We start from the raw sequence: 107871 nt of genomic DNA on the forward strand, positions 1-107871 counted from the left end.
GGGCGAGGGTGTCGGCGATGCCCGCCGCCCACTTGTTGACGGTGTTGAAGGTGGCGGGCGCGACGACGACGGCGTCGGGTGCCGGGAACGGGCGCGGTTCGCCCGGGGTGCGCCACGCGGACCGGATCGGGCGGCCGGTGCTGGCCTCGACGGCCGCGGTGTCGAAGAAGCCGTTCATGGCGACCGGCGTCGCGATGACCCCGACCTCCCAGCCCCTCTCCTGAGCGGCGGCGATGAGCTCGCCGACCTCCGCGGCGATGCCGGCGGCGCAGACGACGACGTAGAGGAAGGGCTTGCGGGCGGTCTGTGCGGTCATCCCCGAAACCCTAGTGACCGCGCGGGCCTTGGCAGCGCGGAGGTGTCACCGCAGGTGTCACCGCAGGTGTCACCGCAGCGGGAGGGTGCGCCCCCGCTCCCCGTCCGGCCGCGGGCCGTGGATGCGGCGGTCCGCCTCCTCGATCGGCACGTCGTCGATGCTCGCCTCGCGGCGGGTCATCAGGCCGTGCTCGTCGAACTCCCAGAGCTCGTTGCCGTAGGAGCGCCACCACTGTCCGCCGGCGTCGCGGGACTCGTACTGGAAGCGGACGGCGATGCGGTTGCCGTCGAAGGCCCACAGGTCCTTGCGCAGGGCGTACTCCCGCTCGCGCGCCCACTTGGCGGTGAGGAAGGCGACGATCTCGGCACGGCCGGTGAGGAAGATGTCGCGGTTGCGCCAGACGGAGTCCTCCGCGTAGGCGAGGGCGACCTGGTGGGGATCGCGGGTGTTCCAGGCGTCCTCGGCGGCCTGCACCTTCTGTGCCGCCGTCGCGCGGGTGAAGGGCGGCAGGGGTGGACGGTCGGTCATGGATCCTCCCGGGGCTACGGAAGAGAACGTACGTTCTCCACGCGGCTGCTACCGTAGGAGAACGCTGGTTCTCGCGTCAAGGAGTGGTCGTGCATGGACAGTTCACAGGCCCGGGAACGGGCGCTGGACGCCGCCGAGGAACTCTTCTACGGGCGGGGCGTGCAGTCCGTCGGCATGGACGACGTGCGCAGCGCCTCCGGGGTCTCGCTCAAGCGGCTCTACCAGCTGTTCCCCGCGAAGGAGCGACTGGTGGAGGCGTATCTGGAGCGGCGCGACACGCGCTGGCGCGGGCGGCTGGCCGCGTACGTCGAGGGTCACGAGGGGGCGCAGGACCGGATCCTGGCCGTGTTCGACTGGCTGGGCCGGTGGTTCGGCGAGCCCGGCTTCCGGGGCTGCGCGTGGATCAACGCCTACGGCGAACTGGGTGCCACGTCCGCGCCGGTGGCGGACCGGGTGCGGGCGCACAAGCGGGCGTTCCGGGAGTACCTCGACTCCCTCGCCGCCGCCGCGGGGCTGCCCGCCTCGGTGGGCGGGCAGCTGTTCCTGCTGGCGGAGGGCGCGATGGTCACGGCCGGCGTCACCGGCAGCGCGAAGCCCGCGACCGAGGCGAGGGAGGCGGCCCGCCTGCTGCTGCGGGCCGCGTGAGCGGGGTGGCGGGCCCCGGCGTCAGCCCACCGTCTCCGAGACCGTGATGGCGCTCACCGGGCAGGCCCGGGCCGCTTCCCGCAGCAGAGGGCTGTCGCCACCGTCCTGCCGGCCGGGCAGCAGAGTGCTGTAGCCGTCGTCGTCCTGGGTGAACACGTCCGGGGCGGTCAGGGCGCACTGGCCCGCGCCGATGCAGACGTCCTTGTCGATGTCGATGCGCATGTCCGGAAGCCTCTACCAGGTCACGGGAAGTTCCAGCATCCCCTGGATCGTGTCGCCCGGTTTGCAGGGGATCTCCTCGGCCGGGACGGCCAGACGGAGTGTGGGCAGCCGGTCGAAGAGGGTGCGCAGGGCGATCTCCAGCTCGGCCCGGGCGAGGTTCTGGCCGAGGCACTGGTGGATGCCGTAGCCGAACGCGACATGGTGACGGGCCGGGCGGTGCCAGTCGAGTGTGTCCGGCTCGGGGTAGACCGTCTCGTCGCGGTTGATGACCGAGGTCGCGAAGATCACGCCGTCCCCCGCGCGGATCGTCGTCCCGGCCACCTCGATGTCCTCGACCGCCGTGCGCAGCAGGCCGTCCGCGATCGACAGCAGCCGCATCAGCTCCTCGACCGCGGCCGGCACCAGTTCCGGGTCGGCGCGCAGTTCGGCGAGCCGCTCGGGGTGCCGGAGCAGGGTGAAGGTGCCGAGGGAGATCATGTTGGCGGTGGTCTCGTGGCCCGCGACCAGCAGGATCAGGGCCAGGGCGATCAGGCCCTCGCGGTCGAGTCCGCCGTCGCGCGGCTGCCGTTGGACGAGATCGTCCAGCAGGCCCGTGCCGGGAACCTCGCGCTTGCGGTCGATCAGCTCCCCGAAGTACGTCTCCAGCCGGTCCCGGGCGTCCTGCACGTCGGCGGCGTCCGGACCGCGCAGCAGCCGCCGCGACTGGGCCTCGAAGAATTCGTGGTCGTCGTACGAGACGCCGAGCAGGGCGCAGATGACCATGGACGGGACGGGCAGCGCGAAGGCGCCGACCAGGTCGGCGGGCGGGCCCTGGGCGATCATCGCGTCGAGCCGCTCGTCGACGATCCGCTGGATGCGGGGCCTGAGTCCGGCGGCCCGCTTGAGGGTGAAGTCCCCGACGACCATGCGCCGCTGGGCGCGGTGCTCGGGGTCGTCGACGCCCAGCAGGGCGGTCCTGCGGTTGCGGAATCCGGTGAAGCGCGGGGTGGTCGCGGGGAAGCCGGGCCGGTCGCGGTCGGAGGACAGGCGTGGGTCGGCCAGCAGCGCGCGGGCGGTGGCGTGCCCGCTGACCAGCCAGGCCTCGCGGCCGTCGTAGAGGGTGACGCGGGTCAGGGGGCGCTCGGTGCGCAGCGGCTGGTAGGCGGTGGGCGGGTGGTAGGGGCAGGTCCGGCTCTGGGGGAAGACGACGGGTGCGGTCGTGTCCGTCATGAAGACCTCGCAGACGATGTGTGCGTCGTGCCGATCTTCATTAGATGCCTCGGGCACCTATGAGGCGACGTCAAGTTCGGCCAGGTCGGGGGTGACATGCAAGTTGGCCGGAGAATGCCGTCTTCCCCGTCCGAACGGCGGGGCCGGCCGGCCGCCCTTGGCGCGGCGGCGGCCGGTACCCGGGCCGGACGCACCGGCGCGGCAGCGAAAACCGGTTGTCGACGGGGTGGCTCGGAGCGCAGGATCCAGCCATGCCTTCCTCCGCCGCCTCCCCGAAGCTGTCCGCCGCCGCTCCCGCCGCGCGCCGACAGCAGCGGTCCGGCCGCCCCGGAGGGCCTGCAGCACCGCGGTCATGACCGCCGCGCTCGTGGCCGGGCTGCTCGCCGGGTACGGCATCGCCGTCCCCGTGGGCGCCGTCGGCACCTACCTCGTCTCCCTCACCGCCCGCACGTCCCTGCGCACCGGTGCCTGGGCCGCGCTCGGCGTCGCCACCGCCGACGGGATCTACGCCCTCGCCGCGACGCTCGGCGGTACGGCCCTGGCCGCCGCGCTGCGGCCGGTGCTCGGGCCGCTGCGGTGGGTCTGCGTGCTGGTGCTGCTCGGGCTCGCGGTGTGGGGCGCGGTCACCGCGCTGCGCGAGTACCGGAGCCACCGGTTCGCCACGCGGGCGGCCCCCGCTCCCCCGGGCCCCGCCCGGGCGTTCTGGGGACTGCTCGGCATCACCCTGCTCAACCCCACGACGGTGATCTACTTCGCCGCGCTCGTGCTCGGTTCGCAGGCCTCCGGCCCGGCCGGGCCGTGGGAGCAGGGCGTGTTCGTGCTGGCCGCCTTCGCGGCCTCCGCGAGCTGGCAGGTACTGCTCGCCCGGAGCGGTGCGCTGCTGGGCCGGGCGCTGACCGGGCCGCGGGGCCGGCTGGTGACGGCACTGGTCGCGAGCGGGGTGATGACGGCACTGGCCGTGCGGATGGCGGTGGCGCCGGGGTGAGGCGCCGGGCGGGCCGGATGATTCCGGGGCCTGCGGGTGTTGTAACGACCGGCGGTCAGCCGTGGACGCGACGATGGGACGGATGCCATGCCTCTCGAAGGCGAGTACGAACCGAGCCCGACCGGATGGGTGCGCAGGCAGGTGGAGCTGTACGAGAGCTCCGGCGGAACGCGGGGGACGACGCTGCAGGGCACGACGCTGCCGGTGGTCGTGCTGACGACCCGGGGCGCCCGGAGCGGGAAGCTGCGCAAGACGCCGGTGATGCGGGTGGAACACGAGGGGCGTTACGCCGCGGTGGCCTCCCTGGGCGGCGCCCCCAGACACCCCGTCTGGTACTTCAACCTCAAGGCCCACCCCCGCGCCGAGCTCCAGGACGGCCCCGTCAAGCAGGACATGACGGCCCGTGAGGTCACGGGTGAGGAGAAGGCCCGGTGGTGGGAGCGCGCCGTCGCGGCGTATCCGGCGTACGCCGACTACCAGAGGAAGACGGACCGGGAGATTCCGGTGTTCGTCCTGGAGCCGGTGCGGGAGGCCTGAGGCGAGGCGCCGACCGGGCGGCCGGGCAGGCCCGTCGTCGTAGCCGGCCCGGCGGGTCCGGGCGGTGCGCCGGCGCCACCGCCGCCGGACGCGGTGCCGGTCCGCGCCAGGGGCATGGAGGGCCGGGGCGGGCGGCCCTGCTCGGGCGTCGGACCGCGTGCGGCAAGGGCGCGGGCGAGGCTCGTCCTGATGCTCCCGGCCGCGTGCAGAAAGGGCTCGTTTTGATGCTCGGCCGCGTGCAGGAAGGGCTCGGGCGGCCTGGGCCGGGGCGCCTGCACGACCCCTCCTCGCCCCCGTCCAGGCACTTCACCGGGGCGGGGCGAGGCCCCGGTCCCGGAGGCCCGGGCTTTCGTGCGGGCCGCTTGCGGCCCCCGGCTCGGCCGCCCTCCCGGGCGGCCGGAAGGGAAGTTTCCGCACGGGGTGCATGAAGCGCCGCCGGGCGGGCACGCGTGGGTCAGGCCCCGCCGCGCTCCCCCGTCGCGGCGGGGCTTTCGGCTGCCTCGCGCCCCAGGCGGCGGTCGGTGACGTCGAGGAAGATCTGGCCGGCCTCGGGCACCGTGCTGGCGATGGAACGCTTGATGCGGACGGCGACCTCCTCCACGCGCTCGCTGTCCAGCCCCGGCACCAGGTCGACGCGGGCCGCCACCAGAGTCGAGTCCAGGCCCGTCTTCATCGTGAACAGCGCCTCCACGCTGTCTATCTCCGGCTGCGCCCGCAGCAGCTCCCGGATCCGCCCGCTCGCCTCCGGGTCGGCCGCCTCGCCGATCAGCTGGTCGCGGGCCTCCCGGCCCAGCCGGAAGGCGACGTAGACCAGCAGCGCGCCGATCGCGAGCGACGCGGCCGCCTCCCACACCACCTGCCCGGTGGCCATGTGCAGCGCCATGCCCACGATCGCCAGCGTGACGCCGAGCACCGCGGTGCCGTCCTCCGCGACCACCGTCCGCAGGGCCGGATCCCGCATCCCGGCGTGCGCGCCGCCCTGCCGGCGCACCTGGTACAGCGCGCGCAGCAGCGAACCGCCCTCCGCGAGGAGGGCGATGCCGAGCACGACGAGGCCGGCGACATAGCCCCCGAGGTCCTCCTCCGAGTCGCTCGTCAGGGCCTCGACGCCCTGGAAGAACGAGAAACATCCGCCCATCACGAAGATCCCGACCGCCGCGAGGAGCGACCAGAAGAACCGCTCCTTGCCGTAGCCGAAGGGATGCCGCCGGTCGGCGGGGCGGCGGCTGCGGCGCAGGGCCGCGAGCAGGAACACCTCGTTCAGGCTGTCGGCCACCGAATGGGCAGCCTCCGACAGCAGGGCGGGTGATCCCGCGGCGAGGCCGCCGACGGCCTTGGCGGCCGCGATCACCAGGTTGGCAGCGAGCGCCACCAGCACGGTGACGCGTGTCCTCCGATCAGATGCTTGTTCAGTCACCTCCGCCGATTGCCCCGGTCGGCGGTGCTCACACCGTGCCGTCCGCGGAAAACGGGGAACGCGTTCACCAGGAAACACGTACGGCAAGGAGGTCACCCCCATGAGCCGCGACGACGGCGACGACGGCAACAGCGCCTACGGGAGGAGGACGTTCAAGCGGTCCAAGGCGCACTTCGCGGACCGGGTCACGGCGGACGGCCGGGACGGCTGGCCGGTGGAGGCCGGCCGTTACCGCCTGGTCGTCAGCCGCGCCTGCCCGTGGGCGAGCCGGTCGCTGGTCTCCCGGCGGCTGCTCGGCCTGGAGGACGCGCTGTCGCTGGCCGTCGCCGATCCGATCCAGGACGACCGCAGCTGGCGCTTCACGCTGGACGAGGACGGCCGCGACCCGGTCCTCGGCATCCGCTATCTGAGTGAGGCGTACGACCGCCGGGAGACGGACCATCCGGGCGGGGTGAGCGTGCCGGCGCTCGTGGACGTCCCCAGCGGACGGCTCGTCACCAACGACTACCAGCAGCTCACGCTCGACCTCGCGACCGAGTGGACGGCCCTGCACCGGGACGGGGCACCGGACCTGTACCCGCACCGGCTGCGCGACGAGATCGACGAGGTGATGGCGGACGTCTACGAGGACGTCAACAACGGCGTGTACCGGGCCGGCTTCGCCACCGGGCAGGAGGAGTACGAGGCCGCCTGCGCGGGCGTGTTCCGACGGCTGGAGCTGCTCGCGGCCCGGCTGGAGCGGCAGCGGTACCTCGTCGGCGACACGATCACCGAGGCGGACATCCGGCTGTTCACCACGCTGGTCCGTTTCGACGCGGTCTACCACGGTCACTTCAAGTGCAACCGCTGGAAGCTGACGGAGAACCGGGTGCTGTGGGGATACGCGCGAGACCTCTACCAGACGCCCGGGTTCGGCGACACCGTCGACTTCGACCACATCAAGCGGCACTACTACCAGGTGCACACGGGCATCAACCCGACCCGTGTCGTGCCGCTGGGGCCGGACCTGTCCGGCTGGCTGACCCCGCACCACCGCGAGGAGCTGGGAGGCCGGCCGTTCGGCGACGGAACCCCGCCCGGGCCGGTCCGCCCCGAGGAGCGGATCCCCGCGGCGCACACCCCCTGACCACGTTCGACCCACTCTCATTCATCGAGGAGATCCCCGTGGCAAAGAAGAAGAAGATGTCCCTCGCCTACCAGCCGCTCGGATTCGTGCTCGGCTGGTCGGGCGGCTGGCTGGCCGGACTCGCCTTCCGCAAGGCGTGGATGGCGATCCGGCACGAGGAGGACGCGCCGGACGCGCTGGACAAGGACCGCGGCTGGGGCGAGGTCCTGCTGGCCGCCGCGATCCAGGGCGCCATCTTCGCCGTGGTGCGCAGCGCCGTGGACCGCGCGGGCGCCAAGGCGATCGAGCGGTCGACCGGCACGTGGCCGGCCGGCGAGAAGGGCGGCCGCGACTGACGCGGGCCGGCACCGCCGCGCAGCGGCCCCGCCCGGTCCGGGCGGGGCCGCTCCGTGCGCTCGGCCCGCGCTGACCGCGCTCTTCGTCGTGCTCGCCCGGGACGCGGTCCGTGACCTGCGCGGCGAGCTGCCCGCTCCCCTGCGCGCCCTGCTCCCGGTCGCGTGGGACCTCGGCGCCGATGGCCGCCGGACGTCCTCGGGGGATCGGTCGTTCATGTGGCCCTGGCCGGTGCCGTGTTCGGCCGCCGGACGGGGAGCGGTGCCGGGCCGGCGCACCGCTCCCCCGCCGGGTCAGCCCTGCTTCGGTGCCGTCGGGGTGGTGCGGCGCAGGATGAAGGAGTGGCCGGCCGGGTCCGCGTAACCGCGCTCCTCCAGGGGGCCCGAGGCGTCCTTGGCCTCCAGGGGGCGGCCGCCGAGGCTGACGACGCGGCGTTCGACTGCGTCGAGGTCGTCCACTACGAACTCCAGGTGGGCCTGGAGGGAGTTCTCCGGGCGCGGCCAGCTGGGCGGGGTGGCGTTGACGTCCCGGCGCAGTGCGATCCGGAAGCCGTCGGCGGTCCTGATCTCCACCCGGTTGGCGGTCGCGTCCGACTCCTCTCCCTCCAGCAGTTCCTTGTAGAACTCGGCGAGCTTCTCGGGCTCGGCGCAGTCGAGCACGAGGACCCCCGCTTTCACCAGTGCCATGTCTCCTCCGCAGGATTCCGGCCGCGGGGCGGTCGTGCCTCGCGACCCCGTACCTTGCGGATATCCCGGACCGGCCGATTCAGTCGGTGTTCAACCACCGTCCGTCGCGCATGAGTTCACGGCCGTCCAGCTCGTCGGCGAAGAGTTCGGCGTCCTGGTGGTCGGGGCGGTCGCCGCGGGGCTCAGCGGGCGGTCTGGAAGGTACGGCGGTAGGCCTGCGGGGAGACCCCGATCGCCGCGTGCAGATGCTGGCGCAGGGAGGCGCCGGTCGCGAAGCCGACCCTGCCGGCGATCTGGTCCACCGTCAGGTCGCTGGACTCCAGCAGGTGCCGGGCCCGGGAGACGCGCTGCTGGATGAGCCAGCGGCCGGGGCTGACCCCCACCTCGTCGTGGAAGCGGCGGGCGAAGGTGCGCTGGCTCATCCGGGCGTGGCCGGCGAGATCGGCCAGGGTGAGCGGCTCGCCGAGACGTTCCAGGGCCCAGGCCCGGGTGGCGGCGGTGCTCGCGGCGCCCTGCTCGGGGACGGGCTGCTCGATGTACTGGGCCTGGCCGCCGTCGCGGAACGGCGGGACGACGCAGCGGCGGGCGACGCTGTTGGCCAGCCTGCTGCCGTGGTCCTTACGGACGAGGTGGAGGCAGACGTCCACGCCGGAGGCGGCTCCGGCCGAGGTGAGGAACGGGTGGTCGTCGACGAAGAGGACGTCCGGGTCGAGGTCGACGCGCGGGAACATGCGCCGGAAGCGGTCGGCGACCTGCCAGTGGGTGGTCGCCCGGCGCCCGTCGAGGAACCCGGCCGCGGCCAGGACGAAGGCGCCCGTGCAGATGGAGACGATGCGCGTGCCCGGGCGGACGAGCGCGAGGGCGGCCAGGACGGGCCCGGGCACCTCCTCGGTGAGGTGGGCGGGCGCGATCGGGGCGATCACGACCGTGCCGGCCGTGGTCAGGATCTCGGGGCCGTGCTGCACGGTGACGCCGAAGTCGGCGTTGGTGCGCACGGGGCCGCCGTCGACCGAGCAGGTCAGCACCTCGTACCGGCCGTCGGCCGCGCCGAGGATCCGGCTGGGGATGCCCAGCTCGAAGGGGTAGACGCCGTCCAGGGCCAACACGACCACGCGTTCAGGCTGCATGGCACGATTCTATCGAATGTTGGCAATCTTGCCATGGCCGGAAGATGGGCGAACCGGCACGCTGGATCACCATGAGCACACAGAACACGATGCGAGCCATCAGCCAGGACGTCCTCGGCGGTCCCGAGGTCCTGAAGGAAGTGGAGATCGAGCGGCCGGTGCCGCGGGCGAACGAGGTGCTGGTCAGGGTGCGGGCCGCCGGGGTCAATCCGACCGACTGGAAGCACCGGGCGACCGGCGGGTTCCTGGGCGAACCGCCCTTCGTCCTCGGCTGGGACGTCTCCGGCGTGGTGGAGGCCGTCGGGATCGGGGTGGCGGCGTTCGTGCCGGGTGACGAGGTCTTCGGGATGCTGCCGTACCCGTTCGGGCACGGCTCGCACGCCGAGTACGTCATCGCGCCGGTGCGTGCCCTCGCGCGCAAGCCGGCCGGGATCGACCACGTCCAGGCGGGTGCGCTGCCGCTGGTCTCGCTCACCGCGTGGCAGGCGCTGACCGAGCACGCGGACGTGCGGCCCGGGCAGCGGGTGCTGATCCACGCAGCAGCGGGCGGGGTCGGGCACGTGGCCGTCCAGATCGCCAAGGAGCGTGGTGCGTACGTGATCGGCACCGCGAGCGCGGGCAAGCACGACTTCCTGCGCGAGCTCGGTGTGGACGAGGCGGTGGACTACCGGGAGACGGACTTCGCGGAGGCCGTGAAGGACGTCGACGTCGTGCTGGACACCATCGGCGGCGACACGTCCCTGCGCTCGCTGCGCGTGCTGCGGCCCGGCGGCGTGGTGGTCTCGATCCTGCCGGGCGGCTCGGACGAGTTCTACGAGGAGGCCGAGCGGCTCGGGGTCAGGGCGCTGCGCATGCTGGTGGACGCCGACCGCACGGGCATGGAGGCGATCGGACGACTCGCCGAGGCGGGCACGCTCCGCGCCACGATCGCGGGCACGTTCCCGCTGACGGCGGCGGCCGAGGCCCACACCCAGGGCGAAACGGGCCGCACGACGGGGAAGCTCGTGCTGGTGACCGACTGAGCGGACCGACACGGCGGTTCCGCCCCACCGGCCGGGCGGCCCCGCCTGCTCGAACGGCGGGGCAGCCTGGGTCGTGGGGCGGACGCCGCCGGGCGGCAGCCGCGGGCGGTCGTGCGGACCCCGCCGGTCGGGCGGACGCGGCCGGCGGGCGGGCGGGCGGGTGGACGCGACAGCCGGACGGGCAGCCCCGGGCGAACGTGCGGACCGAGTCGGTCAAGCAGCCCCGGCCGGTCGGGCAGCCCCAGCCGGGCGGCACTCCCGGCCGGTTGCCGCCCGGCACGCCAGGCCCGTGAGGGAGCTGGAGGAGCGGATGGGGCGGGACCTCACGACCCACCAGACCGAGCAGTTCCGTCAGGCTCTCGTGACGGCCTGGCACGCGTTGCCGTAGAGCGTCACTCGCACCCCGTAGCACGCCCGCGCTCACGACCGCGTACGCCCCCGCGCGAACCTCGGCCAACTCGCCTGTAATTCAAAGACATATGTCAATCGAACATGCTCAGATTCACTCGAAGGAGGGTAACTTGCAGGGCGGGGACCGGTTGTGAGGACCGACGCTCCCCTCCCCACGCACGGAGCAGGCTGGAGGCGATCTCGTCGTGCGGCAGGAACCTTCACCGCTCACCCGGCATCTGCGCGTTCGCCAGGAACGGGGGCACACGGTGCTGGAGTTCCGCGGCGAGATCGATCTCGCCGCGGCCACGGAGATCGCCCCGCACCTGGACCGGGAGACCGACCGCCCCGCCGCCCGGGTGGTGATCGACCTCAGCCGGATCGAGTTCTTCGACTGCTCGGGCCTGCGGCTGCTGTACCGGGCCCGCAGCCGGGTGCTCGACCGGCACGGCTCCCTGCTGCTGGTCTGCTCCCATCCGCTGACCCTGCGCGTGCTGCGGATCACCGGTCTGTCCCGGCTGCTGCCGCCGCAGCCGACGCTGCGCGCGGCGCTGGAACAGCCGGAGGCGACGCCCCGCCCGTGACGGGTGCGCGCCCCGGCGTGCCTCCACCGGGTCGTCGAATCCCCAACTCGCCGGTCTGACCGGGGACGTGGCGGGCATGCGGTGAGTAGGAAGGAGGGCCGTCGCATGACGACTCGCGTCAAGCGCCTCCCCAGGCGCATGCCCGGCTGGGCCAAGGTGGTGACAGCGCTCGTGGTGGTGCTCGTCGTGTTCTTCGCCGGGCTCCGGCTGAGCGTCGTCCCGGGTCTGAAGGACCTGTTCGGCAGCGAGACCCACGACCGGTCCGGCCCCGCGCTGCTGAAGTCCATCCAGGACATCAGCCGTTACGACGCCGCCTCCGGCAACTTCCAGGTCGTCGTCGACCTGGAGAAGGACGCCAAGTTGCTCCCGGACGCGATCCGCGGCACCCGCACCCTGTACGTCGGCGCGGGCACCGTCGACGCCTACGTCGACCTGGGCAAGGTCGGCGAGAACGACGTGCAGGTCAACGACGACCGCACGTCGGCCACGCTCCGGCTGCCCCACGCCCGCCTGGGCAAGCCGGCCCTCGACCCCGACCGCTCCTACGCCGTGTCCAAGCAGCGCGGTCTGTTCGACCGGCTCGGCGACCTCTTCTCGGACAACCCCAACGGCGAGCAGGCCGTGCAGCAGCTGGCGGTGCGGCACATCGGCGACGCGGCGAAGGAGAGCGAGCTGACCGCTCGCGCCGAGTCGAACACCACCGGCATGCTCCAAGGCCTGCTGCGCTCCCTGGGCTTCAAGGACGTACGCGTCTCGTACGGGAACTGACCGGCTCCCCCGCCAACCTCCAAAGCCGCTTCGTGGAGTGCTCCGGGGGAAGGCGGGAATCCGACGGGGGGAGAACGGGGAGCGACGGCATCGCCGGCGTTTCCCGGGGTAACCGCCGTAGCACGCAGGGAAGTTGAGGACTGGAGGACACATGGCCGGTGCAGCCGCACGACTCCGTAGCGAGGGGTCCCGGAGTGAGGGCTCCAGGAGCGAGCGGCGTCCGCTTCCGTGGCCCCTCCGGCTGCTGGCGACGCTGTGCGCCTTCGCGTTCATGGTCGCCTTCGCCGTGGTGCTGGCACGGCTGACCCTGCAGCCCTCGCCCGCCTCGGAGGCGCTGACGCACACCAATCTGCGGCCGGGCGACTCGCTCAGGGCCTATCTCGACCAGCCGGCACTGCGCGACGCGGTCAAGCAGATCGGCGGCAACATCCTGCTGGGCGTGCCCTTCGGCGTCCTGGTCCCCGTCGTCGCGCCCCGCACCCGCGGCATCCTCCGCGTGCTGCTCCTGACCGCCCTGGTGATGCTGCTGGTGGAGTTCGCCCAGGGCGCCCTGGTGACGGGCCGCGCCTTCGACATCGACGACGTCATCCTCAACACGACCGGCGCCCTGATCGGCTACCTGCTCCTGGGCCGCCGCCTCAGCCGCGCGGTACACGCCCGCAAGCCCCGCCGGGACCGGACACCGGCGAAGAACTGACGCCCGGGCCGCCCGTTACGCCCGTCCGCCTAGTGCACCGTCCACTTGAACTTGTCGCCGCCCACCCAGCGGACCACGTCCGGGTCGTCCAGGTCGTGGACCGTGATGCCGAACGCGGCCGCCGCCGCGAGGACGTCCGTGACGACCCTGGCCTCCCCGACCACCTGACCGTCGATCTCCACGATCCGGAACGGCGGTGTGCCCGGCTGCACCCCGAGCACCATGATCCGCGGATGGGACATGTACGGGCTCGCGCTTTCGGTCATGCATCGAGCGTAGAGCGGAACCGGCCGGAGCGCGGGTCGTGCGTCAGCGGCCCAGCAGGTCCAGCACGGCCGCCTCGACGGCCCCCTGGGTGGCCGGGCGCCCGAAGTCGCCGTGCTCGCCCAGCCGGGTGAGCGCGGGCGCGACGGTCCGCCCCTGCTCGAACAGCTCGAGGACGCGCGGGTCGATGTAGGAGGCCCGGCACACCGCGGGGGTGTTGCCGAGGTAGTGGCTGACCTCGCGTACGGCCCGCGCGGCCTGCCGGCGCCGGGCCGCGGCCGTGTCGCGGGCGGCCTCGGGGATGACGGCGAGCGCCACGGCGGCGAGGACGGTGGCGTGCCAGGCGCGGAAGTCCTTGGCCGTGATGCCGGCGCCGGACAGCCGGCGCAGCGCCCCGTTCAGGTCGGCGCCGTGCAGATCGTGCCAGGCCCGCCCCTCCCCGTACGCGAGCAGCCGCTCCCCCGGCTTCCGGCGCCGCCGCAGGGCCCGTACGACCGCGTGCGCCTGGTCGTCGACCAGGGCCCGGACGAGGTCGATCCCGCCCTTGGCCGGGGAGGCGAAGGCGATCTCGCCCCGGCCGCAGGTGACGTGCTCGCGCAGCATCGTCGTCAGGCCGTAGGTGCCGTTGTCGCGGGTGTGCCGGTCGCTGCCGATGCGGAAGAAGCCGAGGTCCAGCAGGCGTACCGCGCAGGCGGCGACGCGGGCCCGGCTCAGGCCGCGTCCGGCGAGGTCGGAGTCGACCCGGGCGCGCAGCTGCGGCAGGGTGCGCGCGACCTCGCGGACGTGCTCGTGCTTGGCCTGCTCCCGCTTGGCGCGGAACTCCTCGTGGTACAGGTACTGCCGCCGTCCGGCGTCGTCGGGGCCGACGGCCTGGAGGTGGCCGTTCGGGCGGCGGCAGATCCACACGTCGCGCCAGGCGGGCGGGATGACCAGGGCCTTGATCCGGGCGAGGTGCCCGGGGTCGGTCAGCGCCCGACCGTCGGCGTCCAGGTAGCGGAAGCCGCGCCCGTAGCGGACGCGGCGGAATCCGGGCTCGTCGCATGAGGTGGTGGGCAGTCTCACGGCGGCCCGCTCAGGGCCGTCGCCAGTCGTGGCTCGTCAGGTGGGAGCCGGCTTGCGGGCCCATCCGCAGCATGCCGCCGTCGACGCTCCAGGAGGCGCCGGTGACGTACGAGGCGTCCGGGCCTGCGAGGAAGGCGATGACGGCGGCGACCTCACGTGCGTCGCCGGGCCGGCCGAGCGGCACGCCGGGACGGCTCTCGGTGTGCGGGTCGGTGTCCTCCTGCCCGGTCATGGGCGTGGAGATCTCGCCGGGCGCGACGGCGTTGACGGTGATGCCGTACTCGGCGAGTTCCAGGGCCATGACCTGGGTGAGCAGGCCGAGGCCGCCCTTGGCGGCGCAGTAGGGGGCGGCGCCCACGCGCGGCTGGTGCTCGTGGACGGAGGTGACGTTGACGATCCGCCCGCCGTCGCCCTGCCGGATCATGTGCCGCGCGGCCTTCTGGCCGCACAGGAACGGCCCGACGAGGTCGACGTCGAGCACCTCGCGCACCGTGGACAGCTCCAGGTCGAGGAAGGGCGTCATGGTGCCGGTGCCGGCGTTGTTGACCAGCACGTCGATGCGGCCGAGGCCATCGCACAGCTCGTCGACCGCGTCGGCGGCGCCGGGCAGCCGGGTGAGGTCCATCCGGGCGATCTCGGCCCGCCGTCCGTGCGAGCGGACCTCCTCGGCCGTGGCCTGCGCGCCCTTCTCGTCGCTGTGCCAGGTGATGCCGACGTCCAGACCCGCCCGGGCCAGGCGGACTGCGGTGGCCCGGCCGATACCGGAGTCGGCGCCGGTGATCACGGCGACCTGGTCGCGGGACGCGGTGGGGGCGGACATGACAGGCCTCCTCGTCGAAGCGGTGGGACGAGGCATCGCAGTACCCGGGTGGGTACCGGGCAAACCGGTCGCTCGGCCGTGCGGCCCGGCGGACGCTGGGGAACTCTTGAGGTGGAGGTGGCGATGGACCCCGTCGAGGCACTGGACCGGATCGCCTTCCTGCTGGAGCGGTCCCTGGCGCCCACGTACCGTGTGCGCGCCTTCCGTACGGCGTCCCGGGTGCTCAAGGAGCTGGGCGGGGACGAGGTGCGCCGGCGGGCCGCGGACGGTTCGCTGGAGGGGCTCAAGGGGGTCGGCCCGAAGACCGCGCAGGTGGCGCGGGAGGCGCTGGCGGGGCAGGTGCCGGGCTATCTGGCGAAGCTTCGGGCCGAGGCGCAGGAGCCGCCGGCCGTGCGGGGCGGACAGGAGTTGCGGGCACTCCTGCGCGGGGACTGCCATCTGCACTCCGACTGGTCCGACGGCGGCAGCCCGATCGAGGAGATGGGGCGGGCCGCGGCGGCCCTGGGACACGAGTGGGCGGTGCTGACCGACCACTCGCCGCGGCTGACGGTGGCACGCGGCCTGTCGCCCGAGCGGCTGCGCGAGCAGCTGGACGTGGTGGCGGAACTCAACGGGACCTGGGCGCCGTTCCGCCTGCTCACCGGGATCGAGTGCGACATCCTGGAGGACGGCTCGCTCGACCAGGAGCCGGAGCTGCTGGAGCGGCTCGACGTCGTGGTGGTGTCGGTGCACTCCAAGCTCCGCATGGACGCCCGGTCGATGACCCGGCGGATGGTGGCCGCCGTGCGCAATCCGCATGCGGACGTGCTCGGGCACTGCACGGGCCGGCTGGTGACCGGGCGGGGGCGGCCGGAGTCGGAGTTCGACGCGGACGAGGTGTTCGCGGCGCTCGCGGAGACGGGCACGGCCCTGGAGATCAACAGCAGGCCGGAACGGCTCGACCCGCCGCGGCGGCTGCTGCGCCGGGCCGTCGAGGCGGGGGTGCTGTTCTCCGTCGACACCGACGCGCACGCGCCGGGGCAGCTGGACTGGCAGATCTACGGCTGCGCGCGGGCGGAGGAGTGCGGGGTGCCGCCCGAGCGGGTGGTGACCACCTGGTCCCTCGACGAACTGCTGGCCTGGACCCGTGAGCGGCGGATGCCTTCCGGCTGACTTGGTACTCACGCGGCCGGAGAGAAAGGAACCGCATCCATGGAACGCGCGGCCGTGTTCGATGTCGACGGCACCCTGGTCGACACCAATCATCTGCACGTCGTCGCCTGGTGGGAGGCCTTCCGGCAGGCGGGCCACCAGGTGCCGATGCACGCCGTCCACCGGGCGGTGGGCCTGCCGTCCGGCGACCTCGTCGCCCATCTGCTCGGCGACGACCGGGATGAGGACCAGGACGCGGCCATCAGCGCCGGGCACAAGGCGCTGTACGCGCAGTACTTCGACCGGCTGCCGGCGTTGCCGCGGGCCGGTGAGCTGCTGCGGCGGCTGCACGGCGACGGCTGGGCGGTGGTGCTGGCGACCTCGGCGGACGGCGCGGAGCTGAGCGCGCTGCGCCGGGCGATCGACGCGGACGACGCCATCACCGCCACGGCCAGCGCCGACGACGTCGACGCGGGCAAGCCCGCGCCCGAGCCGGTCGAGCATGCCCTGGAGCTGGCCGGGGTGCCGGCGGAGCGGGCGGTGTTCGTCGGTGACACGGTGTGGGACATGCGCGCGGGCAGCAGGGCCGGGGTGCGCTGCGTGGGTGTGCTGTGCGGCGGCATCCCTCGCGCGGACCTGGAGGAGGCGGGCGCGGACGCCGTCTACGCCGACCCGGCGCATCTGCTGTCCGCCCTCGACAGCGGTGCGCTGGCCTGACCCGGGGGTGAAACCCCCGGTCAGCCGGATACCCGCAAGCGCATGACGCGTGTGACGAGTGGGGAACGGCGGCGGGCGGGTGCCTTCCGCCGGCGGAAGGACCGGGACACGACGGCGGCCGCGACGGCCCCGCGGCGGATACGGAACCTGGAGCACGGGATCCGTGCCGTGCAGCCGGTGGACGCCGTACGGCGGGAGACCCGGGCGGCCCGGGACGCGGTGCGAGCGGCCTGGCGGGGCCCGGGCCGGGAACGGGATCTGGTCGTCCAGTCGCTGAAGGCGGCGGGCGCGGCCGTGATCGCCTGGCTGGTGAGCGGCGTCTGGATGGACGACCCGCTGGCGCTGATGGCGCCGTGGGTGGCGCTGGTGCTGGTGCAGGCCACCGTCTACAGCTCGCTGGTGCAGGGCGCCCGGCAGTTCGGCGCGATCTGCGTCGGCACCCTGCTCGCCTCGGCCGCGCAGGCCCTCACCGGCGACACCACCTGGGCGCTCGCCCTGTCGGTGCCGGTGCTGATGCTGCTCGCGAACTGGCCCCGCTTCGGCGACCAGGGCATCTACGCGGCGACCACCGCCCTGTTCACCTTGACCGCGGGCACCGTGAGCCTGTCCGGCGTCGGGCACCGGGTGGGGCAGGCCGCACTCGGCGCCGTCATCGGCGTCGCCGTGAACGCGCTGATCCTGCCGCCGATCCATCTGCGCGACGTGCGGGAGAACCTGGCGGCGCTCGCCCGGGAGGTCGGCGATGTGCTGCACACCGTCGCCGCCGACCTGCGCGAAGGCGACTGGGACGCGCAGACCGCCGCCGGCTGGCTCGGTGCCTCCGCCGGGCTGGAGCACCGTCTGGAGGCCCTGCACTCGGCGCGCCGGTGGAGCCAGGAGAGCCTGCGTCTGACCTACGCGCCCCTGCGCGCCCTGCACCGCGTCCCGCACGGGGCCGCCCTGCCGCCGGTGGAGGAGGACGAGCGGTTCGGCCGGGTCACCGGGCACGTCACGGCGCTGACCCGGGCCCTGGCGGTGTCCGTGGACGACAACCGGACGCCCGCCCCGCCCGAGGGCCGGGCCCTGCGGTCGTACGCGCGGATGCTGGAGCTCATCGGGGACGCGTGCCGGGCGCAGGCGGAGAGTCTGCGCGAGGGCAGCCTGCGCGGCCGGCCCGACGACGAGACCGAGAAGACGCTGCGCGAACTCCACGAGGAACTGCAGGACAGGCTGCGCGGGCACGCCCGGGAGGGCGCCGAGCACACGGCGGTGCTCGGCACGCTGCTGCTGCAGGCGGAGAACCTCTGGGCGGAGACCATGCCGGCGACCGTGCCCGACGGCGAAGGACGGTGACGCACCTCACGCGGTGGAGCGGGCGCCCACGGAACACCCGGAGATGGTTGCCCGTTGAACCACACGTGGGTGCGGATGGGACAGTGTCCCCGGGCCTCACCATTCGCCCACAGGGACGATCGTCCGGCTGAAGCCCTGTGGAGCCCCTCGCCGAGAGGCGACCGCCATCCGTGCCCACGTCCCAGCCGCCCCGGCCGTGATTCCCCCGTCCCGGCCGGGGCTTCCTTCTGCCCACGTGCAATCCGGCCCACCCGGGTACTCGGTGGTCTCTCGCGGAACCACACGGCCGAGAGGAGCCAGAGGTGAGCAGCACAACGGGCATGAGGGTCGTCGTCACGGGCGCCACGGGCAACGTGGGCACGAGCGTGGTGCGTCTCCTCTCCGAGGATCCCGAGGTCGGGTCCGTGCTGGGCCTGGCCCGGCGGCTCCCCGACTGGTCGCCCCCGAAGACGGACTGGGACGCGGTCGACCTGGCCGCCGAGCGGTCCGGTCTGGTGGAGCGGTTCCGGGGCGCCGACGCGGTCGTCCACCTGGCCTGGGCCTTCCAGCCGACGCATGACCCGGCGGCGACCTGGCGCACCAACGTGCTGGGCAGCATGCGGGTGTTCGAGGCGGTGGCCGAGGCCGGGGTGCCGGCCCTGGTGCACGCCTCGTCGGTCGGCGCGTACTCCCCCGGTCCGAAGGACGAGGCGGTGGACGAGTCGTGGCCGACGCACGGCTGGCCGGACGCCGCGTACTGCCGGGAGAAGGCCTATCTGGAGCGCGCGCTGGACACGTTCGAACGCGACCATCCCGCCACGCGGGTGGTGCGGATGCGTCCGGCGTTCCTGTTCAAGTGGGAGTCGGCGAGCGAGCAGCGCCGGATCTTCGGCGGCAGGTTCCTGCCGGGCCCGCTGGCCCGCCCGGAGCTGCTGCCCTTCCTGCCCGACATCCCGGGCCTGCGGGTGCAGGCGCTGCACACGGACGACGCGGCCCGGGCCTACCGGCTGGCCGTGCACCGGGACGTCCGCGGGCCCTTCAACCTGGCCGCCGATCCCCCGGTCGACGCGCGGCTGCTGGGCGAGATGCTCGGGGCGCGCCCGGTGCGGCTGCCGCGCACGGCGGCCCGGTCGGCGATCGCGGCCGCCTGGGGTCTGCACCTGCTGCCCGCCTCGCCGCACCTGTTCGACGCGGTGCTGCGGCTGCCCCTGATGGACTCCACCCGGGCCCGCACCGAGCTGGGCTGGGAGCCCGAGCGCACGGCGACGGAGGTGCTCCGCGAGTTCTTCGAGGGCCTCCAGCAGGGCGGCGGAGCGCGGACCGAACCGATGCGGGGACGCAAGGTGGGGTGAACTGCGCTGGTGCGACGGACGTCCCGACGCCCCGGTCCCGATGCCACGGACGCCCAGGACGCCCGTGGCATCGGACCCGGAAAAGGTTCGAGGGCCGCGGCCGACCCCCACAGTCGGCCGCGGCCCTCGGTGTGTGCCCTCCTCGGCCTCAGCCGGAGGGCTCGTCCGGCACCGGGTCCTCGGTCTGTCCCGTACCCGAGCTCGGTGCCCCTTGCCGGCCCGTCCCCGCCTCGTCGGTGTCGGGGACGTCACCGGCCGGCTCGCCGGACCCGTCGGCCCGGTCCTCGTCGTCCTTGCCGGTACCCGTGAAGCGGGGTGCGACCTCCCACGGGTCCTCGCCGGCGTCGGCCTGCTGGTCCGGCATGTCGCGCGGAACGGGATCACCGTTCTCGCCGGGTGCGTCGAGGCGGTGGTCGGTCACGGCGTACTCCCTTCGGTCGTCGGGCGCCTCGCGAGTACCTCCGCCGTGATCGGCGAAACCTCAGCGCGGCGCCCGCTCCTGCAGCGCCGTGCGCCACGCCGGGAGCGGGGACTCCGGCGCGGGGTCGGGGCGCCGTCCGCCACGCGCGAAGAAGTCGGCGAGCGGCAGGATCGCGGCGCCGACCGTGACCGCGTCGGGCCCGAGCCGGCCGAGGTCGACGGTCACCTTCCCGGCCGGGTGGCGCAGCGCGTACGACAGGGCGTGGCGGCGTACGGCGGGCAGGAAGCGGGAGCCGAGCGCCAGGCCCGCCCAGCCGCCGATGAGGATGCGCTCGGGCTGGAAGAGGTTGATCAGGTCGGACAGGCCCGCGCCCAGGTACTCGGCGGTCTCCTCCAGGACGGCCAGCGCGACCGGGTCGGGCTCACCGTCCCCGGCCGGGTAGGCCGCGGCGAGCATCGCGGTGAGGGCGGTCTCCTCGTCGGTGCCCGCCGGGATGCGGCCGCCCTCCTCCCGCCAGCGGGCGAGCAGCGACTCGGCGCCCGCGTAGGCCTCCAGGCAGCCGAGCGCCCCGCACCGGCAGCGGCGGCCCCGCACCCGTACGGTCAGGTGCCCCCATTCGACCGCCCGGCCCTGGTCGGCCTCGGGGGTGACGAGGCTGGCGCCGACGCCGGAGCCGAAGAGGACCACGACGGCGTTGCGGGCGCCGCGTCCGGCGCCGAACCACATCTCCGCCTGGCCCAGGGTCTTGGCGCCGTTGTCGATGACGTACGGCACGGTGTCCGGCAGCGGGGAGCCGGTGCGCAGCAGGGCCTCCAGCGGGACGGCGTCCCAGCCGATGGTCTGACCGTGCACCACCGCGCCGCGGTCGGGGGTGCGCTCGACGATGCCGGGGACGCCGATGCCGACACCGAGGAGCCGCTCGGGGGCGAGTCCGGCCGCGTCGAGCACCTCGGCGATGCCGTGACGGATGTGGTCGACGATGACCTCGACCTCGTACCGCTGCGGGGTGAGCGGACGCTCGGCGCGGGCCAGCTCGGTCAGGGTGAGGTCGAACAGCTCGACCCGCACGCGGGTCTCGCCGACGTCGACGCCGATCATGTGGCCGCTGCCGGGCGCGACGCGCAGCAGGGTGCGTGGGCGGCCGCCGTCGGAGTCGACGCTACCGGCCTCCTCGACCAGCCCGTCGGCGACCAGGTCGGCGACGACGTTGCTGACCGACCCCGAGCTCAGGCCGGTCACCGGGCCGAGTTCGAAGCGGCTGAGCGGGCCGTCGAAGTAGAGCCGTTGCAGTACGGCCGCGCGGTTGGCCCGCCTGAGATCGCGTACCGTGCGCCCGTTCCGCCCCGCCATGTGGCTCCTTCTTCCGCATCCCCGGTCCGACCAGCAACATACCGTCGGGGCCCGGCGCGGCGCGACATTCCTCCAACCCTTATTTCACGATGTGAGCTAACCGACCCGGCCTAGGAGGCCTCCGTGATGTCGTCCAGCGCCGCGACGAGTTCCGGGGCGACGGTCTCCCGCACCCGGCGCCGCTGCTCCTCGCCGACCGCGCGCGGGACCGTCTCGGTCAGCATGATCAGGTACAGGTAGGCGCGGTACAGGGCGAGGCGCCGGCGGGCCGGAACGTCGAACACGGCCCGGCCGCCGGCCTCCCGGTAGCCCGCGAGGAACGCCTCGTCCCGCCGGATGTCCCCCAGCAGCGCCAGGGAGACGAAGTCGGCCAGGGGATCGCCCCAGAACATGCGCTCGCCGTCGACGAGGCCACCGACGCGGGCCCGCCCGGCCGAGCGGTCGACGAGGATGTTGCCCCGCCACAGGTCGAAGTGGACCAGGCACGGGACGGTGACCTCGTCGAGGGCGCCGTACGCGGACGCGGCGGTGCGGGCCACCGCGTCGGGGGGCCGGGGCAGCCATGCCCCGTAGCGCCGGGCGTCGTCGAGCACGGCGTCGAACATCGCCGTGAACGCGGTCCGCCAGTCGGGCGCGAGCGGGCCGAGGGCGCCGGAGGGGTAGCCGAAGCCCGGGCCCGTCACGCGGTGCAGCCGGGCCACCTGGCGTCCCAGCTCGGTCCGCAGGCCGGTGTGTTCGGCGTCGGTGAGCGTGCCGTCCCACGGCTCGCCCGGGCAGGCCGTCATCAGCAGGAAGCCGTCGCCGCCGGCCACCAGGTGCGGTGCGGTGACCCCGGCGCGGGCGGCCGAGCGGTAGAACTCCGCTTCCGATACCAGCAGTTCGCGCTCGTGCCGCAGGCCCGGGACGGCGGCGCCGGGCGGGACCTTCAGCACGTAGCGGCTGCCGTCGGTCAGGCGCAGTTCCTCGACGGTGTTGTACGTGCCGCCGGTCATCGGGGCGAGGTGGGCGAGGCGGCCGGGGTCCAGGCCCGCCTGCCGAAGGACGAGCCGGGCCCGTTCCCAGGAGTCCACCACCGTGGCCCACCCCTCCCCCGCGTCCGCGGTCAGCCGGTGGCGTACACGTCCTCGGTGTAGCGCCCGTCCGCGATCAGCCCGTCGAGCCACTGCTCGGCGGCCGTCTCGTCGGCGTCCGGTGTGTGCTTGCGGAACAGCGTACGGAACGCCTCCCGCACTCCGGGCGCCATTCGGGAACCGTCCCCGCAGACGTACACCCGCGCTCCGGCGCCGAGCAGGGCCCAGACCTCCTCGGCCTCGGCGGCGATGCGGTGCTGCACGAACCGCACCTCGCCCTCGGGGGCCTCGCTGAAGGCGGGGCGCAGGGACACGGCCCCGGCGGCCTCGGCGGCGCGCAGTTCCGCCGCGTGCAGGAAGTCCGCGTCGGGGGCGTCGCAGCCGAAGTAGCAGAGGGCGGGGGCGAGTTCGGCACCCGGTCGGCGCCGGACTCCGCGAGCCGTTCGTCGATCCGGGTCGGGACGTGCTGGTAGGTGGCCGCCCAGTTGCGGTCGCCGACGCCGAGGACCGCGTACGTCACACCCGACAGGTCGCGGTCCTCCTCCAGCCGGGCGGCGAAGGCGGTGGCGTCGTCGGTGGGGCGGCCGTTGTAGGAGGCGGCCGTGATGACCACGGGCCGGTCGGTGGGCAGCCCGTCCGCGTAGGCGTCGAGGGGTGCCACCTCGGTGTCGCAGCCGAGGGCGGCGGCCTCGTCGGCGAGTCGGGCGGCGAGGTCGCGGCAGGTGCCGTAGTTGCTGCCGTGCAGGAAGAGGGCGGCGGTGCCGGGGCGGACGCGGGCGGGCAGGCCCTGCGGCCCGGCGTCCCGGGTCCGCTCGGCCCGGACGCCGGGCAGCGGCGGGTGGATGCGGCCGGCCGGTGTGCGCGGGGTGAGCGTGAGGGTGAAGCCCTCGGGCTTGAGGGTGAGCGTCTCCTTGACCGTGAGGCGGTAGCCGGCGTGGTCGTTGAACCGGTAGCGGTGGACCAGCATGGCCAGCAGCATGGTGGCCTCGTGCAGCGCGAACTGCCGTCCGATGCAGGCCCGTTCACCGGGTCGCGATGCCGGTCGCGGTGTGCGACGTGTACGGCGCGGTGCTGCTCGCCAATCCGGCGATGGCGGCGGAGTGCGGCACGACGCCCGGGCGACTTCGCGGACATGACGTGCTGGAGCTGTTCAGCCCGCGGGAGGCGACGCAGGTGGAGCGGATCGCCCAGGCGCTGCGGCTGCGGCACCGCTCGCGCTACCGGGTGTCGGTGCGCTGGCGCGCGCCGGGCGGCGTCGAGCGGTACGGGGAGCTGACGGCGGACCCGGTCAGCGACACGGTCGAGGAGACCCCGGCCCTGCTGGTGATGCTGCGGGTGGACGGCGAGCGCGCACCCCGTTCGGACCCGCCCGCCGGCCAGGCCCGGGTCACGCCGGCCCAGGCGCGGATCCTGGCCCTGCTGGCCGCCGGCGCCACCACGGCCCGGGCCGCCCGCGAGACCGGCCTGACCACCGACGGCGTCACGTACCACCTGCGCCGCCTGTCCTGCCGCTGGCGGGCCGCCAACCGCACGGAACTGGTGGCCCGGGCCTATGCGCTGGGCGTGCTGGTCCCGGGGGTCTGGCCGCCGCGGGCCGCGGGGGTGGAATAGGGGGTGCCGGACGTCGCGGCGTCCGGCTGGATCCGCGGGCAGGTCCCTGGCCGTGCCCGCGCCCTCCGGGGCGCCGAAGCGCGCCAGGATGTGCCAGACCCTCTTGAGGTCCTGGGGGTCGCGTCCCGGGCCAGACGGGCGAGGACGGGGCCGCCGCGGGCGGAGCGGTCCGGGTGGAAGTCCAGCGTGATGCGCAGCCGCGGGCCGACGGCGGGTCCCGCCGAGCGCGCCGCCACATGGCTCAGCGCCGCCCTGGCGCGCGCGGAGACGGCCTCTCCGAAATCCATTGGCTCCCTCTCGTCGGTGACACCTACCCTGGGCCGGAAACCTAGGACCCCTAGGTTCGGGAACGACGACCAGGAGCCCTCCCATGAGATCACTCACCGAGCAGGACATCCGCAAGTCCTTCATCAACTGCTCCAAGGGAGAGGCCAAGCGGCTGACGGTGCCCCGGGACCTCGCCGAGCGCTCCTGGGACGATCTCGACTTCCTCGGGTGGCGCGACCCGGGCGCGCCCGACCGCAGCTATCTGGTGACCGAGGTCGGCGGGCGGCTGGTGGGGGTGACGATGCGGTTCCAGGCCGCGCAACGCGGGTTCCTGCACCGCAGCATGTGCTCGCTGTGCCTGACCACCCATCCGCGCGGCGGCGTTTCGCTCATGACCGCGCCCAAGGCGGGTGCGGCCGGCCGCGAGGGCAACTCGGTCGGCGTCTACATGTGCACCGACCTCGCCTGCTCCCTGTACCTGCGAGGGAAGAAGGAGCCGGAGTCCGGGGCCCGGTTCGAGGAGAGCCTCACCCTGGAGGAGCAGATCGAGCGGACCAGGGGCAACCTGGCCGCCTTCCTCGACAGGCTCCATGCGTGATCCTCGTGTGATCTTCCTCGTGATCTGCCTCGGTCGCCCGTGGTACCCGACGGCACTAACGTCCTTGATGGACACGTTCGAAGCCGGAGGAAGGGGAACAGCCCGAGGATGCGAGAGGTACGCGAGTGGACGGTCCGGGCCGGAAAGATCCTGAGGAAGCGCCGTGATCCGGTGGTCGTCCAGACACTGCGGTCGGCGTTCGCGGCGACGATCGCCTACGTCATCGCGCTCCGGCTGAGCCCCGAGAAGGCGCCGCTCACCGCCCCCCTGACGGCTCTGCTGGTCGTCCAGGTGACGCTGTACGCCACGCTCACCAACGGCTTCCGGCGGGTGAACGCGGTGGTGACCGGGGTGCTCGTCGCCATCGCGTTCAGCCTGCTGGTGGGCCTGACCTGGTGGAGCCTGGCGCTGCTGCTCGTGGCCTCGCTGGTCGTGGGACGGCTGGTCCGGGTGGAGGAGTACGTACCCGAGGTCGCGATCAGCGCCATGCTGGTCCTCGGGGTCACAACCGTCGGCGACACCGCCTGGGCCCGGGTGCTGGAGACGCTGATCGGCGCCGTCGTCGGGCTCGGCTGCAATCTGCTGCTCGCTCCCCCGGTGTGGGTGGAGGAGGCCGGCGAGTCGATCGAGGGCCTGGCCCGCCGGCTGCGCCAGCTGATGCTCCGCATGGGCGAGGAGGCCGCGGGCGCGCCGCCCGTGGACCGTGCGGCCCAGCGGCTGCACGAGGCGCGGCGCCTGGACCACGACATCGTCGAGGTGGACGCCGCCCTGCGGCAGGCCGAGGACAGCCTGCGCCTCAACCCGCGCGTGCGGGAGGGCCTGCTGCACCGGGTGGTGCTGCGCACCGGCCTGGACACGCTGGAGATCTGCACGGTCGTCCTGCGCGTGCTCGCCCGCACTCTCACCGACCTCGCTAAGGAGCGCGAGCCCAAGCCGCTGTTCGAGTCCGAGACCGGCGCCGTGCTGGAGCAGTTGCTGTCCGAGATCGCCGACGCCGTGGTCAGTTTCGCGGTGCTGGTCACGACCCACCTCAGCGCGAGCGCCGAGTCGGCGGAGGAACGTCTCGCCACCGAACTGCGCTCCGCCGCGGCCACCCGCGACAAGCTCGCGGTGCTGCTGCGCGAGGAATCCGAGCGCGACAAGAACAACTGGCAGCTGCCCGGCGCCGTCCTGACGGAGGTCAACCGGATCCTGGACGAGCTGGACACCGAGCACCGCACCAAGCGCCTGTTCGAGGAGCTGGACCGGGTGTCGGCGGAACAGCGGGAGCGGATGCCGCGGCTGACCCGGCTGCGGGAGCGGCTGGGCGTTCAGGAACAGCTGTGGCGGAACCGCGCGGGGTTCGGCGGGCGTTCTCGCTGAGGGAAGCCGGCGCGGGGCCGGCGCCGAGGCGAGGAGCGGGCCGATGGCCGACACGACCGTGCGGATCGACGGGAACACACTGCGGCTGCCGGGCGGTGTGGCCGTGCGGTTCATCCGCACCCTGCGCCTGCCGGAGACGGGCACGCATCCGCTGCCGCCCGGGCTGGGCGAGTTCCCGGTCCGGCGGGTGGCGGACCACGCGGACCGGGTGCCCGAGGCGATGCGGGCGCGCGGCGGCGTGATGCTGCCGGTGTACCTGCGCGAGGCGATGTGGCTGAACTTCGCGGGCACCGCGGAACCGGCCGCGCTGCAGGTGGGCGTCGGCAAGGTGTGCGCGGTCTCGGGCCGCCCCTGGAGCGACCGACTGACCCGTGACCCGCAGAACTACGTGGTGCTGCCCCGCCAGCCCTGGCTCGACGGCATCAACTCCGGTACGGGCACGGTGCGGCAGTTCGTGGCCGTACCGCTCGGCCTGGGTGCCACGGTGGAGGGCCAGGTCACGGGCGAGGAGGTGTGGGGCGGGATCCAGCTGCGGTCGTTCCCGCTGAACGACGAGGAGCTGACCACGTGGCGCGCGGCGGAGCGCCGGCGGCTGGAGCGCACGCGGTTCGCGGCGCCGCCGCCCTACGGCGCCCCGATGGCGGGCGGGCCCATGGCCGCGCCCGGCGGTTTCGGCGCGGCCATGCCCATGGCGGCGCCACCCGCGCCCGGATCGGTCCCGGCCCCCGCCCCCGGTGCCGCCCCGGCGAGCCCGCCCCGCGCGGCCGCGGCCATGGGTCTCGGCGTCGGCGGCTCCATGCGGCAGGAGGTCTACGAGGACGACCGGCCGCTCGCGCACTGGTCCCGGCAGCCCGCCGGGCGGGTCTTCGTGCACCTGGTGACTCCGCCGGAGTGGCACCGCATCACCGGTGAGGCGGCACCGCCCTCCCCGGTGGACCGGGCCGCGTACACCCGCGCGGGCCTGCCCTGGTTCGACTACTACGACCAGGACGCGCAGGACCTGCGCGCCCCGGACGAACTCCAGGCCGTCAAGCCCGTCGGCGACTGGCTCGGGGACGACCACGAGCCCTGGGAGCAGCCCGCGCCCGGACAGGTGCGGCCGCTCAAGGACGCGCCCGGCAAGCCCGTGGCGGACGGCGACTGGTAGGCGAGGGGGCGGGTCGCGTCGCGCGCGACGCCCGGTGCCGTTGTTGCACCCGACAGGTGATCCACGTCAAGGTGGCTGTCCGCGACGGGGACGAGCGACGACCTGGGGACGACATGGACAGTGGCTGGAACAGGCGCCGGTTCGTCGGCGCACTGGCCGGCGGGGCCGCCGCGGCGGCGCTGCCGGCCTGCGACGACGCACCCGCGCCCGCGACGACTCCCCCGGCCTCGCCCGCCACGGGCACGAGCCCGTCCGGCGCGGCCCGCCGCCCCTCCGGGCCCCGGCCCCTCTACCTCGGCACATACACGTCCGCCGAGGGCGGCGGCAAGGGCATCGGCCTGGCGACGTACGACCCGGCGACGGGCCGGATCACCGGCACGGGCACCATCACCGGCGTCGGCGACCCGTCGTACCTGGCGCTGCACCCGGACCGGCGCACGCTGTACGCGGTGGACGAGCGCGAGGACGGGGCCGTGACCGCCGTCCGGCTGTCCGACCGCAAGGTGCTGGGCAGCCGCGGCACCGGCGGGGCGGCGCCCTGCCATCTGTCGGTGCACCCGCGCGGCCGCTGGCTGCTCAGCGCGAACTACGGGTCGGGCAGCGTGGCCGTGCATCCCATCGACGCCTCGGGAGCCCTGGGCGAGCGCACCGATCTGGTCCGGCACTCCAGCCCGCCGCCCGGGCCGGGCCAGGACGGGCCGCACGCCCACCAGTTCGTCACGAGTCCGGACGGACGCCATGTGCTCGCCGTCGACCTGGGCACGGACACCGTCTACACCTACCGCCTGGACGAGAAGGCCGGCACGCTCACCGAGGTCGCCCGGGCGAGGACCCGGCCCGGCGCCGGGCCCCGGCACCTCACGTTCCACCCCGGCGGCCGCTACGCCTACCTCGCCGACGAGGTCGGCGACACGGTCTCCGTCTGCTCCTACGAGCCGGCCTCCGGGCGGCTGCGCGTCGGCGAGGCGCAGTCCACGGGCACCGGCCCGGGCACCAACTACCCCGCGCAGCTGCTGGTGACCGGCGACGGCCGCTACGCGTATCTGGCCAACCGCGGCCACAACAGCCTCGCGCGCTATGCGATCGAGGCGGACGGTGCCCGGCTGAGACTGCTGGACACCGTGCCCGTGGAGGGGGACTTCCCCCGCCAGATCGCCTTCTCCCCGGAGGGCACACTGCTGTTCGCGGCGAACCAGAGGTCCTCCACGGTCAGCGTCTTCCACGTGGACCGGGCAACCGGCGCACTGCGTCCCGCGGGCGACCCGTTCCCCTCACCGGTCGCCGTCTGTGCGCTGCCGCTGTAGCGCCCGGGGGCAGGAGGCGGCGGCCGCCTGGCTGAGCAGCACGTGCATCCGCTCGGTGAGCTGTGCGACGTCGTCGGCGGGCCGGTGGAACGCCAGGCGTACGTCACCGTGGCCGCGGGCGCGTTCGATGCGCAGCGTCAGCCCGTGCCGGTCGACGGCGAGCGGCTGGACGCGGACCGCGCCGTGCAGGCTGCCGGGCTCGACGAGCCGGGTGAGCCGCTCGACCGCGTCGGCGTGGCAGTCGGCGAGGTGGGTCAGCAACCGGGCCTCGGCCGTGGTGAGCGGGTCGGGCGTGGCCGCGGCGAACTCGTCGAGGTCCACGACCACGGCCCCCGAGGGCCGGCGCAGCACCACACGCGTGGGCGTGAAGGCGAGCCGGTCCTCCTCGGCGGCGAACCAGCCGGCGAGCCACAGCCTGGCGCGGACCCGGCTGCGCAGCGGGACGGGGGCGACGTCGGCGAACTCCAGCACCGCGGACGGCTCGCCGCGGGGCGCGCAGATCGCGGCCCCCAGCAGGGCGCTGTCCTCGGGCACGGTCACCGTCACCCGGCCGTCCTCGGCCACCGTGTGCGCGCCGACCAGTTCCTCGCGCGTCCCCTCCGCGGTCAGCGAGCAGGACCACGCTGCGGCGAGCACCGAGCGCGCCCGCTCCGCCGCTGCGGGGGCCGCCGTCCAACTGTGGCTGTCGTCACCCATCCCAGACCTCCTTAGGTAAGCCTTGCCTAACTTACAGAAGATCGGGGTGTGAGCCAACCGGAGCACGTGATCTTCGCGAGACTTTTCAGGGCGTGAGGACGCCCAGCAGAGCGCGTGCGCACAGCTCGCGCACCTGATCCCGGCTCAACTCCGCGTCGCGCAGCCACTCCAGGCACACCGACGTGGTGAACGCCAGCCACCCGCGCACCGCCAGCCGCACCTCGGGCCGCTCCTCGAAGGCCGGGCCGAACTCGGGATCGGCGGCGAGGGCGGCCAGGATCTGCCGCTCCTGCGCGGCCAGGGCCCGCTGGTACACGCGCCGGACCGCCTGGTCCCCGGCCGCGTCGGCGCGGTGGAACGCCCGGTAGCCGTGGGCGTGGGCCCGCACGTACTCCAGGAACGTGTCGAGACCGGCCGCGAGCTGCGCGCGCACCGGGACGCCGGGCACCGCCGCCGTCATGCGCAGCATCCGCTCGCTCTCGCGCTCGACCACCGCCGCGAAGAAGTCCCGCTTGGTCGGGAAGTAGTGGTAGAGCAGCCCGCGTGACACCCCGGCGATCTCGGCGACCTGCTCGATCCACACGTCGTCGTAGGGGCTGTCCGAGAACAGCCGCGCCCCGACCGACAGGAGCTGCTCCCGGCGCTCCCCGGTGCTGAGCCGGCGGCGCGTGCGCCCGCCTTGGTTCGCGGCCATGCGCGCACTTTAGTTGACGCCGGTTCAACAACGGGACCAGACTGAAACGCGCTGTTGAACCCACGTACAACACGTGTGAAGCCATCGCTGGATCGAGGGAGATCGCGTCATGACGGAGGCGCCGGTACGGGACGGGCTGCCCAAGGGGTTCCGCAGCGCCGAGCTGGGCTGGCCCGAGCTGCAGCGCATTCCGCATCCGCCGCGCCGGATCCCGCTGCTCGGTGACGTGGTGGGCGTGAACCGGCGCACTCCCCTGCAGGACTCGCTCCGTCACGCCCGGCAGCTGGGGCCGGTGTTCCGGCGCAAGGCGTTCGGCAAGGAGTTCGTGTTCGTCTGGGGCGCCCGGCACACGGCCGACCTCGCGGACGAGTCGCGGTTCGCCAAGCACGTGGGGCTCGGCATCGCCAATCTGCGACCGGTGGCCGGGGACGGCCTGTTCACCGCCTACAACCACGAGCCGAACTGGCAGCTGGCGCACGACGTGCTCGCGCCGGGGTTCAGCCGGGAGGCCATGGCCGGCTACCACCCGATGATGCTGTCCGTCGCGCGGCGGCTGACGGAGCACTGGGACCGGGCGGCGTCGGCGGGGCGGACGGTGGACGTGCCGGGCGACATGACCAAGCTGACGCTGGAGACGATCGCGCGCACCGGGTTCGGCCATGACTTCGGCTCGTTCGAACGCTCCCGGCCGCACCCTTTCGTGACCGCGATGGTCGGCACCCTGACGTACGCGCAGCGGCTCAACACCGTGCCCTTCCCGCTGGCCCCGCTGCTGCTGCGCGGCGCGACCCGGCGCAACACGGCCGACATCGCCCACCTCAACCGCACGGTCGACGAGCTGATCCGCTCGCGGCGCGCCGGGGGCGGCGGGGACGGGGACCTGCTCGACCGGATGCTGCGGACGGCCCACCCCGGGACCGGCGAGCGGCTGGCGGACCGGAACGTGCGCCGCCAGGTCATCACCTTCCTGGTCGCCGGCCACGAGACGACGTCCGGCGCGCTCTCCTTCGCCCTGCACTACCTCTCGCGCCATCCCGAGGTCGCGGCCCGGGCCCGCGCCGAGGTGGACCGCGTCTGGGCGGACGCGGCGGAACCGGCCTACGAGCAGGTGGCCCGGCTGCGTTACGTGCGCCGGGTGCTGGACGAGTCGCTGCGGCTGTGGCCCACCGCGCCGGCCTTCGCCCGGGAGGCCCGGGAGGACACCGTGCTGGCCGGGGAGCACCCCATGCGGCGCGGGGCGTGGGCGCTGGTGCTGACGCCGATGCTGCACCGTGACCCGGAGGTGTGGGGCGCGGACGCCGAGCGGTTCGACCCCGACCGCTTCGAGGCGGAGGCGGTGCGGTCCCGGGCCCCGCACACCTTCAAGCCCTTCGGGACGGGAGCGCGGGCGTGCATCGGACGGCAGTTCGCCCTGCACGAGGCCACGCTGGTGCTCGGCCTGCTGCTGCGCCGCTACGAGCTGCGGCCCGACCCGGCCTACCGGCTGCGCGTCACGGAACGGCTGACGCTGATGCCGGAGGGCCTGCGGCTGCGCCCGGAACGCCGGACCCCGGTGCGGGAGACGGACTCAGACCCGCGCCGTCCAGTGCCCGGGGCGGGTGACTGACTCCGGCAACCGCGTTCCTGCGCTGCCGCGCGCCGCGTTGAGCTGCGGCTGGGTGAGGTAGAACGCCCCGGTCAGGTCGGCGTCGGTGAGGTCCGTGTCGCGGAGGTCCGCGCCGATCAGGTCGGCGCCGCGCAGGTCCGCGCCGGTGAGGTCGGCGGCGATGAGGCAGGCGCCCCGCAGGGTGGCGCCGCGCAGGTCGGCGCCCCTGAGGCGGGCGCCGACGAGGTCCGCCCCGCGGCGGTCCTTCCCGCGGCCCTTGATGCCGGCCCGGGCCAGCTCACTGGTTCTCAGCAACAGGACGTTGACGGTCCGGCGGTGCGCTCCCACGTCCAGCGCGGCGAGTTCCCCTGGGGTCCCGGCGGCCAGCTCCTCGGTCCGCTCCAGCGCCGTGCGCAGCTGGGTGTGGAGGGAGCGGGCGGCCGGCAGGGCGAGCGCCTCGGTCAGGTACCACAGCAGCTCGTGCAGCTGACGGACGACCGGGAACACGTCGAACATGCGGCGGGCGTGCTCCGGCGGCCCGGTCCGCCAGCCCTGCCCGCCGAAGGTGACCTGCGAGACCCGCTGCCCGGCGCCGAAGCAGTCGTAGACCGTGCAGCCGGTGAATCCTTTCCGCCGCAGCTCGGTGTGGATGCCGCAGCGGTGGTCGTCCCGGAGGTTGCGGCAGGGCGTGCCGGCGTCCTTGGAGACCGCGAAGTCGGCCGAGGCGGCGAAGGGCAGGGCGACGCAGCACAGCCCGAAGCACCGCTCGCAGTCACCGCGCAGTCCCGCTCGCGCGGCTTGATCATCTCGCATGCCGTTCAGCATACGAAACGACCGGTCGTGCCCCGGTGGCCGTGGTGACCCGGCTCAGCCCGCGAGCCGGGGCACCGCCAGGCGGGCCAGCCGCTCGGGGTCGGCCGGGACGTACAGGCCGGTGACGCGGCCCTCCGTGAAGCCGAGCGTGTCGTCCATCGGCTCCTCACGCCGTGCGGGGCGCGAGCGCAGCGGGTCCGGACAGACCCAACCGGTCACGGTGGTGAGCCGGCCGCCGGGGTTGCGGTGCTCCTCGGACCGGCCGGCCCGGCCGGCCGGTTCCGCACTGCCTGTCCGGCTCTCCACCGCGCCCCGTCGCCCCCGTCATGACCGTTTCACGTCATCTGCTGAACAGTTCGAACGCCACCGCAGGCCGGCCCCCGAACCGCTCCCCCGTCGCCTCGGCGTGCTGCGTCAGGAAGCCGCGGACGTACCCCTCGGGGTCCTCGTCCGAGGACCTTACCTAAGCACGTTTGTCGGGTACCGTCACCCCATGCCCATCGCGCCCGAGTACCTGCATCTCGCCTACCCCGGCGAGGTGTTCAACGCCTACCTGTACGGCCGCGCCTCCCGTGACCCGAAGCGTAAGGGCCGCAGCGTCAAGTCTCAGCTGGAGGAGGGGCGGACGCTGTGTCTGGAGAACGACCTACCGATAGTCGGCATCTTCGAGGACGTCGACCGCTCGGCGTCCGCGTACGCCCGTAAGAAGCGCGACGACTTCGAGGCGATGGTCAAGGGCATCGAGAGCGGCGAGTGCAGGATCCTCGTCGCGTTCGAGGCCTCCCGGTACTACAGGGACCTCGAGGTCTACGTGCGCCTGCGCCGGGTGTGCATGGAGAACGACGTCCTCCTCTGCTACAACGGCCAGGTCTACGACCTCGCCAAGAGCGCCGACCGCAAGGCCACCGCCCGCGACGCGGTCGACGCCGAGGGCGAGGCGGAGAGCATCCGGGAACGGAACCTGCGAACGACGCGGCAGAACGCCAAGCGCGGTGGGGCGCACGGCGTGGTACTGGACGGCTACAAGCGGCGTTACGACCCTGATACCGGCGACCTGGTCGCCCAGGTCCCGGATCCCGAGCGGGCCTCGCTGTGGATCGACATCTTCCGGCGGGTGGCTGAACTGGAGTCGCTGCGCGCCATCCGATTGGATCTGCGCCGGCAGGGCAAGAAGACGGCCCGCGGGCGGGACTTCGAGGAGTGGCACCTGCGCGAGGCGCTGCGCAATCGCGGCTACATCGGCCGGCGCATGCACAACGGCGTCGACGTGGGCCAGGCCATCTGGCCTCCGCTGTCGGACGAAGACACGACCGAGGAGGAGTTCGTCGAACTCTTCCACCAGGTGCAGCAGGTCCTCGACACCCCGGGCCGCAACGTCTCCCCCGGCACGGAGCTTGCACACCTGCAGTCGCACATCGCGCTGTGCGGCGAGCACGAGGACGAGCCGCCGGTGCGCTGGTACAAGAACGCCGGCATCCCGTCGTACGGCTGCTCGACGCGGTTCGACACGTCCATCGCCGAGGCCCGCATGGACGCTTACGTGGAGGAGGGCGTCATCACGTGGCTCGCTTCCGAGCAGGCGGCTGAGGCCTTCCGCCGGGGCCGTGACGACGACAAGAGCCGCAAGGCCCGCATCCGGCTGAAGACGCTGAACGAGCAGCTGGGCAACGCCCGCCGTATGGCCCGGACGCTGCGCGCCGACGGCCGGGGCATGCAGTTGTCGGTCGAGTCCCTCGCCGACCTCGAGGCGGACCTGCTGCCGCAGATCGAGAAGGCCCGGGCGGAGGCCGAGCCCGCTCCGGACCTGCCGCTGCTGGGGCGCATGCTCGGCCGGCCACGGCCCGACGTCGACGAGGCCTGGAACCTGCTGACCCTCGCGCAGCGCCGTACGGTGCTGCGCCGAGTGGTCACCATCCGCTTGTTCAAGGCCCGCACGCGAGGCGTGCGGACCATCGAACCCGGGCGTATCACGCTGTCCTTCTACGGTGAGCCTGGCTTCAAGCCGCTCAAGCGCCGCCAGACGTAGCCGCCCTGGTCCGCCACCGCGGCGGTGGACCAGGGCGGCAGGAACGTTACGGCACTGCCAGCGGCGCGGGCGGCCGCAGCCTCGGATCCAGGAGCCCGCCGGGCGGTGTCGGCGGGCACCGAAACCAGCACTGCAGGTACACCCCCTTGCAGGCCAGCGCGTACAGCATGTCGTTGACGTCGTTCTGCAGCCGGTGTGTGCACGTGTCCTCGGCGACGAGGAAGATGCAGCTGCCGGCCTCCTCGACTGCAGCGACGAGCCAGCCCGAGGGCAGGCCCGCGCCAAGGACGCGTTCCCAGCGGGTGACCGAAAGCCAGTGCCCATCAGGTAGCCCAGGCCCGTCCTGCCGCCATGACCCGCTAGCGACCTGGTGGCTAGATATCAGCGTGAGCTGCTCCGTCAGGTCCTGGCTGATCTCGGGCGGCGAAAACAGCACGTCCACCCGGTTCTGGGGGCGGGAGCGCATGTCGACTGTGCAGCCCGGGTTCAGCTCTCCAACCTGTGCCGGGCGATATTGCACGTGCGTATGGGGCGTGTAAAGCACACAGCCTCCTTGAGCTGCCACACGGCCGCACCGCACAGGGGATGGCCGCGCGTAATCGAACGGTTTCGCTGCCACGCGAGGGGGGTCATCATGCACACGACCGACTACTTTTGGCCACGGTGTAACTACGGTTAGCCCGTACGGGCTAACCAAAACGTTGAAGGCTCAGGCAAGTTGCCTGACGAAAACCGACCACTGGGGCGGATAAGACGGGTCGCGCACCCCGTTACTGCCGCGGTGCGCGCCGGTACTTCTGCATGAGGATTTCAAGCTTCTCTCGATCCTCGGCGCTCACGGGACCAACACCCAGTGCCCTGGATTGCCCGTCCTTGCTCCACACGCTGTAGACGTTCATGAACTGGACCCCCGCCGCCTCCTGGAGCCGCGCCGGATCCAGGTGCAGGGCGTAGACCAGGGCGTCCAACTGCGGATACTCCGGCAGTTCGCCGGGCGCCAGCTCTGCGCGCTCCAGACGATCCAGCCAGCCGACCTCCAGCCCGGCCGCCGCCCCGGGGGCCTCCGCGGTGCGCGACGCCACGTCCTGCAGACTCATCCCGGCCGCCAAGCGCGCTTCCCGCACGATGTCCGACAGGTCCGTGCGGGCGGGGGCCGGGTCCGGCGCGAGGCCCGCCCCTCGGGATGACTCCACCTCCTGGAGATCCCGCCGCGCGAGCTCGACCGCTCGCGCAAAGGACTCCGGCGTGACGCCTAGCTCCAGCGCGGACGCTCGGATGACGCGCCGCAACGCTTCACTGGGCGACAGGCCCTGCTGCTGGATTGACCGAGGGGCCTCACTTGCTTGAGCGGCCTCGCGGCCAGCCAGGGGCGCAGCGTCCCCGCCGGCCAGGACGGCGTACACACTGCCAGGACGCCATTGCAGTGCGGCATCGAGCGCCTGAGCTGTGAGCTCGGTAGGGCGGTAGTCACCTCGCCGGATGGCGCGCAGCGCGGTGTAGGAGATGCCTGCCGCATCGGCGATCTGGCGCCAGTTCATGCGCAGCTCCAGGCGACGCGCATTCATCGCTTCGTCCAGCCGTTCGGACGGCTCCATTACTCGGTTCCTCCGCACCCGCAAGCCCGTCAGTGAAACGCAACTTTACGCAAGCTGGCGCAACGCCGCGCCTGCCCGCAGGCCAAGGTTGCGGCAACTTCCTCCGGTGCGCTTATTGCTTCTTGCGTCTTGAGTCGTTAAGTTGCGTCTCATGCCCAATCAAGTGAGAAGCCCAGTCAAGCAGGGACGGCTTCGGCGCGGCATGACTCTGCGAGATCTGGCCGAGAAGTGCGCGGCGGACGGCGTCCCCGTGGGTCCGTCGACACTCAGCCGAATCGAACGGGGGAAGCAAGTGCCGCGTCCGCGACTCATGAGCGTCCTCGCCGCCCTCCTTGACCTGGACGTAGAGGATCTCGAGCCACGGCTGCGGCCAGACGAGATGTCCGGGAGTGCGGTGTGACTCGCGCTGAGAGGCAGCGGCTGCTCAGCGCCGCTGAGCTCGCAGACGCCCGCGGCCAGGCGCAGCGTGCCCTGGACTCGGTGGGCATCCCGTCCGAGCTGATCGAGTCCCTGCGGCCGATCCTCGCTCCCGCCGCCGAGGCCTGCGCCCTCGAAGAGGCCGCCGCCCGTCCGACGGCCGCCTGACCACATAAAGACGGGGCCGCGCCCGGCTCGACCCCGGAACGCGACCCCTACGGCACACCCACCCCAAACCCGAAGCAGGAGTGGATCTCCATGACCACATCTTCCCAGACCCCGCCCGGGGCGCTGCCCCCCGAGGCCCCGTATCCGGCGGTGCGGCCGCTGCACCAGGCCGTGTTCGAGACGTTCGGTCTCGCGGTGCCCGCCCCGGCCGGCCCCGCCACCGACACCACCCCGGCGGCGACGGTGACCGAAGCCGCGGCCGCGGTCCTGGACGCGAGGATCGCCCAGGACGGCGGCGCGACCGCCGAGCAGCTGGCCGAGGCCGAGCAGAACGCCGGGATCCTCTTCGACCCCGCCCGGGTGAAGGCCGTCGCGGACGCCGCCCGCGCCCAGGGCTACGCCGAGGCAGCGGCGGACCTCGAGGGCGTCCGCGCCGAGCTGCAGGACGCACGCCGCGAACTCGCCCTGCAGGCCGGAGACCACCGGCGCCTGCAGGCCGTGATGCGGCTGTGCGAAGGACACCGCGGCGAAGACCTCGTGATGGTCGCCACGATCGCCACCGCGGCGGAGAGCGGCAGCACCGGCCTGGACGGCATTCCCATGCTCCTCACCTGGGACCGCAGCACCGACATCCCCGCCGCTGCGAACCCGGACAAGCGCGTCATCGTCCACTGCCGCTCCTCCTACGGCGGCCGCGCGGAACTGGTCCTCGACAGCAACGACCGCCAGGCGCTCGCCTCCGTGATCGGCGCCGAGCCGGCGGGCGACATTCACGCGACGTGCACCACGGCCGGGTGCGGAAGCGACGCCGAGGACCTCGACGACACCGACATGTGGGGCTGGTCCCGCCTGGACGTCGTCGGCACCGACGACCGCCCCCGCTGGTACTGCTCGCCGGCCTGCGTGTCCAACGCCCTCGCCCGGGCCGATGAGGAGCTCGCGGCCGCCGACCAGCTCGCCGCGACCGACCCCGACGAGCAGGTGCCCTACCTGCCCGCCGACGACGACGCGCCCGAGTACCTGACCCAGGACCAGGCGGTGCACGGTGAGCGCTGAAACCACCCACACCCCGCTGGAGGCCCTGGAGGCCTTCGAGGCCGGTGCGTTCCGTGTGAGCCAGGTGATGCGCCGTCTGCTCGCCGAGAACCCGGGCCTGCCGGTGTTCTACTTCCGCCCGCTGGTGCAGGTCACGGCCTGGCTGGACGACCAGCCGGCGGAGACCAAACTCGCTCTGCGGTTCAGCGCCCGCACCGTCGACGGCGTACGGGACTGGGCCGCGGCCCTGAACGTGGAGGCCACGACCGAGGTCGTGGACTGGGGCGTGAACGAGCGGACGCTGAACGAGCGCGCCGAACTGATCACGACCGTCGACGGGGTGTCGCTGGAGATCACCGGATCGCGTGAGCTGTCCGCCGAGGAGGCCGCCGCCTGGCACGCCGAGCAGAACCAGGCGGGCGGTGGCCAGTGACCGCGACCGAACCGGCGCAGCAGCGCGGGAAGTGCACCCAGGGCGCGTTGTCCGTGGGCGAAGCCACCCGCATGCTGACCAGGCCGCAGGCCCCGTATGCCGATGCCATCACGGCCGCGCTCGACGCCGTGAGCATGCCGCCCGCCTCCCTGGAGATCGGCTTACGGACCGGCCGGACCGGTGCCTGCGAGCTGTACGCGCACGCCGTGTGGCCGGTGGGCTCCCCGGTGTTGGCGGCCCCGGCCCGGGCGCGCGGCCTGACCCTGGCGTGGTCGCACGTCACCGGCTGGTCCGTGCGCGACACCCAGGAGAATCACGCGCTGCTCGACGTCGACCCGCTCGCCGCGCCCGAGCTGGTGGCCGACGCCGCCCGGCACCACGCCCGGCACGGCATCGACCAGGCCCACCCGTGGGTGCCGCCCTCCGACGGCCGCTGGTCCGAGGCCGTCTACCTCGACATCGCGCTCGCCCTGTTCGAGGAGCAGGGAGGCCCGACGTGGTGATCGTCGCGCTGGTCTGCTGCTACGGCGTCGGAATCGGGCTCGTGTTCACCGTGGCTGTCGTCGCCGACCACGTGATCGACCGCCGCAAGGGCCTGCCGGAGCGGTGGTGCGTCCCGATCCCGGGCCAGTTCCCCTCCTACGTCCGACAGGACTACGCCCGGGCCCGCCAGCTGGCCCGCATCCGCACCAGCACACCGGAGGACTGATGCCGACTCGTCCCGGACTCGTGGCCGAGGCCGCGATCGCCGTCCTCGCCGCCCGCCTCTCCGTGGAGATCCCCGGGCTGGGCCAGGACGAGATCACCCGCATCGCCCGCCACCAGGCCGCCGAGCTCACCCGCGCCGGGTTCCACGTCACCGTGCCCGTGGAGGCCCTCGCCACCACCGCACGGCGCCTCAAGGCCCAGCGCGCCACCTGATCCCCGGGCGGGCGGCCCGTGACCTGACAACCGGCCCGCCCGCCCGGCCACCAACCACCATCTGGAGTACGACCGTGCGTCCCACCGTGCGGCGCGTTGACCCGCGCCTGCAGATCATGACCGAGGCCATCGAGGGTCTCATCCCCGGCGCCACGCCGGCGTTCCTGACCGTGGAGGTCACTGAGACGCTGCCCGGCACCGGCGAGCGCCGCAACACCTGGACCGGCCGCCCCGACGGACTCGCGGAGCGGATGTTCACCGCCCTGTACGGCCGCCCCGACGCCGCCGAGCAGCTCAGCCCGCTCGCCCGGGCCGAGGACGCCAAGCGCCGCCGGGACCTCGGCGGCGAGCTCAGCGCCCTCATCGAGGGGCACACCGACCTCACTTCCGCGCCCTGGTACCCGGCCCGGCCCGGGGATTTGATCCACGTGCACTACGAAGGCGCCGGCGAGAGCGCCGCGTTCGGCGAGACGTACATCATCGACGCCGCCAGCCACGGCTTCCTCACCATGCGGCTGCTGTGCCACACCCTGCCCGACCCCGACGAGGCCAGCGGCATGGTGGGCTGCTTCGCCGTGGAAGACGACCCGGATCCGCTCATGGAGCTGTGGTTCGAAGCAGGCCCGCACACGCTGACCATCATCCGCGACGGCCGCCCCGTCCACATCGGCGGCGCACGGTGACGCCGGCGTCGGCGCGCGACCTGCGCCGCGCCCGCGTCGCCGAACTGCGCCGGGCTGAGCCGGACCTGAGCCACCGCGAGATGGCCGAGCGGCTGGGCGTCTCCAAGGACACCGTGCGCCGGGACCTGGAGGCCCTCGACGCCGAGGCGGCGCAGACTGCGCCAGCGACCGAAAAGCCCTTGGCGCAAACTGCGCCGCAGGTCAACGGGCATGGCGCGCCGGAACGTGCGCCGGATGCGCCAGCCGCGGGCCTGCCCCGCAGGGACGCTGATCCGCTCGCCGGCATGGACGTGAGCCAGTGGCGCGCGCTGCGCCGCGACCTCGCGGTGCTGGCGCAGACCGGCCGCAGCGCCGAGGCGCTGGTGCACCAGGCGGTCACCGCCGTGGCCTTCAGCTACCGCCAGGCCCTGACCCGGGGGCAACTGGAGCCCGGGCAGCCGTTCCTGATCAGTGCCATGCAGCTCCGCCCGGCCGCGCAGCTCGGCGACCGGCCGGTGCCCGCGCTGGCGGAGCGTCCGTGACCGGGCCGGCCGCCCCGCCCCCTCCCACCCCGGGGCGGCCGGCCCCCTCCTACCCGTGGCGGCCCGGCCAGCGCGTACCGGAGTGCCAGGTGCCCCATGTCCCGCACTCGCTGACCTGGGCCCGCCTGTACGCATCTGGCTGGCTCTGCGACCGGCACAGCCCGTGGCACCGGGCGGGCCGCCAGGACCCCACACGTCCCCCCACGCCCTGACCGTACGGGCCCGGCCCCGCCCGGGCCCGACCAGACCACCGGCCGCACCGGCCGGCTCATTTTGAGGAAGCATCTCGTGTCCGACAACGCCCAGCTCGCCCGCACCGGCACCGCCGGCGCCCTCGTCATCGGCACCACTGTCGTCACCGGCTGGTGGCTCCTGGCCGCGGCCGCCGCTGCCGTCCTCCTCGGCGCCGTGATCCTGCGGGTCGGCTTCCGTCGCGGCAAGAACGCGGGCCAGCAGTGACCGGCCAGCGCACGCCCCTGGACGCCCGCGTGCACCGCTCGGGCACCGTTCTCGCCGCGGCGGTCACGCTCGTCGCCGCGGCGGTGTGGGCCGCCCACCACGGCGTGCAGGCCGCCTCCTGGGGCGACGCCACCGGCAGCCGACTCGCCGCGGTGTGGACGGTGACGTTCCTGCTCCTGCTGAGCCAGACCCTCATGTACCACTGCGAGCGGCCCCGCCGCGTCACCGCCCGCGCCCGCCGCCAGCTCGACGCCCTGCACGTCGCGGTCCTGCTGCCGGTCTACAACGAGGACGAGGGCTACCTGTACCTGGGCCTGGAGTCGTTGCTCACCCAGACGCGGCGGCCCAACTCCGTGCACGTCGTCGACGACGGCTCCACCACCGGCGACTACGCCCAGGTGCGTTCCTGGTGGCTGCGCCACGCCCGGGAGGCCGGGATCGCCACGACGTGGCAGCGCACCCCGAACGGCGGCAAGCGGCACGCCCAGGCCGCCGGCGTCGTCGCCTCGCCCCGGGCGGACATCTACATCACCGTCGACTCCGACTCGTGCCTGGCACCGAACGCCCTCGAGGAGATCCTCAAGCCGTTCGCCCGGCCGAAGGTGCAGTCGGTCGCCGGGATCGTCCTGGCCACCAACCACCGCACCAACCTGCTCACCAGGGTCACGGACCTGTGGTTCATCACCGGCCAGCTCACCGACCGCTCCGCCCTGTCCGCGATGGGCGCCGTCCTCGTCAACTCCGGCCCGCTCGCCGCCTACCGGGCCCCGGTGGTGCGCGACAACCTCGACAGCTACCTGAACGAGACGTTCATGGGGCGGCCCGTGGGGTTCTCCGACGACTCCCTGCTCACCCTCTACGCGCTGCTGCGCGGCCGCACCGTGCAGCAGCCGTCCGCCGTGGTGTTCACCGCCCTGCCGGAGAAGGCCTCCCACTTCGCCCGCATGTACATGCGCTGGATGCGCGGCTCCACCATCCGCTCGATATGGCGCATGCGCTACCTGCCCCTGACCGGCTGGGCCTACTGGGCCCACCTCCTGCGCTGGTTCCAAGTCGCCTTGTCGACTTCGGTCCTGGGCTGGCTGCTCGTCGTCGAACCCGTCCGGTACGGCAACACCCCGCCCGTCAGCTTCCTGGTGGTGCCGTTCCTCATCGGCTGGGCGCAGGCCCTGCGCTACCTGAGCGTCATCCGCTCCGACGAGCGCATGCGCCAGCGCGCCGTGACGTGGCTGCTGATGCCGCTCGCCGTCCTCGGCGCGTGGACGGTGCTGCGCGTCATGCGCTGGTACGGCGCCGCCACCTGCGCCCGCACCGGTTGGGGCACGCGGCAGAACGGCGCCGAGGTCTCCCTGGCCGCCGTCCCCGCCCCGCGCACCGAGCCGGACGCCGAGACCACCCTGCAGCTCGCCCTGCCCACCGCCCGCTGAACCACCGCCGGGCCCCGCACCGGGGCCCGGCACCCCTTCATCGACACGCACTCTGCGAGGACCTGATGACCGAACAGCTCACCAGAGCCATACCGACCCCCGCCGTCCTGGCCCCGCGGCCGCGGCCCGCTTTCGACCGTGACCGGTGGGAGGCCGCCGTGCTGGCTAGCGACGTGCAGCCGTACGCCCGCCTCGTCGCCCTGGTCCTCGCGCACAGTGCGGGCCCGGCCGGCTATCTGCCCGTCAACGGCCCGCAGATGGCCAGCCGCCTGGCCGAGCGCACCGGCCTGAACCTCAAGCAGGCCCGGGTGTCGCTCAAGGTCCTCGAGGTCACCGGCTTCATCGAGCGGCCCGGCCTCGACACCTGGCGGCCGCAGGAAGCCGTCCGCCCGATCACGCTCGTCCACCCCGCCCCGGCCGCCCGCACGGAGCCATCCCATCCGGAGGCGGAGGGGTGAGCGGGGAGCAGTTACCTCTGCTGCCCGCTGATCCGCCCCGCTGGGGCGGCCCGGCCGCCGCGGCCGTCGACCCGATCCGCACCCAGGGCCGCACCGAGTACGCCGTGCGATGCGAGGGCTGTGGCGCCGTCCACCGCCACATCGCCCCCGGCGTCCGCACCGGCCCGTGCGGCGCCACCTACACCGTCCCCGACGGCGACGAACTCGCCGACGACTCCTCCTAGGACACCGTGCCTCAGCTGCCTGCCGCCGCCGAGCCCCGCCACAGCAGTGGCGGGGCCGGTGGTGCTGCGCGCGGGCAGTGGGTGAAGTACCCCCTGCGCGTCGTCACCGACGCCGAGGCCTACGCACCGGCCGACACGAACTTCTACGGCAAGGTCAAGGCCCTGTCCAAGGGCCGCCGCGCCACCGCCTCCATGACGAAGCTGGCCGCGTACCTGGGCTGCTCCAAGTCGACCGTTGAGCGTGCCGCTCGCCGCCTGGGCAGGCCCGCCCCGACCGACGGCGTGCAGGAGCTGTTCACCAGGCGGCAGACCCACCGCGTGTCCGGCACCGGGCAGACCGCGGAGCGCTGGTGCCGTGACCTCGAGCGCGGTGAAGCGTACGTGTGGGGGCCCGTACGAGCCGCGGACAGCCTCACCGGCATCGAGCACCGCCTGTACCTCGGCCTGCGCTACAGCATCGTCGTCAAGGGCCACCAGCCCACCCTCAGCGAGCTCGCCCAGCTGCTGCGCCACCACGGCGGCGAGCACGCCGGCCGGCCGCTCGCCGAGGCCTCCGTGGCCCGCCTCCTGGACCGCCTCTCCGGATACGGGTGGATCAGCGTCGACAAGCGCGCCGGTTACCGCGGCCGCCACCTCATCACCGTCCACGACGACCCGGTTCAGCCGGCCACCGATCCGGCCGCGACTCCTGATCCTGGTGACGGATCGGGTCCCGATCTTGCTGACGGGTCCCTCGCGTATAAGGAAGACCAGCAACTGAACGACCCGAGGAACACGGACCGCCGTGGTCCTTCCGCCGTAGGCGAAGTGACCGTAAGTGTCCGCCCGCCTGTGGATACCCCCGGTAACCCGACGCCCGCCACGTTCCGCTCGGCGCCCCGCACGGCCTGCCCGCCCTCCGCCGAGCCGCTCACCCTCCCGCCGCGCGTCTGGGCCGTCCTGGAGCCCGTACGCGACCTGCTGCCCGCCGTACGGCCGTTCGTCCTGCGCCGCATCCGCGACGAAGTCGCCCGCCAGCTCGACACCGGCGTCCTGCCCGAGGACATCACCGACCAGCTGCGCCTGCTGCGCGCCTGGACCCCCCACGAGGACCTCACCGACCCCGGCCGCTGGATCCTCGGCGCCGCCCTGCCCGCACAACCCGGTCCCTGCGGCCTCACCGACTGCGTGCGCGGGTTCATGCGCCACACCGGCGCGCCCTGCAAGGCCTGCGCCGACCACCGCACCCAGCGACCGGCCCCGCCCGCCCCGGCACCCGTGCCGCCACCCCCACGCCACGCCTCGCCACCCCGGGCCACCCCTCACCCGGGCGTGCCCCCGCCCCGGCCTCCAGCGGCCCCACCGAGCCGCGTTGGCCCACCGCCGCTGCCCGGCGGCTGGCGGGCCCTCGTCGCCCGCGAGCGACCCGCAGACGCCGCCCGCACCTACCGCCACCGCTGGAGGGGAGACGACGCCCGCCTCCTGCCACCCGAGACCGCCTGACCGACCCGAGAGGAGCCCACCTGCGATGCCCTACCCGACACCGCGCCCGCCCGCCCCCAACGGCCCCGGACGCTGCCCCAGATGCCTGCAAGACGTCCTGTGGTGCATCACCGCCAAGGCCCGCGTCCCGTTCGCCGTCGACCTTGAGCGCGACGACCGCGGCAACCAAGCCGTGCGCCAGGACCACACCGGCCGCTGGCTCACGCGCCAACTCACCCGCGAACGGCCCACCCCCGAGGCCGACGAGCACCTGCACATGCCCCACATCAAGACCTGCCCCATACCCGCACCCCGCCCCCCGCGGCCGCCGGCCACCCGCACCCGCACCCGCCAGGGCGTACGACCCAACCGGTGGCAGCGATGACCACCACCGACCACGCCATCGCCGAGCTCATCCGCGCCAACCTCACCGCCGTCGAGATCCGCACACTCACCGGCGTCGGCTACTCCCGCATCGCCCAGGTCCGCAGGGAACACCAACTGCCCACCGCCCGCCCCGACAGGCCCTCACGCACCGTCGACGAGGCCCTCGCGCTGTACGCCGAACCCCACGGAGACGGACACGTCCGCTGGAACGGCCCCATGCGCGGCCGCGCCCCCGTGTTCGAGGCACAAGGCCGCCGCTACAGCGCCCGCGAGGTGATGTTCCGCCGCCACCACGGCCGCGCCCAACTCGGCAACATCTGCACCGCCTGCACCGTCCCCGGCTGCATCGCCGGCGCCCACCTCGCCGACCGCATCGCCCGCACCCCCATGCCCACCAACACCAACGCGGCCATCACCCTGCTCATCGAAATTGGCGCCAGCGACTGGCAGATCGTCACCCACCTCGACACCACCGCGGCCGCCATCACCCGCATCCGCCAGACCCTCAACTCCACCCCAGGCAGGACCCGATGACATCACCCCACGCCACCGGCCCCCGCCACGTCGTCGAGAACGCCCTATGGGACTGGTGGACCACCACCGACCCCGCCGCCCCGTTCGACCCCGCCGACGTCGCCATACGCATCGACGAGCACCTGCACAACGCCGGCCTCACCATCGCCCCCGACCCCGGAATACCCACCATGCACACACCCGCCCCACCCAGCCGCGCCGGCATCGCCTTCACCGCGTTCCTGACCCTCGCCTGCGCCACCGCCGGCCACGCTGCCTTCACCCGCGGCGAGTGGCCCTGGGCCATCGCCGGAGCGCTCGGCGCGATCATGTTCACCTGGGCAGTCGCCGACGAACTCGCCCAACGCCGCACCTACCGCCGCAGGACCACCCGATGACCCCCGACCAGGCCTACATCATCGGCGCCATCGGCGGCGCCACCCTCGCCGTGACCCTGGTCCTCATCGTGCTCCTGGCCCTCGCCCTGCACGCCGCCGTGACCCGCATCATCGACCTCCACGACGCCTACCGCGAACGCCGCGCCCACGCCCGCCAGCAGGCCGCCGAACTCGCCACCCTGAACGCCATCAACGCCCTGCCCACCACCCGCCACCCCACCGAAAACTGACACCCGCCGCGCGCGCGCACGCGCGCCTACGTTCCGCGCGCGCGATCGCAGGCGCGCGAGCCCTGCACCCCTACCCTCCAGTACAACTGGCCGCCGCCCACCGACGGGAGACCACCCCATGAGCACCTGCACCGTCTGCCGCCGCGCGACCGAGGCCGACCTGCACGCCTGCCCCCGCCACACCGCCGACCTCCGAGCCTGGCTCACCGAACTCCCCGCCCAGGCCAAGCTCCTGCAGCAGTTCCTCATCCCGGACACCGCCCCGGCCCAGGGCCGCCTCGGCGGCACCGGCCGCGCCACCGCACCCATCCCCGTCGACCTGCGCGTCCTCACCCTCATCGCCCCCGGCCACGCCGACCCCCAGGGCCCCGACGACGACGGCACCGTGCCCATCCTCGCCTTCCTCGGCGCCTGGGCCGGCCACATCGCCTACACCCACCCCGCCGTCACCCGCGACCCCCACGGCACCGCCCACGTACAGCCCTGCGAGCAGGCCTGGCCCAGCCACGGCGAGACCATCACCGGCTGGTGCACCTGGCTCACCCGATACCTGCCCTACGCCCTCGCCCACCTGTGGATCGGCGACCTCCACCGCCAGCTCGGCGACCTCATCGCCCGCATCCGCGACCTCACCCACGACATCCCCCACAGGCACTACAAGGCAGCACCCTGCCCCCGCTGCGACACCTTCGACCTGGTCGCCATCGACGGCCAGACGGACATCACCTGCCAGGCCTGCGGCCACCAACTCGGCCCCGACGCCTACGAACAGCACGCCGCCAGCTACCTCCAGGCCCACCACACCGCCGCCTGACACCCGCTGTCGGACCCCCGTGGCACACTGCCTACCGACACGCGCACCGTTGGTCCCGGTCGCCGCTTCACACGGCCCGCCCCTGACCTGAACAGGGGCGGGCCAGCGCGTTCCCCGCGCGCCCCTGCTGGACAAAGATCGTGACTTAGCGCAACACTGCTGCCAGCAGAACACGTGTGCCCATACAGCCCCGGAGCCCTCCCCCCGGCCCGGGGCTGAGGCATGCGCACAGGAGGTGACCATGGACCACCTCACCACCACCCAAGCCGCCGAACTCGCCACCACCTGGCGCCGACTCGTCTCCGCCGGCGCCGCCGCCGTCACCACCGCCACCATCCGCTCCTGGGCCCACCGCGGCCACCTCGCCCCCAGAGGCCTCGACGAACGCGGACACCCCCTCTACGACCGCAGCGACCTCGCCCGAGCCGAACGCGCCACCCGCGACCGCGCACTACGCCTCGTCGACACCGACCGCACCTGACCCACACACCACCCCAGCGACAGGGGCGCAGGGGAAAGGCCGCCCCGGGAACGCGCAGACCCCTAGGCGGCCGCCCTCCAACGCGCCGCTGGCCTGGGGCACACCGGCAGGCTAGGGACGGCGGCCGCCTCACGGGCGGTAGCGTGCCGTGTGCTGCTTCATACCGATCGCGGCATAGCGGCGCAGATACTTGCGGTAGCAGCGGGCGCACGGCTTCCGCGGATCGCCGGACCTCTTGCCGTGTGGGCAGGTCTGCTTGACGCCAGCCAGCATGATCCGCAGGTGTTCCTCGTTCTTCGCTTCCTCATGAGGGAAGTTGTCCGCACGGTCCAGGTTCAGGAGGGTGGCGAGCGCTTCTCCCCCGGGTGAGAGCGGAGTCTTCAGCGCGAGCTTCTGCGGGCAAATCCGGTCGAGTTCCTCGAGTGCCATCCTGGCCAGCCCTTGGCCGCGGTGGGCGGGGGCAACGTAGATGATCTCTACGGCGTACCGGCCAGTGTCCACCGACATGAACCCTGCGTCTTGCCCTTGGCACCGGATGAACCTGGTGGCCAGGTAGTCCCCGACCGGACTGCCGAAGGCGAGCTCGCCGATGCGGTCGAACTCCTCGAGCAGGTAGTCGGTGAACATGCGCTGCACGCTCTCGACATCCTGTGTCCGCCGCGGGTCGAAGTCCTCGAGCGTGATGCCCGGAGCCAGGTTGAGGGTGGTCATGGTCTTCTCCTTGTGACCGGTGGCCTACATCAAGCCCACGAGAGCATTGTCCCGCTCCGTTGCCGCGGAAGTATGTGCCCGAACCGACGGTGGCGCGGACGCCCCACGCCCGCGCCACCGTCATTCACGGGTGCGTCTCCACGGCCGGCCCTCACCGCCAGGGCGGACCGTCACTTCCGGATCCGGACCTGTCCGCCGTCGGCCAGCCGTGGCCGCCACCGCGCCGAGCATCAGCACGCTGCCGATGATCAGCAACACGGCCGTGAACTCCCGGGCCACACCGACCATGAACACCGCCAGGCCTACTACGAAGACACCGAGCGCTCCGCTCGTTTTCATCCTCACCACCCCCAAGACGCGACACCGTACCGATCGGGAGGAGTCAGTGGCCAGGCGCCGAGCCCTTACCGTCTGCTCCGTCCCCGGGTGCCCCCACCTCACCCCCGCCGGGCGTTGCCCCCAGCACCGCCAGGAGGCGGAGCAGCAGCGCGGCAGCGCACGCCAGCGCGGCTACGACCGAGAGCACGAGCAGCGCTTCCGACAGCCGGTCCTCCAGCGCGACCGGCGCTGTGTCTGCACGGCGCTGGGCCATGGCCACACAGGACCGTGTGGCCAGCCCTCAGTGCACGCCGACCACTGGCCGATGAGCCGACGCGAGCTGGTCGCCGCTGGCCTCGACCCGAACGATCCGGAGTACGGCCGTGGGCTGTGCGGTCCGTGCCACAGCAGCCACACCGCGCGCGAGCAGCCAGGAGGGTGGAACAGGTGACGCACGAGCACACGGTGATCACAGCGACGGACATCGAGCAGCACAGGGCGGCACTGTGCGCGTGGGCGGAGGCCAACGGCATCGACCCGAAGACGATCGCCTTGAGTCCCTTCACCATCTGCACCCGCGGCGACCATGCGGTGATCGAGTACCGGGCGTTCCTCGTGGACGAGGAGGGCCGCCGGCTGTTCGACCGCGACGAGCAGGACGCGCTGACGGTGACCCGCACGGCCCGGCTCGTCAGCCCCCTGGCGGCGCACGGCCTGGACGCCGGCGACCTCGGCCGCTGATCACTCAGCGTCATGATCACCCCGGGGGAGGCCCCCTTCCAAGATCTTTCCGGGGACCGCCGGGGAGGTGACTCGCTGTGTGTACGGGTCTGGGGGTCGGCCGACACACGTCCAGCGTGACCCTGCGTAGCTCCGCCCGGCCGCGACGGCAGGGCGCTGACGTGCCGCGATGGCACGAGGGAGTGAGAGACATGGCAGGTATGGGTCCGCCGCCCAAGGCGAACACCCGGCGCCGCAACGCGACGCTGCCGATGACGCTGCTGCCGGCGAACGGTCGTGAGGGCGAACCTCCGGCCTGGCCGCTGCTCGACGACATCACGATGACCGCCCGCCGGGACGCCGCCCGGCGCCTGGCGGACGAGCTGGAACTGCAACTGCTCGACCCGGAGCTGACCGGTCGGCGCAAGTCCGCGGTGCAGAAGAAGCACGAGGCGGCCCTGACCGAGGCGAACATCCTGGAGAAGAAGCTGGAGGCCCAGCAGGGCGTCGAGGCCGAGCTGTGGGGCGACCTGTGGCGTCTGCCGCAGGCGGTGATGTGGGAGCGGCTGGGCTGGGTGCGCGAGGTCGCGCAGTACGTCCGCTGGAAGGTGCAGGCGGAGATGGGTGACCTGGACGCCTCGAAGGAGTCCCGGATGCTCGCCGACCGGCTGGGCCTGAACCCGCTGTCGATGCTGCGGCTGCGCTGGGAGGTCTCGGGGGACGAGGTGGCCGCGCAGCGTTCGGCGCGACCGGCCCGGAAGGGGAGCGACGTCCGGTCCCGCCTTCGGGCGGTCGGTGAGGAGTAGTGCGCACTCCGGGCGTCCGTCGGTCGCTCGGATACGCACTGGCGGACTGGATCGAGTTCTACCTGGTCCACGGCCCCGGCGACGTCCAGGGCCAGGAGATCGAACTGGACGCCGAGATGCTCCGGTTCATCGTCTGCTGCTACGCCATCAGTGCGGACGGCCGGCGTCGCTTCGACGAGGTGCTGCTGTCCCGGGCGAAGGGGCGCGCGAAGTCGGAGATCGCCGGGATGCTGGTGGTCGCCGAGGCCCTGGCCCCGGTGCGGTTCGACCACTGGGCCGAAGAGGGCGAGGTCTCCCACTGGGGCTACGAGTATCAGAAGGGTGAGCCGGTCGGCCGGCCGGTGACGTACCCGTTCATCCGGTGCCTGGCCACGGAGGAGACGCAGGCCGGTAACACCTACGCCAACGTCACCTACATGCTCAGCCACAGCGAGCGCCTGGCCGAGGACTACCCGGACATCGACATCGGCAACGACTGGCAGACCTCCACGCGGGTGTTCCTGCCGGACGGCGGGGAGATCCGGCCGTCGACGGCCAGCTCGGCGTCGAAGGACGGCGGCAAGGAGTCGTTCTCCGTCGCGGACGAGACGCACCTGTACGTGCTGCCGGAGCTGCGGGACATGTACGAGACGGTCGAGCGGAACACGATGAAGCGGTACCAGGCCGAGCCGTGGTTCCTGCAGACGTCGACCATGTACGCGATCGGCGAGGATTCCATCGCTGAGCGCACCCACCGCAACTACAAGGCCGGCCGTGCGCCCCGGCTGTACTTCGACCACGTCCAGGCGCCCGAGCGGCTGCTGGAGGACGCGGCCTACGAGGACCCGGGAGAGCTCAAGCGGGGCCTGATGCAGGCCTACGGGCCGTTCGCGGCCCACATGGACCTGGACCGTATGGTCACGATGGCCCACAAGCCGACCCAGGACCGGGCCAAGTTCCGGCGGTACTTCCTGAACCTGCCGGTGTCCCTGTCGGAGACGTGGCTGTCCAAGCACCTGTGGGAGCGGTGCGCGCTGCCGCAGCAGGTGGCGCCCGGCGAGCGGATCACGGTGGGGTTCGACGGCTCGGACCACGACGACTGCACGGTGATCACCTGCTGTCGCCTGTCGGACGGGTACGTGTTCACGCCGACGTTCCCGGACGGCCGGCCGATGATCTGGACCAAGTGGGACGACGGCGACCCGGACAACTGGCGCGTGCCGCGCGCCGAGGTCAAGGCCGGCATGAAGCACGTCTTCGCCACGTACAAGGTCGAGCGGGCCTACGCGGACCCGCCGGACTGGCGAGACGAATGCGACGCCTGGGCCGGAGAGTTCGGCGAGGAGACCTTCCTCATCTTCGAGACGCGCATCGCGACCCGTATGTGCCCGGCCTTGGACCGGCTGAAGACGGCCACCCTGGCCGGGGAGCTGACCCACGACGGCAACCCGACGATGGCCGATCACGTCGGCAACGCCAAGCCCGAGCGGCGCCCGTCCGGCATCGCCATCGTCAAGCCGTCCCAGGACCGGAAGATCGACTCCGCAGTGACGGCCGCGCTGGCCCTGGAGGCCCGCGCCGACGCCCTGAAACTCGCCGCCAGCGCGGTGTCGAACTCGGTCAGCGGCTACGGATAGGAGGTAGTGCCCGTGGGCGTGTCCGCGCAGGAAGCACTCCGGATCACGGACGTGCTGGAGAAGGAGCTGGACCGCCGGCAGGCGTCCATCACTCTGTGGAACGACATCTACGGGGGCAAGCAGAATCTCGGGTATGCGAGCGAGCGGTTCCGGCAGGCATTCGGTGGTCTGTTCGAGGATTTCTCGGACAACTGGTCCGAAGTGGTCTGTGATGCTCCGGCCGAGCGGCTGACGCCGGTTGGATTCCGGTTCGGCACTGGTGACGAGAAGGACCCGCCGGCCGCGGACAAGGACGCGCAACGCATCTGGCAGTCCTCCAGCATGGACGCCTGGGCTCGGGTGGCGCACACCGAGGCCTCGGTGAAGGCGCGGGCGTTCGTTCTGGTGTGGGCGGCGGACCCAGATGCGGAGGACGTCGAGCCGGAGATCACGGTGGAGGACGCGACGCAGTGCATCGTGGCCTACGAGCCGGGCTCGCGGCGCAAGCGCAAGGCGGCCTTGAAGCGTTTCGACGGAGAGGACGGGTTCGAGTACGCGACGCTGTACCTGCCGGACGAACTGTGGAAATGGCGTCGTCCGCTGTCCCGTTCGGGACTCATCCTGCCGTCGTCGCTGACGCTGAACCGGTGGCTGCCGCGCGGGGACATCCCCGAGCAGCAGCGCATCGACAACCCGCTCAAGCGGGTGCCGATGGTGGAACTGCGGAACCGGCCGCGCCTGGTCGACGATCCGGCGCCGGAGCACCGGCAGGTCATCCCGATCCAGGGCGCCCTGAACAAACTGATCGCCGACATGCTCACCGCCTCGGAGGCCGGCGCGTTCCCGGCCCGGTGGGGAACCGGCATCGACCTGCCGAAGGACCCGATCACCGGGCAGGAGATCGACGATCCGGAGCTGTGGCGCCTGGCGGTCAACAAGATGCTGCGCGCCTCCAACCCGCAGGCCAGGTTCGGCAACTTCGAGGCCGCGGACCTGTCGAACTTCGTCGCCGGGATCACCCTGCTGACCGAGCACATCAGCGCCCTGTCCCGGACCCCGCCCACGTACTTCATGGGCAAGGTCCAGAACGTCAGTGCGGACGCCCTGACTGCTGCTGAGGCCGGACTGGCCTCCAAGTGCCGCGACAAGACGATGTTCTACGGCGAGGACTGGGAAGAGGTCATGCGCCTGGCCTTCCTGGTCAAGGGCGACGACAAGCGCGGCAACAACCCGCTCGCCGAGACGATCTGGCGCGACGTCGAGTACCGCACCGAGGCCCAGCACATCGACGCGGTGCTGAAGAAGAAGGCCTTGGGCGTGCCGTGGCGGCAACTGATGGAGGACGCCGGCTACACGCCCACGCAGATCGACCGCATGGAGCGGATGCTGGAGCAGGACGCCGACCGGGCCGCCCGGGCCCTGGCGTTCAAGACGCCCGACGGCGACGACTTCGACGACGGCCTGGACGACGAGCAGCTGCCGGACGGGGACCGGGACGGTGAAGAGGTCGCCGCGTGATCGCCTCCGAGGTGCGCGAGATCGCCCTGGCCCACTACGCCCGCCAGCAGGCCATCGCGCACCGCGCGGCGGCCCGCGTCCGGCAGGTGTGGCGCAGGATCGACCGCCGGGACATCTCCGGCTCGTGGCAGGAGCTCGCGCCGCAGCTGATGGAGGCGGTCAGCGACGCGCAGACCGCGGCGGCCGCGCTCGCCGACCCGTACCTGGACGCCGTCCTGGCGGCCGAGGACGCGGACCCGGCGGCCGCCGGACACGTCGTGCCGGGCGCGCTCGCCGGGATCGCCTCCGACGGCCGGCCGCTGATCTCGCTGCTGTACCAGCCGGTCATCGACTGGAAGGTGCGCCTGGCGGCAGGACAGTCGATGGAGGACGCCTTCCGCGGGTCGATGGCGTCCGCGCTGCGTATCACCCGCACGCAGGTCGCCGACGCGGGCCGCGGGGCGACCGGCGCGGCCATGGCCGGACGGCGCACGATCCAGGGCTATGTCCGGGTGGTGCAGCCGCCCGCGTGCGGCAGGTGCATCATCCTGGCGGGCAAGGAGTTCGGCTGGAACAAGGGCTTCCAACGGCACCCGCGGTGCGACTGCATCCACCTGCCGACCACGCTGATCGCCCGCAACCAGCACCGCGGCCGCGTCGGATCGGACGGCTTCACACCGACAACCCGGCCAGGCAGTGGATCGCCCGGCTTCATCGATCCGCGCGCCTACTTCGACAGCCTCTCGCGCGCCGAGCAGGAGCGGGTGTTCGGCGAGGCCGGCGCCCGCGCGATCCGCCAGGGCGCGGACCTGTCGCAGATCGTCAACGCCCGGCGTGGCATGCAGACGATGACCGCCTACGGGCGCCGTGTGCTCGCCACGACCGAGGGCACCACCAGGCGCGGTGCGTTCTACCGGCTGGAGCGGGCCCGCACCGAGCAGCGGACCGGCACCCGCTTCGCCCGCGACCGGATCGAGGCGCGGCAGGGTCTGCCCCGCTTCGAACTGCGCACGCCCCGGCTGATGCCGGAGGAGATCTACCGGCTTGCCGAAAGCCGGGAAGAGGCGGTCCGCATGCTGCGCCGCTTCGGCTACCTGCAATGACCCCCACGCGTGCGGCGCGACGCCGCGCGCTGAACCTCGAGGAGCGCGATGCTCAAGCACACCCGTAGCCGTCTGCTGGCCGCCGTCACCGGCGGGGCCGGCTGGGCTCACCCCTACACCGACCCGTTCACCTGCTACGCCGACGGCGGCGACTCCGGCGGCGGCCAGGGCGACGACGGCGCGGGGGACGGCGACGGGGACGAGGGGGACGACGGAGACGACTCCGGCGACGCGGACGACTCCGACGACGGCAAGGACGGCGACCAGGACGACGCCGAGCTGGGAGAGAAGGGCGTCAAGGCCCTGCGCGAGCTGAGGCGGGAGAACCGCCGCCTGAAGGCCCAGCTGCGCGGCCAGGGCGACGGCGGCCGCTCCGGCCGCAAGACGTCCGCGAAGGACGGCGGCAAGGAGGGCGAGGACCAGGACGACGCCGAGTCCATCCGTGAGAAGGCCCGGGCCGAGGCCCGCGCCGAGGTGTGGAACGAGCGGGTCGAAGCGGCGGCGATCGCCGCGGCGGCCGGCCGCCTGGCCAACCCGGCCCGGGTCGCCGCCCTGCTCCGCGAGGACCTCGCCGAGGTCCCCGAGGACGACAAGGGACGGCCCGACAAGACAGTGATCAACGAACTGATCGACGAACTGCTGGAGTCCGACCCCTACCTGGCCGCGCCCGCGACGGGCGGCACCGGCCGGCGGTTCCAGGGCGACGCCGACGGCGGCGCCCGCAAGAAGACCCAGAAGGCCGCGGCCAGCCTCGACGAGGCCATCGCCGCGAAGTTCGCCGGGAAGACCGGCGGCTGAACCTAGGAGCCATCCATGCCCGTTACGCTCGCGCAGGCGAAGCTGAACGCGACGGACGACATCGACACCCAGGTGATCGACGAGTTCGCCAAGAACAACTTCATCCTGCAGAACCTCACCTTCGAGAACGTGGTGAACCAGGCCGGTGCCGGCGCCACCCTCACCTACGGCTACACCCGCCTGATCACGCAGGCCAACGCTGATTTCCGCGCGATCAACAGCGAGTACACGCCGGCCGAGGTCACCAAGCAGCGCTTCGCCGTCGACCTCAAGCCGCTCGGCGGCAGCTTCCAGGTCGACCGCGTCCTCAACAGGATCGCCCGCGCGGCGGAGACCAGCCTGCAGATGCGGCAGAAGATCAAGGCGACCAACGCCAAGTTCAACGACGCCGTGATCAACGGCGACAGCGCGGTCGACGTCAACGGGTTCGACGGCCTGTCCAAGTCGCTGACGGCGTCCACCACGGAGATGGGCGTGGGCGTGTCCACCGACTGGCGCGGCGCCACGATCGGCGCCGACCTCGGCAAGGCCAACGACGCGCTCGACCTGCTGGACGCGTGGCTGGCGACGCTGGACGGCCAGCCGAACGCGATCCTCGGCAACATCGACTCCATCGCCCGGATCCGCTCCCTGGCCCGCCGCGCGGGCTACTACGACCGCGCCACCTCCAGCGACTTCGGCTCCCAGGTCGAGACCTACCGGGGCATCGCGCTGGTGGACCTCGGCAACAAGGCGGGCAGCAACAACCCGGTCATCCCGACCACCAACAAGACGGTCGCCACGGTCGCCGGCAACTACACCGACATTTACGCGGTCCGCTTCGGCCTGGACGGCTTCCACGGCGTGTCCATGGCCGACGCCCCGCTGGTGCAGACGTGGCTGCCCGACTTCTCCACCGCGGGCGCCGTCAAGACCGGCGAGGTCGAACTGGGCCCGGCCGCCGTGGTGCTCAAGGCCACCAAGAGCGCGGCCGTCCTCCGCAACCTGCTCGTGCGCTGATCGGAGACATAACGCCATGGCACGCATCACCACACCCGTCCCCGGCTACAGCGGCCCCGGCCCGGCCGGGGTCATGTTCCAGGACGGCGTCGGCCACTCCGACAACCAGGCCGTCATCGACTACTGCCGCTCGGCCGGCTACGGCATCGACGGCGAACCGCCCGAGCGGGACACCCCCCAGATGCCCGACCCGCGCGAGGTCACCGGGCCGGTGCAGATCGGCGCCCCGGCCCGGGACGCCGCCGTCGACCCCCGCCCGGGCGACTTCCGCCCGCCCGTCAACGCCGGCGAGGCCAACCCCCACGGCCCCCAGGTGTACGCGCCGGGCCTGCCCGGCGGCGGCCACCAGCCCACCGCCCTGGCCGCCGAACCGACCCCGTCCGCGAACGAGGACGGGCAGAACAGCCCGGGACGCCCTCCGCAGTCCGAGCCGGTGGCCGTCTGGCGGGAGTACGCCGCCAGCCAGGCCAAGGACAGCGACGAGGCCGCCGAGGTCGAGAAGATGACCAAGGCGGAGCTGATCAAGAAGTACGGAGGCTGAGATGCCGCTGGGACCGTTCGCCACCCACGAAGATCTCCGCATCGGCTGGGAACTGACGGCGGCCGAGCAGTCCCAAGCGGACCGGCTGCTGATCGACGCCTCCAACCTCATCCGCATGACGGCCGGCTACCAGCAGATCAGCCGCGTCGACAACGACACCGTCACCCTGCGCGGCTCCGGCAGCACCGTGCTGCGGCTGCCGCAGCGGCCCGTCCGGGACGTCACCGCCGTCGCCGGGCTGGCGTCGACGGCCTGGACCTGGGACGGCGGTGAACGCCTCACCCGCCTCGACGGATACCTGTGGGACGGGCCCGTGACGGTCACCTATAGCCACGGTTTCAACACCGACGACGTCGCCTACCAGGTCGCCGTGTCCGTCGCCTGCGACGCGGTCAAGCGGATCCTGACCAACCCGGAGATGGTCAAGCAGCGCAGCATCGACGACTACTCCGAGACCCTCGCCGACGCGCGCGCCTCGCTGCTCGCCGGCGAACAGGACACGATCCGGCAGGCGTTCGGCGTGAGCAGCTGGGGCGTGACCCCGTGAACGGCCTGGACGCCGTCCTCGCCCGCGGGCGGGCCGCCGCCGAGCGCCGCATGCGCGAGACGGTGCGGCTCTACCGCCAGGACGCGGACACCTTCGACCGGGTCACCGGCACCACCGTGCCCGGGCAGCAGCACGACCTGTACGAGGGCAAGGCGCAGGTCAAACCCATCGCGCAGGCCTCCGGCGAGGACGTCCAGGCCGCCGAGCGTGAGGTCCGGCTGCTGGAGTACGAGGTGTCCCTGCCCTGGGGCACGCCGCTGCCTGACGGGGTGCGCATCCGACCCGGCATGCGCATCGAGGTCCTCACCTCGCCCGACGCCCGCATGGCCGGCCTGGTCCTGTGGGTGACCGGCACCCAGTACGGCGACCAGGCCACCGCCTGGAGGATCACCACGGAGGACCGCACATGACGTCCGCCCGCTTCGACATGAGCAACGTGCGCCGCCTGGAGCGGCACCTGGCCCGCAGCATCCCCCGCATCCGGCGCGACGCCCGCGCCGTCACCATGCGCGGCGCCGTCAACATCAAGAACAACTGGCGGGCCAACGCCCGCCAGACCGCCGGGAAGCACGGCAAGCTCTATCCGCGCTCCATCGGCTTCGACATCGCCCCCTACGGCCCCGACCTGACCATGGCCACCATCGGCCCCGACAAGGGCGGCCCCCAGGGCGCGCTGGGCAACCTGCTGGAGTACGGGTCGGTGAACAACCCACCCCACAACGACGGCGGCCGGGCTCTGGCCACCGAGATGCCCGCGTTCCTGGCCCAGATGGAGCTGCTCGCAGCCCGCGGCCTGGCCTGGTGGTGAGCCCATGACCACCGCGACGCCGGACGTGCTACCGCACATGGACGCCGTCCAGGCCGCCCTCGAGGCGGCCGGCCTGACCGTGTACCTGGGCGGCACCCCCACGGCCGACGGGTGGACGGCCCCCGACAAGTACGCCGTCCTCTACCCCGACCCGGGCACGGCCGTGCGGGAGTCGCTGGCGGACGAGCGCACCGACTTCGAGTGCACCATGCAGGTCACCTGCGTCGGCAGCGACGTCGTGCGCGCGCTGTGGGTGGCCGCCCGGGTCCGCCGGGCCCTGTCCGCGCCCCTGACCGTCCAGGGCCGCAACTGCTGGCTGCCGGAGGACCTGGGCGGGCCCCCGGTGCAGCGCGACGACGACGTCACCCCGCCCGCATTCCTCGTGCCCGTGCAGTACCGGATCTGCTCAACCCCCGCCTGATGGAGGACCCATGGCAACCCTGAACACCCAGGCCATCTCGCTGGCCGGGCTCGCCCCCGCCTACGCCAACGCCGCAGGCGGCGGCGACAAGTGCCAGGTCGGCGACCGCAACTTCCTGCACGTCAAGAACGGCTCCGGCTCCAGCGTCACCGTCACGCTCACCGCCACGGCGGCCGTGCGCGGCCAGGCCGTCTCCAACGTCACCGTCTCCATCCCGGCCGCCGGGGACAAGATGATCGGCCCCCTGGCCGCCGACCTCTTCCAGTCCCCGGTCGACGGCCTGTGCGCCATCGGCTACAGCTCCGCCACCACGGTCACGGTCGCCGCGCTGCGCATCTGACCGCCCCTCGCTCACCGCCCAGCCCCGCACCGAACGGTCGGGGCCTTCTTCATGCCCTGGAGGGCCTCATGGGAGACCTGATCAGCGACGGCAAGACCCGCGTGGTGTGGGCCTCGTCCATCGCGAACATCAACGCGCCGACGGTGGCCGAACTCACCGCCGCGGCCGACTACACCAAGCGCATCACCCCCGACGGCCTCAAGCTCGACCCGTCTACGGCGGACGTCGACACCGGCTCGCTCGCCTCGAAGTTCGACACCAAGACCGTCGGCCGCGTCAGCTTCGACACCGAGCTGACGTTCAAACGGGGCGACAACCCCACCGACGACGCCCCCTACACGACCCTGAAGTACGGGGTGTCCGGGTTCCTGGTGGTGCGCCGCGGCATCGACTTCGACACCGCGTGGGCGGCCGGCCAGAAGGTCGAGGTCTACCCGACCACGTGCGGCGAACCGCAGAACACCGCTCCGGCGGCGAACGAGGTCATGAAGTTCGTCTCGCCCATCAAGGTCACCGACGCCCCGGCGACCGCCGCGACGGTGGCCTGATGGCGAGCATCGAGGACATCCTCAAGCAGGCCACGCCCCGGGAGCGCACGGTGGCGGTGTGCATCCGGGGCGACCTGGCCGGCGAGGTCCACCGGCTCACAGAGGAGCTCTCCCGGGTGTCGCAGGACTGGCAGCCGGCCGACCTCACCGACACCCACCCGGGCCGGAAGATCGCCGAGCAGCTCAAGGCCGCCCAGGAGGCGGCCCGCGCGGCCGAGCAGCCGTTTCTCCTGCGCTACATCGGCGACAAGGCCTACAGCGACCTGCTGGCCGCGCACCCTCCCAAGGACGACAAGCAGCTGTTCGACGACCGGACCTTCCCGCGCGCGCTGATCGTCGCCTCGTGCGTCGACCCGGTGATGACCCCGGAGCAGGCGGAGGAACTCTTCGAGGTCATCAACGAGGGAGAGATCCAGAAGCTGTTCGACGCCGCGTGGGAGGTCCACAACGGCACCGATCTGGCCCCTTTCTCGTTGGCCGCCTCCGCGCTCCTGGCGGGCCTTGGCGGCGAGAAGTAGAAGCGGCCCGGGCCTGGGGCGTGCCCCGCAGCGTCTTCATGGGGCGTGTCGTGGGTCCGGGAGAGCCGCTGTGGCTGCCGGAGGACCGGGCGTGGGCGCTGGCCCTGCTGGCCGTGGAAGCGGACTGCTGCCCGGAGTGCCGCCAGCCCTGGGGCGAGGCCACCGACCGGGACAACGAGTTCGCCTACCGGGCCGAGCTGATCCGCTGCCACGCCTGCACCGCCTCGGCCCGGGCGGTGAAGACCTACCAGGACAAGGGCGGGGCGGCCGAGGGCCTGCACGTCCACATCGAGCACACCGGGGGGTGACCTGTGGCCACCCGTACCGTCAACGTCCGCCTGGTCGCGGACGTCAACCAGTACACCCGCAGCATGCGGCAGGCCGCGCGGCAGACCTCCCAGGTCGCCGACGTCGGGGCGAAGGTCGGCACGGCGATGCTCGCCGGGTTCGCCGTGGCGGCCGCGGCCGCGGCGAAGTTCGACAAGGAGCTGTCCAACGTCCGCGCGGTGACCGGCGCGACCGGCGCGGAGATGCAGAAGCTGCGCGCCGCCGCGCTGGAGGCGGGCAAGACCACCAGCTTCACGGCCACGGAGGCCGCCCGGGCGGAGGCCGAGCTGGCGCGCGCCGGCATCTCCACGGCGGACATCATCGGCGGCGCTCTGAAGGGCTCGCTGGCGCTCGCGGCGGCCGGGCAGGTCGACCTCACCGAGGCGGCCGTGGTGTCCGCGCAGGCGATGAACACGTTCGGGCTGGCTGGCAAGGACGTCACGCACATCGCCGACCTGCTCGCGGCCGGCGCCAACAAGAGTGCGGCCGACGTGCACGGCCTGGGCATGTCGCTGCGCATGGGCGGCCTGCTCGCCCACCAGACCGGGCTGAGCATCGAGGACACCGTGGGCACCCTGGCGGCGTTCGCCGACCACGCCCTGATCGGTTCGGACGCCGGTACCTCGCTGAAGGTCATGCTGCAGCGGCTGGTCCCGCAGTCCAAAGAAGCCAAGATGATGATGGACCAGATCGGCTTCTCCGCCTACGACTCCACGGGCAAGTTCGTGGGTTTGACCGAGCTCGCCGGCCGGATGAAGACTTCCTTCGGCCAGCTCACGCCCGAGGCCCGCAACGCCGCCATGGCCACGATCTTCGGAGCGGACGCCGTCCGCTCCGCGACGATCATGTACGAGCTGGGCGCCGAGGGCATCACCCGGTACGTCAAGAGCGTGAACGACCAGGGCGCGGCCGGCCGGATGGCCGCCGTCCAGACTGACAACCTCATCGGCGACCTGGAGCGGTTGCGCGGCGCCCTGGAGGTCGCGCTCATCGAGGGCGGCTCGGCCGCCAACGGCACCCTGCGCACGATGACCCAGTGGATCACCAACCTGGTGAACGCCTACAACGATCTCCCGCCCGGGGTGCAGCGCGCGGTGACTGGCTTCATGGGCATCGGCGGTGCCGCGTCGCTGGCTGGCGCCGCGTTCCTGCTGCTGCTACCCCGGATCGCAGCCACGCGCGCGGCCCTGGTTGCGATGGGTGTGACGGCCCAGACGACGCGGGCCGCGCTGCTCGGCCTGGGCCGGTTCGGCGTCGTCGTGGCCGGCCTGGCCGCCGTGTCGTGGGGCACGGAGAAGCTGATCAGCCAGTTCGACGCTGCTCCGCCGAGCGTCACCAGGCTGCAGAACTCGCTGCTGAACTTCGCCAGGACGGGTAAGGCCGCAGGCGAACTCACCAAGACGTTCGGCAAGGACCTGGACGGCTTCGGCGAGGCCGTGGCCCGCATCGCACACCCGGGCGCCCTGGACCGCGTGGGTGACTCGCTGTATTCCATCACTCATCTCGGGTCGGACAGCTACGACCTCGAGCAGGCCCGCCAGAAGATCAATGGGGTCGACGAGGCCCTCAAGGGCCTGGTCGAGGGCGGCGCCCCGGACGTGGCCGCGGACGCCTTCGACAGGATGGCCGTCGAGGCCGAGAAGCAGGGCACGTCCACGGAGAAGCTGCGGACACTACTGCCCGGCTATGCCGAGGCGCTGACCGCCACGGATACCCAGACGAAGCTGTCGGCGGAGTCGCAGGCCAAGCTGGCGAAGGAAGCGGGCCTGACCGCCGACCAGCTGCAGGACCAGCGCACCGAGGCGGAGAAGCTCACCGACGCCCTGAACGCGCTCAACGGCGTGGCAATCTCTACCGCCCAGCGGGAGATCAGCTTCCGGCAGTCCCTCGCCGACCTCACTTCCGCGGTGAAGGAGAACGGCCGCTCCCTGGACATCAGCACGGAGAAGGGCCGTGCAGTCAAGGGCGCGTTTCTGGAAGCGGCGCAGGCCGCCATGGACCATGCTCAGGCGGTCGCCGAGCAGAGCAACAGCCAGGCGAAGGGGCAGAAGGTCCTCGAGCAGGACATCAGCCTGCTGCGCCGGCAGATGACGGCCGCCGGGTTCTCCAAAGATGCGATCGACGAGCTGACCGCGGCCTACCTGCAGCTGCCGGGCGCGGTGAAGACGAAGATCAGCGCAGACACCGCCAGCGCCATCAGCGACCTGGAGGCCGTCAAGCGGGAGGTGGAGGGCACCAAGGGCAAGACCATCACCATGCGGGCGCCCACGGCGGAGGCCCGCGCGGAGCTGGAGCGGCTCGGCTTCAAGATCAAGAACACCAAGGGCAAGAACGTCACCATCACGGTGCCCACCGGCACCCAGAAGGCGGCCGTCGACGCGCTGCGGCGGGCCATTGAGGCCCTGCGCAGCCGGAGCATCACGCTCACCACCAAGCGGCACTACATCAACATCACGGAGAACCGCCGCATCAACACCGGTGGCGGCGGCCGCGGCCCCAACGCCGGCGCGAACGCGCGCGGCGGCCGCGTCCGTGGCTACGCGGGCGGCGGCAACGTGCAGGTCGCCCCGGACGGGCTGCTGTCCGGTCCGGGCACCGGCCGCTCCGACGACATCCTGGCGTTCATGGCGAGCGGCGCCGTGGCCCGGGTGTCCAACACGGAGTTCGTGGTCAACGCCGCCTCCACGAAGCGGTACCTGCCGCTGCTGACGGCGATCAACGCCAACCGCATCCCCGGCTTTGCGGCCGGCGGGCTCGCCTCGGGCGGGATCCCCGGCTTCACGTACACACCGACCGGGGCCGCGGTGCTCGGCGGCCCGTCGGACGCCAAGAAGCGCTACGACCAGGAGATCGAGGACCTCAAGAAGGCCTGGGAGGACCTCAACAAGGCCATCGCCGACCAGAAGAAGGCCGCCGACAAGCTGAAGGACGCCGAGAAGGACCTGGCCAAGGTCCGGCGCGGCAAGCACACCAAGAAGCAGCTGGACGCCGCCGAGGACCGCGTCGACAAGGCGCGGGCCGAGAAGAAGAAGGCCGACGCCCGGGTCAGCAAGGAACGCAAGGACGTCTACGCCGCGGATGCCGAGCTGGGCCTGAAGAAGGGCGCCAAGGCCCCGAAGGCCTTCAACCTGAAGGCCTACGAGACCCAGCTGAACGAGTCCGTGGCGGCCACCCAGAAATGGCGCAGCAACCTGTCGAAGATCGGGCAGCGGGGCGGCAAGGAGCTCCAGGCGATGCTGGAGGGCATGGGCGAGGAGGGCTACGCCCTGGTCAACGCCCTGGCCGGAGCGTCGGACAAGCAGTTCAAGTCCATCGTGTCCAAGCTGGAGAAGACCGGCGACCTGGCCAAAGCCACGCTGAAGGACTTCAGCAAGCAGCTCGGCGCCTCCACCAAGGAGAACCAGCAGTTCGCGGCCGACCTGCAGACGCTGGCCGCGCAAGGGTTCGGCGACCTCGCCCAGGCCCTGGCCGCGCAGGGCGACGCCTCCGCCATGACCCTCGCCCACCAGGCGGCCGGGTCCAAGACGCAGGCCGCCGCCGCCAACGCACAGGTGGGCAAAGCCCAGGACACGCTGACCGGCGAGCAGCTGGCGGCGTCCCTGACGCTGCTGTCCACGCTGCGCGGCGGCCCGGGCCGCGGGTTCGCCGACCTGATCGCCGCCGGGCTGGACGTGGCCACCATCAAGGCCATCGTCCCGAAGATGACCAAGCAGATCGCCAGCCTGCCGGAAGCCAACAAGTCGACATTCGTGCGGCAGTGGGTGCAGCAGGGCGGCAAGGCCATGGCCACCGGCGGCATCCTCACCCGGCCCACGATGGTCCTGGGCGCCGAGGCTGGCGTGCCGGAGTCGTGGATCCCGTGGGACCGCTCGGCCCGCTCGCGGGCCCTGCTCGCCCGCACCGCGACGGCCATGGGCTACCAGCTGGTCTCCGCCGGCCGCTACCGCGGCAGCACGCCGGCGGCGGCCGGGGCCCGCGAGGCGACCCGGCAGATCACGATCAACCTGTACGGCGCGAAGCAGTCCACCGCCGAGCAAGCGCAGGACATCGCCCGGCACCTGACGTTCGTCGGCTGAGAGGGGAGTTGCTTCGGTGGCCTACACACCAGGTACGGACATCGACGGGATGCAGGCCACCCTCGGCTCCCTGCGGCTCGGTGCCGTGGACGCCATGGGGGTGGTCTGGCGCCTGCAGGACCTGGAGGGCTGGGACAGCCCCGAGATCCGGGCCGAGTACCAAGAGCGGGAGGCCGACCACGGCTCGTGGGGCGCCCCGGTCTACTTCGGTTCCCGGCCCATCACGCTGTCCGGGATCGTCGAGGCCAACAGCCGCGCCGACCTCGAGGCCGCCATGGAGCGGCTCTACGAAGCGGCCGCCATCACCGACACGACGCTGACCGTGTGGGAGTCCACGCCGAAGCAGGCGACGGTCCGGCGCAGCGGGAAGGTGCTGACGAAGTACATCACCGACACCAAGGCCTCCTGGTCGGTGCTGGTGACGGCGGAGGACCCCCGCCGCTACAGCACCGCCCTGGAGACCGCCAGCACCGGCCTGCCGTTCACCAGCGGCGGCGTGACGTTCCCCGCCACGTTCCCCATCACCTTCTCGGCGACGACCGTGGCCGGGCAGATCACCGCCTCCAACATCGGCTCGATGGACACCCGGCCCCAGCTCACCATCGCCGGGCCCGTCGTCGCGCCGATCGTCGCCGGGCAGTACCCGGACGGCACCGTGCGCCAGCTCATCTACACCCAGACCCTGCAGAGCGGCGACGTCCTGGTCATCGACACCGACGCGCACACCGTGATGCTCAACGGCGACGCCTCAAGGAGGCGGTTTTTGAAGGTCCCCTCCGGCTGGCCCACCATCGGCGCCCGCAGCTCGGTGACCTACCAGTTCCAGGCCGGCTCGTACAACGCCAACGCACTGCTGACCGCCACCTGGCGCTCGGCATGGATGTGAGAGGAGAACCGCCATGCCGGTAGACGTCTGGGCGATCGACACCCTGAACCTGTCCGGGCGCGAGGTGCGCCTGATCGAGTCGTCCACCGTGATGGCCGACGGCACCGTGCTCGGCTCCCGCTCCGGGGTCCGCCCCGGCGACCCGGGCCTGACGGTGTCCCTGGCCGGATCGACCATCAACGTCAGCCCGGGCGTGGCGATCGTCTACCAGCCGGCGCAGGGCGTCTACAAGATCGCGTTGGGCTCGACGACGTCGGCGGGAACCCTGCAGGCCGCGCACGCCACCCTGTCCCGCATCGACCTGGTGTACCTGCGGGTGTGGGACAACGCCGTCGACGCCTCCGGCCTCGCCCAGGGCGACGTCGTCTACCTGCCCGGCACCGCGTCATCGACGCCGGCGGCACCGACGCCGGCGGGCACGCAGATCTACCTGCCCCTGGGCACGATCACCGTGCCGCCGTCGGGCGGAGGAGCGGCCACCGTGTCCTCCGCGGTCCGCCCCTACACCGTGGCGCCGGGCGGCATCCTGCCCTCGTCAACAGCTCCGTCCAGCCCATACGTTGGCCAGTTCTACGACAACGGCACCGACCTGCTGCGCTGGAACGGCTCCGCCTGGGACACCTACCAGAAAGTGCCGGGCGCATGGACGTCCTACACCCCGACCTGGACGGCCTCCACCACAAACCCCGCCCTCGGCAACGGCACACTGATCGGCCGCTACCAGAAGACCGGCCGGACAGTCGTCTGCCATATCAACCTGGTGACGGGCAGCTCCACCACCTACGGGTCGGGCAACTACTCGTTCGCTCTCCCGGTCGCCGCCGCGAATGTCGGCGCCTCCTACATCGGTGGCGCGCACCTGCTCGGCAACGACCGGTGGGTGGGCCAGGTCGTCGTCAGCCCCGGGGCCACCACAACCTCGCCGTTCTTCCCGATCACCGCGACGAACACCCGCACGGACTTCCAGACCCCCACACGCCCCGAGGCCTTCGCCAACGGCTCCCAGCTGCGGATGACGTTCACCTACGAGGCAGCGGCCTGATGGCCGTCCCGTACCGGCTGGCGTGGTATGGCTGCGACCTGCGCACCGGCGGCATCGTCGAGGACCTGCCGGCGATCAAACCCGCCGGAGCCCTGGCCCGGCGCCTGGGCGATACCAGCACCACCCAGTTCGAGCTCGCCCTGGCCGGCGCGCCGCACGACTGGGAATCGGCAACCGCCCCCGGGCGCTCCGTGCTGGTCGCCGTCGACACCGCGACCGACCTGCCGGTGTGGGCCGGTGTCTGCCTGCCCCGCGAAGGAGGCAGCGCGCAGACGGTGAGCATCGGGGCCGCGACGCTGGAGCGGTACCTCGACAGCCGATTCCCCGGCACGCAGACGCACATCGGCGTCGACCAGGCCGACGTCGCCGCTGCCCTCCTTGCCCCCGCCCTCGTCGACGGCCCCGCTTTTGTCATCGACACTGTGGCCACCGGCACCGCCATGGACTACCTGACCGACGACGGCGACGACAAGTCGGTCCTGTCCTGCCTGCAGGAGGTCATGGGCCTGGACGGCGGGCCCGAGTGGACCGTCGACGTGGAATGGAACGCCGGCCGCGACGGCTTCGTCTTCCCCATCCGCGTGCGCTCCGCCATCGGCGTCCAGACGGACATGCCGGAGGGCACCTTCGACTTCCCCGGGTGCGTGGCGAGCTACTCCCTTGCCGAGTCCTACGAGGCGGGCAAGGGCGCAACTGCCGTCCTCGCGCGCGGTGAAGGGGAGGGCAGCTCCCGCCTGACGTCCTCGCTGCACGAGGCGAGTGCGCTGCTGGCCGCCGGATGGCCTCGCTGGGAGTACCGCTACACGCCGGCCACCGGGGTCACCGACCCGGACCAGCTGCAGGCGCACGCGGCCAAGACGCTCGCCCTGATGGGCCAGGGCGCGCAGGTGTGGAGCATCGAGGCGACCGCGTCACGAGCGCCCCGCCTCGGCCGGGACTGGGGGCTCGGGGACAGCGTGCGCCTGGCCGTCGCGTCCTCGCCCCGCCACCCGGCCGGCGCCGACGTCGTCGCACGCTGCTGGGCGTGGGAGCTCGACGTCGGCGCGAACAAGATCCGACCGATTCTCGTGGAGGAAGCCTGATGTCCCGCCAGCTGGACCAGCTACCGGCCGACGCCACCACCCTGGCCAAGAAGGTGGCGGCCCTCGAGCGCGAGATGCGCGAACTGCGGGCATCGAGGCGCATGGACTCGGCGACCGCGGCCCTCATCCAGACCGCCGCTGCTGGGCCCCGCGTCGCCCTCGACGGAAGTGGCCCGGCCCTGCTCATCTACGGGCCCGACGAGAGCGTCCTGGGTCGGTTCGGTCCCGACCCCATCGACGGCGGCGCCGGCTTGTGGACGAAAGGGCAGCAGCCCATCCCGCTGCTGGCCTACCTGTACGGCGGGGAGATGCGCTGGCGCCCCGCCGATGAGAACCAGGTCGTCGAGGCCGCGACCGCGGTCTATGACACCGACCTCGACACCTACACCGACCTCATCCTGTCCCCGGGGCGCGTGCTGCCCGGAGACATTCCGGCACAGCTCATCATGACCACCTCGGTCGGCGGCGGCCCGCCCCTGATGGACGTCCGGGCCGTGCTGACGGCGAAGAACTGGGCGATCGGCTCGACGACGATCACACCCGCCGCCGCCAACACGCCCACCTCCGCCAGCATCACCGGCCTGAACCTTCTGGGCTCCACCTTCTTCGGGTTCGCCACGGCCGCCACGGCCGTGCCCGGCAGCACCGTCACCGGCGTCGGCATCACCGCAGTCACCGCGACCGGCGCGACGCTCTGGGCAACCCGCACCAACACGACCGCAACCACAGTGAACTGGATGGTGATCGGACTGTGAGCCAGACAACCGCCCCCGACGGCGACGAACCGACCGAAGAAGACCCGCCGCCGCTCCCGGTCCCCGATCCGATCACCTTCCTGCCGGCCATGTACTACGCGGCCGTCGTCCGCGACGACAACACGGCCTGCGTGAACTACGCCCGGACCTTCGACGTGCCGGAGCTCTACTCGAACGCCGGCAGCCCGAACGTGGTGTGCGGGCGCTGCCGCCAGCCGATGACGATCATGTCAGCCACGCTGCTCGACCCGCAGCCCGAAGTGTCCTGACCCACCCCCCTTGCCCGCCCCGAGCCCTTCGGCCGGGGCCTTTCTCATGTCTGGAGGCCCCGTGGCCTGGTACAGCAACGCCGTCCGCCTGGAGCTGCAGCCCGAGGCACGCGACCAATCCTCAATACGCCCCACCCAGATGATCTTCCATAGCATCGTCGCGCCGTGGGACGAGCACCGCCTGTACGCCTACTGGAAGAACTCGACCTCGTTGGAGAGCCACTTCGGCGTGGACTTCGACGGCAGCCTCGGCCAGTACCTCTCGACGACCACCCGCGCCGACGCCAACTACCAGGCGAACCGGCGCGCTGACGGGTCCGGCGCCATCAGCGTCGAGACGGCGTCCAACACCGCGGCGTCGGATCCTTGGACGGACGAGCAACTCGAGGCCCTGGCCGACCTCGGCGTCTGGGGACACCGCGCCCACGGCATCCAGCTGCGGGCCTGCCGCAGCGGCGCCGACTCGGGCTACGGCATCCACCGCATGTTCCCGCAGTGGTCCCCGTCCGGGACCGACTGCCCGGGCGACCTGCGTGCCGCGCAGTTCCGTGCCGAGCTGCTGCCCGAGATCATCAAGCGGGCCGGTAAGCCCGCCGCCCCGGCGCCGGGCGGCACGAAGAAGCCCGTCGTGTCGCTGGCACACATCCGGGCCGCGCAGCGCCGCGACCCGGGCCTGCCGCAGGGCGGCACCACCTACAAGGCCGAAGCGCTCGTCGTCGAGGGCGCGCTGTACAAGGCGGGCCTGCTCGCGCGGCGGTGGGTCGACGGCTCCCTCGGCTCCCGCACTAGGCCGGCCGTCGCCGAGTGGCAGGAGCGCTGCGGCTTCCGCGGCGCCGACGCCGACGGCTACTTCGGTCGCGAATCACTCACCCGCCTGGGCGTTGCCCACGGCTTCACCGTGAAGGACTGATCCGCCATGGCACGCGTAGAGACGAAGGTCACCGCCGCGACCGCTGCGGCATACGTCGGAAGCACTGGCCTGCTCGCCTCGCTGGAAGCGGTGCAGGACAACACGGAGCTGGTCGGGTGGATGCCCCCGGCTCTGGCCCCGTTCGTCCTCGCCCTGGTCCCGGCCGCCATCGCGTTCGTGTCCGGCTGGGCGGCCCGGCACACACCCCGCACGGACGAGGACCTGGTCCGCGCGGCCCGTCGGCACGGCCAGTAAGGGGGCCACCGTTGGACGCCACCACCCTCGGGAGTCTGCTCGTCGGGCTCGGCGCGGTCGTCGGCGCGGTGGTGGCGTACCTCGGTAAGAGGAGCGAGAACGCACTCACCGGCTACAGCTCGCTCACCAACGACCTGCAGGAAGAACGCGACGCGCTGAAGGCCGAGCGCGATGCCCTCAACACCAGGCTGGCCGAGCAGGCCGCCCTGCGCGCAGCAGACCAGGCGGAGATCGCCCGGCTGCGCGCCCTGATCGTCCACCTCGGAGGAGAGCCGTGACACGTGCCGAGCGCACCCTGGCCCGCCGCTGGCGCAGCGTCCTGCTCGTGTGCACGCTCATCGCCCTCAGCGGAGCCGTCCTGATCATCTGGGCCCGTATCGATCAGGAGGCCGCCCGGGCCGAGGAACTCGCCGCGGAGGCCGACCGCCGCGGCGAGGCCGTCAGCACGCTCGCGACCGATGTGCGGCTGCTGCGCGCCCAGGTTAAGGAAGAGGGCGGGACGCCGGCGGCACCTGACCCGGCGGACGCCGTCGACGACCTGCCCGCCCGGGCGGAGGTGCCCGTGCCGATACCGGGGCCGCGCGGGGAGCCCGGGCCGTCCGGGAGCCCTGGCCGCGACGGGAAGAACGGCGCCGACGGCGGGCCTGGCACACCGGGGCAGGACGGGGAACCCGGCGAGGCCGGCCAGGACGGCGCCCCGGGCGCGACCGGCCCCCAGGGCGAGCCAGGGCCGCGGGGCGAACAGGGACCTCAAGGCGAGCAGGGCCCGCAGGGCGAGCAAGGGCCGCCTGGCCCGGACTGCCCCGAGGGGTACAGCCTGCAGGCGCCCTCCTGGGACCCGGACGCGCTGGTCTGCAGACGCGACGGGGCCCCGAATCCGGATCCCTCGCCGAGCCCAGCACCCGGCCCGATCGCTGCAGGCCTGGAGCCGTACCGACGGCAGTACCCATGAACACGAATGCCCCCTGTACGGCTCATGTCCGAGCCGTACAGGGGGCATTCGTGTTGCCATGCAGCGTCAACAGCACAACGGCCCCAGCCGAAAGCGGGGGCCGAAGGGCGTACCGTTCTAAGTGCGACCAGAGAACGGAGGCACCAGTATGCCCGAACACACGCGCCCAAACGACCTCCCCGGCACCCGCGTACGCGACATCCGCCTGGCGCGAGGCTTCACCCAGGAGCAACTCGCCGAGCGCGCAGGCCTCAGCCTCGCCGTCGTCAAGAAGATCGAACAGGGCGGTAACGGACGCTTGGACACCTACCACGCCCTCGCCCGTGCCTTGAAGGTGCGCACATCAAGCCTCTTCGACCCGGGCGCCCCGCACGCCACCACACGAGGCGACAACGACAACGTCGACCTGATGCCGCTGCGGCAGGCCATCACCCCGCCCATGGCCGTATCAGGACGCCTGCTATTCGCCGACGCCATCGCGCCCGAGCCCGACCTGGGTAACCTCCGGTCGACCGCCGACGCCCTGGCCCACTCGTACTCGGGCGACAACTACGGGCACCTCGCCCAGTTCCTCCCCGCACTCATCGCCAGCGCCCGTCTGGCCGTCGAGCACTTCGACAATGGCCCCCAGCACACCGAGGCCCTCAAGCTCCGCTCCGACGTCCTGCAGATGGCCGGCCGCTACCTCACACAGGTGCGCGCCTACGACGTCGCCCATCCCGCAATCCGAGACGCCCTGCTGGACGCCGTGACCGCCGGCGACCGTGCGCGCGCCGCATCAGCGGTGTATCTGCAGGGCTGGCTCCTGATGCGTCAGGGGCGGTTGGATGAGGCCGAGCGGCTGGCGTTGGCAACGGCGGACGAAGTGGAGCCCCGCATCTCCCGCGCGTCCAAGGTCGAGCTCGGCGGATGGGGCCGACTGCTCGTACGGGCGTCCAGCGCGGCCGCGAGGAACAACCGGCCCCGCGAGGCGCGGGAGATGCTGCGCCTGGCCCGTACGGCGAGCTCGGCCCTGGGCGGGAGCGTGGCCGCCTACGCTTACGGCTGGGGGAAGTTCGCCTGGCCGACAGTCGCGTTCCAGGCGGTGGAGAACCAGATGGTGGCCGAACAGCCGCGCCGCGTGCTCGGGCTGTCGGCCCGGATCCCCGCCACGGGCACGGCGGCAACGGCGAACACCTGGAACCGGCACCGACTTGACGTGGCCCAGGCACACGTGATGCTGCGGCAGCCAGACGAGGCGACGGACGTTCTGGCGGCACTGCATGGGGAGGCCCCGGAGTGGCTGCGGCATCAGCAGATGGCCAAGTCCACATTCGAGCAGTCGCTGAAGGTGGCCGGGCGTCGGAAGCTCACCGGTCGTCAGCGCGAGCTGGCGGTGTTCTTCGGCACGGCGTAAGTGCTACAGGCCGTAGCCCTTCAGGGTGCAGCGATTCCTGAAGGGCTACGTTCCGTGGCTGTTTGACCCACACGCGCAGCCCTTACTTTCGGTGACCTAGCGATCACTGACGCAGGGGAGACCTGCTGTGGGCCACGTACTGAAACCAGTCGAGACACACCCCGGGGTGCTCGTGCACCCCACCGCGGACCGTCGCTTAGCGGCCGGGCACTGGCTGCTGTCGACACTGCCGGCGCCGCAACGCGCGATGGCCCGTCAGGAGTGGCGGTGCCACGAGGTGGCCATGCTGCCGCTCGGCGGCCTCTTCTCGGCTGTCCGCCTCCCCGGCCGCATGGTGGCCGCCGTCGCCGGGCGCAGCGAGACGGCTGCCCTGGACGCGTTCTTAGCGCAGGCTCTCGACGGCGGCCCCGTCATCTGTGACCCGCACTTTTCCCGGTACTACGCCCTGGTCCCTGCCAGCATGCCGAGGACCTGGCACAAGGCCGTCGATGACTGGCGCACCAGGGACGTGGACTGCCTCGGCCGCGGCACCTACCTAGGCGTGCCGAGACCGGACGCCGTGCAGGACGCCCGCGGCCGCGCTTCTTACTGGGCCGTACCCATGGACTCGCCCGCGACGCTGTGCGCCCCCATGGTGGTTGCGCGGCTGATCGCCGCAGGATGGCGCACCCTGGCCACGGAGCCGGAAGAGTGAGCACCTCCGCCCGCCCATCGTCCGTCACCGCGCCGTGGGGCTCCGAGTACGAGCGCCTAGGCGTCCACTACAGCTCCTGCCCGACGTGCAGGGCCGTGCGACTTGGGCGTCAACCTCAACCTGCCCTGTGCGGAGAGCTCGCGGTTGAACGAGGAGTACCGGAGGGCGCGTAACCGCGCCTGATCACCCTACGACTCCCGCCCCGGTCCCCAACCCTAGACAGGTCGAGCGCCGGGGCGGGTCTCACACGCTCCACAACGACGACACAAGGAGAGGCATGTTCGTTCACTCCGACCGCCTGCCCACCAGCCCGGCGCTACCGCAGGGCCTCGTAACCGCACGCCCGTGGGGCCTCGGCCGCATGGCGCCCTACCCCACCATGGCACCCGCCTACGCCCGCGCCGCCCTGGATCCGGCCACGCAGACCGCGGTGTTCTACGACGCCGCCGGCCAGGTGCTGGAGATGGGCAAGCACGGCACGTCCACCGGCACCAACCCGGCGACCGGCACCAGCCCTGACGGCCAGGGCGGCGGGGACACCGACACCGGGAACGACACCGACCAGTGAGCGACTCGCCGGTGTTGGTCGTCACCAGCCTGCACGACCCCACCGCCGACGTGGTGATCCGTGAGCTGCACGATCGGGACGTCCCGGTCGTGCGGCTCGACTCGGGGGACTTCCCCGCCACCCTGTCGGTGGAGGCAGAGATCAACGAGCACGGTCTGCGTGGCCGCCTGCACACACCCTCCCGCACCGCGGACCTGGCGTACGTGCGGGCCCTGTACTACAGGCGTCCGACCGGCTTCGCCTTCCCGCACCTCGGCGAGCAGGACGCCCGGTTCGCCGTCACCCAGGCCCGGTACGGGCTGGGCGGTGTCGTGGCGTCCCTGCCCGGGTGCCTGTACGTCAACCACCCGCACCGCATCGGGGACGCCGAGTTCAAACCCGCCGGCCTCACCACGGCCGTCGACGCCGGGTTCCTGGTGCCGCCCACCCTCATCACCTCAAGCCCCGACGCCGCCCGGCAGTTCATCAAGGCCCACGGGCCCGTGATCTACAAGCCGCTGTCGAATCCCGTCTACCTGGTCGACGGTGTCTCCTCCGTGGTGAAGGTCGCTGAGGTCGCCGAGGCGGACATCGACGACGCGGTCGCCGGCACGGCCCACCTGTTCCAGCAGCGCGTTGCCAAGGTCGCCGACGTACGGGTGACCGTCATCGGCGGCCAGGTGTTCTGCGTCCGCATCGACTCCGACCTCCTCGACTGGCGCACCGACTACAGCCGCCTGACCTACACGGTCGTCGAGGCACCGCCCGGCATCCGCCCAGCGATCCACCGCTACATGAACCGCTTCCGGCTCGTCTTCGGCGCATTCGACTTCGCCGTCGGCGAGGACGGCCGATGGTGGTTCCTGGAGTGCAACCCCTCCGGCCAGTGGCACTGGCTGGAGACCGAGACCGGCCTGCCCATGACCGCGGCCCTGGCCGACCTTCTGGAGAGGACATCGTGACCGAAGAAGCCCAGCTTCACCGGCTGCTCCTGGACAGGCTGACATCCACCGGCAGCCTGCGCACCGAACCGTGGAAGCAGGCAGCCGCGGCCGTCCCCCGGCACGAGTTTCTGCGCGGCGGCTTCTTCCGCCGCGCGCACGGTACCGACTTCACCGCCTGGCAGCCCGTACGGCCGGGAGAGCCCGGCTGGCTCGAGGGCTGCTACACCGACGAGTCACTGGTCACCCAGATCGCCGGCACGATCGTGCCCGAGGACATCCGCGGCCGGATCAGCCGGGAGCCGACCAGCTCCAGCACCTTGCCCTCCCTCGTGCTGCGCATGCTGGAGGACCTCCAGGTCGAGGACGGCCACCGGGTGCTGGAGATCGGAACCGGAACCGGCTACTCCACCGCCCTGCTCTGCGCACGGCTCGGCGAGGACAACGTCACCTCCATCGAGTACGACCCGGACGTAGCCGCTCGGGCCCGGGCCGCGCTGGGCCACGTCGGCCTCTACCCCACGCTCATCACCGGCGACGGCCTCAACGGCCACGGCGAGGGCGCACCCTACGACCGGGTCATCGCCACGTGCGCCGTGCGCACGGTGCCCACAGCGTGGATCGAGCAGACCCCGCCGGGCGGCATGATCCTGGCGACCATCTGCGGATGGCTGGGCTCCTCGGAGCTCGCGCGTCTGACCGTCCGCGGCGACGGCACTGCCTCCGGTCCACTGCTCGGCGGAGGCGTGTCGTTCATGCTCGCCCGCCCGCACCTGCCGCCGCCACTCGGCCTGCTCCCCGACTTGGAGGACGGCAAGGAGAGCGAGACGACCATGGGCACGGAGGTGCTGGACAACTGGACGTCCCGGTTCGTCGTGCAGCTCGCCGTGCCGGGCGCTCAGCGGCTGACGCTGGAGCGGGACGGGCGTGCCGAGGACGTCCTGGTCGATGTCGAGACCGGCTCGTGGGCCGCGGTGTACCGGGACGGCGGCCGGTGGCTCGTCCGGCAGGGCGGCCCGGAGCCACTGTGGGACGCCGTGGAGGAGGCGTTCCGGCGCTGGTGCGCGGCCGGCGCCCCGACGCTGGAGAAGTTCACCGTGACCGTCACTGCGGAGGGGCAGACGATCCACTGGTAGCCCGGAGGCCCGCTCCCTCCTCGACCGGCCGCTCGTAGCCCAGTAACCCCGGCCGGCCCCGTCCGCCTGTTCACCCCCGTGGCGGGTGGGCGGGGCCTCACTCGCCGAGAAGCTCGGCGAGCGGCACACCCAGAACTCGGGCGATCCGCAGCAGAGTCGACAACTTCGACTCCTCGCCCGTCTCGACTCGCCAAAGGGTCACGCGGTCGATGCCGGCGGCGAGGATAAGCCGCTCCTGGGTGAGGTTTTGCCGCTCGCGTTCGGCACGGATGCGGTGGCCGATGGCCCGGCGTTCTTCGGTGAGCCAGGAGTCGTCGTCGGGCAGCACGTGCATCCGACACACGCTCGGACGATCTTGTGCAGATGTCTGCTGAACGTGTTCAGCATTGTGTGATCACTGAGGGCGCGGGTATGCAGAGCTGTGCACCCCCCTCATCGGTCGGCCCGCCCGGTTACCAGCTGCCACGCGGGAGGGGCAGGGCCAGGCGCCCCCGGTCTACGGACCGGGGGCGCTGTCGTTGCGGGGCGCTGCAGGGGGTCAGCGGGGGAAGACCTCGAAGGCGACGGCTGGCCGGCCGCCGAAGCGGGGGGCGAGGGCGTCCGCCTGCCGGGTGAGGAAGTCCCGGCAGTACTGCTCGACGGACATACCTCCCTTAGCGGGGTCCTCGTCGGTCAGCACCTCGATGTACGTGCGGTGCTCCAGCAGCGAGCGCACCGCGCGCTCCATGCCGGGCGTCGCGTCCACGGCGTGGGTCGGTGTGCTGGAACCGGCGACGGCCACCCAGCGCACGCCGTCCCAGGGTTCGAGGCCCTGCTCGGTGAGTTCCGGGAAGATCCAGCGGTTGCCGGCGTCGCCGGCCGCGTCGAGCGTGGCCCGGCCGACGGCCACGTGGTCCGGGGTGTTCCAGGCGGCGCCGCCCCAGGTGTCGCGGTGGTTGAGCGTGATGACCAGCTCGGGCCGGTGCCGGCGGATGGCGGCGGCGATGTCGCGGCGCAGGGCGGTGCCGTACTCGATGACGCCGTCCCTGTGGTCGAGGAACTCCACCTCGGTCACGCCGACCACCGCCGCGCTCGCCCGCTGCTCCCGCTCGCGCAGCGGGCCGCACCGCTCGGGTGCGATCGTGTCGATGCCCGCCTCGCCGCGGGTCGCGAGGACGTAGGCGACCTCGCGGCCCTCGTCGGTCCACGCCGCGATCGCCGCGGAGCAGCCGTACTCGAGGTCGTCGGGGTGGGCCACCACCGCGAGGGCGCGCCGCCAGTCGCCCGGCATGGGCTGGAGTTGAGTGCTCGTCGGCTCCGTCATGCCGGCAGATTAATCCGCACCACCGACATCACGCCCCGTCACGCGCCAGCGCCAGCAGCCGGTCCAGGACCCGGGGACCGCCGGTGCGCACGCCGTCGTGCTCGAACTCGTCCGTGACCCAGGTGCGCAGCCCGCGGATCGCGCGGGCGGTGCGCAGGGAGTGGGCGGTGTCGACGTACATGTCGTCGTGGTAGACGGCGGCGGCGACCGGTACGTCGTTGGCGGCGAGACGCGCGGGGTCGTACAGCGGCGCCCAGTCGGTGCGGGCGGCGAGCAGGTCGGCGGTCTCGCGCAGGGGGCGCAGGGCCGGGTCGCACGCGAACATCCAGGGGTGAATCGATTCGCCGGTGAACAGCAGCGGCTCGTCGCCCGCCAGGGCCTTGGCGGCGTCGAACTGCGGGAACTCGGCGCGGACCCGCTCGGCCGACCAGGCGGTGGGCCGGGCGTCCTGGGCGTAGACCGACTCGTGGATCAGGGCGTACAGCGGGTGGCGGGCGTAGGAGAGCAGGCCCTGGACCTGCTCCTGGAAGGCGTCGGAGAGCGTGAACCCCTGCGGGGTGCGGACGAAGGCGTCCTCCAGGAGGTGGTGGAGGCGGTGGGTGCCGTCGCCGGTGCCGAGGACGATGCCGAGGGACTGGAAGGCCTCGACGGTGAGCCGGTAGCCGTTCGGCAGGGCCACGTCGTGGGTGAGCAGGTGGTCGGCGATGCGGCGGGCACGTTCGGCGTCCTGCGGGTAGCGGGCGTAGTGGGCGGCGACCTTGCGTTCGATCCGCGGGAAGGCGGCCCGGTACACGTCGTCGGCGTGGGCGTCCAGGGAGGGCAGCCCACCGGTGATCAGCGCGGTGGCCAGCCCTTCGGGAGCCAGGGTGAGGTAGGCGGTCGTACAGAAGCCGCCGAAGCTCTGGCCGAGGACGGTCCAGGGCGCGCCGCCGGTGACCTCGGGGCGGATGGCCTCGCAGTCGCGAACGATCGAGTCGGCGCGGAAGCGGGTGAGGTACTCGGCCTGCTCGGCGGGGCCGCCGCGCAGCGGGAGCGTCTGCCGGTTGGCGGGCGTGGAGTGGCCGGTGCCGCGCTGGTCCAGCAGGAGCACGCGGTACTCCTTCAGCGCCCGGCCCAGCCAGCCGGGCCGGCCGACCGTGCGGTCCGCGCCGAACCCCGGACCGCCCTGGAGGTACAGCAGCCAGGGCAGCTCCTGGTGGGCCTTCTCCCCGGCGACCACCTCACGGGCGTACAGCTCGATGGTCTCGCCCCCGGGCCGGTCGTGGTCGAGGGGCACCGTGAAGCGCCGGTCGGTGAGGACGACTCCGGGCTGGCGGTAGCTGAGGATCAACGAGGCTCCCGGGACGGACGGATTTTCGGGCCGCGTCCCAGTTCATCACAGGGTTCGTCCGGGGGTCAGCCCCTCGATCATGAAACCGTGCCGAACGGCCGTCCGGGCTCAGCGGGAGGCCAGGCTGGAGCGGCGGACGACGAGCTCGGGCTGGAGCACCACCCGGCGGTGCTCGTGCGGCCGGGCCGCGCCCTCCTCCTCGGTCTCCTCCAGGAGCAGGTCGGCCGCCATGGCGCCCATGGTGACGGCGGGCTGCCGTACGGAGGTGAGCGGGACGGCCGCGGCGGCCGCGAACTCGATGTCGTCATAGCCGACGATGGCGAGGTCGTCGGGGACGCGCACCCCGGCCGCGTACATGGCCTGGAGCACGCCGAGCGCGAGCAGGTCGTTGGCGCAGAACACGGCGGTGGGCCGGTCGGCGAGGCCGAGCAGCCGGGCTCCGGCGTCCCGGCCCGCGGCGACGTCCAGCCGTTCGGTGGGCAGTTCGCGCAGCGCGTCCGGACCGAGCCCGGCCTCGGCGAGCGCCTCCAGGGCGCCGGTGCGGCGGTCGCGGACCTGGTTGAGGCCGGGCGGGCCGCTGACGTAGGCGAGGGAGCGGTGCCCGGCGTCGACGAGGTGGCGTACCGCGAGGGCGCCGCCCGCCACGTCGTCGACGGAGACCGAGCACTCGGTGGTGCCCTCGGCGACCCGGTCGACCAGGACGAACGGGATGCCGTGCCGGCGGAACGCCTCGATGTTGCGGCCGGTCGCGTCGGCCGGGGTGAGCAGCACGCCGCGTACCCGCTGCTCGGCGAAGAGCGACAGGTACTCGGCCTCCTCGCCCGGGTTCTGGGCGCTGTTGCAGACCATCACGCCGAGCCCGGCCTGGCGGGCGGCGCGCTCGGCGCCGCGCGCGACGTCGACGAAGAAAGGGTTGCCCATGTCGAGGACGAGCAGCCCCATGATGCGGCTGCGGCCGGCGCGCAGCTGGCGCGCGGACTCGCTGCGGACGTAGCCCAGCCGGTCTATCGCGGACAGCACGCGGGCCCGGGTCTCGGTGGCGACCGTGTCCGGGCGGTTGATCACGTTCGACACCGTGCCGACGGAGACTCCGGCGGCACGGGCGACGTCCTTGATACCCACCGACTGGGCCATCGGGCAGGGACCTCCAGAGGGAGACGAGGGGGGCCGGCGGCCGGGGCGGCTTCACATTACCGGCACGCCGCCCCGGGAACCGGTCGCGGTCAGGCGGGCAGCCGGAAGTCGACGACGTGCAGTGCCGAGGGGGTCGTACCGCTGGACTTCTCCTGGTACATGAAGGACAGCACCCCGTCCTGGGCGACCCGCGTCTCGTCGATGACGACCTCACCGAAGGCGTTGAGGCCGCTGCCGTCGAAGAGGATCCTCCAGTCCGTGTGGCCGGAGGCCGCCGAGGCGCCGGCGATCCGGCCGAAGGGGAAGATCGCGTAGGCGTTGTCGTACTTGTCCAGGATCAGCTTGGTGCGCTGGCTGGAGTTGAGCGGGACCGGTATCTCGGTCTTCTGCCAGGTGCCGGAGGCGTTCCTGCGGACGTGGAAGGCCCGGCCGTTCCTGGTCCGGTCGGTGACGTAGTTCGTGGTGCACTGCCCGAAGCGGCCGGGCACGTAGGAGATGATCGCGTGCGGCCGGCCGGCGGAGTCGGTGAACTGGCTCTCCTGGTTCATCAGGGAGTGGTCCGGGTTCAGCGGGTCGACGACCAGGCCGGGGTCGTTCACGGACACCTTGTCGGAGCCGCCGGTGACGCCGACGACCGTCCCGGCGTTGTTGCGCCAGGTGCGGCCGCGGTCGTCGGAGTAGACGTAGCCGGTGTCGTGGTTGGTGATGCCGCCGCCGCTGCACATCACGGCGCCGTTCTGCTCGCGCCAGGTGAAGAACGAGTGCAGCCTGCCGTCGCGGTCGTAGTCGATGCCGTGCAGGTACATGTTGCGGGCGGTGGAGGAGCCGTGCTCGCTGGTGTAGGTGCCGGTGGAGCTCGACCACTCGCCGAGGTTGGTCCACTTGGTGCCGTCGTACTCGGCGAGCGCGTTGCGGCCGTTGCCGGAGACGGCGACGCGGTAGCTCAGCTGCAGCCTGCCCTCCGGGGTGGAGACGAACTGCGGGTAGGTGAACTGGGAGGTCGGCGCCAGGCCGTCGAGGGTGGACTGCGGTGCGCCGAAGCGGCCGGTGGTCCAGCTCAGTCCCGCGGGGTTGTCCATCAGCCCGGCGACCGACTTGACGTAGGTGAAGCCGTCGCTGTGGGAGTCCATGTTGAGGTGCAGCCGGCCGTCGACCCGGGAGACGCCCATGGAGATGACGTTGTGGGAGTCGTCGTAGCGCAGGGTGTGCCCGACCTTCACCGTCGACCAGGTGCTCGACCCGAGGGCGCGGCGGCCGACGACGGCGTTGCGGTCGGCGGTGTACCAGGCGGCGTACTGGTGGCCCTTGTAGGTCAGCAGGCCGTTCTTCTGGAAGGCGTTGTTGTTGACCAGCCCGTCGTAGGAGACGAAGAAGAGGGCCTGACCGTCGAGTGTGGTGGTGCCGGTCCGGGTGACGGACGGGCCGGGGCCGGCGGCCCGGGCCGTCCCGGAGGTGAGGGCGGGCGTCACCACGGCGCCGGCGAGGGCGGCGGCCAGCAGCGTACGTCTGTGCATCTCGTGGACTCCATCGTCATGCGAGGTGGAACACTTCCGTGAGCGGTTTCATGGCCTCGTCGGGCCGGGCGCCGTCCAGCGACTCGAAGAACGGCGCCATCTCCGCCTGCCAGCGGGCGTTGACGTCGGTGGCTTCCATGCCGGCCCGGGCGGCCGCGAAGTCCTCGGTCTCCAGGTAGCCGACGAGCAGTCCGTCCTCGCGCAGGAAGAGCGAGTAGTTGTGCCAGCCGGTCTGCGACAGTGCCTGGAGCATCTCCGGCCACACCGCGGCGTGCCGCTGGCGGTACTCGTCGAGACGGTCCGCCCGGACCTTCAGCAGGAAGCACACGCGCTGCATCAACGACCCTCCGAGGTCTAGAAATTGAACTGGTCGATGTTCTTCGCGTCGAACACGGTCGGCTTGCCCAGGCTGATCACGCCGTCCTTGCCGATGGTGTACTCGCCCATGGAGCCGGCCTTGAAGGTCTCGCCCTCCTTGCCGGTGATCTGCCCGGACGACAGCGCGACCGCGGTCCGCGCGGCCAGCTCGCCCAGCTTGGCCGGGTCCCACAGCTCGAACGCCTCGACGGTGCCGTTCTTGACGTACTTGCGCATGTCGTTGGGGGTGCCGAGGCCGGTCAGCTTGACCTTGCCCTTGTACTTGGAGCCCGACAGGTACTGGGCGGCGGCCTTGATGCCGACGGTGGTCGGGGAGATGATCCCCTTCAGGTTCGGGTACTCCTGGAGCAGGCCCTGGGTCTGCTGGAAGGACTGCTGGGCGTCGTCGTTGCCGTACGCGACCTTCACCAGCTTCATGTCCTTGTACTCGGGCTTCTTCAGCTCGTCCTTCATGAAGCCGATCCAGGTGTTCTGGTTCGTCGCCGTCTGCGCGGCGGACAGGATCGCGATCTCGCCCTTGTAGCCGATCTGCTTGGCGAGCAGCTGCACCTCGGTACGGCCCAGGTCCTCGGCGGAGGCCTGCGAGACGAAGGCGTTGCGGCAGTCGGGGGTGGTGTCGGAGTCGTAGGTGACGACCTTGATGCCGTTCTTCATGGCCTGCTTCAGCGCGGTGCACAGCGCGCCCGGGTCCTGCGCGGACACGGCCATCGCGTCGACCTGCTGCTGGGTGAGCGTGTTGACGTAGGAGACCTGCCCGGCGGTGTCGGTCGCGCTGGACGGCCCGACCTCCTTGTAGCTGGAGCCCAGCTCCTTCAGCGCCTTCTCGCCGCCCTTGTCGGCGGTGGTGAAGTAGGGGTTGTTGACCTGCTTGGGCAGGAAGCCGACCGTCAGGCCCTTCTTCAGCTCGGCGTCGGGGTCGGCCTTGCCGGCGGTGGCGGCCGAACCGCCCTCGTCGGCGACGTCCTTCTTGGTGGTGCCGCCGCAGGCGGTGAGCGCCAGGGCGAGGGAGGTGGCGGTGGCGAGCGCCGCACAGCTGCGGCGGAGGGTCGTCTTGCGCATGGCTGTCGTCCTTTACGGAAGGGCTGGTTATGAGGCGGGAGTCGAGGTGGCTCTGCGGCCCGCCCTCGCTGTGGAGATCTGCCGTACGACCCGGGGGCCGAGCACGGAGAGAACGAGCAGGACGCCGGTGACGACGATCTGCGACTGGGCCGAGACGTCCTGGAGGCTCATCACGTTCTGCAGCGCCCCCAGCAGGAACACCCCGGCGATCGCACCGCCCAGCGTGCCCTTGCCCCCGTCGAAGTCGATCCCGCCGAGCAACACGGCGGCCACCACCGACAGTTCGAGCCCCGTGGCGTTGTCGAAGCGCGCACTCGCGTAGTGCAGCGCCCAGAAGATGCCGGTCAGTGAGGCCATCAGACCGGTCAGCGTGAACAGGATCAGCTTCTGCCGCCTGACCCGGATCCCGGCGAAGCGGGCGGCCTCCTCGCTCGCCCCGACCGCGAAGAGCGAGCGCCCGAACGGCGTGGCGTGCAGGGCGACCACGGCGATGGCCAGCAGGACGAGGAAGGGCAGGAAGGCGTACGGAATGAAGGTGTCCCCGATGCGCCCGGCCGCGAAGTCCAGATACTGCGCCGGGAAGTCGGTCACCGCGTCGGAGCCGAGCACGATCTGCGCGATGCCCCGGTAGGCGGCCAGCGTGCCGATGGTGACGGCCAGCGACGGCAGGCCCAGCCTGGTCACCAGCAGCCCGTTGACCAGCCCGCACAGCACACCCAGCAGCAGGCAGACCGGGATGATCGTCTCGATGGCCATGCCCTGGTTCCATAGGGCGCCCATCACGGCACCGGACAGACCGGCCGTGGAGGCCACCGACAGGTCGATCTCGCCGGAGACGACCAGCAGGGTCATCGGCAGCGCGATGAGGGCGATGGGGAGTGTGTTGCCGATCAGGAACGACAGGTTGAGCGCGTTGCCGAAGCCGTCGACGAAGCCGAACGAGAACAGCAGCACCACGATCAGCAGGGCGCCGACCGCGGAATCCCACCTTTTCAAGGCGGACCAGCGGACCGCTCGGCTCAGGGAGATGTCAGCCATGGCGGGCGTTCCTCTTCTTCAGGGCCAAGGCCACGCGCAGCGCGACGATCCGGTCGACCGCGATGGCGAGGATGAGCAGGATGCCGTTGATGGCGAGCACCCAGACGGAGCTGACGCCGAGCGCGGGCAGCACACTGTTGATGGAGGTCAGCAGGAGCGCGCCGAGGGCCGCGCCGTAGACGCTGCCGGAGCCGCCGGTGAAGACGACTCCGCCGACCACGACCGCGCTGACGACGGTCAGTTCGTAGCCGTTGCCGGTGCCGGAGTCGACGTTGCCGAACCGGGCGAGGTACATCGCGCCGGCGAGTCCGGCGAGGGCGCCGCAGAAGGTGTACGCGGCGAGGATCCGCTTGCGCACGGGGATGCCGGCGAGCCGGGCGGCCTCCGGGTTGGAGCCGAGGGCGTACAGCTCGCGGCCGCTGCCGAAGTGCTTGAGGTAGTAGGCGGTGGCGACCAGGACGGCCAGGGCGATCAGGGCCAGGTACGGCACCGCCGAGATGCCGCCGGAGCCGAAGTCGACGAACCCGCCGGGCAGGTCGGCCGCGGTGATCTGCCGGGAGCCGACCCAGATGGAGTCGATGCCCCGGATGATGTACAGCGTGCCGAGGGTGACCACGAGCGCGGGCACCTGGCCGAGGCTGACGAGCAGTCCGTTGAGCAGTCCGAAGCCGATGCCGAGCAGTACGGCCAGGGCGATCGCGACGACCGCGTTGCCGCCGCCCTGGAGGTGGCTGCCGGCGGCGAAGGCACTGATGCCGAGCGTGGAGCCGACGGACAGGTCGACGTTGCGCGTGATGACGACCAGGGACTGGCCGGTGGCGACCAGGACGAGGATCGTCGCGTTCAGCAGCAGGTCCTTGATGCCCTGCTCGGACAGGAACTCGCTGTTGCCGGCCTGGGTGACGCCGATCATCACCAGGAAGACGACCAGGATGGCCAGTTCGCGCATCTTGAAGACGCGGTCCACGAGCCGCGTGCCGCTCGACTTGGGCACGTCGGCCACGGGGGCCTCCTGCGGGGACACGACCGTCATGCGGCGGCCCTCCCGGTGGCTGCGGCCATCACGGTTTCCTCGGTGGCGTCGGAGCGCGGGATCTCGGCGGTGAGGCGGCCCTCGTGCATCACCAGCACGCGGTCGGCCATGCCGAGGATCTCGGGCAGGTCGGAGGAGATCATCAACACGGCCACGCCGTCCGCGGCCAGCTGGGACAGCAGCCGGTGCACCTCGGCCTTGGTGCCGACGTCGATGCCGCGCGTGGGCTCGTCGACGATCAGCACCTCGGGGCCGGTGGCGAGCCACTTGGCGAGCACGACCTTCTGCTGGTTGCCGCCGGAGAGCGTGTTGACCGTGTCGGCGATCCGGGCGTACTTGACCTGGAGCTTGACGGCCCAGTCGAGGGAGCGGCTGCGCTCGGCGCCGCGGTCCATGAGCCCGGCCTTCACGGTGGTGCGCAGCCCCGTGAGGCCGATGTTCCGCTCGATGGACATGTCCATCACCAGGCCCTGGGCGCGGCGGTCCTCGGGCACCAGGGCGAGTCCGGCGGCCATGGCCGTGGAGGGGGCGCCGTTGGCCAGGGCCTTGCCGTGGACGCGGACCTCTCCGGCGTCCCAGCGGTCGATGCCGAAGACGGCCCGGGCGACTTCGGTGCGCCCGGCGCCGACGAGTCCGGCCAGGCCGACGATCTCGCCGTGCCGTACCTCGAAGGAGACGTCGGTGAAGACGCCCTCGCGGGTCAGCCGGCGCACGCTCAGGGCGACCTCGCCCGGCTCGACCTCCTGCTTGGGGTACAGCTCGTCGAGGTCGCGGCCCACCATGCGGCGCACCAGGTCGTCCTCGGTCAGGCCCGCCAGGGGCTCGCTGGCGATCCAGGCGCCGTCGCGCAGGGTGGTGACCCGCTGGCAGATCTCGAAGATCTCCTCCAGCCGGTGGGAGATGAACAGGACGGCGGCGCCCTGCTCGCGCAGGGTGCGCACGACCCCGAAGAGACGGGCGACCTCGCTGCCGGTGAGGGCGGCGGTCGGCTCGTCCATGATCAGCACGCGGGCGTCGAAGGAGAGGGCCTTGGCGATCTCGACGATCTGCTGGTCGGCGATGGACAGACCGCGCGCGGGGCGGTCGGGGTCCAGGTCGACGCCGAGGCGCTCCATCAGCGCGGCGGTCGCGTTGTGCGTGGCCTTGTGATCGATGCGGCCGAGCGCGCGGCGCGGCTGGCGGCCCATGTAGATGTTCTCGGCGATCGACAGGTCGGGGAAGAGCGTGGGCTCCTGGTAGATCACGGCGATGCCGGCGTCGCGGGCGTCGCCGGGCCCGTGGAAGGCGACGGGCGCACCGTCGAGCAGCACCTGGCCGGCGTCCGGCCGGTGCACTCCGGCGAGCGTCTTGATGAGGGTCGACTTGCCGGCACCGTTCTCTCCGGCCAGGGCGTGCACCTCCCCGGGGAACAGCTCCAGGGAGACGTCCCGCAGGGCGCGGACCGCGCCGAAGGACTTGGAGACGTCCCTCAGCGCCAGAACCGGGGCCGGACCCGTGGTGGACGGGTGGGTCATTGGGGGCTCCTCGACGACGCCGGCGGGACCGCCACTCGGCGGCGTGGGCGTCGTGAAAGGTTTCAACTGGGTTGCCGGGACGTTAGGCGGGCCGTGCATGTCACGTCAATGGGTTCCGGTCGAAAAAGTTTCGATGCCAGAAGGTCACGCCCTGGTCACGGGAGGCCGTCTTGGCCGGAGGGGTTGACACCCCTTCGGGGGGCCCATAGCTTCGCGTCCTGAATCGTTTCATTCAGTGGTCGTCACGCGTGGCCGTCGCGACCCGATGTCTCAGGAGTTCTGACGTGACCGAGCTCGCCGCGGCGAAGGCCGCTCTCAAGACACAGGCCGTCGAGACGCCGTCGTGGGCGTACGGGAACTCCGGCACACGGTTCAAGGTGTTCGCGCAGGCGGGCGTTCCGCGCACGCCGCAGGAGAAGCTGGACGACGCGGCGAAGGTGCACGAGTTCACGGGGGTCGCCCCGACGGTCGCGCTGCACATCCCGTGGGACCGGGTCGACGACTACGCGGCGCTGGCCAAGCACGCGCAGGACCGCGGGGTGAGGCTCGGGGCGATCAACTCCAACACCTTCCAGGACGACGACTACAAGCTCGGGAGCATCTGCCACCCGGACGCGGCGGTGCGGCGCAAGGCCGTGGACCATCTGCTGGAGTGCGTCGACATCATGGACGCGACCGGGTCCACGGATCTGAAGCTGTGGTTCGCCGACGGCACGAACTACCCCGGGCAGGACGACATCCGCAGCCGGCAGGACCGGCTGGCCGAAGGGCTGGCCGAGGTCTACGAGCGGCTCGGGGACGGGCAGCGGATGCTGCTGGAGTACAAGTTCTTCGAGCCGGCCTTCTACACGACGGACGTCCCGGACTGGGGCACCGCCTACGCCCACTGCCTCAAGCTCGGGCCGAAGGCCCAGGTCGTGGTCGACACGGGGCACCACGCGCCCGGGACCAACATCGAGTTCATCGTGGCGACGCTGCTGCGGGAGGGCAAGCTCGGCGGGTTCGACTTCAACTCGCGGTTCTACGCGGACGACGACCTCATGGTGGGCGCCGCGGACCCGTTCCAGCTGTTCCGGATCATGTACGAGGTGGTGCGGGGCGGCGGGCTCTCGCCCGAGATCGCGTTCATGCTCGACCAGTGCCACAACATCGAGGCGAAGATCCCGGCGATCATCCGCTCGGTGATGAACGTGCAGGAGGCCACGGCGAAGGCGCTGCTGGTCGACGGGGACGCGCTGGCCGCGGCGCAGCGGGCGGGGGACGTGCTGGAGGCGAACGCGGTGCTGATGGACGCGTACAACACGGATGTGCGGCCGCTGCTGCGTGAGGTGCGGGAGGAGATGGGGCTGGACCCCGAGCCCCTTGCCGCGTACCGGCGGTGCGGGTGGGCCGAGAAGATCGTGGCCGAGCGGGTGGGCGGGCAGCAGGCGGGGTGGGGTGCGTAGGCGTCTGCCGGGTTCTGCTCCATGCGGGCTGCAAACCGGTTGTGGCTGGTCGCGCGGTTCCCCGCCCCCCTGACATACACACTCTCCGTTGCAAAGGAACTGTTCATGGCTGTTCATCCCGAAGCTGACGCTCTGCTCGCCCGGTCGCACCGGCTCGGGGCCGATCCCCGGAACACGAACTACGCGGGGGGCAACGCCTCCGCCAAGGGCACCGCGCCCGATCCCGTCACCGGCGGGGACGTCGAGCTGATGTGGGTCAAGGGGTCCGGCGGGGACCTGGGGACACTGACCGAGGCGGGCCTGGCCGTGCTGCGCCTGGACCGGATGCGGGCGCTCGTCGACGTCTATCCGGGTCTCGAGCGCGAGGACGAGATGGTCGCCGCCTTCGACTACTGCCTGCACGGCAAGGGCGGGGCCGCACCCTCCATCGACACCGCGATGCACGGGCTGCTCGAGGCCGCGCACGTCGATCATCTGCACCCGGACTCCGGGATCGCGCTGGCCTGTGCCGCCGACGGGGAGAAGCTGACGGCCGAGTGTTTCGGGGACACGGTCGTGTGGGTGCCGTGGCGGCGGCCCGGCTTCCAGCTGGGGCTGGACATCGCCGCCGTGAAGAAGGCCAATCCGCAGGCCATCGGCTGCATCCTCGGCGGGCACGGCATCACCGCCTGGGGCGACACCTCCGAGGAGTGCGAGCGGAACTCGCTGCACATCATCCGCACCGCCGAGCAGTTCCTCGCCGAGCGGGGCAGGCCCGAGCCCTTCGGGCCGGTGCTCGACGGGTACGCCGCGCTGGGCGCCGCCGAGCGGCGGGAGCGGGCCGCCGCCCTCGCGCCGCACGTGCGGGCCCTCGCCTCCCAGGACCGGCCCCAGGTGGGGCACTTCGACGACTCCGAGGTCGTCCTCGACTTCCTCGCACGCGCCGAGCACCCGCGGCTGGCCGCGCTCGGCACCTCCTGCCCCGACCACTTCCTGCGCACCAAGGTCCGGCCGCTGGTACTGGACCTGCCGCCGGCCGCCCCGCTCGACGAGGCGATCGCCCGGCTGAAGGAACTGCACGCCCGGTACCGCGAGGAGTACGCCGCCTACTACCAGCGGCACGCCGAGCCCGGCTCCCCCGCCATGCGCGGCGCCGACCCGGCGATCGTGCTGATCCCGGGCGTCGGCATGTTCTCGTTCGGCAAGGACAAGCAGACCGCCCGGGTCGCGGGCGAGTTCTACGTCAACGCCATCAACGTGATGCGCGGCGCGGAGGCCGTGTCCGCCTACGCCCCCATCGAGGAGTCGGAGAAGTTCCGGATCGAGTACTGGGCGCTGGAGGAGGCCAAGCTCCGGCGGATGCCGAAGCCCAAGGCGCTCGCCACCCGGGTCGCGCTGGTGACGGGTGCCGGCAGCGGCATCGGCAAGGCCATCGCGCACCGGCTCGTGGCCGAAGGGGCGTGTGTGGTCGTCGCCGACCTGAACGCCGACAACGCCCAGGCGGTCGCCGAGGAGCTGGGCGGCCCCGACAAGGCCGTCGCCGTGACCGTGGACGTGACGTCGGAGGAGCAGATCGCCGAGGCGTTCCGGGCGGCGGTGCTGGCCTTCGGCGGTGTGGACCTCGTGGTCAACAACGCCGGCATCTCCATCTCCAAGCCGCTGCTGGAGACCTCCGCGAAGGACTGGGACCTGCAGCACGACATCATGGCGCGCGGCTCGTTCCTGGTGTCGCGTGAGGCGGCCCGTGTGATGATCGCCCAGGGCCTCGGCGGCGACATCGTCTACATCGCTTCAAAGAACGCCGTGTTCGCCGGACCCAACAACATCGCCTACTCGGCCACCAAGGCCGACCAGGCCCACCAGGTGCGGCTGCTCGCCGCCGAGCTGGGCGAACACGGGATCCGCGTCAACGGGGTCAACCCCGACGGCGTCGTGCGCGGCTCGGGGATCTTCGCCGGCGGCTGGGGCGCGAAGCGCGCGGCCGTGTACGGGGTCGAGGAGGAGAAGCTGGGCGAGTTCTACGCCCAGCGGACCATCCTCAAGCGCGAGGTGCTGCCCGAGCACGTGGCCAACGCCGTCTTCGCGCTGACCGGCGGGGACCTCACCCACACGACCGGTCTGCACATCCCCGTCGACGCCGGCGTCGCGGCCGCCTTCCTGCGGTGAGCGCCGACGTGAAGGCGTACGCCGCGGTCGACCTCGGCGCGTCCAGCGGGCGCGTGATGGTCGGCCGCGTCGGCCCCGACAGCCTGCGGCTCACCGAGGCACACCGTTTCCCCAACCGGCCCGTGCGGGTTCCGGAGGGGCTGCGGTGGGACGTCCTCGCGCTGTACGCCGGAGTGCTGGAAGGGCTGAGGGCGGCCGGACAGGTCGACTCCGTCGGCATCGACAGCTGGGCCGTGGACTACGGGCTGCTCGACACGGACGGGGCGCTGCTCGGCAACCCCGTGCACTACCGGGACGCGCGGACCGAGACCGTCGCGGAGAAGGTGTGGGCGACCGTGCCGGCCGAGGAGCTGTACGCCGCTACCGGACTGCAGTACGCGCCTTTCAACACCCTCTACCAGCTGACCGCGGCCCGTTCCACGGCCCAGTTCGCCCGGGCGGAGCGGCTGTTGCTGATGCCGGACCTGCTGACGTACTGGCTCACCGGCGAGCAGGGCACGGAGCTGACCAACGCCTCCACCACCCAGCTGATCGATCCGCGCACCCGGGACTGGGCGTACGGGATCGCGGAGCGGCTCGGGATCGACCTCGGGCTGTTCGCGCCGCTGCGCCGGCCCGGGGACCCCGCGGGGGTGCTGCGGAGCGAGGTGCTGGAGGAGACGGGACTGGCCGGTCCCGTGCCGGTGACAACCGTCGGGTCGCACGACACCGCGTCGGCGGTGGCCGCCGTCCCCGCGACGGGCGAGCGGTTCGCGTACATCTGCACCGGGACCTGGTCGCTGGCCGGCCTGGAGCTGGACGCGCCGGTGCTCACCGAGGAGAGCCGGGCGGCCAACTTCACCAACGAACTGGGGCTGGACGGCACGGTCCGGTACCTGCGCAACATCATGGGGCTGTGGCTGCTCCAGGAGTGCGTGCGGGCCTGGGGCGAGACGAACCTGGGCGGGCTGCTGCTGGAGGCGTCCAAGGCCGAGGCACTGCGCTCGGTCGTGGACGCGGGCGACGCGGCGTTCCTGGCGCCGGGGCGCATGCCCGAGCGGATCGCCGAAGCCTGCCGGGCCTCCGGGCAGCCCGTGCCCCGGACTCCGGGCGAGGTGACGCGCTGCATCGTCGACTCCCTCGCCCTCGCCCACCGCAAGGCCGTGCGGGACGCGCAGCGGCTGGCCGGGCACCCCGTGGACGTGGTGCACATCGTGGGCGGCGGCACGCGCAACGCGCTGCTGTGCCAGCTGACCGCCGACGCCTGCGGACTGCCCGTGGTGGCCGGGCCCACGGAGGCGGCCGCCGTGGGCAACGTGCTCGTGCAGGCGCGGGCGCACGGGCTGGTCGGCGACCTCGCGGGCATGCGGGATCTGCTCGTGCGGACCCAGCCGCTCACCCGGTACGAACCGCGCGGCGGCACCGAACGGTGGCGTGCCGCGCAGGACCGGCTCGCCGGGGCCTGACGGGGTCTCCCCCCGGCCGTACGCCCGGACTACCCTGCAACTCATCCGATGATCAACCCGAGGAGCCGCGATGCGTGTCGCTCTGTTCCTGACCTGCGTCAACGACACGCTGTATCCGGACACCGGGCGCGCCGTGGTGAAACTGCTGACCAGGCTGGGCGTCGACGTCGACTTCCCGATGGCGCAGACCTGCTGCGGGCAGGCGCACTACAACACCGGGTACCGCCATGAGGCGGAGCCGCTCGCCCGTCATTTCTCCGATGTCTTCGGCGGGTACGAGGCGATCGTGACGCCCTCCGGGTCGTGCGGGGCGATGGTGCGGGAGCTGTATCCGCGGATGGGCGAGCGGGCCCGAGCCGAGGGGCGCGGCGGCACCCTCGCGGCCACGCTGGCGCCGGTGGTGCCGAAGACGTACGAGCTCACCGAGTTCCTGGTGGACGTGCTCGGCGTGACGGACGTCGGGGCGTACTACCCGCGCACGGTGACCTACCACCCGACCTGTCACGGGCTGCGCGGACTGGGCCTCGGCGAGCGGCCCCTGCGGCTGCTGCGGGCGGTGAAGGGGCTGGAGCTGGTGGAGCTGCCGGGCGCGGAGGAGTGCTGCGGCTTCGGCGGCACGTTCGCGCTGAAGAACGCCGACGTCTCGGCGGCGATGGGGGCGGACAAGGTGCGCGACGCCGAGTCGACGGGCGCCGAGGTGCTGTGCGCGGCCGACAACTCCTGCCTGATGCACATCGGCGGCACGATGGCCCGGCTGCAGACCGGCATGCGGCCGGTGCACATCGCGGAGATCCTGGCGAGCACGGAGGAGGAACCGGCCGCATGAGCGGAACGTTCGTCGGAATGCCTGCGTTTCCCCCGCCCGCCCACCCGGCGTTTCCCCCGCCCGCCCACCCGGCGTTTCCCCCACCCGCCCACCCGGCGTTCCCGGAGGCCGCGCGGGAGGCCGTCGGGAACGCGACCCTGCGGGGCAATCTGCGGCACGCCACGCACACCATCCGCGCCAAGCGGGCGAAGGCCGTGGCGGAGGTGTCCGACTGGGCCGAGCTGCGCGAGGCGGGCAAGCGGATCAAGGACCACACGCTGCGCCATCTCGACCGCTACCTGGTGCAGTTGGAGGAGTCGGTCACGGCCGCGGGCGGCGTCGTGCACTGGGCCGCCGACGCGGCCGAGGCCAACGAGATCGTCACGCAGCTGGTGAAGATGACCGGCGAGTCCGAGGTCGTCAAGGTCAAGTCGATGGCCACGCAGGAGATCGGGCTCAACGAGGCGCTCGAAGCCGCGGGCATCCACGCCTACGAGACGGATCTCGCCGAGCTGATCGTGCAGTTGGGCAAGGACCGCCCCTCGCACATCCTCGTACCGGCCATCCACCGCAACCGGGGCGAGATCCGCGACATCTTCGCCCGGGAGATGAGCGAGTGGGGCCGCCCCGCTCCCGAGGGCCTGACCGACACGCCCGCCGAACTCGCCGAGGCCGCCCGGCTGCACCTGCGGGAGAAGTTCCTGCGCGCCAAGGTCGGCGTCTCCGGCGCCAACTTCATGGTCGCCGAGACGGGCACGCTCGTGGTCGTGGAGTCCGAGGGCAACGGGCGGATGTGCCTGACCCTGCCCGAGACGCTGATCTCGGTCGTCGGCATCGAGAAGATCGTGCCGACCTGGCGGGACCTGGAGGTGTTCCTGCAGACCCTCCCCCGCTCCTCGACGGCCGAGCGCATGAACCCGTACACGTCGACCTGGACCGGCACGACCGACGGGGACGGGCCGAGCACCTTCCACCTGGTGCTGCTGGACAACGGCCGTACCGACACCCTCGCCGACGAGGTCGGCCGGCAGGCCCTGCGCTGCATCCGCTGCTCGGCCTGCCTGAACGTGTGCCCGGTGTACGAGCGGGCCGGCGGCCACGCCTACGGCTCGGTCTACCCCGGCCCGATCGGCGCGATCCTCAGCCCTCAACTGCGCGGCACGGGCAGCGAGATCGACGCCTCCCTGCCGTACGCGTCATCGCTGTGCGGGGCGTGCTACGAGGTGTGCCCGGTCGCCATCGACATCCCCGAGGTGCTGGTGCATCTGCGGGAGCGGGTCGTGCAGGGCGGTGAGGTCACCCGGGAGGGCAACCGGGTCGTGCTGCGGCCCGCGAAGGGGCACGCCGCGGAGCGGGCGGCGATGCGCGCGGCCCGCTGGGCGTTCGCGCACCCGGGCGCGCTGCGCACCGGTCAGCGCGCCGCCTCCCGGACCCGCCGCTTCCATCCCCGGACCCTGCCGGGCCCGGGCCGGGCGTGGAGCGCGAGCCGGGAGCTGCCGCCGGTACCGGCCGAGCCGTTCCGGGACTGGTGGCAGCGCACGCGCGGCGGGAAGGACGGGGCCGAATGAACAGCAGGGAGCGGATCCTGGGCCGGGTGCGGCGCGCGCTCGCGGACGTGCCGGCCGACGGGACGCCGATCGCGCGGGACTATCTGCGCGAGCACGGACAGCGCGGTGTGGCCGAGACGGTGGACCTGCTCGCCGAGAACCTGGCGGACTACCGGGCCGTCGTGCACCGCACCGGCGCCGCGGGGCTTCCCGGCCTGATCGCGGGGCTGCTGCAGCAGCGCGGGTCGGCCTCGGTGCTGGTGCCGCCCGGGCTGGACGAGGGATGGCTGGCGGCGACCGGGGTGACGCGGGTGGCGGACCGGGCGGAGAGCACCCCGGGCGAACTCGACCGGGTGGACAGTGTCGTGACGGCCTGTGCGGTCGCGATCGCGGAGACCGGGACGATCGTGCTGGACGGCTCGCCCGACCAGGGGCGGCGCCGGATCACGCTCGTCCCGGACCATCACCTGTGCGTCGTACGGGTCCCGGACCAGGTCGTGTCGTCCGTGCCGCAGGGGCTCGAACGCCTCGACCCGGTGCGCCCGTTGACGTGGATCTCCGGGCCGTCGGCGACCAGTGACATCGAGCTGGACCGGGTCGAGGGGGTGCACGGCCCGCGCACCCTGGAGGTGATCCTGGTGGACGGGGCGTGAGGTGAGACGGGCTGCGGCGGCTCAGGGCAGGATCGAGTCGACGTAGCCGCCGTCCACGCGCAGGGCGCCGCCCGTGGTCGCCGACGCCTGGTCGGAGGCGAGGTAGACGACCATGTTGGCGATCTCCTCCGGCTCGATCAGCCGCTGCAGCAGCGACTGCGGCCGGTGCTGCTTCATGAAGGCGCGCTGGGCCTCGTCCCACGGCAGGTCCCGGTCGACGAGCTGGTAGACGAAGTCCTCCACGCCGCCGGTGTGGGTCGGTCCGGCGATGACGGAGTTCACCGTGACGCCGGTGCCGGCGGCCTGCTTGGCGAAGCCCCGGCCCACCGCGAGCAGGGCCGTCTTGGACATGCCGTAGTGGATCATCTCGGCGGGGATGACGACCGCCGAGTCGCTGGCGATGTTCTGCACGCGGCCCCAGCCGCGTTCCGTCATGCCGGGCAGGACGAGCCGGGTGAGGCGCACGGCGGACAGCACGTTCACCTCGAAGTAGCGCAGCCACTCCTCGTCGCTGATCTCCAGGGGGTCGGCGGACTCGAAGATGCCGAGGTTGTTGACGAGGATGTCCACCTGCCCCAGCGCGTCCACCGCCTGCCGGGCGCCCCCGTCGCCGGTCACGTCGGCGGCGACGGGCACCAGGTCGGCGCCGGGGGCCTCGCCCCGCAGGCGCTCCACGGCCTCCTGCACCCGCCCGGGCGAGCGGCCGTTGACGCCCACCCGGGCGCCCGCCCGGGCCAGGCCCGTGGCGATGGCGGCGCCGATGCCCTGGGTGGAGCCGGTGACCAGAGCGGTGCGGCCCTTGAGATCGATCTGCATGCCGAGTCAGCCCTTTCCGTACGGGGGTTGATCGAGTACCCGGGGGGTGTCGCTGAGTACACCCCGCGATACGGGTTCTGCGGCGAGTGTGGTCACGTCCTCTTCTCCGTAGCGTCGTCGGCGAGACACAGGGCGTGTCGCACGAAGGGGGACGAGGAGATGTTCCGCACCGGTCCACGACACCACCAGGACCCGGAACCCGCCGCGGAGGCACTGCGGCTGGTCAAGGTCACCAAGACGTACGGGAGCGCCGAGAGCGCCGTGACCGCCCTGGCCGGGGTGACGCTCGGGCTCGGGCGGGGGACGTTCACGGCGGTGATGGGGCCGTCCGGCTCCGGCAAGTCGACGCTGCTGCAGTGCGCGGCCGGCCTGGACCGGCCCGACAGCGGGATCGTCCGGGTGGACGGCACCGAGCTGACGGGCGGCGGCGAGGCGGAGCTGACGAAGTTCCGGCGGGGCCGGATCGGCTTCGTGTTCCAGCGGTACAACCTGCTGGACACGCTGACCGTGGCGCAGAACACCGTCCTGCCGCTGAAGCTGGCCGGGCGGCGCGTGGACCGGCGGCGGGCGCGCGAGGTGCTGACGTCCCTGGGGCTCGGCGACCGGCTCGGGCACCGGCCGGACCAGCTCTCCGGCGGTCAGCGCCAGCGGGTGGCGATCGCCCGGGCCCTGGTCACCGACCCCCGGGTGATCTTCGCGGACGAGCCGACGGGCGCCCTCGACTCGCGCAGCGCGCGGGACGTGCTCGGGCTGCTGCGGCAGGCGGTGCGGGTGCACGGCCGCACGGTGGTGATGGTGACGCACGACCCGGTCGCCGCCTCCTGCGCCGACTCCGTGCTGTTCCTCGCGGACGGCCGGCTGGCGGGCCGGCTGGACGCGCCGACGGTGGACGCGGTCGCCGAGCGGCTGGCGCACCTGGGCGACGACGTGCCGGCGGGGGTGTGAGCGATGTTCGTGCTGGCGATGCGTTCGATCGGGCAGCGGCCCGGGCGGTTCCTCGCGACGCTGCTGTCCGCGTTCCTGGGCGCGGCGATCATCATGACGTTCCACTCGATGCACGACACGGCCGGGCAGCCGGGCGTGGACCCGGTCAGCTCGGAGACCCTCTCGACGGCGGCGGGCGTGGTCGGCGGCTACGGCACCCTGCTGGTGTTCTTCGCGGTCGCCTCGACGCTGACGGTGAACGTGCGCCAGCGGGCCGCCGAGATGGAGCTGCTGCGCTGCTCGGGGGCGACTCCGGCGCAGCTCAAGCGGATGGTCGTGGGTGAGGCGGTGGTGGTGGCGCTGGTGGGCGCCGCGCTGGCGATCGGCCCGGCGATGCTCGGCGGCCGGGCGCTGCTGGACATGTTCCAGGACAGCGGTCAGATCGCGGGGTCCGTCGAGTTCTCCTTCGGGACGGTGGCCTATGTGACCGGCATCGGCATCACGCTGCTCGCCGCGGCGGGCGCCGCGTTCCTCGCGGTGCGGCGCGCGACGGCGGGCGGCGGGCAGCGGCGGGGCCGGGCGCGGACGGTTTTGGCCTACGCGGCGCTGGTGGCGGGGGCCGCGGCGGTGACGTCGACGTTCGCGTTCTCGGCGGCGGACGCCGCGCTGATGGCGGCGCCCGCCTACGGGGCGATCCTGCTGTCCGTCGGGTGCGCGCTGCGGGCGCCGCGGCTGCTGTCGGCGGTGCTGGACCGGCTGCCGCTCGGCGGGGCGAGCGGGTGGCTGGCGGTGCGGAACCTGCGCGAGCGGGCCGGGCAGCTCGCCGGGATCCTGATGTCGCTGATCCTGTTCACGGCCGTCGCGACGGCGACGCTGACGATGCAGGCGGTGGAGAGCGACGCCGTGGCGGCCTCGGGGGCGGTGAAGTCGGTCGACGCGAAGACCCTGGAGACGCTCAACTTCACGGTCGTCGGCATCATCGTGGTCTTCGTCTGCGTCATGCTCGTAAACTCCCTGTACGCGGCGACCTCGTACCGCGAGCGGGAGTTCGGGCAGCAGCGCCTCGCCGGGGCGACTCCCGGGCAGGTGCTGGGCATGGTGGGGGTCGAGGGGCTGGTCCTGACGGTGACCGGCGTCTGTTTCGGCACGCTGGCGGCGCTGGCGGGGATCGTGCCGTTCACGATGGTGCGCACCGACGGGGTGCTGCCCAACCAGGTGTTCGGCGTGTGGCTCGCGGTGGTGGCGGTCGCGGCGGCGGTGACGGTGGGCACCGGCCTGGCGACGGCGCGCCGGGTGCTGCGCACTCCGGCCGTACGGGCGGTGGCGCCGGCGGCGTGATAGCGGTGGTGGTGAAGGGGGCGGCCGCGACGGCCGCCGCCTCACCGCGTCCAGGCCGGCCCCCGGCGGGCGCCCCGGTTCCACCCCCGTTCCGCGGCGACCCCGTGACAGCATCGCTGAACAAGCGCTTAGATAGGTGTCTCGACCGCCCCGCCCCGCCACCCCGACCTGGAGGCCCCGGTGTTCACGTCCGTCGACGACGTCTCCGCCCGTCTGGCCGAGACCGGTTATCTCGCCTCGCCGGCGGTCGCCACGACCGTGTTCCTCGCCGACCGCCTGGGCAAGCCGCTCCTCGTGGAGGGCCCGGCCGGCGTCGGCAAGACGGAGCTCGCCAAGGCCGTCGCCGAGGTCGCCGGGGCGCGTCTGGTCCGGCTCCAGTGCTACGAGGGCGTCGACGAGTCCCGCGCGCTGTACGAGTGGAACCACGCCAAGCAGCTGCTGCGCATCAGCGCCGGCCGCGACGAGACGTGGGACGAGACCCGCACCGACATCTTCGGCGAGGAGTTCCTGCTCACCCGGCCGCTGCTGACGGCCATCCGGGGCGACGACCCGAAGGTGCTGCTGATCGACGAGACCGACAAGGCGGACGTCGAGGTGGAGGGCATGCTTCTGGAGGTGCTCAGCGACTTCCAGGTCACCGTCCCGGAGCTGGGCACGATCACCGCGACCCGCCGCCCCTTCGTCGTGCTCACCTCCAACGCGAGCCGGGAGCTGTCCGAGGCGCTGCGCCGCCGCTGTCTCTTCCTGCACATCGGCTTCCCCGAGGAGGAGCTGGAGCGCCGGATCGTACGGCTGAGGGTGCCAGGGCTCGACGAGACGCTGGCGCGTTCCGTCGTGCGGGTCGTGGGCGCGCTGCGGGCGATGGACCTGCGCAAGGTGCCGTCGGTCGCCGAGACGATCGACTGGGCGCGCACCCTGCTCGCGCTCGGCGCCGGTACGCTGGACGAGACGGTCGTGCGGGCCACCCTCGGTGTGCTCCTCAAGCACCAGGACGACGTCCTGAAGGCGTCGGCCAAGCTGGACCTGGACGCCCTGTGACCACGGCGGTCACGGCGGCGGGTGTGGCCGAGCGGCTGACGTCCCTGGTCGGGGCGCTGCGGGCGCACGGCGTGCGGATCGGCACCGGCGAGACGGTGGATGCGGCGCGGGCGATCGGCGAACTGGGCCTGGCCGACCGGGAGCTGCTGCGCGAGGGGCTCGCGGCGACCCTGCTGCACGGGACCGGGCAGCGGCAGGTGTTCGACCCGGTCTTCGACCTCTACTTCCCGCGCGGGGTCGGCGCCCCGGAGCGGGAGCCGGCCGGCCGGCAGGACCTGCGCGACCGGCTGGCCGCCGCCCTGGCCGCCGACGACCGGGCGATGCTGGGCCGGCTGGCGATCGAGGCGGTCGACGGCTTCGGCGGTTACGGCTCCTCGCCGGAATCGGACGGCTGGTCGTCGTACCAGACGCTGGAACGGCTGCGCCCGCAGACGCTGATGGCCCGGGTCCGGGACGAGGTGCGCGCGGGAGGCGGGAGTTCCGGCTTCACGGACCGGCTGCTGGAGGACGAGGTGCGGCGGCGCATCGACGCCTTCCGGGCGCTGGTGGCGGCGGAGGCGCGCCGCCGGGTCGCCGAGCGGCGTGGGCGGGACGAGATCGCCCGGCGGGCGGTCGCCCCGACCGCGGACCGCGTCGACTTCCTGTTCGCGGGCAAGGACCGGCTGGCCGAGCTGCGCAGGACCGTGCAGCCGCTCGCCCGTAAGCTCGCGACCCGGCTGGCGGCCCGGCGCCGTCGCGCCGCCCGGGGCAGCATCGACCTGCGGCGCACCCTGCGCGGTTCGCTGTCGACGGGCGGGGTGCCGATGAAGCCGGTCCTGCGCCGGCGGCGTCCGGCCCGGCCGGAGCTGGTGCTGCTGTGCGACGTGTCGGGCTCGGTGTCCGGGTTCTCGGACTTCACGATGCTGCTCGTGCAAGCGCTGCACGACCAGTTCGGCAAGGTGCGCGTCTTCGCCTTCGTCAACCGGATCGACGAGGTGACCGGTCTGCTGGAGCACGGCAGGGCGGATCCGGAAGGGCTGGGCGCCCGCATCCGGGCGGAGGCGGCGATCACGGGCTGGCACGGCAGCAGCGACTACGGCATGGCCCTGGGCGAGTTCGCCGAGCGCTACGCGGACGTGGCCGGTCCGCGCACAACCGTGTTCGTCCTCGGTGACGCCCGGACGAACGGCGGCGACCCCAACCTGCCGGCCGTGCGCCGGATCGCCGAACGCGCCCGCCGCGTCTACTGGCTGAACCCGGAGCAGCGCTCGCGCTGGGGTAGCGGCGACTCGGTCGCCCCCGCCTACGCCGGGCTGGTCGAGATGCACGAGTGCCGCACCGCCCGGCAGCTGAGCGTCCTGGTGGCGCGGCTGCTGCCGGTGTGATCGGACGGCGGCGAGCCGGTGCTAGTCCTTCTTGGCGTACTCCTTGGCCATGCTGCCCGCGAAGTCGTACACCACGCACTGCTCGTCGCCGACGACCCAGGCGTCGTGCCCGGGCGCGCAGACGAACACGTCCCCGGGTCCCACCTCCGTCTCCCCGCCGTCGTCCATGCGGATGTGCAAACGGCCCGAGACGACGTAGCCGTTGTGGTGGATCTGGCAGCTGTCGGTCCCGGCGATGGGGGCGACCGACTCGGACCAGCGCCAGCCCGGTTCGAACGTGGCCACGGCGAAGTCCAGTCCGGTCATGTGGACGGCTTCGAGGTGGCCTCGGGGGTAGTCGCGCCGCTCGTCCGGCTTGTCGAGCGTCTTCACCTCAAGCATGACGCTCCTCCTCGGTGAGGGGTTTGCTTCCATCGTCCGTCCGGGGAGCGGGCGACGCCATTCAGGCAGGGCCCTGCCCGCACAGCGCCGCGAAGCGTTCCGTGTCGACGTTGCCGCCGGAGACGATCACGCCGATCCGCCGGGGCAGCGGGCCGACGCGGCCGTGGAGCAGGGCGGCCAGGGGCGTGGCGCCGCTCGGCTCGACGACGATCTTCAGGCGCTCGAAGGCGAACCGCATCGCGTCCCGGATCTCGTCGTCGCCGACCAGCGCGATCCCGTCGACGAGACGCCGGTTGACGGAGAAGGTCAGTTCGCCGGGCGTGTGCAGGGCCTGGCCGTCGGCGATGGTGTGCGGGACCGGGATGCTGACGCGCCGCCCCGCCTCCAGCGAGCGCCTGGTGTCGTCCCCGGCCTCCGGTTCGACGCCGATCATCCGGATGCCCGGGTGCAGGACCTTGGCGACCGTGGCGCTGCCGGCCATCAGCCCGCCGCCGCCGACCGGCGTCAGCAGCGCGTCCAACTCCCCGGCTTCCTCCAGGAGTTCCAGCGCGGCCGTGCCCTGCCCGGCCATCACGTGCGGGTGCTCGTAGGGCGGGATGAGGGCGAGGCCCCGCTCGGCTGCCAGGGCCTCGGCGACGGCGACGCGGTCGCCGGTGTAGCGGTCGTAGGTGACGATCTCGGCGCCGTAGCCCGCGGTGGCCGCGCGTTTGGACGGCGGGGCGTCCTCGGGCATGACGATCACGGCCGTGGTGCCCAGCTCCCGGGCGGCCAGGGCGACGGCCTGGGCGTGGTTGCCGGAGGAGTAGGCGGCGATGCCCCGGGACAGCTGCTCGGGCGTGAGCCGGGAGGCGGCGTTGTAGGCGCCGCGGAACTTGAAGGCGCCGACGCGCTGGAAGTTCTCGCACTTGAGGTGGACCTCGGCACCGACGAGTGCGTCGAGCGTGCGCGAGCGCAGCACGGGCGTGCGGTGGGCGACGCCCTTGAGCCGGGCGGCGGCGTCCCGGACGTCGTCGGCGGTGACCGGCGGGGTGGTGGTCGTCACGGGTGCCCTCCAGGGGACGTGTCGCGGGCCGCCCGGGCCCGGGCGAGGTAGTGGTAGGCGGAGGCGCGGGAGATGCCGAGCCGCGCGGCGACCTGCTCGACCGCCCCGCGCACGGCGAAGACACCGCGTGCGTCCAGCCCGTCGAACAGCTCCAGGCGCTCCTCGCGGTCGAGTTCCGGCCAGCTGCCCCGCTGCCGGGTCCGGTGGGCGTCGACGAGGGCGTCGACCACGGAGTCGATGTCGTTGCCGAAGGTGGTGACCGGCAGCTCGGCCGGGGCGGAACCGGCGCCGGCGAGCGCGCCGAGCAGCTCGTGGACCTTCCCGACGGCTCTGACGTCCACGTTGACGCAGAGGGCGCCGAAGACGGCTCCCGTGGAGTCGCGCAGCACCATCGTGGAGGACTTGACGACCGTCCCGTTCCGGGCGCGGGTGACGTAGTTCAGCTGGTCGGCCGCCTCGTCGCCGCGGGCCAGGACGCGCATGCCGATCTCGCTCATCGCACCGCCCACCGTCCGGCCGGTCACCGATCCGGCCACGGCGACGACCGACTTCTCCGGGTTCCGGTAGTCGTGCAGCACGACCTCGCAGACCGGGCCGAAGGTCGCGGCGACGCCGTGGACCACGGGCGTCAGCGCGGCGAGGATCGCGTCCCGTTCGGCGTCCCGTTCGGCGTCCGGCGCGGTGGCCATCCCATCCCCTCTCGTCGGCTTCAGCCCTTCGGCGGCTCCCACAGACAACCACTTTAGACCAGCAGTCCAGCTTCTGGATAGACAATCCAGAAGCGGGCCGTCTCCGGCATTCCTGTGGCGTCCCCTGGCCTTCGCGAGCACGGACCCGGACGTGGCCGAGGCCCGCGGGGTGCCGGTACGAGGGCTGTCCCTCGCGTTCACGCTGGTCCTCGGACTCGCCGTCGCGCTGTCGGTGCGGGTCGTGGGGGCACTGCTGGCGCTGTCCCTGGTCGTCACCCCGGCGGCGGCAGCGGCCCGCGTGACCGCCTCACCGGTCCTGCTGCCCGTGCTGGGCGTGCTGTGCGCCGTGGTGTCGATCGAGGGCGGCATCCTGCTCGCCCTGGGCGGCAGCATTCCGACCAGCCCTTACGTCACGACGATCTCGTCCACGCTCTACGCGGTGTGCCGGGTCGCGGGCCGGTACCGCGGGCGGCGCCGCGGTGCGAGGCGGACGGTGCCGCGACCGGCCTGACGGGGCCTCGTCGACACCGCAGCCGTGCGCGGCGTACCAGGACGGCCGGGCCGGGCAGCGCGGCCCGGACACCGGGCCCGCCGCCCGCCGGGGCGAACCGGCGGGCGGCGCGGGCCCGTCAGGCCGCGGCCAGGGCGGGCGCCGGGGGCGACGCCGGTTCCTCCGCCTCGGCGAGCTGCGCCAGGAGCGTCGCCCGGGCGCGGGCCACCCGGGAGCGGACCGTACCGACCGGGCAGTCGCTCACCGCGGCGGCCTCCGCGTACGGCAGGCCGAGCAGCTGTGTGAGGACGAACGCCTCGCGCCGCTCGTCGGGCAGCGCGGCCAGCAGCTCCTGCAGAGCGACACCGTCGTCGAAGCCGGGCAGGCCGCGCGGCTGGGCGAGTTCGGCCGCCGGCTCCCAGTCCGGCAGGTCGGCCCGGCGGGGGCGTGCGGCGGTGTACCGGATGCTGTCGGCGACCGCGCGCCGGGCGATGGCCAGCAGCCAGGTGCGGGCCGAGGAGCGGCCCTCGAACCGGTGCAGACTGCCGAGCGCCCGCAGGAACGTGTCCTGGGCCAGGTCGTCCACGGCCTGCGGATCGGCGCACAGGTGGGCGACGTACCGGATGACGTCGCGGTGCAGGGCGCGCACGAACCGGTCGACGGCCGCGGAGTCACCGCCGCGGGCGGCCAGCGCCCAGGCGGTTATCGACGCGTCGGCGAAGGCCGTTGCCTCGGGCGCGTGGGGCAGGGCAGGAGTGATCACCTGATGTCCTTCGGGTCTTCCGGGCCGCGGGCGGGCGGGCACGGCGGCACACGGGTGCCGGGGCGTGCGCACGGGGCCGCGCGGTCCGGTGAGCTGACGGGGACACGGCCGTTGCGCTGCGGCGCGCCCGCCCCCGGCGGGCATGACCGCCCGGGGCACCGGCGTACCGGGGTACGACCGTGACCGGGGCGTACTGGGCCGCCCCGGGAGTGCCGGCTGCCGTCAGGCGGCAGCGGTCCCCGCGGGCGGACCGCGAGAGGTGATCGCGTGGACGAGGAGGAGCAGGCGCGGGGCCCGGTCGGACGACGGCCGCCCGACGCGCGCGGGCGGAGGCGGCGGTGCGGGCCGGGCGAGCAGCAGTCGCAGCGGCGCGGCCAGCCGGCTGCCCACGGCGCGCAGGAGCCGGAAGACGGCGCGCTCCCCGTGGCCCAGCCACAGGCCGCAGAGCAGGGCGGCCAGCAGGTGGGCGGCGAGCATGCCGAGGGAGGAGTCACCGCCGGAGGCGTGCCCCGGGTGCCCCATGTGCCCCATGCCCGAGTGCATGGACGCGGATGTGGACAGGGGCGTGGAGCCGGACATGGGCATGGGCATGGACTCCATGGAGTTCAGGCCGTGCGCCGTCGCGGACCCGGCCACGCCCCGGGGCGCGAGCGAGAAGGCCGAGTGCAGCGCCGTCTGGACCACCACGGCGACCGCGACGACCAGCAGGAGCCCCCGCTCACGGCCGGCCAGGCACCAGCCCGCGGCGCCGGTCACGCCCCAGCCGGCCAGCAGGACCGGCACGGGCACGTGATCGCCGGACATCATGACGTGTCCCAGGGCGGCGAGCACGACACAGACGGCCGCGAACACCGCGGCCCGCGTCGCGCGCACTCCCCGCCCAGCCGCCATGGCGCCTCATCCTCGCATTCCGGCCCCACGTGAACGCCCCTGAGTACGGACATCGGCGGGGCCGGACACTCAATCGACCACTTGTGAACCACATCACAACGGTTCGTCCGTGAGTTCCGGGGGCGGTGACGGACCAGCACACGAGGCGGGAGGCGCGGGCGGCGTCCGGGCGCCCGGCCGGTCCGCTTAGGGTGCTCGGCATGACGACGAAACCGGCGGCGGACCAGACACGGCAGACGGAGCGGGCACGGCAGGCCGGCCAGGAACGGCAGACGGAGCGGACGGGGCGGACCGGCCGCGTGGCACAGGCGTACCTCTCCGAGTTGTTCTCCCTGGAGGGCCGGGTCGCGGTCGTCACCGGCGGCAGTTCCGGCATCGGCCGGGCCATCGCCGGCGCACTCGCGCACGCCGGGGCGAGCGTCGTGGTCGTGGCCCGCACGGAGGCGGCCCTGGAGGCGACGGTCGGGGAACTGACGGCCGAGGGCTGTCGCGCGGCCCGGGTCAGCGCGGACCTGGGCACGCGCGAGGGCGTGCGGACGGCCGCGGAGCGGGCGGTCGAGGCGTTCGGTGAGCCCGACATCCTCGTCAACTGCGCCGGGATCAACCTCCGTCCGCACATGGACGAGCTCACCGAGGACGTCTGGGACGCCACCATGGCCGTCAACCTGGAGGCACCCTTCCTGCTCGGACAGCGCTTCGGCCCCGGCATGGCGGAGCGCGGGTACGGACGGATCCTGAACATCAGCTCGCAGCAGGCGCACCGGGCGTTCGTGCAGAGCGGTGCCTACGGCGCGTCCAAGGGCGGGCTGGAGGCGCTGACCCGCTCCCAGGCCGAGGCGTGGTCGCCGCGCGGCGTCACCTGCAACGTCCTGGTGCCCGGCTTCGTCATGACGCCGCTCAACGCACGGCTGTCGTCGGACCCCGAGAAGGTGGCCGGTCTCGCCGCGCGCACGCTCATCGGGCGGAACGGGCTTGCCGAGGACTTCGCGGGCGCGGCGGTGTTCCTGGCGAGCCCGGCGTCGGCCTACATCACCGGGCACTCCCTCTTCGTGGACGGCGGCCTGTCCGTCCACTGAGCCGCCGGCGCCCGGCCGCACCCGCGGTCACTGCCGACGGCGCGGGCCCGCACCCAGCGCGTGCTGCCGGCCGCTCCCCGTGCGGCGGCCGCGCGCCGGGCTTCGGCGATCATCCCGCCGTCCGGGTCCGCGCCCACGCCCTCACCGAACAGGTGGGCGAGGCGCAGCCCGGGCGTCCCGGGTCCGCAGCCCACGTCGAGCAGACGCCCGCGCCCGTCGAGGCGCAGGGCACCGGCGAGGGCGTCCGCCAGACCGGGGGCGTACGGCAGCCGCCCCCGGTCGTCGTAGGGCGCGGACCCGGCGAACGGCATCTGGTCCCACCCCCCAGCCGCCCGCCACACCCGCCCACCGCCCTCGCCCGTGCGCCACCACCGTCCGGTGGCGGCTGTCGATGATGGCCCGCCCGCACGGGCCGGGGTGCCGTGGACGGCGGATGCGCCGACGGGCGCGGGCCGGTGCCCGGTGTCAGGCTGGGCCCAGGACCTGCGAAAGGGAAGCATCGCCATGATCACCACGGAGTACGCCCCCGGTTCCCCCTGCTGGCTCGACCTCGGCGCTCCGGACGTCCGGGCCGCCGCGGCCTTCTACGGCGCCGTGCTCGGGTGGGAGTACGAGTCCATGGGCGAGAGCGAGGACTTCGAAGGCGGCATGTTCCGCAAGGACGGCAAGATCGTCGCCGGCCTCGGCAAGCTCACCGAGGAGGGCGCCCGCTCGGCCTGGATGCTCTACTACCAGGTCACCGACGCGGACGCGGCGGCCCAGGCCGTGCAACAGGCGGGCGGCACGGTCCGGGTGGCGCCGATGGACCTCGACGAGTGGGGCAGGATGGCGCAGTTCAGCGACCCGCTGGGCGGCCAGTTCGCCGTCTGGCAGCCGGGGACGAGCGCGGGCCTGGAACTGGTGGACCAGCCGGGCTCGCTGTCGTGGACGGAGCTGTACACGAGCGACGCCGCCGCCGCGAAGGAGTTCTACGGCGGTCTCTTCGGCTGGCAGTTCGGTGACATGCCGCTGCCGGGCGGCGGAGGCACGTACACCCTCATCACCCCCGCTGGGCTCCCCGAGGAGCGCATGCACGGCGGCCTGATGGAGGTGGGCCGGGAGGCCCTCGCGCTCGCGGGCGGCCGGCCGTACTGGCACCCCGTCTTCGCCGTGGACGACTGCGACGCCGCGGTGGCCAGGGTCGGGGAGAACGGCGGCAGCGTACAGATGGGACCCGAGGACGCGGAAGGCGTGGGCCGCCTGGCCGTCTGCCTGGACCCGGCGAACGCGGACTTCGTGCTGCTCACTCCCGCCGAGATGTGAGGGTCGCCCCCGAGTGGTGAGGGTCGCCCCAGAGGTGTGCGGGCCGCCCCGCCGGCCCGGTCCCGGGGGGCCGACGGGCCCCTCGGAGCACCTGCCTACTACTTGCATATGATGCGCAAATGCGCGACTACATCATCAGGGAAGCCACGCCGGACGACATCGACGGGGCCCGGGTGGTGATGCTGGACGCGGTGTACCGGGACTTCAAGACGGGCTACGTGCCGCGCTGGCACGCCGACATCATCGATCCGGTGTCGTACTACGTCACGCCACCGCGGCACACGCTCCTGGTGGCGGTGGACGAGAGCGACGGCACGGTGGCGGCCACGGCCGCGCTGGACGCGCGCGGACCGGCACACCCGCCGAACCCGCGCCGGCTGGCCGAGCGGTTCCCGTCCGGCGAGACCGCGCAGCTGCGCCGGGTGTACGTACGGCCCGAACACCGCAGGCGAGGGCTTGCCCGGCACCTGGTGGAGCGGCTGCTGGAGTTCGCGCGGGCCGACGGCGGCTACCGGTCGGTGTATCTGCACACGTATCCGGACTCCCCCGGTGCGATGGGCCTGTGGCGGACGCTGGGCAAGGTGCTGTGCGACGAACGGGTGGACGTCCCCGGCGGGGGCAGCGGGGCCGTGCACTTCGAGATCCCGTTCGCATGACGCAGGTGGCGAAGCGGCTGCGCGTCCTCGCACGGGGCGGCGGCCCGACGCTGCTGTGGCGTGCCGTGCTGACCGCGGGCGCTCGTGGGCGCGATCGGCCTGCTGCCGTGGCTGTCGCGCACCGATCCGGCGCTCACGGTCCTCAAGGCCCGCTCGGCGGAGCGCGACCCGACGCCCGTCACCCTGCGCGCCGTCCGTGCCGAACTGGGCCTGGACGACGGCCCCCTGCACCTGCTCGGCCGCTGGCTGGGCGGACTGCTGCACGGGGACGCGGGCACGTCGTGGGTGTCCGGCTCCGAGGTGCTGCCCGGGGTCGCCGAGGCGCTCGGCGTGTCGCTGCTGCTGATGTCCGGGGCGCTCGTGGTCGCCGCGCTCACGGCGGCGGCGGTGTGTGCCCGCACGCTCCGGCTAGGCGCGCGGCGGCGGCTCGGCGGGCGCCAATCCGCCGGTTCGGCGGCGGCCGTCACGGCCGCGCTGCCCGAGTTCCTCGTCGCCTCGGTGCTGGCCTCGGTGATCGGCGTGCAGCTGGGCTGGCTGCCCGCCCTCGGCTGGTACGGGCCGCAGTGGACGGTGCTGCCCTCGCTGGCCCTCGGCCTGCCAGCGGCGCACCGCCTGCCGCGCCACCGACGCCGGCGGGATGCCGCGCGCGGCCGCGGCCGACGCCCACGGCTCGGCGAATGCGCCGGGCAGCAGATCGTCCAGCATCCGCCCGAGGACCGCCCTGGGCCGTCCTCTTCCCCGCGGCCGTGCTCGCCCTGCTGGGGGCGCTGGCGGTGACGGCCGCCGGGGGCGTACGCCTGCCCGGGCGGCGCGGGCGGCCCCGTGGGCAGGCCGGTCCGGTCCCGCGGCCGCCCGGGCCCGTGCCACGGCAGCGGCCGAACCGCCCCGAGGCCCGTGTGGTCCCCGCTTCCCTTTCCGCCTCACCGACAGAAGAACGATGACCGGCCTCATCTCCCGTGTCCGGGCCCGCCGGGCCGCCCGCACGCCCCTGGGCACGACGACCGACAGCGCGAGGACCGACGGCACGGCGCCGCGGGCCCCGCGCGAGAGCACCCGGCGGCTCTGGACGGACCTGTCCGCCCTGCTGCGGCTGCTGATCCTGACCCAGCTCGCCTTCAACCTCGGCTTCTACGCCGTGCTGCCGTTCCTCGCCGAGCACCTCGGCACCGCGATCGGCATGGCGGGCTGGCTGGTCGGGTTCGTGCTCGGGCTGCGCACCTTCAGCCAGCAGGGCCTGTTCGTGGTCGGGGGCCGGCTGGTGGACCGGTGGGGCGTGCGGCCGGTCGTGCTGGCCGGCTGTGCGCTGCGGATCGCCGGGTTCGCCTGGCTCGGGTACGCGGAGGCGACCTGGGCCGTCGTCGGGGCGGTGCTGGTGGTCGGTTTCGCCGCCGCGCTGTTCTCCCCCGCCGTGGAGTCCGAGGTGGCCCGGCAGGCGGTCGCGTGGGAGGAGGACGGGCACGGCCCGCGCACCCGGGTGCTGGCCCTGTTCAGCGTGGCCGGGCAGGTGGGCGCCTTCGTGGGGCCGCTGCTCGGGGCGCTGCTGCTCGCGGTCGGCTTCCGCACGGCCTGCCTCGCCGGTGCGGCGGTCTTCGTGCTGGTCCTGGCCGGGCACCTGTGGCTGATGCCGCGGCACATCCCCGGCCGGGTCCGCGTCCGGGAGCGGGGCGGCGTGCGCGTCCTGCTGCGCAACCGCCGTTTCCTGGCGCTGTGCTGCGCGTACGGCGCGTACCTGCTGGGCTACAACCAGCTGTACCTGGCCCTGCCGGACGAGGTGCAGCGCGCCGCCGGTTCCCAGGCGCCGCTGTCCTGGCTGTTCGCCCTGTCGTCGGTCCTCGTGGTGTGCGCGCAGCTGCCGGTGACCCGCTGGGCGGGCGACCGCCTCGACCTGCGCCGCTCCATGGCCGCCGGACTGCTGCTGATCACAGCCGGTTTCGCGGTGGTGGCCGCCGCGCGCCCGGCCGGCTGGACGGGTACCGCCGGGCTGCTGCCGGCCGCGGGCTTCGTCGTGCTGCTCACCGTCGGGCAGATGCTCGTGGTGCCCGCCGCCCGGGCCTGGGTGCCCGACCTCGCCGAGGCGGGCCGGCTCGGCCTGTACACGGGCGCGCTGTCCTCCGTCTCCGGTGTGATCGTGCTGGCCGGCAGCGCCGCCACCGGCTCGCTGCTCGACCTGGGGCTGCCGGCGGCCGTGCCGTGGCTGGTCCTGGCGGCCGTACCGGCTCTGGCCGTGGCGCTGCTGCCGCGCCGGGAACACAGAGAGGACCGGCAGGACGGTACGGGCAGGGAGGAGGGGGCGCCCCGGGCGGAGTGATCCGGGCTCCCCCCTCCCCCGCGGACGCACCCCCGGAGTGCGACGTCGCACGCGCCCCGGCTGTCGAGGGGGCCGTACCGTGCGGCTCACCGCC

The 107871-nt window shown here is 72.8% G+C and carries 121 protein-coding genes and 6 pseudogenes (1 of these 127 only partly in view); 87 read left to right on the forward strand and 40 right to left on the reverse strand.

Going from position 1 to position 107871, the window contains the following annotated elements; translation table 11 throughout:
• Both ABTZ58_RS06660 and ABTZ58_RS06665 read right to left on the reverse strand, forming a co-directional pair.
• Positions 1–316, reverse strand: partial view of a flavoprotein gene (locus tag ABTZ58_RS06660; RefSeq protein WP_351351101.1) — the 5' portion only. Its footprint begins 221 nt before the window's first position; 316 of the gene's 537 nt are visible here — the first part of the coding sequence; it begins with the start codon at positions 314–316; its stop codon lies beyond the left edge, outside the window.
• A 69-nt stretch (positions 317–385) separates the two neighbouring features.
• On the reverse strand, positions 386–844 hold the full coding sequence (locus ABTZ58_RS06665) for a nuclear transport factor 2 family protein (protein ID WP_351351104.1): 459 nt from the start codon (positions 842–844) through the stop codon (positions 386–388).
• Between the two features lie 93 nt (positions 845–937).
• Here ABTZ58_RS06665 and ABTZ58_RS06670 point away from each other — a divergent pair, with 93 nt between their 5' ends.
• Positions 938–1489, forward strand: a complete 552-nt coding sequence (locus ABTZ58_RS06670) for a TetR/AcrR family transcriptional regulator (RefSeq protein WP_351351107.1) — start codon at positions 938–940, stop codon at positions 1487–1489.
• Positions 1490–1510: 21 nt separating this feature from the next.
• Here ABTZ58_RS06670 and ABTZ58_RS06675 read toward each other — a convergent pair whose 3' ends face one another.
• Both ABTZ58_RS06675 and ABTZ58_RS06680 read right to left on the reverse strand, forming a co-directional pair.
• Entirely contained in the window at positions 1511–1711 is a 201-nt protein-coding gene (locus ABTZ58_RS06675) for a ferredoxin (protein ID WP_351351110.1), read from the reverse strand.
• A 12-nt stretch (positions 1712–1723) separates the two neighbouring features.
• The gene (locus ABTZ58_RS06680) at positions 1724–2920 is read right to left on the reverse strand and encodes a cytochrome P450 (protein ID WP_351351113.1); all 1197 of its coding nucleotides are present in this window, start codon (positions 2918–2920) and stop codon (positions 1724–1726) included.
• Between the two features lie 352 nt (positions 2921–3272).
• Here ABTZ58_RS06680 and ABTZ58_RS06685 point away from each other — a divergent pair, with 352 nt between their 5' ends.
• Both ABTZ58_RS06685 and ABTZ58_RS06690 read left to right on the forward strand, forming a co-directional pair.
• Positions 3273–3905 carry a LysE/ArgO family amino acid transporter gene (locus ABTZ58_RS06685; protein WP_351351116.1) on the forward strand — a complete coding sequence of 211 codons (633 nt, stop codon included), beginning with the start codon at positions 3273–3275 and terminating at the stop codon, positions 3903–3905.
• A gap of 87 nt (positions 3906–3992) precedes the next feature.
• Complete coding sequence (locus tag ABTZ58_RS06690) at positions 3993–4442, forward strand: nitroreductase family deazaflavin-dependent oxidoreductase (RefSeq protein WP_351351119.1); 450 nt, start codon at positions 3993–3995, stop codon at positions 4440–4442.
• Between the two features lie 454 nt (positions 4443–4896).
• On the opposite strand, the gene ABTZ58_RS06695 is transcribed toward ABTZ58_RS06690, so the two are convergent.
• Positions 4897–5820 (reverse strand): cation diffusion facilitator family transporter, encoded by a 924-nt coding sequence (locus ABTZ58_RS06695; RefSeq protein WP_351351122.1) that lies wholly within the window; start codon positions 5818–5820, stop codon positions 4897–4899.
• A 139-nt stretch (positions 5821–5959) separates the two neighbouring features.
• Here ABTZ58_RS06695 and ABTZ58_RS06700 point away from each other — a divergent pair, with 139 nt between their 5' ends.
• Both ABTZ58_RS06700 and ABTZ58_RS06705 read left to right on the forward strand, forming a co-directional pair.
• Positions 5960–6985, forward strand: coding sequence for a glutathione S-transferase family protein (locus tag ABTZ58_RS06700; protein WP_351351124.1), 1026 nt, complete (start codon positions 5960–5962; stop codon positions 6983–6985).
• A 38-nt stretch (positions 6986–7023) separates the two neighbouring features.
• Positions 7024–7320, forward strand: coding sequence for a DUF4235 domain-containing protein (locus tag ABTZ58_RS06705; RefSeq protein WP_351351127.1), 297 nt, complete (start codon positions 7024–7026; stop codon positions 7318–7320).
• 291 nt (positions 7321–7611) lie between these two features.
• On the opposite strand, the gene ABTZ58_RS06710 is transcribed toward ABTZ58_RS06705, so the two are convergent.
• On the reverse strand, positions 7612–8004 hold the full coding sequence (locus ABTZ58_RS06710; protein ID WP_351351130.1) for a VOC family protein: 393 nt from the start codon (positions 8002–8004) through the stop codon (positions 7612–7614).
• 182 nt (positions 8005–8186) lie between these two features.
• The gene (locus ABTZ58_RS06715; protein ID WP_351351133.1) at positions 8187–9131 is read right to left on the reverse strand and encodes a GlxA family transcriptional regulator; all 945 of its coding nucleotides are present in this window, start codon (positions 9129–9131) and stop codon (positions 8187–8189) included.
• 71 nt (positions 9132–9202) lie between these two features.
• Here ABTZ58_RS06715 and ABTZ58_RS06720 point away from each other — a divergent pair, with 71 nt between their 5' ends.
• The 5 genes and pseudogenes from ABTZ58_RS06720 to ABTZ58_RS06740 all read left to right on the forward strand — a co-directional run bounded on the left by ABTZ58_RS06720 (position 9203) and on the right by ABTZ58_RS06740 (position 12592).
• Positions 9203–10153 (forward strand): NADP-dependent oxidoreductase, encoded by a 951-nt coding sequence (locus ABTZ58_RS06720; protein ID WP_351351136.1) that lies wholly within the window; start codon positions 9203–9205, stop codon positions 10151–10153.
• Positions 10154–10430: 277 nt separating this feature from the next.
• Positions 10431–10541, forward strand: a pseudogene (locus ABTZ58_RS06725) (MarR family transcriptional regulator); the annotation flags it as partial.
• Positions 10542–10749: 208 nt separating this feature from the next.
• A complete protein-coding gene (locus ABTZ58_RS06730; RefSeq protein ID WP_351351139.1) occupies positions 10750–11127 on the forward strand; it encodes an anti-sigma factor antagonist in 378 nt (125 codons plus the stop codon).
• A 105-nt stretch (positions 11128–11232) separates the two neighbouring features.
• Positions 11233–11895 carry a DUF4230 domain-containing protein gene (locus ABTZ58_RS06735; RefSeq protein ID WP_351351142.1) on the forward strand — a complete coding sequence of 221 codons (663 nt, stop codon included), beginning with the start codon at positions 11233–11235 and terminating at the stop codon, positions 11893–11895.
• A gap of 151 nt (positions 11896–12046) precedes the next feature.
• Entirely contained in the window at positions 12047–12592 is a 546-nt protein-coding gene (locus ABTZ58_RS06740) for a VanZ family protein (RefSeq protein WP_351351145.1), read from the forward strand.
• 29 nt (positions 12593–12621) lie between these two features.
• Here ABTZ58_RS06740 and ABTZ58_RS06745 read toward each other — a convergent pair whose 3' ends face one another.
• The 3 genes from ABTZ58_RS06745 to ABTZ58_RS06755 are packed head-to-tail and all read right to left on the reverse strand — an operon-like array spanning position 12622 to position 14738.
• Complete coding sequence (locus ABTZ58_RS06745; RefSeq protein ID WP_351351148.1) at positions 12622–12858, reverse strand: hypothetical protein; 237 nt, start codon at positions 12856–12858, stop codon at positions 12622–12624.
• Between the two features lie 43 nt (positions 12859–12901).
• Positions 12902–13918 (reverse strand): DNA topoisomerase IB, encoded by a 1017-nt coding sequence (locus tag ABTZ58_RS06750; protein WP_351351151.1) that lies wholly within the window; start codon positions 13916–13918, stop codon positions 12902–12904.
• A gap of 10 nt (positions 13919–13928) precedes the next feature.
• On the reverse strand, positions 13929–14738 hold the full coding sequence (locus ABTZ58_RS06755) for an SDR family oxidoreductase (RefSeq protein ID WP_351351154.1): 810 nt from the start codon (positions 14736–14738) through the stop codon (positions 13929–13931).
• Between the two features lie 123 nt (positions 14739–14861).
• Between ABTZ58_RS06755 and ABTZ58_RS06760 the strand changes: the two genes are divergently transcribed.
• The 4 genes from ABTZ58_RS06760 (at position 14862) to ABTZ58_RS06775 (ending at position 19249) form a co-directional block, all read left to right on the forward strand.
• Positions 14862–15890, forward strand: coding sequence for a PHP domain-containing protein (locus ABTZ58_RS06760; protein WP_351351157.1), 1029 nt, complete (start codon positions 14862–14864; stop codon positions 15888–15890).
• Between the two features lie 39 nt (positions 15891–15929).
• The gene (locus ABTZ58_RS06765) at positions 15930–16586 is read left to right on the forward strand and encodes an HAD family hydrolase (RefSeq protein ID WP_351351160.1); all 657 of its coding nucleotides are present in this window, start codon (positions 15930–15932) and stop codon (positions 16584–16586) included.
• 42 nt (positions 16587–16628) lie between these two features.
• Positions 16629–17918 carry an FUSC family protein gene (locus tag ABTZ58_RS06770; RefSeq protein WP_351351163.1) on the forward strand — a complete coding sequence of 430 codons (1290 nt, stop codon included), beginning with the start codon at positions 16629–16631 and terminating at the stop codon, positions 17916–17918.
• 302 nt (positions 17919–18220) lie between these two features.
• Entirely contained in the window at positions 18221–19249 is a 1029-nt protein-coding gene (locus tag ABTZ58_RS06775; RefSeq protein ID WP_351351166.1) for an SDR family oxidoreductase, read from the forward strand.
• Positions 19250–19397: 148 nt separating this feature from the next.
• Here ABTZ58_RS06775 and ABTZ58_RS06780 read toward each other — a convergent pair whose 3' ends face one another.
• The 4 genes and pseudogenes from ABTZ58_RS06780 to ABTZ58_RS06795 all read right to left on the reverse strand — a co-directional run.
• Positions 19398–19670: a hypothetical protein gene (locus ABTZ58_RS06780; protein ID WP_351351168.1), complete on the reverse strand. Its 273-nt coding sequence runs from the start codon at positions 19668–19670 to the stop codon at positions 19398–19400.
• Between the two features lie 60 nt (positions 19671–19730).
• Entirely contained in the window at positions 19731–21020 is a 1290-nt protein-coding gene (locus ABTZ58_RS06785) for an ROK family transcriptional regulator (RefSeq protein ID WP_351351171.1), read from the reverse strand.
• 110 nt (positions 21021–21130) lie between these two features.
• Complete coding sequence (locus tag ABTZ58_RS06790; RefSeq protein WP_351351174.1) at positions 21131–22093, reverse strand: phosphotransferase family protein; 963 nt, start codon at positions 22091–22093, stop codon at positions 21131–21133.
• A 29-nt stretch (positions 22094–22122) separates the two neighbouring features.
• Positions 22123–23117: pseudogene (locus tag ABTZ58_RS06795) on the reverse strand (flavodoxin domain-containing protein); the annotation flags it as partial.
• Positions 23118–23125: 8 nt separating this feature from the next.
• Between ABTZ58_RS06795 and ABTZ58_RS06800 the strand changes: the two are divergent.
• The 5 genes from ABTZ58_RS06800 to ABTZ58_RS06820 all read left to right on the forward strand — a co-directional run bounded on the left by ABTZ58_RS06800 (position 23126) and on the right by ABTZ58_RS06820 (position 28379).
• On the forward strand, positions 23126–23701 hold the full coding sequence (locus ABTZ58_RS06800) for a PAS domain S-box protein (protein WP_351351177.1): 576 nt from the start codon (positions 23126–23128) through the stop codon (positions 23699–23701).
• Positions 23702–24071: 370 nt separating this feature from the next.
• On the forward strand, positions 24072–24566 hold the full coding sequence (locus tag ABTZ58_RS06805; RefSeq protein WP_351351180.1) for an FBP domain-containing protein: 495 nt from the start codon (positions 24072–24074) through the stop codon (positions 24564–24566).
• 108 nt (positions 24567–24674) lie between these two features.
• Complete coding sequence (locus ABTZ58_RS06810) at positions 24675–25928, forward strand: aromatic acid exporter family protein (RefSeq protein ID WP_351351183.1); 1254 nt, start codon at positions 24675–24677, stop codon at positions 25926–25928.
• Positions 25929–25971: 43 nt separating this feature from the next.
• Positions 25972–27075 (forward strand): hypothetical protein, encoded by a 1104-nt coding sequence (locus tag ABTZ58_RS06815; protein WP_351351186.1) that lies wholly within the window; start codon positions 25972–25974, stop codon positions 27073–27075.
• Positions 27076–27188: 113 nt separating this feature from the next.
• Positions 27189–28379, forward strand: a complete 1191-nt coding sequence (locus tag ABTZ58_RS06820; protein ID WP_351351846.1) for a lactonase family protein — start codon at positions 27189–27191, stop codon at positions 28377–28379.
• Here ABTZ58_RS06820 and ABTZ58_RS06825 read toward each other — a convergent pair.
• On the reverse strand, positions 28347–29075 hold the full coding sequence (locus ABTZ58_RS06825) for a DUF2470 domain-containing protein (protein ID WP_351351189.1): 729 nt from the start codon (positions 29073–29075) through the stop codon (positions 28347–28349). The two genes, ABTZ58_RS06820 and ABTZ58_RS06825, sit on opposite strands and share 33 nt — an antisense overlap.
• A gap of 85 nt (positions 29076–29160) precedes the next feature.
• Complete coding sequence (locus tag ABTZ58_RS06830) at positions 29161–29769, reverse strand: TetR/AcrR family transcriptional regulator (protein WP_351351192.1); 609 nt, start codon at positions 29767–29769, stop codon at positions 29161–29163.
• Between the two features lie 109 nt (positions 29770–29878).
• Here ABTZ58_RS06830 and ABTZ58_RS06835 point away from each other — a divergent pair, with 109 nt between their 5' ends.
• The gene (locus ABTZ58_RS06835; RefSeq protein ID WP_351351195.1) at positions 29879–31375 is read left to right on the forward strand and encodes a cytochrome P450; all 1497 of its coding nucleotides are present in this window, start codon (positions 29879–29881) and stop codon (positions 31373–31375) included.
• On the opposite strand, the gene ABTZ58_RS06840 is transcribed toward ABTZ58_RS06835, so the two are convergent.
• From ABTZ58_RS06840 to ABTZ58_RS06850, 3 genes and pseudogenes are all read right to left on the reverse strand, one after another.
• The gene (locus tag ABTZ58_RS06840; RefSeq protein WP_351351198.1) at positions 31337–32179 is read right to left on the reverse strand and encodes a pentapeptide repeat-containing protein; all 843 of its coding nucleotides are present in this window, start codon (positions 32177–32179) and stop codon (positions 31337–31339) included. The two genes, ABTZ58_RS06835 and ABTZ58_RS06840, sit on opposite strands and share 39 nt — an antisense overlap.
• A gap of 42 nt (positions 32180–32221) precedes the next feature.
• A complete protein-coding gene (locus tag ABTZ58_RS06845; RefSeq protein ID WP_351351867.1) occupies positions 32222–32473 on the reverse strand; it encodes a hypothetical protein in 252 nt (83 codons plus the stop codon).
• Between the two features lie 34 nt (positions 32474–32507).
• Positions 32508–32621 (reverse strand): annotated as a pseudogene (locus ABTZ58_RS06850) (PIG-L family deacetylase); the annotation flags it as partial.
• 39 nt (positions 32622–32660) lie between these two features.
• Here ABTZ58_RS06850 and ABTZ58_RS06855 point away from each other — a divergent pair.
• Positions 32661–34193, forward strand: coding sequence for a recombinase family protein (locus ABTZ58_RS06855; RefSeq protein ID WP_351351201.1), 1533 nt, complete (start codon positions 32661–32663; stop codon positions 34191–34193).
• 46 nt (positions 34194–34239) lie between these two features.
• Here ABTZ58_RS06855 and ABTZ58_RS06860 read toward each other — a convergent pair whose 3' ends face one another.
• Positions 34240–34737 (reverse strand): hypothetical protein, encoded by a 498-nt coding sequence (locus ABTZ58_RS06860; RefSeq protein ID WP_351351204.1) that lies wholly within the window; start codon positions 34735–34737, stop codon positions 34240–34242.
• Between the two features lie 226 nt (positions 34738–34963).
• Positions 34964–35788, reverse strand: coding sequence for a helix-turn-helix domain-containing protein (locus ABTZ58_RS06865; protein WP_351351207.1), 825 nt, complete (start codon positions 35786–35788; stop codon positions 34964–34966).
• A gap of 151 nt (positions 35789–35939) precedes the next feature.
• On the opposite strand from ABTZ58_RS06865, the gene ABTZ58_RS06870 reads away from it, so the two are divergent.
• From ABTZ58_RS06870 to ABTZ58_RS06960, 19 genes are all read left to right on the forward strand, one after another.
• A complete protein-coding gene (locus ABTZ58_RS06870; protein ID WP_351351210.1) occupies positions 35940–36188 on the forward strand; it encodes a helix-turn-helix transcriptional regulator in 249 nt (82 codons plus the stop codon).
• Entirely contained in the window at positions 36185–36373 is a 189-nt protein-coding gene (locus ABTZ58_RS06875; protein ID WP_351351213.1) for a hypothetical protein, read from the forward strand. Before ABTZ58_RS06870 ends, ABTZ58_RS06875 begins: the two co-directional genes overlap by 4 nt.
• A 90-nt stretch (positions 36374–36463) precedes the next feature.
• Positions 36464–37429 carry a hypothetical protein gene (locus tag ABTZ58_RS06880; protein WP_351351216.1) on the forward strand — a complete coding sequence of 322 codons (966 nt, stop codon included), beginning with the start codon at positions 36464–36466 and terminating at the stop codon, positions 37427–37429.
• Positions 37419–37841: a hypothetical protein gene (locus ABTZ58_RS06885; protein WP_351351219.1), complete on the forward strand. Its 423-nt coding sequence runs from the start codon at positions 37419–37421 to the stop codon at positions 37839–37841. The genes ABTZ58_RS06880 and ABTZ58_RS06885 overlap by 11 nt, the downstream gene beginning before the upstream one ends.
• A complete protein-coding gene (locus tag ABTZ58_RS06890) occupies positions 37838–38344 on the forward strand; it encodes a hypothetical protein (protein ID WP_351351222.1) in 507 nt (168 codons plus the stop codon). The genes ABTZ58_RS06885 and ABTZ58_RS06890 overlap by 4 nt, the downstream gene beginning before the upstream one ends.
• A complete protein-coding gene (locus tag ABTZ58_RS06895) occupies positions 38338–38550 on the forward strand; it encodes a hypothetical protein (RefSeq protein ID WP_351351225.1) in 213 nt (70 codons plus the stop codon). Before ABTZ58_RS06890 ends, ABTZ58_RS06895 begins: the two co-directional genes overlap by 7 nt.
• On the forward strand, positions 38550–38762 hold the full coding sequence (locus tag ABTZ58_RS06900; RefSeq protein WP_351351228.1) for a hypothetical protein: 213 nt from the start codon (positions 38550–38552) through the stop codon (positions 38760–38762). Before ABTZ58_RS06895 ends, ABTZ58_RS06900 begins: the two co-directional genes overlap by 1 nt.
• A 74-nt stretch (positions 38763–38836) precedes the next feature.
• Positions 38837–39445, forward strand: a complete 609-nt coding sequence (locus ABTZ58_RS06905) for a hypothetical protein (RefSeq protein ID WP_351351231.1) — start codon at positions 38837–38839, stop codon at positions 39443–39445.
• Entirely contained in the window at positions 39442–39966 is a 525-nt protein-coding gene (locus tag ABTZ58_RS06910) for a helix-turn-helix domain-containing protein (protein ID WP_351351234.1), read from the forward strand. Before ABTZ58_RS06905 ends, ABTZ58_RS06910 begins: the two co-directional genes overlap by 4 nt.
• Before the next feature lie 288 nt (positions 39967–40254).
• Positions 40255–40425: a hypothetical protein gene (locus ABTZ58_RS06915; RefSeq protein ID WP_351351237.1), complete on the forward strand. Its 171-nt coding sequence runs from the start codon at positions 40255–40257 to the stop codon at positions 40423–40425.
• A complete protein-coding gene (locus ABTZ58_RS06920) occupies positions 40422–41852 on the forward strand; it encodes a glycosyltransferase family 2 protein (protein WP_351351240.1) in 1431 nt (476 codons plus the stop codon). The genes ABTZ58_RS06915 and ABTZ58_RS06920 overlap by 4 nt, the downstream gene beginning before the upstream one ends.
• A gap of 65 nt (positions 41853–41917) precedes the next feature.
• Positions 41918–42310: a hypothetical protein gene (locus tag ABTZ58_RS06925; RefSeq protein WP_351351243.1), complete on the forward strand. Its 393-nt coding sequence runs from the start codon at positions 41918–41920 to the stop codon at positions 42308–42310.
• Between the two features lie 230 nt (positions 42311–42540).
• Positions 42541–44016: a hypothetical protein gene (locus ABTZ58_RS06930; RefSeq protein WP_351351246.1), complete on the forward strand. Its 1476-nt coding sequence runs from the start codon at positions 42541–42543 to the stop codon at positions 44014–44016.
• 25 nt (positions 44017–44041) lie between these two features.
• Positions 44042–44380 carry a hypothetical protein gene (locus ABTZ58_RS06935; RefSeq protein ID WP_351351249.1) on the forward strand — a complete coding sequence of 113 codons (339 nt, stop codon included), beginning with the start codon at positions 44042–44044 and terminating at the stop codon, positions 44378–44380.
• Complete coding sequence (locus ABTZ58_RS06940; RefSeq protein WP_351351252.1) at positions 44368–44916, forward strand: hypothetical protein; 549 nt, start codon at positions 44368–44370, stop codon at positions 44914–44916. Before ABTZ58_RS06935 ends, ABTZ58_RS06940 begins: the two co-directional genes overlap by 13 nt.
• Positions 44913–45293: a hypothetical protein gene (locus tag ABTZ58_RS06945; RefSeq protein ID WP_351351255.1), complete on the forward strand. Its 381-nt coding sequence runs from the start codon at positions 44913–44915 to the stop codon at positions 45291–45293. The genes ABTZ58_RS06940 and ABTZ58_RS06945 overlap by 4 nt, the downstream gene beginning before the upstream one ends.
• Positions 45290–45523, forward strand: coding sequence for a hypothetical protein (locus tag ABTZ58_RS06950; protein WP_351351258.1), 234 nt, complete (start codon positions 45290–45292; stop codon positions 45521–45523). The genes ABTZ58_RS06945 and ABTZ58_RS06950 overlap by 4 nt, the downstream gene beginning before the upstream one ends.
• Before the next feature lie 118 nt (positions 45524–45641).
• Complete coding sequence (locus tag ABTZ58_RS06955; protein ID WP_351351261.1) at positions 45642–46337, forward strand: hypothetical protein; 696 nt, start codon at positions 45642–45644, stop codon at positions 46335–46337.
• Between the two features lie 241 nt (positions 46338–46578).
• Positions 46579–46818 (forward strand): MerR family transcriptional regulator, encoded by a 240-nt coding sequence (locus tag ABTZ58_RS06960; protein ID WP_351351263.1) that lies wholly within the window; start codon positions 46579–46581, stop codon positions 46816–46818.
• Between the two features lie 129 nt (positions 46819–46947).
• Here the strand turns inward: ABTZ58_RS06960 and ABTZ58_RS06965 are convergent, their stop codons facing one another.
• Positions 46948–47529 carry a GNAT family N-acetyltransferase gene (locus ABTZ58_RS06965; RefSeq protein WP_351351266.1) on the reverse strand — a complete coding sequence of 194 codons (582 nt, stop codon included), beginning with the start codon at positions 47527–47529 and terminating at the stop codon, positions 46948–46950.
• 120 nt (positions 47530–47649) lie between these two features.
• The gene (locus tag ABTZ58_RS06970; protein WP_351351269.1) at positions 47650–47868 is read right to left on the reverse strand and encodes a hypothetical protein; all 219 of its coding nucleotides are present in this window, start codon (positions 47866–47868) and stop codon (positions 47650–47652) included.
• Positions 47869–48294: 426 nt separating this feature from the next.
• Here ABTZ58_RS06970 and ABTZ58_RS06975 point away from each other — a divergent pair, with 426 nt between their 5' ends.
• From ABTZ58_RS06975 to tgmC, 31 genes are all read left to right on the forward strand, one after another.
• A complete protein-coding gene (locus ABTZ58_RS06975; RefSeq protein ID WP_351351272.1) occupies positions 48295–48588 on the forward strand; it encodes a hypothetical protein in 294 nt (97 codons plus the stop codon).
• Positions 48589–48779: 191 nt separating this feature from the next.
• A complete protein-coding gene (locus tag ABTZ58_RS06980; RefSeq protein ID WP_351351275.1) occupies positions 48780–49373 on the forward strand; it encodes a hypothetical protein in 594 nt (197 codons plus the stop codon).
• Complete coding sequence (locus ABTZ58_RS06985) at positions 49373–50989, forward strand: terminase TerL endonuclease subunit (protein ID WP_351351278.1); 1617 nt, start codon at positions 49373–49375, stop codon at positions 50987–50989. The genes ABTZ58_RS06980 and ABTZ58_RS06985 overlap by 1 nt, the downstream gene beginning before the upstream one ends.
• A 12-nt stretch (positions 50990–51001) precedes the next feature.
• Positions 51002–52486, forward strand: coding sequence for a phage portal protein (locus ABTZ58_RS06990; RefSeq protein WP_351351281.1), 1485 nt, complete (start codon positions 51002–51004; stop codon positions 52484–52486).
• Positions 52483–53568, forward strand: a complete 1086-nt coding sequence (locus tag ABTZ58_RS06995; protein ID WP_351351284.1) for a VG15 protein — start codon at positions 52483–52485, stop codon at positions 53566–53568. Before ABTZ58_RS06990 ends, ABTZ58_RS06995 begins: the two co-directional genes overlap by 4 nt.
• Positions 53569–53616: 48 nt before the next feature.
• On the forward strand, positions 53617–54366 hold the full coding sequence (locus tag ABTZ58_RS07000; RefSeq protein WP_351351287.1) for a hypothetical protein: 750 nt from the start codon (positions 53617–53619) through the stop codon (positions 54364–54366).
• A gap of 15 nt (positions 54367–54381) precedes the next feature.
• A complete protein-coding gene (locus ABTZ58_RS07005; RefSeq protein WP_351351290.1) occupies positions 54382–55365 on the forward strand; it encodes a major capsid protein in 984 nt (327 codons plus the stop codon).
• 16 nt (positions 55366–55381) lie between these two features.
• On the forward strand, positions 55382–55906 hold the full coding sequence (locus ABTZ58_RS07010; protein ID WP_351351293.1) for a hypothetical protein: 525 nt from the start codon (positions 55382–55384) through the stop codon (positions 55904–55906).
• A gap of 1 nt (position 55907) precedes the next feature.
• Positions 55908–56453, forward strand: a complete 546-nt coding sequence (locus tag ABTZ58_RS07015) for a hypothetical protein (protein ID WP_351351296.1) — start codon at positions 55908–55910, stop codon at positions 56451–56453.
• Entirely contained in the window at positions 56450–56863 is a 414-nt protein-coding gene (locus ABTZ58_RS07020) for a DUF6093 family protein (RefSeq protein ID WP_351351299.1), read from the forward strand. Before ABTZ58_RS07015 ends, ABTZ58_RS07020 begins: the two co-directional genes overlap by 4 nt.
• Entirely contained in the window at positions 56860–57261 is a 402-nt protein-coding gene (locus tag ABTZ58_RS07025) for a hypothetical protein (protein ID WP_351351302.1), read from the forward strand. Before ABTZ58_RS07020 ends, ABTZ58_RS07025 begins: the two co-directional genes overlap by 4 nt.
• A 4-nt stretch (positions 57262–57265) precedes the next feature.
• Positions 57266–57682 carry a hypothetical protein gene (locus ABTZ58_RS07030; RefSeq protein WP_351351305.1) on the forward strand — a complete coding sequence of 139 codons (417 nt, stop codon included), beginning with the start codon at positions 57266–57268 and terminating at the stop codon, positions 57680–57682.
• 10 nt (positions 57683–57692) lie between these two features.
• The gene (locus ABTZ58_RS07035; protein ID WP_351351308.1) at positions 57693–58022 is read left to right on the forward strand and encodes a hypothetical protein; all 330 of its coding nucleotides are present in this window, start codon (positions 57693–57695) and stop codon (positions 58020–58022) included.
• Positions 58023–58090: 68 nt separating this feature from the next.
• On the forward strand, positions 58091–58570 hold the full coding sequence (locus tag ABTZ58_RS07040; protein WP_351351311.1) for a phage tail tube protein: 480 nt from the start codon (positions 58091–58093) through the stop codon (positions 58568–58570).
• Positions 58570–59088, forward strand: a complete 519-nt coding sequence (locus ABTZ58_RS07045) for a hypothetical protein (protein ID WP_351351314.1) — start codon at positions 58570–58572, stop codon at positions 59086–59088. The genes ABTZ58_RS07040 and ABTZ58_RS07045 overlap by 1 nt, the downstream gene beginning before the upstream one ends.
• Positions 59089–59138: 50 nt before the next feature.
• The gene (locus tag ABTZ58_RS07050) at positions 59139–59396 is read left to right on the forward strand and encodes a hypothetical protein (protein WP_351351317.1); all 258 of its coding nucleotides are present in this window, start codon (positions 59139–59141) and stop codon (positions 59394–59396) included.
• Positions 59397–59399: 3 nt separating this feature from the next.
• Entirely contained in the window at positions 59400–63491 is a 4092-nt protein-coding gene (locus ABTZ58_RS07055) for a phage tail tape measure protein (protein ID WP_351351320.1), read from the forward strand.
• Between the two features lie 16 nt (positions 63492–63507).
• A complete protein-coding gene (locus tag ABTZ58_RS07060) occupies positions 63508–64377 on the forward strand; it encodes a phage distal tail protein (protein ID WP_351351323.1) in 870 nt (289 codons plus the stop codon).
• 13 nt (positions 64378–64390) lie between these two features.
• Positions 64391–65419 carry a hypothetical protein gene (locus ABTZ58_RS07065; protein WP_351351325.1) on the forward strand — a complete coding sequence of 343 codons (1029 nt, stop codon included), beginning with the start codon at positions 64391–64393 and terminating at the stop codon, positions 65417–65419.
• Positions 65419–66501, forward strand: coding sequence for a hypothetical protein (locus ABTZ58_RS07070; RefSeq protein WP_351351328.1), 1083 nt, complete (start codon positions 65419–65421; stop codon positions 66499–66501). The genes ABTZ58_RS07065 and ABTZ58_RS07070 overlap by 1 nt, the downstream gene beginning before the upstream one ends.
• Positions 66501–67256, forward strand: coding sequence for a hypothetical protein (locus ABTZ58_RS07075; protein WP_351351331.1), 756 nt, complete (start codon positions 66501–66503; stop codon positions 67254–67256). The genes ABTZ58_RS07070 and ABTZ58_RS07075 overlap by 1 nt, the downstream gene beginning before the upstream one ends.
• Positions 67253–67525, forward strand: coding sequence for a hypothetical protein (locus ABTZ58_RS07080; RefSeq protein ID WP_351351334.1), 273 nt, complete (start codon positions 67253–67255; stop codon positions 67523–67525). Before ABTZ58_RS07075 ends, ABTZ58_RS07080 begins: the two co-directional genes overlap by 4 nt.
• Positions 67526–67586: 61 nt before the next feature.
• The gene (locus ABTZ58_RS07085; protein WP_351351337.1) at positions 67587–68435 is read left to right on the forward strand and encodes an N-acetylmuramoyl-L-alanine amidase; all 849 of its coding nucleotides are present in this window, start codon (positions 67587–67589) and stop codon (positions 68433–68435) included.
• 6 nt (positions 68436–68441) lie between these two features.
• Positions 68442–68690 carry a holin gene (locus ABTZ58_RS07090; RefSeq protein WP_351351340.1) on the forward strand — a complete coding sequence of 83 codons (249 nt, stop codon included), beginning with the start codon at positions 68442–68444 and terminating at the stop codon, positions 68688–68690.
• A gap of 11 nt (positions 68691–68701) precedes the next feature.
• The gene (locus ABTZ58_RS07095) at positions 68702–68968 is read left to right on the forward strand and encodes an MreC domain-containing protein (RefSeq protein WP_351351343.1); all 267 of its coding nucleotides are present in this window, start codon (positions 68702–68704) and stop codon (positions 68966–68968) included.
• Positions 68965–69642 (forward strand): collagen-like protein, encoded by a 678-nt coding sequence (locus ABTZ58_RS07100; RefSeq protein ID WP_351351346.1) that lies wholly within the window; start codon positions 68965–68967, stop codon positions 69640–69642. Before ABTZ58_RS07095 ends, ABTZ58_RS07100 begins: the two co-directional genes overlap by 4 nt.
• 148 nt (positions 69643–69790) lie before the next feature.
• Entirely contained in the window at positions 69791–71038 is a 1248-nt protein-coding gene (locus tag ABTZ58_RS07105) for a helix-turn-helix domain-containing protein (RefSeq protein ID WP_351351349.1), read from the forward strand.
• Between the two features lie 127 nt (positions 71039–71165).
• Positions 71166–71732, forward strand: coding sequence for a hypothetical protein (locus tag ABTZ58_RS07110; RefSeq protein WP_351351352.1), 567 nt, complete (start codon positions 71166–71168; stop codon positions 71730–71732).
• Between the two features lie 277 nt (positions 71733–72009).
• Complete coding sequence (tgmA, locus tag ABTZ58_RS07115; RefSeq protein ID WP_351351355.1) at positions 72010–72300, forward strand: putative ATP-grasp-modified RiPP; 291 nt, start codon at positions 72010–72012, stop codon at positions 72298–72300.
• Positions 72297–73241, forward strand: a complete 945-nt coding sequence (gene tgmB, locus ABTZ58_RS07120; protein ID WP_351351358.1) for an ATP-grasp ribosomal peptide maturase — start codon at positions 72297–72299, stop codon at positions 73239–73241. Before tgmA ends, tgmB begins: the two co-directional genes overlap by 4 nt.
• Positions 73238–74356, forward strand: coding sequence for an ATP-grasp peptide maturase system methyltransferase (gene tgmC, locus ABTZ58_RS07125; protein ID WP_351351361.1), 1119 nt, complete (start codon positions 73238–73240; stop codon positions 74354–74356). The genes tgmB and tgmC overlap by 4 nt, the downstream gene beginning before the upstream one ends.
• A gap of 97 nt (positions 74357–74453) precedes the next feature.
• On the opposite strand, the gene ABTZ58_RS07130 is transcribed toward tgmC, so the two are convergent.
• The 10 genes from ABTZ58_RS07130 to ABTZ58_RS07175 all read right to left on the reverse strand — a co-directional run bounded on the left by ABTZ58_RS07130 (position 74454) and on the right by ABTZ58_RS07175 (position 84659).
• Positions 74454–74690 carry a helix-turn-helix domain-containing protein gene (locus tag ABTZ58_RS07130; protein ID WP_351351363.1) on the reverse strand — a complete coding sequence of 79 codons (237 nt, stop codon included), beginning with the start codon at positions 74688–74690 and terminating at the stop codon, positions 74454–74456.
• Positions 74691–74894: 204 nt separating this feature from the next.
• The gene (locus ABTZ58_RS07135; RefSeq protein ID WP_351351366.1) at positions 74895–75659 is read right to left on the reverse strand and encodes a PIG-L deacetylase family protein; all 765 of its coding nucleotides are present in this window, start codon (positions 75657–75659) and stop codon (positions 74895–74897) included.
• A gap of 28 nt (positions 75660–75687) precedes the next feature.
• Positions 75688–76989: an alpha/beta fold hydrolase gene (locus ABTZ58_RS07140; RefSeq protein ID WP_351351369.1), complete on the reverse strand. Its 1302-nt coding sequence runs from the start codon at positions 76987–76989 to the stop codon at positions 75688–75690.
• Positions 76990–77097: 108 nt separating this feature from the next.
• On the reverse strand, positions 77098–78123 hold the full coding sequence (locus tag ABTZ58_RS07145) for a LacI family DNA-binding transcriptional regulator (RefSeq protein ID WP_351351372.1): 1026 nt from the start codon (positions 78121–78123) through the stop codon (positions 77098–77100).
• Between the two features lie 89 nt (positions 78124–78212).
• On the reverse strand, positions 78213–79637 hold the full coding sequence (locus ABTZ58_RS07150; protein WP_351351375.1) for a BNR repeat-containing protein: 1425 nt from the start codon (positions 79635–79637) through the stop codon (positions 78213–78215).
• A gap of 16 nt (positions 79638–79653) precedes the next feature.
• A complete protein-coding gene (locus ABTZ58_RS07155) occupies positions 79654–79974 on the reverse strand; it encodes an L-rhamnose mutarotase (RefSeq protein WP_351351378.1) in 321 nt (106 codons plus the stop codon).
• A gap of 17 nt (positions 79975–79991) precedes the next feature.
• Positions 79992–81074, reverse strand: a complete 1083-nt coding sequence (rhaS, locus tag ABTZ58_RS07160; RefSeq protein WP_351351381.1) for a rhamnose ABC transporter substrate-binding protein — start codon at positions 81072–81074, stop codon at positions 79992–79994.
• A gap of 27 nt (positions 81075–81101) precedes the next feature.
• Positions 81102–82112: an ABC transporter permease gene (locus ABTZ58_RS07165; RefSeq protein WP_351351384.1), complete on the reverse strand. Its 1011-nt coding sequence runs from the start codon at positions 82110–82112 to the stop codon at positions 81102–81104.
• Positions 82105–83145, reverse strand: a complete 1041-nt coding sequence (locus tag ABTZ58_RS07170; RefSeq protein WP_351351387.1) for an ABC transporter permease — start codon at positions 83143–83145, stop codon at positions 82105–82107. The genes ABTZ58_RS07165 and ABTZ58_RS07170 overlap by 8 nt, the downstream gene beginning before the upstream one ends.
• Complete coding sequence (locus ABTZ58_RS07175; RefSeq protein WP_351351390.1) at positions 83142–84659, reverse strand: sugar ABC transporter ATP-binding protein; 1518 nt, start codon at positions 84657–84659, stop codon at positions 83142–83144. The genes ABTZ58_RS07170 and ABTZ58_RS07175 overlap by 4 nt, the downstream gene beginning before the upstream one ends.
• Positions 84660–84943: 284 nt before the next feature.
• Between ABTZ58_RS07175 and rhaI the strand changes: the two genes are divergently transcribed.
• The 6 genes from rhaI to ABTZ58_RS07205 all read left to right on the forward strand — a co-directional run bounded on the left by rhaI (position 84944) and on the right by ABTZ58_RS07205 (position 92699).
• Positions 84944–86104, forward strand: coding sequence for an L-rhamnose isomerase (gene rhaI, locus ABTZ58_RS07180; RefSeq protein ID WP_351351393.1), 1161 nt, complete (start codon positions 84944–84946; stop codon positions 86102–86104).
• A 105-nt stretch (positions 86105–86209) separates the two neighbouring features.
• Positions 86210–88249 carry a bifunctional aldolase/short-chain dehydrogenase gene (locus tag ABTZ58_RS07185; RefSeq protein ID WP_351351396.1) on the forward strand — a complete coding sequence of 680 codons (2040 nt, stop codon included), beginning with the start codon at positions 86210–86212 and terminating at the stop codon, positions 88247–88249.
• A complete protein-coding gene (locus tag ABTZ58_RS07190) occupies positions 88246–89694 on the forward strand; it encodes a rhamnulokinase (protein WP_502996021.1) in 1449 nt (482 codons plus the stop codon). The genes ABTZ58_RS07185 and ABTZ58_RS07190 overlap by 4 nt, the downstream gene beginning before the upstream one ends.
• 70 nt (positions 89695–89764) lie before the next feature.
• Positions 89765–90520, forward strand: coding sequence for a (Fe-S)-binding protein (locus ABTZ58_RS07195; protein WP_351351399.1), 756 nt, complete (start codon positions 89765–89767; stop codon positions 90518–90520).
• Positions 90517–92067 (forward strand): LutB/LldF family L-lactate oxidation iron-sulfur protein, encoded by a 1551-nt coding sequence (locus ABTZ58_RS07200; protein ID WP_351351402.1) that lies wholly within the window; start codon positions 90517–90519, stop codon positions 92065–92067. The genes ABTZ58_RS07195 and ABTZ58_RS07200 overlap by 4 nt, the downstream gene beginning before the upstream one ends.
• Positions 92064–92699: a LutC/YkgG family protein gene (locus tag ABTZ58_RS07205; RefSeq protein ID WP_351351405.1), complete on the forward strand. Its 636-nt coding sequence runs from the start codon at positions 92064–92066 to the stop codon at positions 92697–92699. Before ABTZ58_RS07200 ends, ABTZ58_RS07205 begins: the two co-directional genes overlap by 4 nt.
• Before the next feature lie 21 nt (positions 92700–92720).
• Here the strand turns inward: ABTZ58_RS07205 and ABTZ58_RS07210 are convergent, their stop codons facing one another.
• The gene (locus ABTZ58_RS07210; protein ID WP_351351408.1) at positions 92721–93515 is read right to left on the reverse strand and encodes an SDR family NAD(P)-dependent oxidoreductase; all 795 of its coding nucleotides are present in this window, start codon (positions 93513–93515) and stop codon (positions 92721–92723) included.
• Positions 93516–93674: 159 nt separating this feature from the next.
• Here ABTZ58_RS07210 and ABTZ58_RS07215 point away from each other — a divergent pair, with 159 nt between their 5' ends.
• From ABTZ58_RS07215 to ABTZ58_RS07230, 4 genes are all read left to right on the forward strand, one after another.
• Positions 93675–94460, forward strand: coding sequence for an ABC transporter ATP-binding protein (locus ABTZ58_RS07215; RefSeq protein ID WP_351351411.1), 786 nt, complete (start codon positions 93675–93677; stop codon positions 94458–94460).
• A 3-nt stretch (positions 94461–94463) separates the two neighbouring features.
• Complete coding sequence (locus ABTZ58_RS07220; protein ID WP_351351415.1) at positions 94464–95777, forward strand: FtsX-like permease family protein; 1314 nt, start codon at positions 94464–94466, stop codon at positions 95775–95777.
• A gap of 180 nt (positions 95778–95957) precedes the next feature.
• Positions 95958–96815: an AAA family ATPase gene (locus tag ABTZ58_RS07225; RefSeq protein ID WP_351351418.1), complete on the forward strand. Its 858-nt coding sequence runs from the start codon at positions 95958–95960 to the stop codon at positions 96813–96815.
• The gene (locus ABTZ58_RS07230; RefSeq protein WP_351351421.1) at positions 96812–98179 is read left to right on the forward strand and encodes a vWA domain-containing protein; all 1368 of its coding nucleotides are present in this window, start codon (positions 96812–96814) and stop codon (positions 98177–98179) included. The genes ABTZ58_RS07225 and ABTZ58_RS07230 overlap by 4 nt, the downstream gene beginning before the upstream one ends.
• A 21-nt stretch (positions 98180–98200) precedes the next feature.
• Here ABTZ58_RS07230 and ABTZ58_RS07235 read toward each other — a convergent pair whose 3' ends face one another.
• The 3 genes from ABTZ58_RS07235 to ABTZ58_RS07245 all read right to left on the reverse strand — a co-directional run bounded on the left by ABTZ58_RS07235 (position 98201) and on the right by ABTZ58_RS07245 (position 100291).
• Complete coding sequence (locus ABTZ58_RS07235) at positions 98201–98560, reverse strand: cupin domain-containing protein (RefSeq protein ID WP_351351424.1); 360 nt, start codon at positions 98558–98560, stop codon at positions 98201–98203.
• A 61-nt stretch (positions 98561–98621) separates the two neighbouring features.
• Positions 98622–99602, reverse strand: coding sequence for a pyridoxal-phosphate dependent enzyme (locus tag ABTZ58_RS07240; protein WP_351351427.1), 981 nt, complete (start codon positions 99600–99602; stop codon positions 98622–98624).
• On the reverse strand, positions 99599–100291 hold the full coding sequence (locus ABTZ58_RS07245) for a helix-turn-helix transcriptional regulator (protein ID WP_351351430.1): 693 nt from the start codon (positions 100289–100291) through the stop codon (positions 99599–99601). Before ABTZ58_RS07245 ends, ABTZ58_RS07240 begins: the two co-directional genes overlap by 4 nt.
• Positions 100292–100397: 106 nt before the next feature.
• Between ABTZ58_RS07245 and ABTZ58_RS07250 the strand changes: the two are divergent.
• Positions 100398–100802, forward strand: a pseudogene (locus ABTZ58_RS07250) (metal ABC transporter permease); the annotation flags it as partial.
• 118 nt (positions 100803–100920) lie between these two features.
• On the opposite strand, the gene ABTZ58_RS07255 reads toward ABTZ58_RS07250, so the two are convergent.
• Positions 100921–101544, reverse strand: a complete 624-nt coding sequence (locus ABTZ58_RS07255) for a sigma-70 family RNA polymerase sigma factor (RefSeq protein ID WP_351351432.1) — start codon at positions 101542–101544, stop codon at positions 100921–100923.
• 222 nt (positions 101545–101766) lie between these two features.
• On the reverse strand, positions 101767–102435 hold the full coding sequence (locus tag ABTZ58_RS07260; protein ID WP_351351435.1) for a hypothetical protein: 669 nt from the start codon (positions 102433–102435) through the stop codon (positions 101767–101769).
• Positions 102436–102635: 200 nt separating this feature from the next.
• Here ABTZ58_RS07260 and ABTZ58_RS07265 point away from each other — a divergent pair, with 200 nt between their 5' ends.
• Positions 102636–103511, forward strand: a complete 876-nt coding sequence (locus ABTZ58_RS07265) for an SDR family NAD(P)-dependent oxidoreductase (protein WP_351351438.1) — start codon at positions 102636–102638, stop codon at positions 103509–103511.
• On the opposite strand, the pseudogene ABTZ58_RS07270 reads toward ABTZ58_RS07265, so the two are convergent.
• Positions 103496–103850, reverse strand: a pseudogene (locus ABTZ58_RS07270) (methyltransferase domain-containing protein); the annotation flags it as partial. The gene ABTZ58_RS07265 and the pseudogene ABTZ58_RS07270 sit on opposite strands and share 16 nt — an antisense overlap.
• Positions 103851–104015: 165 nt before the next feature.
• Between ABTZ58_RS07270 and ABTZ58_RS07275 the strand changes: the two are divergent.
• The 4 genes and pseudogenes from ABTZ58_RS07275 (at position 104016) to ABTZ58_RS07290 (ending at position 107777) form a co-directional block, all read left to right on the forward strand.
• Positions 104016–104813 carry a VOC family protein gene (locus ABTZ58_RS07275; RefSeq protein WP_351351441.1) on the forward strand — a complete coding sequence of 266 codons (798 nt, stop codon included), beginning with the start codon at positions 104016–104018 and terminating at the stop codon, positions 104811–104813.
• Positions 104814–104932: 119 nt separating this feature from the next.
• Positions 104933–105469, forward strand: coding sequence for a GNAT family N-acetyltransferase (locus ABTZ58_RS07280; RefSeq protein WP_351351444.1), 537 nt, complete (start codon positions 104933–104935; stop codon positions 105467–105469).
• Positions 105466–106090, forward strand: a pseudogene (locus tag ABTZ58_RS07285) (ABC transporter permease family protein); the annotation flags it as partial. The gene ABTZ58_RS07280 and the pseudogene ABTZ58_RS07285, both read left to right, overlap by 4 nt.
• A 316-nt stretch (positions 106091–106406) precedes the next feature.
• Complete coding sequence (locus ABTZ58_RS07290; RefSeq protein ID WP_351351447.1) at positions 106407–107777, forward strand: MDR family MFS transporter; 1371 nt, start codon at positions 106407–106409, stop codon at positions 107775–107777.
• The last annotated feature ends 94 nt before the right edge of the window (positions 107778–107871 follow it).

Origin of the sequence: Streptomyces sp. NPDC094143, assembly GCF_040303825.1 — a bacterium.
Taxonomy (GTDB): Bacteria; Actinomycetota; Actinomycetes; order Streptomycetales; family Streptomycetaceae; genus Streptomyces.

Excerpts from the sequence above, each read along its gene's own strand:
- ABTZ58_RS06840 (WP_351351198.1), bottom strand. The coding sequence starts at position 32,179 with ATGCTGAACGGCATGCGAGATGATCAAGCCGCGCGAGCGGGACTGCGC.
- ABTZ58_RS06700 (WP_351351124.1), top strand. The coding sequence starts at position 5,960 with ATGAGCCGCGACGACGGCGACGACGGCAACAGCGCCTACGGGAGGAGG.
- ABTZ58_RS07280 (WP_351351444.1), top strand. The coding sequence starts at position 104,933 with ATGCGCGACTACATCATCAGGGAAGCCACGCCGGACGACATCGACGGG.
- ABTZ58_RS07000 (WP_351351287.1), top strand. The coding sequence starts at position 53,617 with ATGCTCAAGCACACCCGTAGCCGTCTGCTGGCCGCCGTCACCGGCGGG.
- ABTZ58_RS06820 (WP_351351846.1), top strand. The coding sequence starts at position 27,189 with ATGGACAGTGGCTGGAACAGGCGCCGGTTCGTCGGCGCACTGGCCGGC.
- ABTZ58_RS06855 (WP_351351201.1), top strand. The coding sequence starts at position 32,661 with ATGCCCATCGCGCCCGAGTACCTGCATCTCGCCTACCCCGGCGAGGTG.
- ABTZ58_RS07070 (WP_351351328.1), top strand. The coding sequence starts at position 65,419 with ATGGCCGTCCCGTACCGGCTGGCGTGGTATGGCTGCGACCTGCGCACC.
- ABTZ58_RS06830 (WP_351351192.1), bottom strand. The coding sequence starts at position 29,769 with ATGGCCGCGAACCAAGGCGGGCGCACGCGCCGCCGGCTCAGCACCGGG.
- ABTZ58_RS06665 (WP_351351104.1), bottom strand. The coding sequence starts at position 844 with ATGACCGACCGTCCACCCCTGCCGCCCTTCACCCGCGCGACGGCGGCA.
- ABTZ58_RS06980 (WP_351351275.1), top strand. The coding sequence starts at position 48,780 with ATGGCAGGTATGGGTCCGCCGCCCAAGGCGAACACCCGGCGCCGCAAC.
- ABTZ58_RS06865 (WP_351351207.1), bottom strand. The coding sequence starts at position 35,788 with ATGGAGCCGTCCGAACGGCTGGACGAAGCGATGAATGCGCGTCGCCTG.
- ABTZ58_RS06950 (WP_351351258.1), top strand. The coding sequence starts at position 45,290 with ATGACCCCCGACCAGGCCTACATCATCGGCGCCATCGGCGGCGCCACC.
- ABTZ58_RS06955 (WP_351351261.1), top strand. The coding sequence starts at position 45,642 with ATGAGCACCTGCACCGTCTGCCGCCGCGCGACCGAGGCCGACCTGCAC.
- ABTZ58_RS06770 (WP_351351163.1), top strand. The coding sequence starts at position 16,629 with ATGACGCGTGTGACGAGTGGGGAACGGCGGCGGGCGGGTGCCTTCCGC.
- ABTZ58_RS06945 (WP_351351255.1), top strand. The coding sequence starts at position 44,913 with ATGACATCACCCCACGCCACCGGCCCCCGCCACGTCGTCGAGAACGCC.
- ABTZ58_RS07065 (WP_351351325.1), top strand. The coding sequence starts at position 64,391 with ATGCCGGTAGACGTCTGGGCGATCGACACCCTGAACCTGTCCGGGCGC.
- ABTZ58_RS07040 (WP_351351311.1), top strand. The coding sequence starts at position 58,091 with ATGGGAGACCTGATCAGCGACGGCAAGACCCGCGTGGTGTGGGCCTCG.
- ABTZ58_RS07185 (WP_351351396.1), top strand. The coding sequence starts at position 86,210 with ATGGCTGTTCATCCCGAAGCTGACGCTCTGCTCGCCCGGTCGCACCGG.
- ABTZ58_RS06740 (WP_351351145.1), top strand. The coding sequence starts at position 12,047 with ATGGCCGGTGCAGCCGCACGACTCCGTAGCGAGGGGTCCCGGAGTGAG.
- ABTZ58_RS06925 (WP_351351243.1), top strand. The coding sequence starts at position 41,918 with ATGACCGAACAGCTCACCAGAGCCATACCGACCCCCGCCGTCCTGGCC.
- ABTZ58_RS06680 (WP_351351113.1), bottom strand. The coding sequence starts at position 2,920 with ATGACGGACACGACCGCACCCGTCGTCTTCCCCCAGAGCCGGACCTGC.
- ABTZ58_RS06870 (WP_351351210.1), top strand. The coding sequence starts at position 35,940 with ATGCCCAATCAAGTGAGAAGCCCAGTCAAGCAGGGACGGCTTCGGCGC.
- ABTZ58_RS06755 (WP_351351154.1), bottom strand. The coding sequence starts at position 14,738 with ATGTCCGCCCCCACCGCGTCCCGCGACCAGGTCGCCGTGATCACCGGC.
- ABTZ58_RS07015 (WP_351351296.1), top strand. The coding sequence starts at position 55,908 with ATGCCGCTGGGACCGTTCGCCACCCACGAAGATCTCCGCATCGGCTGG.
- ABTZ58_RS07205 (WP_351351405.1), top strand. The coding sequence starts at position 92,064 with ATGAACAGCAGGGAGCGGATCCTGGGCCGGGTGCGGCGCGCGCTCGCG.
- ABTZ58_RS06675 (WP_351351110.1), bottom strand. The coding sequence starts at position 1,711 with ATGCGCATCGACATCGACAAGGACGTCTGCATCGGCGCGGGCCAGTGC.
- rhaS (WP_351351381.1), bottom strand. The coding sequence starts at position 81,074 with ATGCGCAAGACGACCCTCCGCCGCAGCTGTGCGGCGCTCGCCACCGCC.
- ABTZ58_RS06880 (WP_351351216.1), top strand. The coding sequence starts at position 36,464 with ATGACCACATCTTCCCAGACCCCGCCCGGGGCGCTGCCCCCCGAGGCC.
- ABTZ58_RS07030 (WP_351351305.1), top strand. The coding sequence starts at position 57,266 with ATGACCACCGCGACGCCGGACGTGCTACCGCACATGGACGCCGTCCAG.
- ABTZ58_RS07145 (WP_351351372.1), bottom strand. The coding sequence starts at position 78,123 with ATGGCCCAGTCGGTGGGTATCAAGGACGTCGCCCGTGCCGCCGGAGTC.
- ABTZ58_RS06825 (WP_351351189.1), bottom strand. The coding sequence starts at position 29,075 with ATGGGTGACGACAGCCACAGTTGGACGGCGGCCCCCGCAGCGGCGGAG.
- ABTZ58_RS06805 (WP_351351180.1), top strand. The coding sequence starts at position 24,072 with ATGAGATCACTCACCGAGCAGGACATCCGCAAGTCCTTCATCAACTGC.
- ABTZ58_RS06670 (WP_351351107.1), top strand. The coding sequence starts at position 938 with ATGGACAGTTCACAGGCCCGGGAACGGGCGCTGGACGCCGCCGAGGAA.
- ABTZ58_RS07150 (WP_351351375.1), bottom strand. The coding sequence starts at position 79,637 with ATGCACAGACGTACGCTGCTGGCCGCCGCCCTCGCCGGCGCCGTGGTG.
- ABTZ58_RS07170 (WP_351351387.1), bottom strand. The coding sequence starts at position 83,145 with ATGACGGTCGTGTCCCCGCAGGAGGCCCCCGTGGCCGACGTGCCCAAG.
- ABTZ58_RS07265 (WP_351351438.1), top strand. The coding sequence starts at position 102,636 with ATGACGACGAAACCGGCGGCGGACCAGACACGGCAGACGGAGCGGGCA.
- ABTZ58_RS07005 (WP_351351290.1), top strand. The coding sequence starts at position 54,382 with ATGCCCGTTACGCTCGCGCAGGCGAAGCTGAACGCGACGGACGACATC.
- ABTZ58_RS07165 (WP_351351384.1), bottom strand. The coding sequence starts at position 82,112 with ATGGCTGACATCTCCCTGAGCCGAGCGGTCCGCTGGTCCGCCTTGAAA.
- ABTZ58_RS06765 (WP_351351160.1), top strand. The coding sequence starts at position 15,930 with ATGGAACGCGCGGCCGTGTTCGATGTCGACGGCACCCTGGTCGACACC.
- ABTZ58_RS06815 (WP_351351186.1), top strand. The coding sequence starts at position 25,972 with ATGGCCGACACGACCGTGCGGATCGACGGGAACACACTGCGGCTGCCG.
- ABTZ58_RS06970 (WP_351351269.1), bottom strand. The coding sequence starts at position 47,868 with ATGAAAACGAGCGGAGCGCTCGGTGTCTTCGTAGTAGGCCTGGCGGTG.
- ABTZ58_RS07210 (WP_351351408.1), bottom strand. The coding sequence starts at position 93,515 with ATGCAGATCGATCTCAAGGGCCGCACCGCTCTGGTCACCGGCTCCACC.
- ABTZ58_RS06835 (WP_351351195.1), top strand. The coding sequence starts at position 29,879 with ATGACGGAGGCGCCGGTACGGGACGGGCTGCCCAAGGGGTTCCGCAGC.
- ABTZ58_RS06810 (WP_351351183.1), top strand. The coding sequence starts at position 24,675 with ATGCGAGAGGTACGCGAGTGGACGGTCCGGGCCGGAAAGATCCTGAGG.
- ABTZ58_RS07195 (WP_351351399.1), top strand. The coding sequence starts at position 89,765 with ATGCGTGTCGCTCTGTTCCTGACCTGCGTCAACGACACGCTGTATCCG.
- ABTZ58_RS07200 (WP_351351402.1), top strand. The coding sequence starts at position 90,517 with ATGAGCGGAACGTTCGTCGGAATGCCTGCGTTTCCCCCGCCCGCCCAC.
- tgmA (WP_351351355.1), top strand. The coding sequence starts at position 72,010 with ATGTTCGTTCACTCCGACCGCCTGCCCACCAGCCCGGCGCTACCGCAG.
- ABTZ58_RS06965 (WP_351351266.1), bottom strand. The coding sequence starts at position 47,529 with ATGACCACCCTCAACCTGGCTCCGGGCATCACGCTCGAGGACTTCGAC.
- ABTZ58_RS06800 (WP_351351177.1), top strand. The coding sequence starts at position 23,126 with ATGCCGGTCGCGGTGTGCGACGTGTACGGCGCGGTGCTGCTCGCCAAT.
- ABTZ58_RS07155 (WP_351351378.1), bottom strand. The coding sequence starts at position 79,974 with ATGCAGCGCGTGTGCTTCCTGCTGAAGGTCCGGGCGGACCGTCTCGAC.
- ABTZ58_RS06690 (WP_351351119.1), top strand. The coding sequence starts at position 3,993 with ATGCCTCTCGAAGGCGAGTACGAACCGAGCCCGACCGGATGGGTGCGC.
- ABTZ58_RS06710 (WP_351351130.1), bottom strand. The coding sequence starts at position 8,004 with ATGGCACTGGTGAAAGCGGGGGTCCTCGTGCTCGACTGCGCCGAGCCC.
- ABTZ58_RS07220 (WP_351351415.1), top strand. The coding sequence starts at position 94,464 with ATGTTCGTGCTGGCGATGCGTTCGATCGGGCAGCGGCCCGGGCGGTTC.
- ABTZ58_RS07245 (WP_351351430.1), bottom strand. The coding sequence starts at position 100,291 with ATGGCCACCGCGCCGGACGCCGAACGGGACGCCGAACGGGACGCGATC.
- ABTZ58_RS07090 (WP_351351340.1), top strand. The coding sequence starts at position 68,442 with ATGGCACGCGTAGAGACGAAGGTCACCGCCGCGACCGCTGCGGCATAC.
- ABTZ58_RS06715 (WP_351351133.1), bottom strand. The coding sequence starts at position 9,131 with ATGCAGCCTGAACGCGTGGTCGTGTTGGCCCTGGACGGCGTCTACCCC.
- ABTZ58_RS06745 (WP_351351148.1), bottom strand. The coding sequence starts at position 12,858 with ATGACCGAAAGCGCGAGCCCGTACATGTCCCATCCGCGGATCATGGTG.
- ABTZ58_RS07025 (WP_351351302.1), top strand. The coding sequence starts at position 56,860 with ATGACGTCCGCCCGCTTCGACATGAGCAACGTGCGCCGCCTGGAGCGG.
- ABTZ58_RS06685 (WP_351351116.1), top strand. The coding sequence starts at position 3,273 with ATGACCGCCGCGCTCGTGGCCGGGCTGCTCGCCGGGTACGGCATCGCC.
- ABTZ58_RS06720 (WP_351351136.1), top strand. The coding sequence starts at position 9,203 with ATGAGCACACAGAACACGATGCGAGCCATCAGCCAGGACGTCCTCGGC.
- ABTZ58_RS07260 (WP_351351435.1), bottom strand. The coding sequence starts at position 102,435 with ATGGCGGCTGGGCGGGGAGTGCGCGCGACGCGGGCCGCGGTGTTCGCG.
- ABTZ58_RS07275 (WP_351351441.1), top strand. The coding sequence starts at position 104,016 with ATGATCACCACGGAGTACGCCCCCGGTTCCCCCTGCTGGCTCGACCTC.
- ABTZ58_RS07175 (WP_351351390.1), bottom strand. The coding sequence starts at position 84,659 with ATGACCCACCCGTCCACCACGGGTCCGGCCCCGGTTCTGGCGCTGAGG.
- ABTZ58_RS07235 (WP_351351424.1), bottom strand. The coding sequence starts at position 98,560 with ATGCTTGAGGTGAAGACGCTCGACAAGCCGGACGAGCGGCGCGACTAC.
- ABTZ58_RS06960 (WP_351351263.1), top strand. The coding sequence starts at position 46,579 with ATGGACCACCTCACCACCACCCAAGCCGCCGAACTCGCCACCACCTGG.
- ABTZ58_RS07075 (WP_351351331.1), top strand. The coding sequence starts at position 66,501 with ATGTCCCGCCAGCTGGACCAGCTACCGGCCGACGCCACCACCCTGGCC.
- ABTZ58_RS07105 (WP_351351349.1), top strand. The coding sequence starts at position 69,791 with ATGCCCGAACACACGCGCCCAAACGACCTCCCCGGCACCCGCGTACGC.
- ABTZ58_RS06760 (WP_351351157.1), top strand. The coding sequence starts at position 14,862 with ATGGACCCCGTCGAGGCACTGGACCGGATCGCCTTCCTGCTGGAGCGG.
- ABTZ58_RS07035 (WP_351351308.1), top strand. The coding sequence starts at position 57,693 with ATGGCAACCCTGAACACCCAGGCCATCTCGCTGGCCGGGCTCGCCCCC.
- ABTZ58_RS06735 (WP_351351142.1), top strand. The coding sequence starts at position 11,233 with ATGACGACTCGCGTCAAGCGCCTCCCCAGGCGCATGCCCGGCTGGGCC.
- ABTZ58_RS07215 (WP_351351411.1), top strand. The coding sequence starts at position 93,675 with ATGTTCCGCACCGGTCCACGACACCACCAGGACCCGGAACCCGCCGCG.
- ABTZ58_RS06785 (WP_351351171.1), bottom strand. The coding sequence starts at position 21,020 with ATGGCGGGGCGGAACGGGCGCACGGTACGCGATCTCAGGCGGGCCAAC.
- ABTZ58_RS06900 (WP_351351228.1), top strand. The coding sequence starts at position 38,550 with ATGCCGACTCGTCCCGGACTCGTGGCCGAGGCCGCGATCGCCGTCCTC.
- ABTZ58_RS07130 (WP_351351363.1), bottom strand. The coding sequence starts at position 74,690 with ATGCACGTGCTGCCCGACGACGACTCCTGGCTCACCGAAGAACGCCGG.
- ABTZ58_RS07045 (WP_351351314.1), top strand. The coding sequence starts at position 58,570 with ATGGCGAGCATCGAGGACATCCTCAAGCAGGCCACGCCCCGGGAGCGC.
- ABTZ58_RS06935 (WP_351351249.1), top strand. The coding sequence starts at position 44,042 with ATGCCCTACCCGACACCGCGCCCGCCCGCCCCCAACGGCCCCGGACGC.
- ABTZ58_RS07135 (WP_351351366.1), bottom strand. The coding sequence starts at position 75,659 with ATGACGGAGCCGACGAGCACTCAACTCCAGCCCATGCCGGGCGACTGG.
- ABTZ58_RS07290 (WP_351351447.1), top strand. The coding sequence starts at position 106,407 with ATGACCGGCCTCATCTCCCGTGTCCGGGCCCGCCGGGCCGCCCGCACG.
- ABTZ58_RS07010 (WP_351351293.1), top strand. The coding sequence starts at position 55,382 with ATGGCACGCATCACCACACCCGTCCCCGGCTACAGCGGCCCCGGCCCG.